The 115,343-nt window shown below is 38.1% G+C and carries 104 protein-coding genes, 5 pseudogenes and 2 riboswitches (1 of these 111 running past the window's edge); of the genes and pseudogenes, 31 read left to right on the top strand and 78 right to left on the bottom strand.

The genetic code is table 11. From position 1 onward, the window contains the following. Positions 1-18: the 3' end of a hypothetical protein gene (locus tag GMJ66_RS09710; protein ID WP_156290126.1), read on the top strand. Its footprint begins 1,275 nt before the window's first position; the window shows 18 of its 1,293 coding nt (coding positions 1,276-1,293); its start codon lies beyond the left edge, outside the window; its stop codon occupies positions 16-18. 389 nt (positions 19-407) lie between these two features. On the opposite strand, the gene GMJ66_RS09705 is transcribed toward GMJ66_RS09710, so the two are convergent. From GMJ66_RS09705 to GMJ66_RS09685, 5 genes are all read right to left on the bottom strand, one after another. Next, entirely contained in the window at positions 408-3,581 is a 3,174-nt protein-coding gene (locus tag GMJ66_RS09705; protein WP_156290125.1) for a DEAD/DEAH box helicase, read from the bottom strand. A 214-nt stretch (positions 3,582-3,795) separates the two neighbouring features. Beyond that, positions 3,796-4,515: a DUF3784 domain-containing protein gene (locus tag GMJ66_RS09700; protein WP_156290124.1), complete on the bottom strand. Its 720-nt coding sequence runs from the start codon at positions 4,513-4,515 to the stop codon at positions 3,796-3,798. Between the two features lie 835 nt (positions 4,516-5,350). Beyond that, positions 5,351-6,538 (bottom strand): MFS transporter, encoded by a 1,188-nt coding sequence (locus tag GMJ66_RS09695; protein WP_156290123.1) that lies wholly within the window; start codon positions 6,536-6,538, stop codon positions 5,351-5,353. 354 nt (positions 6,539-6,892) lie between these two features. Continuing rightward, positions 6,893-7,486 carry a superoxide dismutase family protein gene (locus GMJ66_RS09690; RefSeq protein WP_156290122.1) on the bottom strand — a complete coding sequence of 198 codons (594 nt, stop codon included), beginning with the start codon at positions 7,484-7,486 and terminating at the stop codon, positions 6,893-6,895. A 456-nt stretch (positions 7,487-7,942) separates the two neighbouring features. Continuing rightward, positions 7,943-8,458: a DoxX family protein gene (locus tag GMJ66_RS09685; RefSeq protein ID WP_156290121.1), complete on the bottom strand. Its 516-nt coding sequence runs from the start codon at positions 8,456-8,458 to the stop codon at positions 7,943-7,945. A 349-nt stretch (positions 8,459-8,807) separates the two neighbouring features. Between GMJ66_RS09685 and GMJ66_RS09680 the strand changes: the two genes are divergently transcribed. From GMJ66_RS09680 to GMJ66_RS09670, 3 genes are all read left to right on the top strand, one after another. Beyond that, entirely contained in the window at positions 8,808-9,719 is a 912-nt protein-coding gene (locus GMJ66_RS09680) for a DMT family transporter (RefSeq protein WP_156290120.1), read from the top strand. Positions 9,720-9,968: 249 nt separating this feature from the next. Next, complete coding sequence (locus GMJ66_RS09675; RefSeq protein WP_156290119.1) at positions 9,969-10,502, top strand: flavodoxin family protein; 534 nt, start codon at positions 9,969-9,971, stop codon at positions 10,500-10,502. Between the two features lie 186 nt (positions 10,503-10,688). After that, on the top strand, positions 10,689-11,792 hold the full coding sequence (locus GMJ66_RS09670) for an N-acetylmuramoyl-L-alanine amidase (protein WP_156290118.1): 1,104 nt from the start codon (positions 10,689-10,691) through the stop codon (positions 11,790-11,792). A gap of 394 nt (positions 11,793-12,186) precedes the next feature. Here GMJ66_RS09670 and GMJ66_RS09665 read toward each other — a convergent pair whose 3' ends face one another. The 17 genes and pseudogenes from GMJ66_RS09665 to GMJ66_RS20655 all read right to left on the bottom strand — a co-directional run. Then, on the bottom strand, positions 12,187-12,468 hold the full coding sequence (locus GMJ66_RS09665; RefSeq protein WP_156290117.1) for a PepSY domain-containing protein: 282 nt from the start codon (positions 12,466-12,468) through the stop codon (positions 12,187-12,189). A gap of 244 nt (positions 12,469-12,712) precedes the next feature. Continuing rightward, complete coding sequence (locus tag GMJ66_RS21050) at positions 12,713-13,294, bottom strand: DUF6366 family protein (protein WP_331279677.1); 582 nt, start codon at positions 13,292-13,294, stop codon at positions 12,713-12,715. Positions 13,295-13,484: 190 nt separating this feature from the next. Beyond that, positions 13,485-13,820, bottom strand: coding sequence for a type II toxin-antitoxin system PemK/MazF family toxin (locus GMJ66_RS09655; protein ID WP_156290116.1), 336 nt, complete (start codon positions 13,818-13,820; stop codon positions 13,485-13,487). Continuing rightward, positions 13,813-14,010 carry a DUF2281 domain-containing protein gene (locus GMJ66_RS09650; RefSeq protein ID WP_156290115.1) on the bottom strand — a complete coding sequence of 66 codons (198 nt, stop codon included), beginning with the start codon at positions 14,008-14,010 and terminating at the stop codon, positions 13,813-13,815. The genes GMJ66_RS09655 and GMJ66_RS09650 overlap by 8 nt, the downstream gene beginning before the upstream one ends. Positions 14,011-14,413: 403 nt before the next feature. Continuing rightward, positions 14,414-14,593 (bottom strand): hypothetical protein, encoded by a 180-nt coding sequence (locus tag GMJ66_RS09645; protein ID WP_156290114.1) that lies wholly within the window; start codon positions 14,591-14,593, stop codon positions 14,414-14,416. Positions 14,594-14,750: 157 nt separating this feature from the next. Then, positions 14,751-15,794: a ribonucleotide-diphosphate reductase subunit beta gene (locus GMJ66_RS09640; protein WP_156290113.1), complete on the bottom strand. Its 1,044-nt coding sequence runs from the start codon at positions 15,792-15,794 to the stop codon at positions 14,751-14,753. Next, positions 15,775-16,221, bottom strand: coding sequence for a flavodoxin (locus GMJ66_RS09635; protein WP_156290112.1), 447 nt, complete (start codon positions 16,219-16,221; stop codon positions 15,775-15,777). The genes GMJ66_RS09640 and GMJ66_RS09635 overlap by 20 nt, the downstream gene beginning before the upstream one ends. Beyond that, the gene (locus tag GMJ66_RS09630; RefSeq protein ID WP_156290111.1) at positions 16,206-18,440 is read right to left on the bottom strand and encodes a ribonucleoside-diphosphate reductase subunit alpha; all 2,235 of its coding nucleotides are present in this window, start codon (positions 18,438-18,440) and stop codon (positions 16,206-16,208) included. Before GMJ66_RS09630 ends, GMJ66_RS09635 begins: the two co-directional genes overlap by 16 nt. Positions 18,441-18,751: 311 nt before the next feature. Continuing rightward, positions 18,752-18,946, bottom strand: a riboswitch (cobalamin riboswitch). A 220-nt stretch (positions 18,947-19,166) separates the two neighbouring features. After that, positions 19,167-19,961 (bottom strand): ABC transporter ATP-binding protein, encoded by a 795-nt coding sequence (locus tag GMJ66_RS09625; RefSeq protein ID WP_156290110.1) that lies wholly within the window; start codon positions 19,959-19,961, stop codon positions 19,167-19,169. Further along, a complete protein-coding gene (locus tag GMJ66_RS09620; protein ID WP_156290109.1) occupies positions 19,954-20,940 on the bottom strand; it encodes an ABC transporter permease in 987 nt (328 codons plus the stop codon). Before GMJ66_RS09620 ends, GMJ66_RS09625 begins: the two co-directional genes overlap by 8 nt. A gap of 95 nt (positions 20,941-21,035) precedes the next feature. Next, positions 21,036-22,058: an ABC transporter substrate-binding protein gene (locus GMJ66_RS09615; RefSeq protein ID WP_156290204.1), complete on the bottom strand. Its 1,023-nt coding sequence runs from the start codon at positions 22,056-22,058 to the stop codon at positions 21,036-21,038. 208 nt (positions 22,059-22,266) lie between these two features. After that, the gene (locus GMJ66_RS09610) at positions 22,267-23,097 is read right to left on the bottom strand and encodes an MBL fold metallo-hydrolase (protein WP_156290108.1); all 831 of its coding nucleotides are present in this window, start codon (positions 23,095-23,097) and stop codon (positions 22,267-22,269) included. Positions 23,098-23,514: 417 nt separating this feature from the next. Further along, entirely contained in the window at positions 23,515-24,150 is a 636-nt protein-coding gene (locus GMJ66_RS09605) for a DUF421 domain-containing protein (protein WP_156290107.1), read from the bottom strand. An 81-nt stretch (positions 24,151-24,231) separates the two neighbouring features. Next, positions 24,232-24,448: pseudogene (locus tag GMJ66_RS09600) on the bottom strand (asparagine synthase-related protein); the annotation flags it as partial. Positions 24,449-25,032: 584 nt separating this feature from the next. Next, a complete protein-coding gene (locus GMJ66_RS09595) occupies positions 25,033-25,581 on the bottom strand; it encodes a hypothetical protein (RefSeq protein ID WP_156290106.1) in 549 nt (182 codons plus the stop codon). Between the two features lie 12 nt (positions 25,582-25,593). Continuing rightward, positions 25,594-26,760, bottom strand: coding sequence for a ParM/StbA family protein (locus GMJ66_RS09590; protein WP_156290105.1), 1,167 nt, complete (start codon positions 26,758-26,760; stop codon positions 25,594-25,596). 351 nt (positions 26,761-27,111) lie between these two features. Continuing rightward, positions 27,112-27,433: pseudogene (locus tag GMJ66_RS20655) on the bottom strand (catalase); the annotation flags it as partial. Between the two features lie 484 nt (positions 27,434-27,917). On the opposite strand from GMJ66_RS20655, the gene GMJ66_RS09580 reads away from it, so the two are divergent. Further along, entirely contained in the window at positions 27,918-29,177 is a 1,260-nt protein-coding gene (locus GMJ66_RS09580) for a GGDEF domain-containing protein (protein WP_156290104.1), read from the top strand. 108 nt (positions 29,178-29,285) lie between these two features. Here GMJ66_RS09580 and GMJ66_RS21180 read toward each other — a convergent pair. The 5 genes and pseudogenes from GMJ66_RS21180 to GMJ66_RS09555 all read right to left on the bottom strand — a co-directional run bounded on the left by GMJ66_RS21180 (position 29,286) and on the right by GMJ66_RS09555 (position 38,960). Further along, positions 29,286-29,893, bottom strand: a pseudogene (locus tag GMJ66_RS21180) (Uma2 family endonuclease). A 229-nt stretch (positions 29,894-30,122) separates the two neighbouring features. Continuing rightward, positions 30,123-31,190 carry a 23S rRNA (adenine(2503)-C(2))-methyltransferase RlmN gene (gene rlmN / locus GMJ66_RS09570; protein ID WP_156290103.1) on the bottom strand — a complete coding sequence of 356 codons (1,068 nt, stop codon included), beginning with the start codon at positions 31,188-31,190 and terminating at the stop codon, positions 30,123-30,125. 460 nt (positions 31,191-31,650) lie between these two features. Further along, positions 31,651-33,135: a glutamate synthase subunit beta gene (locus GMJ66_RS09565; RefSeq protein ID WP_156290102.1), complete on the bottom strand. Its 1,485-nt coding sequence runs from the start codon at positions 33,133-33,135 to the stop codon at positions 31,651-31,653. Positions 33,136-33,242: 107 nt separating this feature from the next. Next, entirely contained in the window at positions 33,243-37,853 is a 4,611-nt protein-coding gene (gene gltB / locus GMJ66_RS09560; RefSeq protein WP_156290101.1) for a glutamate synthase large subunit, read from the bottom strand. Positions 37,854-38,612: 759 nt separating this feature from the next. Continuing rightward, a complete protein-coding gene (locus GMJ66_RS09555; protein ID WP_156290100.1) occupies positions 38,613-38,960 on the bottom strand; it encodes a helix-turn-helix domain-containing protein in 348 nt (115 codons plus the stop codon). A gap of 464 nt (positions 38,961-39,424) precedes the next feature. On the opposite strand from GMJ66_RS09555, the gene GMJ66_RS09550 reads away from it, so the two are divergent. Further along, entirely contained in the window at positions 39,425-40,444 is a 1,020-nt protein-coding gene (locus GMJ66_RS09550; RefSeq protein WP_156290099.1) for an LLM class flavin-dependent oxidoreductase, read from the top strand. Between the two features lie 51 nt (positions 40,445-40,495). On the opposite strand, the gene GMJ66_RS09545 is transcribed toward GMJ66_RS09550, so the two are convergent. The 7 genes from GMJ66_RS09545 to GMJ66_RS09515 all read right to left on the bottom strand — a co-directional run bounded on the left by GMJ66_RS09545 (position 40,496) and on the right by GMJ66_RS09515 (position 47,174). Further along, positions 40,496-41,284: an ion transporter gene (locus GMJ66_RS09545; RefSeq protein WP_156290098.1), complete on the bottom strand. Its 789-nt coding sequence runs from the start codon at positions 41,282-41,284 to the stop codon at positions 40,496-40,498. A 119-nt stretch (positions 41,285-41,403) separates the two neighbouring features. Continuing rightward, positions 41,404-42,009 carry an NAD(P)H:quinone oxidoreductase gene (wrbA, locus tag GMJ66_RS09540; protein WP_156290097.1) on the bottom strand — a complete coding sequence of 202 codons (606 nt, stop codon included), beginning with the start codon at positions 42,007-42,009 and terminating at the stop codon, positions 41,404-41,406. Positions 42,010-42,335: 326 nt separating this feature from the next. Further along, complete coding sequence (locus GMJ66_RS09535) at positions 42,336-43,121, bottom strand: carbon-nitrogen family hydrolase (RefSeq protein ID WP_156290096.1); 786 nt, start codon at positions 43,119-43,121, stop codon at positions 42,336-42,338. Positions 43,122-43,172: 51 nt separating this feature from the next. Continuing rightward, a complete protein-coding gene (locus GMJ66_RS09530; protein WP_156290095.1) occupies positions 43,173-43,772 on the bottom strand; it encodes a response regulator transcription factor in 600 nt (199 codons plus the stop codon). After that, on the bottom strand, positions 43,769-44,905 hold the full coding sequence (locus tag GMJ66_RS09525) for a sensor histidine kinase (protein WP_156290094.1): 1,137 nt from the start codon (positions 44,903-44,905) through the stop codon (positions 43,769-43,771). The genes GMJ66_RS09530 and GMJ66_RS09525 overlap by 4 nt, the downstream gene beginning before the upstream one ends. Positions 44,906-45,209: 304 nt before the next feature. Further along, on the bottom strand, positions 45,210-46,262 hold the full coding sequence (locus tag GMJ66_RS09520; protein ID WP_156290093.1) for a fatty acid desaturase: 1,053 nt from the start codon (positions 46,260-46,262) through the stop codon (positions 45,210-45,212). Positions 46,263-46,469: 207 nt separating this feature from the next. After that, a complete protein-coding gene (locus GMJ66_RS09515) occupies positions 46,470-47,174 on the bottom strand; it encodes a phosphoribosylaminoimidazolesuccinocarboxamide synthase (protein WP_156290092.1) in 705 nt (234 codons plus the stop codon). 429 nt (positions 47,175-47,603) lie between these two features. On the opposite strand from GMJ66_RS09515, the gene GMJ66_RS09510 reads away from it, so the two are divergent. Further along, positions 47,604-48,218: an NUDIX hydrolase gene (locus GMJ66_RS09510; RefSeq protein ID WP_156290091.1), complete on the top strand. Its 615-nt coding sequence runs from the start codon at positions 47,604-47,606 to the stop codon at positions 48,216-48,218. Positions 48,219-48,311: 93 nt separating this feature from the next. Here the strand turns inward: GMJ66_RS09510 and GMJ66_RS09505 are convergent, their stop codons facing one another. Next, positions 48,312-50,234, bottom strand: coding sequence for an ATP-dependent DNA helicase (locus GMJ66_RS09505; RefSeq protein ID WP_156290090.1), 1,923 nt, complete (start codon positions 50,232-50,234; stop codon positions 48,312-48,314). A gap of 300 nt (positions 50,235-50,534) precedes the next feature. Between GMJ66_RS09505 and GMJ66_RS09500 the strand changes: the two genes are divergently transcribed. After that, on the top strand, positions 50,535-52,355 hold the full coding sequence (locus tag GMJ66_RS09500; RefSeq protein ID WP_156290089.1) for a LysM peptidoglycan-binding domain-containing protein: 1,821 nt from the start codon (positions 50,535-50,537) through the stop codon (positions 52,353-52,355). Positions 52,356-52,786: 431 nt separating this feature from the next. Next, on the top strand, positions 52,787-53,848 hold the full coding sequence (locus tag GMJ66_RS09495; protein ID WP_156290088.1) for an NAD(P)/FAD-dependent oxidoreductase: 1,062 nt from the start codon (positions 52,787-52,789) through the stop codon (positions 53,846-53,848). A 421-nt stretch (positions 53,849-54,269) separates the two neighbouring features. Here the strand turns inward: GMJ66_RS09495 and argH are convergent, their stop codons facing one another. From argH to GMJ66_RS09480, 3 genes are all read right to left on the bottom strand, one after another. Then, entirely contained in the window at positions 54,270-55,697 is a 1,428-nt protein-coding gene (gene argH / locus GMJ66_RS09490; protein ID WP_156290087.1) for an argininosuccinate lyase, read from the bottom strand. After that, entirely contained in the window at positions 55,694-56,947 is a 1,254-nt protein-coding gene (locus GMJ66_RS09485) for an argininosuccinate synthase (RefSeq protein ID WP_231514884.1), read from the bottom strand. The genes argH and GMJ66_RS09485 overlap by 4 nt, the downstream gene beginning before the upstream one ends. 637 nt (positions 56,948-57,584) lie before the next feature. Further along, complete coding sequence (locus tag GMJ66_RS09480) at positions 57,585-58,232, bottom strand: SDR family oxidoreductase (protein WP_156290085.1); 648 nt, start codon at positions 58,230-58,232, stop codon at positions 57,585-57,587. 394 nt (positions 58,233-58,626) lie between these two features. Here GMJ66_RS09480 and GMJ66_RS09475 point away from each other — a divergent pair, with 394 nt between their 5' ends. Beyond that, positions 58,627-59,157, top strand: a complete 531-nt coding sequence (locus GMJ66_RS09475) for a GtrA family protein (RefSeq protein ID WP_156290084.1) — start codon at positions 58,627-58,629, stop codon at positions 59,155-59,157. 377 nt (positions 59,158-59,534) lie between these two features. On the opposite strand, the gene pstB is transcribed toward GMJ66_RS09475, so the two are convergent. From pstB to GMJ66_RS09455, 4 genes are all read right to left on the bottom strand, one after another. Next, the gene (pstB, locus tag GMJ66_RS09470) at positions 59,535-60,374 is read right to left on the bottom strand and encodes a phosphate ABC transporter ATP-binding protein PstB (RefSeq protein WP_156290083.1); all 840 of its coding nucleotides are present in this window, start codon (positions 60,372-60,374) and stop codon (positions 59,535-59,537) included. A 106-nt stretch (positions 60,375-60,480) separates the two neighbouring features. After that, a complete protein-coding gene (gene pstA / locus GMJ66_RS09465; protein ID WP_156290082.1) occupies positions 60,481-61,368 on the bottom strand; it encodes a phosphate ABC transporter permease PstA in 888 nt (295 codons plus the stop codon). Further along, positions 61,368-62,321 (bottom strand): phosphate ABC transporter permease subunit PstC, encoded by a 954-nt coding sequence (gene pstC, locus GMJ66_RS09460; protein ID WP_156290081.1) that lies wholly within the window; start codon positions 62,319-62,321, stop codon positions 61,368-61,370. The genes pstA and pstC overlap by 1 nt, the downstream gene beginning before the upstream one ends. A 98-nt stretch (positions 62,322-62,419) precedes the next feature. Beyond that, the gene (locus GMJ66_RS09455; protein WP_156290080.1) at positions 62,420-63,442 is read right to left on the bottom strand and encodes a PstS family phosphate ABC transporter substrate-binding protein; all 1,023 of its coding nucleotides are present in this window, start codon (positions 63,440-63,442) and stop codon (positions 62,420-62,422) included. Between the two features lie 264 nt (positions 63,443-63,706). Between GMJ66_RS09455 and GMJ66_RS09450 the strand changes: the two genes are divergently transcribed. The 3 genes from GMJ66_RS09450 (at position 63,707) to GMJ66_RS09440 (ending at position 66,323) form a co-directional block, all read left to right on the top strand. Further along, positions 63,707-64,078 carry a CidA/LrgA family protein gene (locus tag GMJ66_RS09450; protein WP_156290079.1) on the top strand — a complete coding sequence of 124 codons (372 nt, stop codon included), beginning with the start codon at positions 63,707-63,709 and terminating at the stop codon, positions 64,076-64,078. Beyond that, positions 64,071-64,760, top strand: coding sequence for an LrgB family protein (locus GMJ66_RS09445; protein ID WP_156290078.1), 690 nt, complete (start codon positions 64,071-64,073; stop codon positions 64,758-64,760). The genes GMJ66_RS09450 and GMJ66_RS09445 overlap by 8 nt, the downstream gene beginning before the upstream one ends. A 90-nt stretch (positions 64,761-64,850) precedes the next feature. Beyond that, positions 64,851-66,323, top strand: a complete 1,473-nt coding sequence (locus tag GMJ66_RS09440) for a potassium/proton antiporter (protein ID WP_156290203.1) — start codon at positions 64,851-64,853, stop codon at positions 66,321-66,323. 81 nt (positions 66,324-66,404) lie between these two features. Here GMJ66_RS09440 and GMJ66_RS20405 read toward each other — a convergent pair whose 3' ends face one another. The 10 genes from GMJ66_RS20405 to GMJ66_RS09395 all read right to left on the bottom strand — a co-directional run bounded on the left by GMJ66_RS20405 (position 66,405) and on the right by GMJ66_RS09395 (position 76,891). Then, complete coding sequence (locus tag GMJ66_RS20405; RefSeq protein WP_197046654.1) at positions 66,405-66,548, bottom strand: hypothetical protein; 144 nt, start codon at positions 66,546-66,548, stop codon at positions 66,405-66,407. A 91-nt stretch (positions 66,549-66,639) separates the two neighbouring features. Further along, entirely contained in the window at positions 66,640-68,289 is a 1,650-nt protein-coding gene (locus GMJ66_RS09435) for an FAD-dependent oxidoreductase (protein ID WP_156290077.1), read from the bottom strand. Positions 68,290-68,333: 44 nt separating this feature from the next. Beyond that, the gene (locus GMJ66_RS09430; protein WP_156290076.1) at positions 68,334-68,615 is read right to left on the bottom strand and encodes a HesB/IscA family protein; all 282 of its coding nucleotides are present in this window, start codon (positions 68,613-68,615) and stop codon (positions 68,334-68,336) included. An 11-nt stretch (positions 68,616-68,626) separates the two neighbouring features. After that, positions 68,627-70,390 carry an arsenical pump-driving ATPase gene (arsA, locus tag GMJ66_RS09425; RefSeq protein ID WP_156290075.1) on the bottom strand — a complete coding sequence of 588 codons (1,764 nt, stop codon included), beginning with the start codon at positions 70,388-70,390 and terminating at the stop codon, positions 68,627-68,629. 15 nt (positions 70,391-70,405) lie between these two features. After that, a complete protein-coding gene (gene arsD, locus GMJ66_RS09420; RefSeq protein WP_156290074.1) occupies positions 70,406-70,762 on the bottom strand; it encodes an arsenite efflux transporter metallochaperone ArsD in 357 nt (118 codons plus the stop codon). Positions 70,763-70,857: 95 nt separating this feature from the next. After that, a complete protein-coding gene (arsC, locus tag GMJ66_RS09415) occupies positions 70,858-71,277 on the bottom strand; it encodes an arsenate reductase (thioredoxin) (protein WP_156290073.1) in 420 nt (139 codons plus the stop codon). Positions 71,278-71,438: 161 nt separating this feature from the next. Next, positions 71,439-72,737 carry an arsenic transporter gene (locus GMJ66_RS09410; protein WP_156290072.1) on the bottom strand — a complete coding sequence of 433 codons (1,299 nt, stop codon included), beginning with the start codon at positions 72,735-72,737 and terminating at the stop codon, positions 71,439-71,441. Positions 72,738-72,758: 21 nt separating this feature from the next. Then, a complete protein-coding gene (locus GMJ66_RS09405; RefSeq protein ID WP_156290071.1) occupies positions 72,759-73,103 on the bottom strand; it encodes an ArsR/SmtB family transcription factor in 345 nt (114 codons plus the stop codon). A gap of 442 nt (positions 73,104-73,545) precedes the next feature. Beyond that, complete coding sequence (locus GMJ66_RS09400) at positions 73,546-74,607, bottom strand: FUSC family protein (protein WP_156290070.1); 1,062 nt, start codon at positions 74,605-74,607, stop codon at positions 73,546-73,548. An 817-nt stretch (positions 74,608-75,424) separates the two neighbouring features. Then, positions 75,425-76,891 carry an MFS transporter gene (locus GMJ66_RS09395; protein WP_156290069.1) on the bottom strand — a complete coding sequence of 489 codons (1,467 nt, stop codon included), beginning with the start codon at positions 76,889-76,891 and terminating at the stop codon, positions 75,425-75,427. A gap of 250 nt (positions 76,892-77,141) precedes the next feature. Between GMJ66_RS09395 and GMJ66_RS09390 the strand changes: the two genes are divergently transcribed. Next, a complete protein-coding gene (locus tag GMJ66_RS09390) occupies positions 77,142-77,936 on the top strand; it encodes an N-acetylmuramoyl-L-alanine amidase (RefSeq protein ID WP_156290068.1) in 795 nt (264 codons plus the stop codon). Positions 77,937-78,248: 312 nt separating this feature from the next. Here the strand turns inward: GMJ66_RS09390 and GMJ66_RS09385 are convergent, their stop codons facing one another. The 3 genes from GMJ66_RS09385 to GMJ66_RS09375 form a co-directional block, all read right to left on the bottom strand. Further along, positions 78,249-79,010 carry a glycerophosphodiester phosphodiesterase gene (locus GMJ66_RS09385; protein ID WP_156290067.1) on the bottom strand — a complete coding sequence of 254 codons (762 nt, stop codon included), beginning with the start codon at positions 79,008-79,010 and terminating at the stop codon, positions 78,249-78,251. 122 nt (positions 79,011-79,132) lie between these two features. Continuing rightward, a complete protein-coding gene (locus tag GMJ66_RS09380; RefSeq protein WP_156290066.1) occupies positions 79,133-79,555 on the bottom strand; it encodes a pyridoxamine 5'-phosphate oxidase family protein in 423 nt (140 codons plus the stop codon). Between the two features lie 1,248 nt (positions 79,556-80,803). Then, on the bottom strand, positions 80,804-81,355 hold the full coding sequence (locus tag GMJ66_RS09375; RefSeq protein WP_156290065.1) for a DJ-1/PfpI family protein: 552 nt from the start codon (positions 81,353-81,355) through the stop codon (positions 80,804-80,806). Between the two features lie 160 nt (positions 81,356-81,515). Beyond that, a riboswitch (PreQ1 riboswitch) is annotated at positions 81,516-81,561 on the top strand. A 173-nt stretch (positions 81,562-81,734) separates the two neighbouring features. On the opposite strand from GMJ66_RS09375, the gene GMJ66_RS09370 reads away from it, so the two are divergent. Further along, a complete protein-coding gene (locus GMJ66_RS09370; protein ID WP_156290064.1) occupies positions 81,735-82,268 on the top strand; it encodes a VUT family protein in 534 nt (177 codons plus the stop codon). Positions 82,269-82,289: 21 nt separating this feature from the next. Continuing rightward, the gene (queC, locus tag GMJ66_RS09365) at positions 82,290-82,940 is read left to right on the top strand and encodes a 7-cyano-7-deazaguanine synthase QueC (protein ID WP_156290063.1); all 651 of its coding nucleotides are present in this window, start codon (positions 82,290-82,292) and stop codon (positions 82,938-82,940) included. A 45-nt stretch (positions 82,941-82,985) separates the two neighbouring features. On the opposite strand, the gene GMJ66_RS09360 is transcribed toward queC, so the two are convergent. Further along, positions 82,986-83,507 (bottom strand): D-glycero-alpha-D-manno-heptose-1,7-bisphosphate 7-phosphatase, encoded by a 522-nt coding sequence (locus GMJ66_RS09360; RefSeq protein WP_156290062.1) that lies wholly within the window; start codon positions 83,505-83,507, stop codon positions 82,986-82,988. An 82-nt stretch (positions 83,508-83,589) separates the two neighbouring features. After that, on the bottom strand, positions 83,590-83,802 hold the full coding sequence (locus GMJ66_RS09355) for a hypothetical protein (protein WP_156290061.1): 213 nt from the start codon (positions 83,800-83,802) through the stop codon (positions 83,590-83,592). 266 nt (positions 83,803-84,068) lie between these two features. Here GMJ66_RS09355 and GMJ66_RS09350 point away from each other — a divergent pair, with 266 nt between their 5' ends. Both GMJ66_RS09350 and GMJ66_RS09345 read left to right on the top strand, forming a co-directional pair. Next, a complete protein-coding gene (locus GMJ66_RS09350; RefSeq protein WP_156290060.1) occupies positions 84,069-84,551 on the top strand; it encodes a DinB family protein in 483 nt (160 codons plus the stop codon). A gap of 292 nt (positions 84,552-84,843) precedes the next feature. After that, entirely contained in the window at positions 84,844-85,368 is a 525-nt protein-coding gene (locus tag GMJ66_RS09345) for a VanZ family protein (RefSeq protein ID WP_156290059.1), read from the top strand. Between the two features lie 478 nt (positions 85,369-85,846). Here the strand turns inward: GMJ66_RS09345 and GMJ66_RS09340 are convergent. Further along, a pseudogene (locus tag GMJ66_RS09340) lies at positions 85,847-86,610 on the bottom strand (MBL fold metallo-hydrolase). Between the two features lie 130 nt (positions 86,611-86,740). Between GMJ66_RS09340 and GMJ66_RS09335 the strand changes: the two are divergent. After that, complete coding sequence (locus GMJ66_RS09335; protein ID WP_156290058.1) at positions 86,741-87,151, top strand: Lrp/AsnC family transcriptional regulator; 411 nt, start codon at positions 86,741-86,743, stop codon at positions 87,149-87,151. Between the two features lie 206 nt (positions 87,152-87,357). Here GMJ66_RS09335 and GMJ66_RS09330 read toward each other — a convergent pair whose 3' ends face one another. The 6 genes from GMJ66_RS09330 to atoD all read right to left on the bottom strand — a co-directional run bounded on the left by GMJ66_RS09330 (position 87,358) and on the right by atoD (position 94,025). After that, entirely contained in the window at positions 87,358-88,770 is a 1,413-nt protein-coding gene (locus GMJ66_RS09330; RefSeq protein ID WP_156290057.1) for a sigma-54 interaction domain-containing protein, read from the bottom strand. A gap of 299 nt (positions 88,771-89,069) precedes the next feature. Continuing rightward, complete coding sequence (locus tag GMJ66_RS09325) at positions 89,070-90,356, bottom strand: GntP family permease (protein ID WP_156290056.1); 1,287 nt, start codon at positions 90,354-90,356, stop codon at positions 89,070-89,072. A gap of 116 nt (positions 90,357-90,472) precedes the next feature. Continuing rightward, positions 90,473-91,249: a 3-hydroxybutyrate dehydrogenase gene (locus tag GMJ66_RS09320; RefSeq protein WP_156290055.1), complete on the bottom strand. Its 777-nt coding sequence runs from the start codon at positions 91,247-91,249 to the stop codon at positions 90,473-90,475. Between the two features lie 250 nt (positions 91,250-91,499). Next, on the bottom strand, positions 91,500-92,684 hold the full coding sequence (locus tag GMJ66_RS09315) for an acetyl-CoA C-acetyltransferase (RefSeq protein WP_156290054.1): 1,185 nt from the start codon (positions 92,682-92,684) through the stop codon (positions 91,500-91,502). Between the two features lie 16 nt (positions 92,685-92,700). Beyond that, positions 92,701-93,366 (bottom strand): 3-oxoacid CoA-transferase subunit B, encoded by a 666-nt coding sequence (locus GMJ66_RS09310; RefSeq protein WP_231514883.1) that lies wholly within the window; start codon positions 93,364-93,366, stop codon positions 92,701-92,703. A gap of 14 nt (positions 93,367-93,380) precedes the next feature. Next, the gene (atoD, locus tag GMJ66_RS09305) at positions 93,381-94,025 is read right to left on the bottom strand and encodes an acetate CoA-transferase subunit alpha (RefSeq protein ID WP_156290053.1); all 645 of its coding nucleotides are present in this window, start codon (positions 94,023-94,025) and stop codon (positions 93,381-93,383) included. 362 nt (positions 94,026-94,387) lie between these two features. Between atoD and GMJ66_RS09300 the strand changes: the two genes are divergently transcribed. The 3 genes from GMJ66_RS09300 (at position 94,388) to GMJ66_RS09290 (ending at position 95,388) form a co-directional block, all read left to right on the top strand. Next, positions 94,388-94,507, top strand: a complete 120-nt coding sequence (locus tag GMJ66_RS09300; RefSeq protein WP_156290052.1) for a DUF4023 domain-containing protein — start codon at positions 94,388-94,390, stop codon at positions 94,505-94,507. Between the two features lie 23 nt (positions 94,508-94,530). Then, positions 94,531-94,713, top strand: coding sequence for an H-type small acid-soluble spore protein (locus tag GMJ66_RS09295; protein ID WP_156290051.1), 183 nt, complete (start codon positions 94,531-94,533; stop codon positions 94,711-94,713). Positions 94,714-95,202: 489 nt separating this feature from the next. Continuing rightward, positions 95,203-95,388 carry an H-type small acid-soluble spore protein gene (locus tag GMJ66_RS09290; protein WP_156290050.1) on the top strand — a complete coding sequence of 62 codons (186 nt, stop codon included), beginning with the start codon at positions 95,203-95,205 and terminating at the stop codon, positions 95,386-95,388. Positions 95,389-95,622: 234 nt separating this feature from the next. On the opposite strand, the gene GMJ66_RS09285 is transcribed toward GMJ66_RS09290, so the two are convergent. From GMJ66_RS09285 to GMJ66_RS09270, 4 genes are all read right to left on the bottom strand, one after another. Then, positions 95,623-96,246 carry an NADPH-dependent FMN reductase gene (locus GMJ66_RS09285; protein ID WP_156290049.1) on the bottom strand — a complete coding sequence of 208 codons (624 nt, stop codon included), beginning with the start codon at positions 96,244-96,246 and terminating at the stop codon, positions 95,623-95,625. A gap of 23 nt (positions 96,247-96,269) precedes the next feature. Then, on the bottom strand, positions 96,270-96,830 hold the full coding sequence (locus tag GMJ66_RS09280) for an NADPH-dependent FMN reductase (protein WP_156290048.1): 561 nt from the start codon (positions 96,828-96,830) through the stop codon (positions 96,270-96,272). A gap of 407 nt (positions 96,831-97,237) precedes the next feature. Next, positions 97,238-97,798 (bottom strand): NADPH-dependent FMN reductase, encoded by a 561-nt coding sequence (locus GMJ66_RS09275; protein WP_156290047.1) that lies wholly within the window; start codon positions 97,796-97,798, stop codon positions 97,238-97,240. A gap of 102 nt (positions 97,799-97,900) precedes the next feature. Continuing rightward, positions 97,901-98,284: an OsmC family protein gene (locus GMJ66_RS09270; RefSeq protein WP_156290046.1), complete on the bottom strand. Its 384-nt coding sequence runs from the start codon at positions 98,282-98,284 to the stop codon at positions 97,901-97,903. 191 nt (positions 98,285-98,475) lie between these two features. Here GMJ66_RS09270 and GMJ66_RS09265 point away from each other — a divergent pair, with 191 nt between their 5' ends. Both GMJ66_RS09265 and GMJ66_RS09260 read left to right on the top strand, forming a co-directional pair. Further along, a complete protein-coding gene (locus GMJ66_RS09265; protein WP_156290045.1) occupies positions 98,476-98,778 on the top strand; it encodes a hypothetical protein in 303 nt (100 codons plus the stop codon). 230 nt (positions 98,779-99,008) lie between these two features. After that, positions 99,009-99,215, top strand: coding sequence for an H-type small acid-soluble spore protein (locus tag GMJ66_RS09260; RefSeq protein WP_156290044.1), 207 nt, complete (start codon positions 99,009-99,011; stop codon positions 99,213-99,215). A 32-nt stretch (positions 99,216-99,247) separates the two neighbouring features. Here GMJ66_RS09260 and alr read toward each other — a convergent pair whose 3' ends face one another. The 5 genes from alr to GMJ66_RS09235 all read right to left on the bottom strand — a co-directional run bounded on the left by alr (position 99,248) and on the right by GMJ66_RS09235 (position 103,326). Next, a complete protein-coding gene (gene alr, locus GMJ66_RS09255; protein ID WP_156290043.1) occupies positions 99,248-100,435 on the bottom strand; it encodes an alanine racemase in 1,188 nt (395 codons plus the stop codon). 460 nt (positions 100,436-100,895) lie between these two features. Then, on the bottom strand, positions 100,896-101,642 hold the full coding sequence (locus GMJ66_RS09250) for a coiled-coil domain-containing protein (protein ID WP_156290042.1): 747 nt from the start codon (positions 101,640-101,642) through the stop codon (positions 100,896-100,898). Positions 101,643-101,868: 226 nt separating this feature from the next. Continuing rightward, a complete protein-coding gene (locus tag GMJ66_RS09245) occupies positions 101,869-102,165 on the bottom strand; it encodes a hypothetical protein (protein WP_156290041.1) in 297 nt (98 codons plus the stop codon). Positions 102,166-102,229: 64 nt separating this feature from the next. Next, positions 102,230-102,640, bottom strand: coding sequence for a Spx/MgsR family RNA polymerase-binding regulatory protein (locus GMJ66_RS09240; protein WP_156290040.1), 411 nt, complete (start codon positions 102,638-102,640; stop codon positions 102,230-102,232). Between the two features lie 71 nt (positions 102,641-102,711). After that, positions 102,712-103,326, bottom strand: coding sequence for a TetR/AcrR family transcriptional regulator (locus GMJ66_RS09235; protein WP_156290039.1), 615 nt, complete (start codon positions 103,324-103,326; stop codon positions 102,712-102,714). 503 nt (positions 103,327-103,829) lie between these two features. On the opposite strand from GMJ66_RS09235, the gene GMJ66_RS09230 reads away from it, so the two are divergent. Beyond that, on the top strand, positions 103,830-104,486 hold the full coding sequence (locus GMJ66_RS09230) for an MOSC domain-containing protein (protein WP_156290038.1): 657 nt from the start codon (positions 103,830-103,832) through the stop codon (positions 104,484-104,486). A 50-nt stretch (positions 104,487-104,536) separates the two neighbouring features. Here GMJ66_RS09230 and htpG read toward each other — a convergent pair whose 3' ends face one another. Continuing rightward, positions 104,537-106,417, bottom strand: a complete 1,881-nt coding sequence (gene htpG / locus GMJ66_RS09225) for a molecular chaperone HtpG (protein WP_156290037.1) — start codon at positions 106,415-106,417, stop codon at positions 104,537-104,539. Between the two features lie 160 nt (positions 106,418-106,577). On the opposite strand from htpG, the gene GMJ66_RS09220 reads away from it, so the two are divergent. From GMJ66_RS09220 to GMJ66_RS09210, 3 genes are all read left to right on the top strand, one after another. After that, the gene (locus GMJ66_RS09220; RefSeq protein WP_156290036.1) at positions 106,578-107,294 is read left to right on the top strand and encodes an NAD-dependent protein deacylase; all 717 of its coding nucleotides are present in this window, start codon (positions 106,578-106,580) and stop codon (positions 107,292-107,294) included. A gap of 244 nt (positions 107,295-107,538) precedes the next feature. After that, a complete protein-coding gene (locus GMJ66_RS09215) occupies positions 107,539-108,168 on the top strand; it encodes a LysE family translocator (protein WP_156290035.1) in 630 nt (209 codons plus the stop codon). Positions 108,169-108,257: 89 nt separating this feature from the next. Beyond that, a complete protein-coding gene (locus GMJ66_RS09210; protein WP_156290034.1) occupies positions 108,258-108,623 on the top strand; it encodes a DUF4830 domain-containing protein in 366 nt (121 codons plus the stop codon). Between the two features lie 306 nt (positions 108,624-108,929). On the opposite strand, the gene GMJ66_RS09205 is transcribed toward GMJ66_RS09210, so the two are convergent. From GMJ66_RS09205 to GMJ66_RS09195, 3 genes and pseudogenes are all read right to left on the bottom strand, one after another. Next, positions 108,930-109,226: a rhodanese-like domain-containing protein gene (locus GMJ66_RS09205; protein ID WP_156290033.1), complete on the bottom strand. Its 297-nt coding sequence runs from the start codon at positions 109,224-109,226 to the stop codon at positions 108,930-108,932. 193 nt (positions 109,227-109,419) lie between these two features. Next, complete coding sequence (locus GMJ66_RS09200) at positions 109,420-110,031, bottom strand: YpjP family protein (RefSeq protein ID WP_156290032.1); 612 nt, start codon at positions 110,029-110,031, stop codon at positions 109,420-109,422. 135 nt (positions 110,032-110,166) lie between these two features. Continuing rightward, a pseudogene (locus GMJ66_RS09195) lies at positions 110,167-110,925 on the bottom strand (glycosyltransferase family 8 protein). A gap of 627 nt (positions 110,926-111,552) precedes the next feature. On the opposite strand from GMJ66_RS09195, the gene GMJ66_RS09190 reads away from it, so the two are divergent. The 3 genes from GMJ66_RS09190 to GMJ66_RS09180 all read left to right on the top strand — a co-directional run bounded on the left by GMJ66_RS09190 (position 111,553) and on the right by GMJ66_RS09180 (position 113,351). Continuing rightward, the gene (locus GMJ66_RS09190; RefSeq protein WP_156290031.1) at positions 111,553-111,909 is read left to right on the top strand and encodes a VOC family protein; all 357 of its coding nucleotides are present in this window, start codon (positions 111,553-111,555) and stop codon (positions 111,907-111,909) included. Between the two features lie 307 nt (positions 111,910-112,216). After that, positions 112,217-112,762, top strand: a complete 546-nt coding sequence (locus tag GMJ66_RS09185) for a nucleotidyltransferase family protein (RefSeq protein ID WP_156290030.1) — start codon at positions 112,217-112,219, stop codon at positions 112,760-112,762. 163 nt (positions 112,763-112,925) lie between these two features. Beyond that, positions 112,926-113,351 (top strand): MaoC family dehydratase, encoded by a 426-nt coding sequence (locus GMJ66_RS09180; protein ID WP_156290029.1) that lies wholly within the window; start codon positions 112,926-112,928, stop codon positions 113,349-113,351. Positions 113,352-113,732: 381 nt separating this feature from the next. Here GMJ66_RS09180 and fabF read toward each other — a convergent pair whose 3' ends face one another. After that, positions 113,733-114,974 carry a beta-ketoacyl-ACP synthase II gene (fabF, locus tag GMJ66_RS09175; RefSeq protein WP_156290028.1) on the bottom strand — a complete coding sequence of 414 codons (1,242 nt, stop codon included), beginning with the start codon at positions 114,972-114,974 and terminating at the stop codon, positions 113,733-113,735. Between the last annotated feature and the right edge of the window lie 369 nt (positions 114,975-115,343).

The raw sequence follows: 115,343 nt of genomic DNA, 5'->3' as shown, positions 1-115,343 counted from the left end.
TTTACGTTAAATCAGTGATTTTGTTTAAGGTAATTGGATATGGAGGATTGTAATCTGATAGCTTGAATTCAGGGGGAGGCCTGAATTCTGGCTTTTTGTTTTTTTGGTTTGGGTGGGTGAGACGCGGGACTTTTACTTGGTTAGTGGTCGTTTTTGGGAGCGGGTCGCGCGACTTTACTTGGTTGGCGTTCGATTTGAAGGAGTGCTCACGCGGGTTAACTTGGTTGGCGTTCGATTTCGGGGAGCGCTCGCGCGAGTTAACCTGGCTGGCGTTCGATTTCGGGGAGCACTCGCGCGAGTTAACTTGGCTGGCGTTCGATTTCAATGGGCGCTCGCGCGATTTGCTTCACTTTTCCAAACTAAGAAAAAAGCCAGACACTCGCTCCACGCAAGCATCTGACTTTTATTTATATACTCAATAATTCACGAACATCATCTTCACTGAGGCTGGACAGCATCGTCTCGCCTGGCTGGATGACTTGATCGATTAACTCACGCTTTTTCTGTTGTAAGTCATAGATTTTTTCCTCTATTGTCCCTTCTGTCACAAGACGAATGACCTGAACCACATTTTTTTGCCCGAACCGGTGAGCACGGCCTGTTGCTTGATCTTCTACAGCGGGATTCCACCATAAATCATATAAAATAACCGTATCTGCACCAGTTAGATTTAATCCAGTTCCACCGGCTTTTAAAGAGATAAGAAAAATACTCTTTTCGCCATTATTGAAGCGTTCACTCATTTCTACACGTTCTTGGGACTGTGTTTGCCCACTTAGGTAGAAATAATCAAGTCCCTCTTTTTCCAGACGCTCTATAATAATTTCATGCATACTAGTAAACTGTGAAAAGATTAGCATCCGTTTTCCGTTTTCAATCGTACTTCTTACCGTTTCCATCAGCTGCTCCAGTTTTCCGGATTGCCCTTCATAGTTTTCAATAAACATGGAAGGGTGGCAGCAAATTTGCCGTAATCTGGTTAAGCCAGCTAAAATTTTCATTCGGTTTTGATTAAATCCACTTTCTTTCATGGATTGAGCTGCTTCCTGTTGTACCTGTCTTAAATAGCCGACATATAAATCTTTCTGGTCCTTTGTTAACTCCGAAACATGGACGGATTCGATTTTTTCCGGCAATTCCTTTAATACATCTTTCTTTAAGCGGCGAAGTATAAATGGTTTCGTAATCATTGATATTTTTTCGTTCGATAATTGCTTAAAGGTTCGCTGGTTTGGCATTAGTCCTGGCAGAATAACCTGGAAAATCGCCCATAATTCATCAATGGAATTTTCAATTGGCGTGCCGCTTAGCGCAAACTTTCTTGTTGCTTTCACTTCCCGCATTGCCCGTGATGTTTTCGTTGCATAATTTTTAATATATTGCGCTTCATCTAAAATTAAGCTTTGGAATGTTCTTTCGCGATAGAGCTCTATGTCCTGCCGTAATGTGGCATAGGAAGTAATCCAAACATCCATATCTGTCATTTCTTCCATTTTATGATGGCGCTCTGATGGGGCTCCTGTCATAATGGCAACCTTTAAATCAGGAACAAATTTCTCAAACTCGTTCTTCCAATTGTAGACAACTGATGACGGGGCAACAATTAAGTGTGGCCCGTGAACTACTGGTTCAGAGGCAATATAGGCAATGCTTTGCAAAGTCTTTCCTAAACCCATGTCATCGGCCAATATCCCTCCGAGATGATAATGACTTAATGACTTAAACCATTGGTACCCAGTCATTTGATAACTCCTGAGTGTTGCTTGGAGGTTGTCTGGTAAATCATAAACCTGCTCTTCAGGGGACTTGAGATGATGCAGTAATTTTCGAAATGATGGATCATAGCTTTTATCCGTTTGAATCATTTCATCCAGCTGTGCTCCCCGATACACAGGCATCTGTACATTCCCCTGCTGAATATCCTGTTTTCCGATGTCCATGTCTTTAAATAATTGCTGCATAGACGTGAATTCTTCCCCTTCCAAGGAAAGAAGTGCCCCATCCGGCATTCGGTAATAGCGTTTCTTCTCGATGACCGCATCTAATATTTTATTTATCTCAGAATCATCCACACCATCTATATCAAAGCCAATTTCCAGTAAATTAGCAGATGTCTCCAAGCGAACATTCGTGCTCGGAATCGGATCTGTTTCCACAATGAAACTACGAATTTCTGATGTCAAAAATAATTCGACATGCTGATCGAGAATCGGTATGACGTGATAGAGGAAATCGTACATTTCCTCTTCATCCGCTTCAATATAAAGTTCCTTTCCATTGTAATGGAAGTTGGCATGTTCAATCAGCTGCATGATGTACTGTTCCTTCTCAATATCACGAATGATAATAACATCACCATGCTTACGGCCATTAAACGGATCAATCAAGTGTTCCCCATAATGATATTCCAGCTTCCCGACAATCCAATCTTCCTTAACGTCCAGAAATAGCTTAGCCCGTAAAGGAACCTGAATAATTTCCGATTTCACATGTTCCGACGCCTCTACATTTCCGATTTTCCGTAATGATGGTAGCACCTCGGAGACAAACGCATCAGCTTGCTGTTTCGTAATTGGCAGTTTGAAATCTTCCATCCCAAATCCGACCATCTCCTCGATAATAGGAATCTGGTCCTTTGTAGGATAATAGAACGTACCTTGCGCAAATAGAATCTCATATGGTTTAAAGTAAATGGCCCCTGTGACATCCTCCATCGTTAGCATCAAATCATCACGTTCATTTTTCGTTAGTGCGAATTCAAATGGCAATGTTTCTTTTTCAATGGTTATATCTTTGTATGTCCCTTCCTTTGAATCCACAACAAAATCCCGTTCTGTCAGCTTTTCTAAAAGCTCTTTGGCAAGAAAAGGCGGAATGACAACGGAACGTCTATCATTCACATCTCCCTGATAATGATAGAATCGGTACCCATTGTAGACTTCCTCATTCCTTCGTATGGAATAAAGCATCTCAAATATTTCCAAATCCTGTTTATGAAAATAATGACTGTCCGTGCTATAGGTGAATTTTTTCGTGAAATAGTAATCTCTGCCCAGAAGCACATCACGAATAAAGTCGAATGCATCTTTTACGACATAACGATGTGATTCTCCAGCTTTTAATTCTATAACTATATTTCTGTCATATGACCACTTACAGTAATATTCGACATGCATCGGTCTTTTATCAGGCAAAATTTCAGCACGCTGACTTGCCTGAGTAACAGATCCTAACCTATCGATGAATCGGCTTGTTAATTGATAGTTATAGTTTTCCGTCCCCTTCACATCATTTTGTTCTTTATTTGCAATAGTGATTAAGGCAGCAACTATATGTTTACATGAACCAAATGTGTCAAATGCAGGACAGTCACAATACGTATCAATCGAACCTTTGTCCATATCGCGCATATTAATCTCGACAAAATAATCCTCTGAACCATGAACCGTCGCAGACCACACTTGATAATTGATATCATATAATAGATCACTTACTCTATTCTGTTTATAGTACTCCAATCCACGCCGGTAAATAACAGACGGAAATAAACGTTGGAGATGAAAATCGCTAAGTCTTTTCACAACACCATTAACCTACCTTCTGCCAATCTCTCTATATTTTTAACAAATTATTATATTCTATTGTAAACGAGTCACTTCTGTTTTTAAACCCTTCCAACTTAAAAGGTTAGCTTTCGTTTTCTTTCACTTAATTACTAGGTTAGGAAATTCGACAGTAGTTTATACCCGTAAATCTTAGAAAAACTCGCATTCGCTCGTATTTTAGTGCATTGTATTAGTTTTCCTGTAACTGATTATGCCATTTCCTTGTTTGTTCTACATCTTTACTATTAATAATAATATAGGTTCCATCCAGCTCGATAAATAAATAAGGTTTACTTTCCCTATGGACGAACAATTTCCCACTTCCATATTCCTCTACACTAAAATTTCCCATTAATCGCTCGCCAAATGCATATCCATTTGTACGGACATTTATTTCCGGCAATTCATCCAGTAATTCCACTTCCCGAATTTCCTGTAAGGAGACTTCCACCCCATAAGGACCAGTAATTTCTATTTGCTCATCTGATATCACTAACTCATTTCCTAAAAATCCCCGGCTTAATATATAGCCAACAATACCAATCGTTATAAATCCAGTTATTACGCTGGAAAGATATGCCGTTTGGCGTCTTTCCTTTAGTTCGTACTTTTGAATATATATATAGCCAACAACAAACAAAAGAACAAATATACCGACCGCAATTTCAAAAGCATAGGAAATCCCAAGCATCGTTAATAGCAGGCCTATTGTTAATTCGATGGCAATAATTAAATATAATCTTCCTGTTGCTTTCATATATCCTGACTTTTGCAGCTTTTTTATTTCTTCATTTGTGCGGTTTCTCATTCCGGTTATAAAGGAATATTTCTGTTTTTTTAAAATAAAATATGCGGCTGCATATGCAAAGGTCATAGCTATCGTTAAAAGGAAAATTCCTATCGCATTCATTGGTTGTACTCTCCTTGTTATACTAAAACTAGGCTATTTTCTATAAGATTGGGACTGCGATTACTAGTCCCATCGAAAAGATTTGTTGCTTTGTAATAAGAAAAGCGCAAGCGCCCGTATAGCGACGTACGGACTGCGCCTGGCCATGCCAGGTGGTTCGGTGTTACCGCGGAAAGCGGCGGTTTTAACGAACAGTCCCCGCAGGAGATAAAGGAAACACGACGAACGGAGTGAGTCGATGTTGACTTTCACCGCAAGGGTATAAGTGCGACTAAGCCTCTGGTTTCACCAATCGGCAAGTCTTCTTTATCGTACGGAGGTGAGGGAATTCTCGCTAGTCGCTGGGCGCTGGAGCTAGACATCGAAGCAAAAAAATTTATACTTTCTTATCTTTAGAAAAAAATTATTTCACACTTGATATAAATTTAGAACTAAGTGAGTGCACTGCCCGATTCCGCTCCAATCAACCATCACAATAGTAGATAACTATTTCTAATTTAATATAACTATAAGTTACACAGTACTATACTTAACGAGGAAATACACGGAGACTCCTGCGGGAAAAGTGGCATCGGTAAGACCCCTAAAGTCGCGACAAAGGATCAAAGGCTAAGAACGCCACGTCCTGGGGCTACGATTACTCGCCCCACCGAAGACCTTTTGTGGCAACGCCTTCGTGACCAACGTCCTATTAGCCCGATCACCTGCCGCCCGCGGAAAGCGAAGTATATAGTATATTTCCGTAGCGGTAGTATTATCTCAAATTAAACTAATTCGCATTCTATATAAATGGTAAAGGACTAAAAATCAACAAAACTTATGAAACAACTACTTTCTAGTTTACCATTCTCTTTGCCCGTATATAAAGATAAATGTATAACACCATGGATAATAGCACAGAAACTGCTGCTGTAAGGTAAATCATTCCATATCCAAATACAGCAATTAACCCGAAGAGAATCGCTCCACATCCAATGCCCAGGTCAAAAAAGGAGAAAAACGTTGCATTGGCCATCCCTTTTCGTTTGGTGTTTGCATTTTCCACAGCCCATGCCTGCAGAGCGGGCTGAACCCCACCAAAGCCCAGCCCATAAAGGGAGGCAGCAATGAAAAGTACCATCGTGTTTGGAAGCCAGGCTAATAACAGCATGGCAAGGAAAATAAGAATGGTACCAGGCAAAAATACATAAAGATGACCTTTTCGATCATAAAGTTTTCCGGCGAAGGCTCTCGATATCATTAAGAAAATAGCAAAGAAAAGAAAATACAGCTGAATTCCCTCTATGCCTTTTTCCAATGTATGTAAGGGCAAAAACGTAGCAATCCCCCCAAATGTTACTGTAATAAAAAATAATAGAATGGAAGGCTCTAATGCCGTTTTTTCAAATATATCCAGCTTAAGCGCAGTCGTTTTTTGTTCTGACTGGTCCACTTTTTTATAGTGAATTTTCGAGGCAAGCAGAAGAGAAACAAATCCAAGTGCTGCACAAAGTAAAAACAGCTGAGTGAATGATATGATCCCTACAAGTGCTAAACCTAGAGATGGTCCAAATGCAAGGGCAATACTACCGGATAACCCAAAATAACCTAACCCTTCCCCGCGGCGTTTCGGTGGGATGATATCCGTTGCAATCGTACCACCCGCTGTTGTCGAAAACCCCCAGCCAATTCCCTGTACGATTCGAAGTAAAAATAATAGGACAATGCCTACAACAAAAGCGTAGGATCCTACCGATAAAACAAAAATAGACAATCCGATAAGATAAACAAATCCCCTGCCTTTGGATTCAAGGGCATGCCCGGCATACGGACGGAATAACAAGGCAGAAAACGTAAATATCCCGACAACAGCGCCAACCAGCTGGTCCCCACCACCCAGCTCCTTTACAAACAGCGGAATGGTTGGTAATGTCATTTGAAAACCTAAAAATACGAAAAAATTGGCCATACAAACTAAGAGGAAATCCTTTGTCCAGATTCTATCCTCTTTTGATTCAGGATGTACGCTTGATATAGTTTCCATCTTCGTCTCCCTTTCTTTCCTTCGAGTTTCGAAATATTCGACGTATGAACGGGCAGCCACCTTCCTAAAAGGAAAATTAACTGCCCTTTCAATTTGCATCATTTTTCACGGTACCAGGGAAATATAAATTTTAGCCAAACAGTAGATTAACCCAGCTAAAATTTTAACGTCCCAAGTATAAGAGGATGTTCAAGCATGACGAACGCCGAATTTATAAATGTTCAATATGGTTTGCTATTTATTATACATGATACCCCGCCATTTTGGTAGTCGAATTTACGATTATTCAGAATTATATAATCAATAAAAAGCAATGCTCATTAGAAGAGCATTGCTTTTTAATTTACGAATAAGCTATTCAATTACTCCACAGGCAATTCGTTCTCCAGCATTACCTGAAGGCTGTGATTTATAATCATCTGCCTCGGCATGAATAACTAGTGACGTGCCATCTTCATTAAGCAGAGAATTTTCTTTTCCTTTTTCCAGTGTTACCATATCCGCTCTTACTTCAGTATAGATTTTGCCGTTTTCTGCTACTTTTAAATTTTCCAAGTCTCCAGCATGTCTACCATCTGGGTCATCAAAACCGTGATTATCTCCTGTTGGATTAAAGTGTCCTCCAGCAGACTCAAAATCCGGTGCTTCACATGAACCATTTTCGTGAATATGGAAACCATGGGCACCAGGGGGTAAATTTTCTCCTTTTATAGCAATGTTAACTCCTGTGTCCTCCGTCTCCACTAGGGATGCAGTAGCAACAACTTGTCCGTCTGCGTTTTTCAAGTCAACTAGGACATCCGATTCTATCATAGCATTCACTTCCTGATGCTCTTCATCATGGGATTCTGCACTTTGCTCATCCTGTTTATTTTCTAGTGTGTCCTGATTACTACATGCCATCAAAATCACGGGGGCAATAAACATCATAACAAATAGTCTTTTCATACATATTCCCTCCATAATATTTGTTTTTAACATTTTTCACCATTTCTAACAGGTTTAAACATAATAAAGAAGGATAGAGCCTTTTTACGTGACCTTTTGATTGATTCCTAGGCTCATTCGAAAACCTAGATCCTTTCTACGTGACTTTTTGATTGATTCCTGAGCTCATTCGGGCATCTAAAACTTCTAATCTATCATCGCTGGCTTTAGGCTATGGGGGGTGTATTAAACTACAAGGAGGTCGTCGTGAAGCGAAAACGTATCCCTCTTATTTAGTGTTTTACTATTTAGTCAGTAAAAGGAAGGTAAACTTAAGGTAGTGCACCGCCATGAATGCAATTCAGACAATAGATAATAACAACGATTCACGAAAAATGGTTCCAATCATCTAAAGCGATGTTCGGAACCATTTTCATATTATAATAAGTCTGTTAAGTCGGCCTTCTTTGTATAAATTTATACTGCTACTGCTTCTTTTTCCCCTTTATCTTTGACAATTGGTGTATGGTTTATCAAGAATGGGATGACCCATCTGTCTAATCCGTAACGTCCTGCGTTATATCCTGCTACAAGGATGAATACGGTCATTAATACCATTTGGGCGTTTGTGCTTACTGTTCCACTGAATAGAAATGCGAAATTCATCGTGATTCCCATCAGTGCTGCAAAGTTAGTGAAGATACCTAAAATAAGTGCTAAACCTACTAATACTTCGCCCCACATAACCAGGAAGCTGAAAACCTGGGCATTTGGTAATGCGAAAGTCTCTAAAAAAGCTGCCCACCAGCCTTGTACGGTAGGATGATCCCCGCCTGCACCTGCAATAGCTCCTTGAATAAATCCACTTGCATCAAATGTTCCACCTGTTACTTTGCCCAGGCCACCCATTAACCAGGTATACCCTAAATACACTCTTATTACTGTTAATATTCCTGCCACTACTTTATTGTTCCGAATAAATTCCATCATCATAAAAACCAACTCCTTTTATTTGATAATATTTATTTCATGTTCACTATTTCACAATATTGTGTTTGGTGTTCCTTAGTACATTTTTATAATAACATGTTTTTTCCTTTTTAAAATACATTTGCTCATTAGTTCACAATTAGTTAACAAATATTTGAACAAAATGTGAACTTAAGCAAGATGAGTACTAAAAATTTTATATGAATTTATTTTTTACCGGGAAGTAATTATGTGCATAAATACACAATTAGTGCTGATTTTCTAAACTTATATTATTTTAAATGAACTCGATTGTATCCTCTGAACACATTCGATATAATTTTAAATTATATATGGACAGGGGGGAAGACAGTTGAACAGTGGGGGAACTTCTAAATCGATTAGCTTACCATTAATTATTTCGATCATCGCCATTTCTTTTTCAGCGATATTTGTGAAATGGTCGGAATCCCCAGCGACGATTTCCAGCATGTATCGTATGTGGATTGCAGCCTTATTGATGCTGCCAATTGTCTGGAGATATCGAGGGGATTTCAAAAAAATCACAAAAAGGGACTGGAACCTGTTACTTTTTTCAGGGGCCTTTTTAGGATTGCATTTTGCCCTATGGTTTGGTTCATTAAAACTAACTACTGTAGCCAGTTCCACCATTATTCTTGCATTACAGCCGGTGATAGCTGTAATTGGTGGATTCTTACTGTATAAAGAAAGAACGAACACTTCAGCCCTGTTAACGATGGGAATTGCAGTAGTTGGAGTAGTCTTGATTGGATGGGGCGATTTTGCATTAAGTACGATGGCCATTATTGGTGATATTCTTTCCTTCTTAAGCGTCATTGCCGTTGTTGGGTATTTATTAATTGGTCAAAGTGTCGTAAAGAAAGTATCACACTGGATTTACAGTTTTCTAGTATTTACGATTGCCGCTATTTTCCTGACAATATTTAATGTTGGAACTGGTGTTGCATTCGGTGGATATGATGCAAAGGAATGGGGGATTTTCCTGCTGCTCGCTGTCGTGCCAACCATTTCTCACGTCATCAACAATTGGCTATTAAACTACGTTAATGCAACGACGATTTCCATGAGCATCCTTGGAGAACCAGTTGGTGCAAGTGCATTAGCTTTCTTATTACTTGGGGAAAAATTAACAAGCATGCAAATCGTTGGTGGGTTAATCGTATTAATTAGCGTCTTTTTCTTTTTGTTTAACCAGCAAAAGCGAACGGAGCAAAATGAAGCAGCAGTGGATAGTGCATACTGAACCTCTCATGACTAAAGCCACGAGTGTTCTCAGCTATATCACTCGGCTATTTTCATAAAAACAACAGTCTTTTAGAAAACAGCCTTTAATAATTTACATGTTTTTGGTTCCTCTTCATATATATTTAATATCTGCCATCATTACACGATTGGATTTTCTTTAAATCAACTTAAATTCCTGCAGAGAATATGGTTTATTTTCAGGGTTCTCTGTTATTTTCTTTATCATTACATTCAGGGAGGATATTAAATGAAAGTAGCGGTTATTCATGGGTCAACAAGAGTGAACGGAAATACGGAATACTTAACCTACCAGGCTGTTCCTAAGGAGAAAGGAACACATATTTATTTAAGGGATTACTTCATCCAGCCGATTATTGATGAACGTCACACGGAAAATGGGTTTCGTGAAGTTCACGACGATCACAAGAAATTGATTAATAAAATGATGGAGCATGATACTATCGTATTCTCCACCCCCATTTATTGGTATAGCATGTCGGGACCGATGAAAATTTTTATTGATCGGTGGTCACAAATTTTACGCGACGAGGAATATCCACATTTCAGAGAAGAATTAAAGAAAAAGAAAGTATACGTCATTGCAGTTGGCGGAGATAATCCAACGATTAAAGGTCTACCACTCATTGAGCAGTTTAATTATATATGTCAGTTTTACGGAATGTCCTTTGAGGGTTATGTCATTGGAAAAGCAAGCAAACCGGGACAAATTATTAATGACCATAAAGCGCTAAAGGCAGCTTCCGTCTTATTGGAGCAATAATACAAGATTACTAGATTAATTAAAATAGATATCCTATTTAATAAGCCTCCGAAAACATGAGAAAACTAATACCTCGCACGTTCTTTGGCAAAGGTGTTAGTTTTCTATTAAATTTTTACTTGTCTATTAGCTCATTACATAATAAGATTAATAGTAAATATATTCCATACAACAAAGGAGGCTACCATGAAGTCTATACGTAGCTTAATCACACTAGGATTCTCACTCTTACTTTTACTCGTCCCTGTAACAGGACACGCAGAAAATGGACAAACCTATGAAGTTAGTACAACCGTTCTTAATGTTAGAAGTGGTCCTTCAGCAAATGCTGATATATTAGGAATATTAACGAAAGGAAATCAATTAAAGACATTCCAGGAAAAATATGGATGGGTTCAAACGTATTATGGCGGAAAAGAGGCCTGGGTTGCGAAACACTACCTCATTCCACTACATAAACAAACCAATACGACTGTATTATCCTCGGAAACGATTACCGTGACAGCAGAGGGAGTAAATATCCGCTCTGGCCCTGGGGAAAGCTACTCCATTATCGGATCAGTAACAACAGGGGAAACATATAATCTTGTTCAAACAGAGGAAGATTGGCATCAAATCTCTTTTTCAAATGGTAACACAGGATGGATTGCTTCCTGGTTAACAAGTAAAGATACAACGAACAATAATGCAGAGGATAGTACTAATAAAACCGGAGAAGAGACAGAAGGAAATACTCCAACGTCTACCAATAGTTCATTAGCGGGTTATCATATCGTGATTGACCCCGGACACGGCGGAAATGATCCAGGAGCAATCGGATTTAGTGGAGTCTATGAAAAAGACTTAATTACTTCCACTGCGGATAAAGTTGCACAGCAGCTAAGCAACGCAGGAGCAACCGTTACGATGACCAGAACAGGAGATTATTATGTGTCCCTGGAGGAACGTTCACGTATTAGTAATGGACAACAAACGGACGCATTTATAAGTTTACATTATAATTCATTTCCTATTCTATCCGCTCAAGGTATTAACACGTATTATTACGGTACTGCTGGGAGAGAATTAGCCCAAGATGTTCATAATACGCTCTTATCCACGGTAACCTTGCGAAATCGCGGCATCGAACAGGAAAACTTTCACGTGCTTCGAAATACAGCAGCTCCTGCTATTTTAATAGAACTTGGATTTATTACGAATCCATATGATACAAGTATTGTAAAGACCGCTGATTATCAAAATAAGGTAGCCCAGTCTATTACAAATGGTTTAGTTAATTATTTTCAATAGAAAAGCTGTCCCTTTGAGGATAAGTAGTTTCACTTACCATGGAGAAACATTTAAAGCACGTGGTTTTACAGTATCTTTAACAACCATTTTAAGACTTGTTTTAACACGTAAAGCGCTTGGAAATCCAAGCGTTTTTTGCTTTGAATGATATCGTTTGTTGAACTAAAGATCCCATCACTTAATAAAAATAATATGATGCTATTTTTCCTTTATCTTAGTATATAGCCAAGGGATTCCAGAAAAGATTATAATTCCTGATAGAAATGAAAGAAAGATGAATTGACTTATAACGTTCATCAACAAAAGTACTACTAACGCTACTATGAAAAATATCCTCCAATATAGAATAAAGTTATTCATAAAAGTTCCCTTATTATATTGAATTAAACCCTTTTTAAATTAAAAAATTGTCACTTCTCCTTTTGATTATCTTACCATTCTGGTCATCAATATGTTCCATCCCACTCTCACAGTTATCATAGTTTTCCCATTCAACGATATACTTACCCCATTTGTGATTCACTGAGATTATTTTAACTTCTCCTATATCTCCAGAGTGTTGTTCAATAACAATTGATTCTGCTTCTGCTTCGGTTATTTTTGGACTTACACTTTTACAGCCATTAGAGATAAACAAAATAAAAACAAATAAAACAGGAAAGCCAATTTTTCCCACTTTTCTCCCCCCTTTAATTTATTGACGTTATTTTAATATTTAAAGTTTCAAGTACTTCCTTGTTTGACAAACCTTTAGTTAAATATCCATTATCTAAATAAAAACACAATAAATTTATAACAAAACCTAAACAATAGGTATTAAAATTTTCATTTAACCCCACAAAAGATTTTTTGTTTTACAACCTTTACTTTAATAAGTTATTTAATAGCTGAGGGTCTTTTAAAACCTCCTATATATATCACTAATTGTTTAAATACACAGTATCATTAAATGTCATTCCAAAATGACTGTATTCTATATGAACATTATTTATTGCTTCATGATGAATGACACTAACCCCATAAATTTCATCATCTTCTGAAGCAGTTTCATCATCTGATCTAGTGCTTGTTTTTATAGCTATCTCAGCTATTTTAGTAAAACCATATTCTTTCGCTTCTTCACTGTTATAATCATCCGTTATGATAAAACCTTGTAACGCATTACTAACTTGTAATCTTGTTTCTAAAGGCTTTTCATTTATATTTTCCGAAACATCTAATAATTTTATTTCACGAAAGCCATTGTTACCAATACCAATAACCACTGATTTATTATTTTCACTTGAAGCAATAGTACCAATCTCCAATGGTGGATTAAATTTCAATAAAAAATAAATACCGCCAATAATTATTACGAGAATAAGTATTCCAGTGCCTTTCCAACCTAAACTGCCCACTAAATCCGCAAGATTGCTCCCATGAATACTACTAGAAGGTTTTTTTAATTCTTCTTGTCTGATTTTTTCTCTTCTTATTTCAGGAGTTTCTTTATCATTACCCATTTTAATCCCCCTTTTAGGCTATATTGTTCATTCATTAAATTGATACCTCCTATACAAACCTGCTATTTTGCACAAGAAGCGATTCCTCTTAATGAAGAATTGCCTCGTTACTTTAAGTAGAAACCTTAAACATGTATTCAAAAATTCCACATATATAAAAAAGGACTGTTATCCAGCCCTCTTACATAAGTTATTTTATTAGATTATTAACTTTTGTCCGAACACTGTCCAAGACTTCGATGTTAACTTGTCCAAATTTTTTCCTGATAATCTCTTTAGAAAGTGTGTATATTTTATCTGCTCTGATTTCTGATCTAACTTTAAGTTCACCCTCTGTTAAATCTTTGGAATCAATGATTACTGAATAATCCAGATTTCTTAATTTTGATGTGATGGCTGCAACAACGATATCTTCTGTCATTTTGTTGTAACAATCTCTTGAAATTACTAGGACAGGACGTTGTTTTGAATTTGTTAAATCACTAAATGGAATTGGTATTAATACAATGTCACCTTGCTTATACATTATTCCAAACCTCATCATCGATATCATTATCCCAAAAATCCAAACTGCTTTCACTTGCCTTTGTTAAATCATCAGATAATCTCTTTTCTTGTTTAGTCTTTAAGTACTCAGCAAAATCTAAAATTTTATCCACTTCTTGCTCAGGTATTTCATCGATAATTTTAAGTAAACGTTCCTTGGCTGTATTCATGTTATCGGTCACCTCTTCCATGAATAGTTTATTTTATTATATCATCCAACGTTACTTTAAACATATATCAAAAAGCGATTTAATATTTCAAATCTGCCAGTTAGTCTAAGTGCATAACTTCACAACCGTTTAACTATATTTAGGCTTATCCTAAAATCCCAAAAATCCCTAATTAGAGTTTTAATTAGCAATGTAAATTACATATCAACTATAGCCCCACTAACATCTGTTAATTGTTGTGGTAATTACAAACCTAAAATTGATGCTCTCTTACATCACCAGTACTATATCAACGATAAATAGCATACCAATCCCAGCGATATGGTATGCTACTTAACTTATTCATTCCGTTTTTTTTCACCTAAATATATGGACTACAATAAAGTGAGGACAGATTTCTTATTTAATGGAACCATTTCCCCAGTTCCATTTTTATCGAATTCTTACTTGTGCTATTTTCATTTAATTCCCTTACACCCTGTTGAAACTTTATGTAAATATATAACTCTCGCATCATTTCTTCCAATGATACGTCATCCGGTAAATCTTTGATTAATTTCAATACTTCTTCTTTCTCTGACATAACAACCTCCCCCTTTTCTTCAGTATAGCACTAAGAAATTATTATTGCTGCTACTATGCTATGAAAAAGAATGGCGGGGTATGAGCAAAACCGGTAGGATCCTTTTCTCGGGGAGGTTCTCTCTGCTCATTCCCGCAACATACTTGACATTCACTTCTTACAAATCATCAAACCCATTCAGATCACTTGTTTTCGTATATTGTCTTGATTTCTGTTCAAAAAAGTCGGTCTTCGTTCCGTCAAAATTATCTGCATAGGCACGAATCCATTTCATTGGGTTATCTGTATGCTCTGGGTACAATTCGCTTAGTCCCATCATTCGAAGCATCTTATTTGCCCGGTATTTAATATATCCGGCCATCTCGTCTAAATCAAGACCTTCCACATCTTTTAATACATAGTTAGACCATTCGATTTCCAGTTCAGCCGATTCCTGAAAATGAGTATAAACCCAATTGGTAAAATCTTCATTATTGTATTCCGGATTTTCTGCTAATGCTGCTCGAAATAATTCCGCAATAAATCGGCCATGCTCTAGCTCATCCCGATTAATATAGCTTATCATTGTCGACGTGCCGACCATTTTATTATCTCTTGCCAAATGATAAAAGAAAGCAAAACCGGAATAGAAAAACATTCCTTCAAGCAATGATGTATAAACGAGTGTTTTTAAAATGTTCTCGATGGTTGGCTCTTCCACAAAAGCATTATACTGTGCCATCAAACTCTCATTTCGCTTTAGCAGGACCGGATCCTTTCTTCCGAGCTCAAATGCCCGTTTTTGGTCTTCCAGGGATACGACAGATGATAATACATAGGAATAACTTTCATTATGAACGGCCTCCTGCTGGGCAATGACGGCCATAATCGATTGAACAGCAGGGTCTGTCGCATATAAGGAAAGGAGCAATGCTGTTCTTGTTTGTGGTGCATCTAATGTAGATAGTAAACCGATTATCTTTAAATAGGCTTCCTGCTCCTCTTCCGTTAGTTGCGGAAATCCTTTGACATCGTTCGACATATTCACTTCATCTGCCTGCCAATAATTGCCGACAAGACGCTTATACATTTTATACCAATGCGGATAAGCAATATCATTCCAATTTAATATTCCACTCGATTGACCACCGAATAATGCAGTAGACTTATTCGGGTTTAATGGTTCTAATGTTTTCGCTTTTTTAAGCATAACTTTTTGCATCCTGCAGCACTCCTTCCACCCATTTTCCAATCATTGCTTCCTGACTCCCTCGTGGGGATTGTTCCACTTTTAACCCCGGCCATTGGCTATTGTAAAAATGGACAAGTTTATCAACGGCTCTGCAAAACAACTCATCCCCGCCAAACTGTGTATCTCCTGTTCCAAACACAGCCATATTATCCGGTTTATAGCCAATTTCCAGAACGAAATCCTTCACCTCATCTGGTGTACTTCCCCTATCCCATGTGAACGTTCCTAGAAAAACATAGTCATATTCCTCGGGATGGATTGGCATATCAATACCAATGCGATGTATATCGACTTTTACACCTTCATATATTAATTTTTCTTCTATGAACTCTGCCACTTCTTTCGTATTGCCGCTATATGATAAATACGCAATAACTGATTTCAACTTTGACACCACTCACATTCTTCCACATCGTTAGAAGTAGAACGAACATAATAAGTTGTTTTCAAACCTTCACGCCATGCTTGCAGATGTAAATCTAACAATACAGACGCACGAATCGTATTTGGTACGTAAAAATTAAATGATATGCTTTGGTCAATATGTTTCTGCCTTGCAGCATTTTGCCTAACCGACCAGCGCTGATCAACAATATATGCGGAACGACGATAAATATCATACGTATGGTGGTCTATATTTGGTGCAGTTACTGGAATTTTAAAATCCTTTTTTTCCTCATAGTAAAACGGCTTGAAAATTGGATCAATACTCGCGGTCGATCCTGCAATCATAGCTGTAGTCGAATTCGGTGCCACCGCCATAAGGTAAGCATTGCGCATGCCTTTTTCCTTTACCTCTTCCTTTAAAGCAGTCCACTTTTCATCGGTATATTCCTTTTCTTCAAAATACATTCCCGTACTCCATTTACTACCGTTAAACATCGGATAATGCCCTTTTTCTTCACTTAATTCCATACTGCTTTTAATCGTTAAATAGGCGATTTTTTCATATAATTGATCTGCATATTGAACGGCTTCTTCTGTTTCCCATTTCATTCCTTTTACCGCCAGTAAATGATGCCAGCCAAACGTTCCAAGACCGATTGCACGATATTTTTTATTTGTCAGCTCCGCCTGTTTAATTGGCAGGGTATTAATGTCAATCACATTATCCAGCATGCGAACCTGTATAGGAATAAGACGTGAGAGCACACCATCCACAACAGCCTTTCCAAGATTAATGGAGCTCAGATTACAAACGACATAATCTCCTGCCTTGTATTTTTTCACAATCGTCTGCTCCGCTTCCACAAATTCTTCTATTAATTCGGTTGGCGACTGATTTTGTGTAATTTCCGTACATAAATTAGAGCAGTAAATAATACCTGCATGCTGATTCGTATTTGTTCGGTTTACCTCATCCCGGTAAAACATAAACGGAGTTCCGGATTCGAGCTGTGATTTCATAATCCGTTTCATGATTTCAATGGCCGGCACTCTCTTTGTTGATGTAAGATTCGCTTCTATACATTCCTGGTATTTTTCCCTGAAGCTGCCACTGCCCTTTTCTTCATCAAAATAATCCTCCAACGAATACCCCATCACCTGGCGAACTTCATGCGGGTCAAACAAATACCAGTCACCGCGTTTTTCTACCTGCTCCATAAAATAATCTGGAAGGCATACACCTGTGAAAATATCATGGGCACGCATTCGATCATCACCATTATTTAATTTCAAGTCCAGAAACGCCTCAATATCCCGGTGCCATACATCCAAATAAACAGCAATGGCACCTTTTCTCGTACCTAATTGATCAACACTGACTGCCGTATTATTTAACTGTTTAATCCACGGAACAACACCACTGGACATCCCTTTAAATCCTTTAATATCACTGCCTCTTGCACGCACTTTCCCCATGTAGACACCAATACCGCCACCGTTTTTTGATAGATTGGCAATATCTGTATTACTGTCATAAATCGACTGCAGGCTATCATCCACGGTATCAATAAAGCAGCTGGAGAGCTGGCCATGGGTTTTCCCGGCGTTTGCCAACGTCGGTGTGGCAACGGTCATGTACAGGTTGCTTAATGCCCAATATGCTTCTTCCACTAATTTCGTACGCTGTTTCTCATTTTCATTTTGCATCAAATACATGGCAATGACCATCCAGCGCTCCTGTGGCAGTTCATACGTGTTTTTCTCAAAATCGGTTGCCAAATATCGGGTCGCTAAAGTATGTATGCCTAAATACGTAAATTGCAAATCCCTTTCCGGCTGTATTATTGTTCCAAAATAGCTAATTTCCTCTTCTGTATATTTGTTTAAAAGATGGGACGAATAGATCCCTTTTTCTGTTAACTCTTGGATCAACCTATAAAATGAACCATAATGCTGCACTTCAAAGTCATATCCCCGATTCTCAGCAGCCTGACGATACAGTTTTTGTAAATACATTCTCGCAGCTGCATATGTCCAATCTGGGCCTGCTTCATCAATATGGTCCAATGCAACCTTAATTAAATAATCGAGCTTTTTATCGATATCCATATCGTCATTGATATAGGTTGATGCTTTGTCTATGTATGAATCGATGTTGATGGATAATCCTTTGGACACCTCTTCTATCATTTCCGTTAATTCCGTTTGGGTTATGGCAACACTGGTCATTACGTAATTCCTCCTTATTCTTTCTAACGCTTTTTCATTATTTAATCCGCAACCTGCATACCTTCTCTTTTCGTAGGTAAATCGTGGCAGGGTCTCATTCTGTCCACTGCCACCATGGGTGACTAAGTGTATACAGGCTGTTCGGTTTTAAAGATTATTTTCCTGTTTATCTAAAAGACACTTTCTTTTAGATACGTAACAGGCTTTTATAGGCATGAAAAAACACTCATCCCAATTTAACAGGGTGAGCGGTTCAAAACGACAGAAAGTATATGTCAATCTATCGTTTCACCTTCTCTCACCCCGGAGAAATGAAACTTAAACAAATGGCAGGTATCCTGACTTATGCTTCTAACCTACTAGAGACCTTCCCATATCAGCACCGTGAAGTTCCTGATACAGTGGATTCCTCGTTCGTACACATTTACAGTTGCGGGGGCAGCTCCAGATTTTCACTGGATTCCCTTTTTAAGACTTGTGCTGTCACCATTACTAAAACACTATATGTAGTATTTAATTTTAAATTGCATTCAATATATTGATAGATTTAAGATTATCATATCATATAATAGATTGCAATGACTATCATGGATAATTAATTTTTCTTATATTTGATGTTAAAATTTTGGCTGCGACAATCGACTTCCTAGCTACACTTTTATACTTTCCCAGTGTAAAAATACAGGAGTTTAATCATGGATTAAACTCCTGTACTCTGTTCTATTTTTAAGTTAATACAGCACGGTCATCTCCAAATTGTTCTCCACGGATACGTTGGAATTCATGCAATAAATCTTCTATGGAAAGTTTCTGCTTTTCCTCCCCACTGACATCAAAGATAATTTGCCCTTTATCCATCATAATCAACCGATTTCCCAGGTCCAGCGCCTGCTGCATATTATGGGTGACCATTAACGTCGTTAGTCCCGATTCTTTTACAACTTTATCGGTTAGACTTGTAATCAATTGTGCACGGGAAGGATCGAGCGCTGCCGTATGTTCATCTAATAATAGAATATCAGGTTCCGTAAAGGTAGACATCAACAGTGATAATGCCTGCCTTTCCCCACCGGACAGCAAACCTACTTTTGCTGTCAGCCGCTCTTCCAAACCAAGATTAAGAGTTTTTAAATATTCCTTAAACATTTCCTTACGATGTTTCGTAACGCCTAATTTAAGTTTTCGTTTCTTATTACGGGAGTAAGCCATCGCCAGATTTTCCTCAATGGTCATCGATGGCGCCGTACCTGCCATCGGGTCCTGAAACACACGCCCAATAAACTGTGAACGCTTGTATTCCGGTAAATGGACAACTTGTTTTTCATTAATAAATACATCCCCAGTATCCGGAATCAGTGCCCCGGAAATAATATTCATTAATGTGGACTTACCAGCACCATTACTACCAATAACCGTTACGAAGTCTCCTTGGTTTAGTTCCAGTTGAATATTCCTTAATGCTTTCTTCTCGTCGGGAGTACCTTCATTAAAGGTAACAGAAATATCATTTAGTTTAAGCATGGCCATCTCCTCCCACTTTCAACTGCTGACGTTTAATCAAACGGCGTTTCTGTTCTCTTCTTGACTGAATAATTTTAGGTGTAACAAGTGCAGCCACAACAATCACCGCGGTAATCAGCTTCATGTCTCCTGTTTCCAAGAAGTCAACACGAAGCGCCAATGTAACAATAATACGGTAAATAACAGCCCCAAGGATCACAGCAAGTGTTGCCCGAACAACAGTTTTCGTACCAAATAATGCTTCCCCGATTATAATGGAGGCCAAACCAATGACAATCATTCCTAATCCCATATTTACATCGGCAAATCCGCCCAATTGAGCAATTAACCCACCGGAAAGCGCAACTAACGCATTCGAAATACCAACTCCGACAATAATAAGTGAATCTGTATTGGCAGACAAGCTGCGAATCATCTTTTTATTATCACCAATTGCCCGTAATGCTAAGCCAACTTCTGTTTTCAAATAGTAATCCGTTAAATATTTAATACCAAATGTTACAATAATCATCACAATTACAATTGCCCATGTTTTAGGTAACCTTTCCATTCCGACGGCAGTAAGTATTCCATTAAACACGGAATCAAGCGCAATGATATTCCAAATTGTTTGCAATTGATTAAACAAGGTTATTTCATTTAATAAAGACAATGTCGGCTGTCCCATAATTCGTAGATTAATAGAATAAAGTGCGGTCATCATTAAAATCCCAGCCAGCAAAGAATTTATTTTACCTTTTGTATGCAATATCCCTGTTAAACAGCCGGCAAGAAAACCTGCAGCTGCTGCTAATAATGTTGCAACAATCGGCGGGATACCATTAACAATGGAAAATGCAGCAACTGCTGCCCCTGTCACAAAACTACCTTCTACCGTTAAATCAGGAAAATCCAGAACACGAAAGGTTAAATAAACGCCTAAAGCCATGATTGCATAGATAATTCCTGATTCGACAGCACCAAATAATGATATAAACATGATTTCCTTCCTCTCGTGTAATATTCATGAAGTAAATAGCGCAAGTATAAAGTACGATAGAGCCAGTTATCAAACTGGCTCTATCGGCATATCCATTACTCTTCTTTATCAACAAATTGAGCAGTATCGTCCCACTCTGTATTCCACTCAATTCCTTGTTCCTCTGCAGCCTCTTTATTAAGGAATAGTTGAATTTCCGGTGGATATTCCGGAGCGATTTCTCTTACTGCTTTTTCACCAGTTAAAATATCTGCTGCCATTTCACCTGCACGATATCCTAATGTGTAGTAGTCTATTCCAAATGTCGCGAATCCACCTTTAGCTAAGGAATCCGGTTCCCCAACGATAAGTGGAATGTCCTGGTCGTTTGCAACCCCAACTACACTATCTAATGCAGATACAACTGTATTATCCGTAATGATGTAAATCACGTCTGCTTCTCCCACTAATGTCATTGTTGATTGTTGTACCTCAGAAGCATTAGCTACAGTACGCTCAACAATCGTAAGTGACGTACCCTCTGCTGCTTCTTTTACTGCATCCACTTGGGATACAGAGTTCTGTTCCCCGGCATTATATACCATTCCAACCGCAGAATCCGGGAAATACTCTTCAATGAATGCTACCGTTTCCTGAATTGCATCCGGATGCAAATCCACATTACCTGTAATGTTTTCTCCAGCTTCATCCATGGATGGTACTAAGCCTGATCCAACTGCATCAGATACCGATGTAAAGATAATCGGAATGTCACTTGTAGCTTGTAATGCCCCAAGCGCACTAGGTGTAGAATTAGCAAAAATTAAATCTACCCCATCTGCAACAAAACCATCCGAAATTGGTTTTACATTGTTTTGATCATTTTGTGCACTTTGAAAATCGTATTCTACATCTAATCCTAAATCTTCCAACGCATCCTGGAATCCTTTATAAGCATTATCCAAAGATGGATGTTCTACAATTTGTGTGGCACCGACAGTATACGTTTGCCCATCATCAGATCCGCTTTCTCCCTCAGATTCACCGCTGTCAGTGCTATCATCGTTTGACCCAGATCCACAAGCCGCTAATAATACAACAAAACTAATGATTGCAAGTAACTGCAATAGCTTTTTCATCTTTTTCATCTCTCTACTTCCCCCATTTACAGTGTTAAAGTATGATAAATATTTAAACGTGATTATATCATACTATCTGCCTAATCGCGAGAACTTTTTAAACATTTCCAGTAAACTTGCTATTCTTTCATCAATAAACAGAAAATAGTACAATTTTAACACCAATTTAACACCACATTCGACAAATTTCGGGAAGTGACAGGCACCATTAGTCTACGTAGCGTCCGTGCTCTGGGATGGCTCTTTCTTGAAAGGTGGTTGCCAGTTCGGTCAAGCCATCTTTCAGCTCTTCGCCAAACATAGGAACCCCATGTCCAGTGATTGCCCGCTCCGGCTTCAAATCCGAAAGCTTCTTCACTGAAGCCTCTGCTAAATCCCAATCCGGTGTGTAATACACAGGTGGGCCATTAATTTCCTCTTCCTGTGTCAAGACATCGAATAATTCATCCTGTTTCACCGTAGTAAAGGCATCCCCAGCAATAAGAGTTCTGTCCTCTTCACGAAATAGCGATACATGGCCAGGGGTATGACCTGGCGTATGAATCCACTGCCAGCCAGGCATCTCCGGTACGGTTCCGTCATCAGGGAGTTGATGCACCGCCGTTTGCAGATTAATTGGCTCACTTGGAAAGAACCTGGACATTTTAGCAACTAAGCCACCCGCAACAGTTGGGTCTGGTTCCGGATAACTTTGTCCACCGGTTAAAAATGGTAATTCCAATTCATGTGCATAAACAGGGACATCCCATTTATCCACTAACTCTTCCACTGCACCTACATGATCAAAATGGCCGTGAGTTAGGATAATAGCTTTTGGCTTAGCACCTTCACCAAACAATTCTTCCGTTACATCTAAAATTTTCTCAGCAGATTTGGGCATGCCAGCATCAACTAGTACCCATCCATCTTCCTCGCCTACGAAACATAGATTGACAATTTGATTTGTGTAAACATGGACATGACTCGCAATCATGGACACATTGCCATCTCCAACCGATGTCATAGGCATTAATTTATCTGGTTTTGATTTATCATTCATTCTTCACCCCTCCAATTCATTTCTTATTTTCCCCAAACTAAATATGATTTATGTTTAGAAGGCTGTATTCTAAGGTGGTTGTTTTCACACATAAGATACTGCAACTCCAGCCGCTTTTCGAACTAACTATCATTTCAAATTGTGTCCCATAAAAAAAGCAAGCATTAAAAAATTTACAAAGATTTAATATTCAATAAATTATTTATTTTTAGGTTTTTGTATGTTATACTTTATTCGTAAAGATGCTTACCCCCAACCGCCATTACAAATGGGTTTTGGCGGTTTTCTTTATGCTTTGAAAAAGTTGACGTTCTCCTGTTCTTTTAATTTTGGTTTTTATTTTCCCTTCCCTGATTTCATTCAAGTCCAACGACTCGCTACCTACTATCTACTTCCAACAATAAAAATACCCACCAATTAATCCATGCGACTTGGCGGGTTACTTTTATGTGTATTCCTCCGAACTTCAGCAAACATCGTTTCCTGCTGTTCTGGAGGAACGAATGACTTATTAGCTTGATTATTATTTTGATTCGGGACATTAAGCTGTGTTAGAGTTTGTTCCAACATACTTTTTAATTGATTAAATTCTCTCTTTGTAACAGGCTGTAAATCTTCCTTTAAAACCATTGCAACCCGTCCATTTGGTTCAATTGTTGCCCATTGGACATCTTCTATTCGCTGGACATTCTGCTGGCGTAAATTCATCTCCAGCTGGTCCACGGTCAACCTAAACTGTTTCAAATTTTGTTCCTTCAGTTGGCCATTTTCTATTAATACTTTAGACTTTCCAGTGATGATATTTTCAAAAGTATCCCCTTTAACTTGTAAGAGCTCCATAACAATTAAAGTTAAAACGAGGATTAGCCCGACTAGGAGAGTACTCCAAATATTTTTACCAGCTATCGGCTGAATAAGTAATGATCCAATCCCAATCATGATAACCGTCTGAGCAAGTGTCATTTGAGAAATTGATTTTCTCCCTGCAAAGCGTAATAAAAGTGTCCCTCCAACAACAATAATTACTGCTTTCCATAATAGATCCCATTCCATGACCATCGCCCCCTTTCATTTTTTTATAGTTTTGCTAGTAGCTTGATTTTTATACAAACTATTACAATAAGGAAGGCGATACATTTCAACCTTTAGCCAATACTTGATTGATACTGGTAAACCAGGTTTTTCCGATGCAGGACATGGTCTGGTACAATTTCATATTCCGCTTTTCTTAAAATGGATTTCGTCGTTCCACCTGTAATTTTATGATCTACCGGAATGCTCCGTGCAATCTTAAACACCTCTTTATCTAAAATAGGACACGAAGTTCTAAAGAATGGGACATCGTCACCTTGGTGCTGGTTTCCTTTCTTTATCTTTTTAATGAGTTTTATAGTCTTTCTCTCCTGCAACGGCATCAACCCCCTTCTTCTGCAGCTCTCACTATATATGCCTTTTAGGAAAAAGTTTTAAAAAAGGATAATTATTTTAAAAAATTTTAGCAAAGAACAAAATCGCAAGCGCCCGTTTAGCGACGTACGAGACAGCGCCTGGCCATGCCAGGTGGTTCGGTGTTGCCGCGCAAAGCGGCGGTTTTAACCGAACAGTCCCCGCAGGAGATAAAGGAAACATACCCCTTCATAGGGGTATGCCGACGCCTGAGCGCTAGAGCCCGCTTTTAGTCGGCCTTCCTTAAAACCTGAGTCGATGTTGACTTTCACCGTAAGGGTATAAGTGCGACTAAGCCTCTGGTTTCACCAATCAGCAAGTCTTCTTTATCGTACGGAATCGAAGGAAGTCTCGGTAGTCGCTGGGCGCTGGAGCTGGATGTGACTACTTATAGTAATAATAATTATCCACAGGTTTTACATTTTATAATTTCCTGGTAAGCAATAAAAAAACTGCCAAATAAAGCATTAGCCTTACTTGACAGTTTTACTATTTATTCATACTAGAGAAAAAGTCATCTAATGGATTCGATTCTTCTTGTTCCTCTTCTTGCTCATCCCCATGATGCACATCCAGCATATCCATATCCACTTCATCCAACAGCCCATCGTCCAATATCGGTTCTGACTCCGATTGCGGTTGCGGCTCCGTCCCTTTTTCCTTTTCTCTTTCCTGAAAAGACAGTGCTTCGTCGATGTCCGTTGTATTGCTGTTCAATGAAGATAATAAGGTGGTAGCACGCATTGGATCATTCAGCAATTGATACAAAATCGTTCCAATCATTGCCTCGGAGTGTTCATGCTTTAACCAGCTTTTTTGTTCTTTTGTCAGTTTTTTGGGAAGGGGAACGGTGATTACTTCCCGTTCCTTTGCAAATGATTCATTGACTCCCTTTAACACATAGCTGGCAATCGTACTGGAAAAATTCCTTCGCTCTGTTTCTTTCAGTTTGGATAGTTGTTTTAAAAGATAATCTGGTGTATCAGACGGGACGCGAAACGTGATAGACTGTCCCCGTTCTATACCTTTCTTCACCATGTTATCCCCCTACTAAGCTTCCGCAGCTGGTTTTACTTCTTTTTTCTCTTTGCTTACTGAATGAATATATTGACTAATGAGTTTATAATAGGCATTTGCCATCATCCAAATGCTCTCCTGCTCATCCTCAAAAAATTCGATATTAAATCCATCTAATTTATTGTTCAACGCTTTAATATAATCTTTTAATACGGCTGATCCTCCACCGACAAAGTAACAGATTTCCGATTGTGAATTTTTCGCCCACACATTTCTTAAAAAGCGATATTCCTTTTTAGCCAATTCCAATAAGATGTGGTCGGTAATATCATGGACATTCGTTCTGCTCCCTTTGACCATGATGTGATGACGATCATTTTTACGTGTAATGATATCTACTACATCACGGCGGCTATCCAATTCCACCCCATGCCGGGAGAGAATTTCCTCGCGAATTTGTTCCAGGGATTCGGATACACCTAAATTATAGCCCTGTGCTTTGTCATCATCTACATTACGATTTCGAATGACCGCGATATCTGTTGATAATCCGCCAATATCCTGGATAAGAATTTGCTTGTCCAATAATTCTTTGTTAATGACTTTCAAATCATTATCCATTACCAGGTTCACATATGCTGCAAACCCCTCTGGATAAACTTTGACATCATCAAATTTAATGTTCACTTTTTTCCCTTGGTATTTCGGTGTGACAAGAAATTCCACCTGGTGTACAGATCCCAGTAACTGAGAACGATAACCTACGTCTTTCCCTTCTTTTACTTCACGTAAAGGGAGTCCTGTTCCTAGCGTGTAGTTCGCTTCCACTACATCGCTTTTCTCTTTAAAATCCGTTGCCTGCACTGCATCCAATGCCAAGGAAGCAAATAACATGACTAATGTCTGATCTTCTTCCGATTTGCTGCTTCCCGGATCAAGTTCTTGGGAGTTCGTTGTTTTCGTAGCCAAGTTCCCAACCCGGTAAATTACATTATTTTCTTCCAATGCTGGAGAATGAACACGAATATGTATATTGTCTAGCACATCCTTTTGATCCAGCTCTTCTATCCCTATTACAGGACGATCCTCCAAATCTGGTGCAATAATATTTGGTATATATAATTCATGATCCAGCTTTCCGAATATTCCTTTTAGTGCGTCATTACCGACATCCACTGCAGCAACTCTCGTCTTTGCCATCTTATCTAACTCCTTTTTCAATACTAGTTACTATACTAGAATAATAGTTTTCATAGAATAACACAATCAGACTTTTTGCGTATTCTTTTTTGTTTACAAGTTTTCTTTTTCATAAACGTTGTAACGACAATATGTAAACGTAATTGTTTGCATGTATACTTTATTGATTTCTTCACCGCTTTATTTGAATACTTGTACACATTATTGTAAACAAATAATTGTTACTCCCCTCCCCCACTGATTGTTAGTACCAAAAGGGTATGTCCTAAAGGCTTCTGTAAGAATCAAGAGTTTACTGACTGCCGGTCCCCCACTTATCACTCTTGAATCATAGGAAAGATTCGGACTATAAGAACTACGGAACCCAACCACAGTAGAAAAACGAGTAAAAACAGGTGTCTTCTTCCCTGCTTCTGATAAGAACTTCGCTTTCGTATACTGCTTCATGGATTTATACCCTTCAAATTCACCATGTGCAGCAAAGCCCCTCGCATGAACAACACGCTCCGGAATTCGCTCATGATCGAAGTGGGTTATTTTTCACGGAAATGAAAGTCTTCCATTAATGTCGGTCCACGCTCACCGGCAGTTAGGGATAGATCGTCCTCCAAAACTTTAAGTCCCTGATTCGTTGTCATATCCTTTTTGCATCATCCACTTTAAAGTTTTCCAATTGTGCCTGTTTACTTTTCGTTTACCTTATCTTCTTCATGCATAAACATTTCCCCTCCTTCCATGTATTACTAATTATTTTTTCCTAATATAAACCTTCTATTCCCCACTAAATCTGAAAAGTATTAAAAGCAATATAGAAAAGGAATTTATTTCCTGTATCCCAGTAATATTTAGTTTGATATAGTAATAGATTATATATATATCAAACTGATACCAATTAAAATAAAGACAATTTCAAGAAAATTATTTTTAATTACTTTCTTCTATTAATTTGTGTTATTATTAACAATAACTTGGGCATTTATGCCTATAAAGTGAGTTATCAATTAGGGGATATTTTTCATCAAGTTAGCACGTGATAAATATAGAATCCAATATACTTTTGGGAATTTTATACAGAAAGCGAACAGGATAGAGGTCCCAGGGTTTGACATTTGCTAAAAAGATATAAATCATAATGAAAGAAAGGAAACTTATGTATAATGGGGCGACTTCAAATTTTTGTTATTGGCCTATTCCTCATCTCACTTCTGGTTGCAATCATGTCAGGGCCAATTAAAGTAGATTTCAACATATACTTACAAATATTAGCCATATACCTCGTTTTCACATTTCTTTATTCCCACTTGAGTACTATTTTTAAAAAGGGAAATGTAACTTTGGAATATGGGAGCTCTTATGGGATTTCCATTGCATTGTTTACCGGCCCACTAGGTGTATTCACCTATGAAATGATTATCCGTTTTTATTCCTATTTTCAACGAAGGTATAGCAATACTGCAGATGATGATGAGTTTTTGCATATTTTTTATAATACGGGAGCTTTTGCACTAAATTATTCTATCGCATTCTATTTGTTTCACTATTGGAGCCCCTACTTTGAAAATAGTTTAATTGTTAATTGGGCCCTAATACTCATACTGGTCATCTTCACCAACTTTCTATCTGATATCTATATCAGTATCGTGCTAGGCTTAACCGGTGAAATAAGTACAGTGAATGACGTTTTTGATTTTATAAAGCAAAGAAATATTTATGACACGTTAAAAACAGCCGTTTCTAATGGCTTATTATACGTATCTCTAATTGAGCAGCGTTGGGATTTATTGGTGGCATTATTCGTATTAAATTACCTTGTCAGTCGTTCCTATATTGTGAAATCACAAATTATAAGGCATAAACTAGAACGTGACCGTTATGAGCAGATGGCATATACAGACTTCCTTTCCAAAGCACATAACCGTGCATATATGAACAAGGTAATGGAAGAACTGGAGGGGTCCGGAGAATACCTTAGCATTGTTGTTACGGACATCGATTCCTTTAAACAGATCAATGACACTTATAATCATACGGTTGGGGATCATGTTATACAAAGCTTTGCCGATATACTGCGAGGCTATATTCATAAGGAAGATTATTTATTCCGGAGTGGTGGAGAGGAATTCACCATGATACTGAGAAATAGAACGTACGAAGATTGTATGGATTTAGTAAATAAAATGAACCAAGGAATAGAAAAGGAAAATGTAAAAGCAGAATACCAATCAAAGGAAATTTCAATTCACTTTACCGCATCCTTTGGTTTATACTTTTTCAAAGCCAGTAATTCCATGGATATGAAAAAAGCTTATACCATAGCAGATGATTTACTTATCCAGGCAAAGGATTATGGAAAAAATAAGGTTTTTGTAAAAAATGGAATGGCAAACGTCCCCTTATCAGAAAGGTATGAAGAGTAGGCATCATATATTTTTAGGATAAATTGTTGTAATCAGCACATTACCTCAGATACTTACTTCCATTTTAATTCAGGGGAGAGTCTGAAATAATGTGCTCTTATCAAATTCTCATGGAGTTAGTATGTCTGATAAAGATATTTGTAAATCAAAATACAAGATTGATTTTAGAGTATCTTCAGGGCCAAATACTCTTCTTTGCTGATACTTTCCATTTTCAAAACCCAGTACTTCAATTGTTCGATTACTTGGATCTACTAACCAATACTCTTTTACACCGTATTCCTCATAAACATTGTATTTTTGATTGCGGTCTTTTAAACCAGTACTCGGAGACAACACTTCAATAATTAGGTCTGGTGTCCCCTTAACTCTATTTTTAGTAATTTTCTTCTCATCACAAACAACCAATAAAGTGAATCTTCAATCAGTGGGGGTCTTACAGCCAGTTAATCACGTGATAAATCCGGTTGAACCGTGATTTCTGAATTATCTTCTGTTTGTTCTGTGTCAAATTGAACATCAAATGGAGCCAATATTAGCTTACAACCTTTGTTTTAAAACAAAGGAGCTAAATATAGGTATAACTCTCCAACAATAGATTGATGTTTATAAGAAGGAGAGGCTGTTAAATAAGGAACTCCATAAATAGCTTCCCAACGTTCACCCTGATCTTTTACATCTTTATAGGAATACCCCTTTTTTGGTTCTTCTTTCATGTGTTCCCACACCCTTTTATTATCCTTTCCTTTTAATATACTCACTATTATGTTGTAAAAAAGCAAAAAAATTACGCTTCTTTGAATACACTTAAATGACAATTCCAACTATGCGTTTCCCCTATTTAAAAAAACGCTCAGGGCATTTTGGCCTTGAGCGCTACCTTCTTATTGTAATTTTGTCATTCTAAAATGAACCCATTTCGTATACCTTAGCACGGGCTTCTTACTAAACTGCCTTTGTCTTTTTCATTTGTTTACTTCTTAATTGTCCACATGCTGCATCAATATCTGCCCCATTTTCCCAGCGCACTCCACAGTTAATACCATGCTCTTTTAACGTTTCAAAGAACAATTGAATAGAGTTGGAATCACTTCTCTGATATTGAATATGTTCGTCGACTGTGTTGTATGGAATTAAGTTTACATAAGCCAAATGACGATGATCCTTCAGTAAGTTAGCTAGCTGAATTGCTTCCTCTTTATGATCATTGACATCCCTTAGCATAATGTACTCATACGTAATCCGGCGATTTTTCTTTTGTAGATAATATTTGATTGAAGGCATCAGCTTTTCTAAAGGAAAGGCCTTATTAATCTTCATAATACTCGTACGTAGCTCATTATTTGGAGCATGAAGGGAAACTGCAAGGTTCACTTGAATATCCGTATCCGCAAAGTCATAAATTTTATGAGCAAGACCGCTTGTTGATACCGTAATATGTCTAGCACCAATATTAAGGCCTCTGTCGTCATTCATAACATATAAGAAGTTCATTAAATTATTATAGTTATCCAATGGCTCCCCAATACCCATGACAACAATATGGCTGACACGTTCATCTTTCCCTTGCTTATCTAAATGCTTTTGCACATTCATAATTTGTTCCACAATTTCTGCACTGTTTAAATCGCGGCTTTTTCTCAAAAGTCCACTGGCACAAAAGGAACAGCCTATGTTACAGCCAACCTGTGTCGTCACACATACAGATAAACCATAACTAAAACGCATTAGTACCGTTTCAATCAGGTTACCATCAGATAGTTTAAATAAAAACTTAATCGTACCATCTTTGGATTCCTGTTTTATATCCTCTTCCAGCGTATGCAATACAAAGTTTTCTTCCAGCAATGCAATCGTTTCTTTGTTGACATTTTTCATTTCATCAAAGCTGTTCACACGCTTTTTATACAGCCAATCCCAAACTTGGTTTGCTCTAAAGCGCTTTTCTCCATGCTCCATAAGCCAATCCTGTAACTCATCAAAGGTTAGCCCATAAATGGAAGTTTTACTCATTATAAACCCTCATTTCGCTTCATTTCATTCTATTTTACATCATACTCTATGTGGAGGTTGGAATCAAATTGAAAATAGTGGATAATTTTCAGCAAGGCTGTATTCGTAAGCTTTGTTGCTATTCATCCTCGTAGTTGATGAAAAATGCGACATAGTGAAAAATTCCCTATCGTGTTGCTCTCGCTTGTTATAGTGATGATAGTGCTTTGCACTCCTCCGGCAGAATAGTGACCAGAGTTAGGCTCCTAAAGACGCGACAGCACGAGGAGGCTCACAGGTCGCCCCAAGGTGCGCGTAGTGTATTTCCGGAGCGGTAGTATTATCTCAAATTAAACTAATTCCTATATATAATATGAATCAAAACACCAAACTTTTAGCAAGCAGCTCGTAACTCTAGGATTTCTAGTTAAAAAAATACAGAGCTCCTCACTATAAGGACAGCTCTGTATTTAAAATTATTTTATGGTAACAACGTTTCACCCATTAAATATCGATCGCATTCACGGGCAACTGCTCTTCCTTCATTGATTGCCCATACTATTAGACTTTGACCTCGTCGCATATCTCCGGCAGCAAATACGCCTTCTACATTTGTTTGGAAGTCTCCGTATTCGGCTTTAACCGTTGAACGTTGTGTAGTTTCCACACCAAGTTTTTCGATTAAGCTTTGGTCTGGACCTTTGAAGCCGATTGCTATTAATACTAGATCGGCGGGCCACACTTTTTCAGTTCCAGGGATTTCTTCGCGAATCTTCTTCCCTTTTTCATAACGAGTTTTCACGTTAATGGTGTGGACTTCTTTAATATGGCCATTTTCATCACCAACGAACTTCGTAGTCGAAACAGCATAGGCACGAGGATCATCTCCTTGCACAGCTTGTGCTTCTGCATGTCCATATTCTACACGGTGAATAATTGGATATTGTGGCCATGGATTTGTTTCCTCATCGCGTAATAGGTTTCGTTTTTCATAGATATCAAATTGTGTAAGACTCTTACAACCATGTCGTATGGAGGTAGACAGACAATCCGTTCCCGTGTCACCACCACCAATGACGATAACATCCTTGCCCTCGGCAGAAATATAGTTTCCATCTTCCAGATTGGAATCTAGTAAACTTTCCACATTGGAATGTAAAAAGTCCATCGCATGGTGAACTCCTTTTAGGTTACTTCCCTCTACTTCAATATCACGATGAACATCTGCACCTCCGCACAGAATAACCGCATCAAACTCATTATTCAGTTCATCAACTGTTACATCTTTACCAACCTCGGTATTGGTAACGAACATAATGCCTTCCTGTTCCAATACATCGACACGTCGTTTTACTACATCGTAAGACAATTTCATTTCTGGAATTCCATAGGTTAGTAATCCACCAACACGAGCGTCCCGTTCAAAAACGGTCACTAAGTGTCCAGCTTTATTTAACTGAGCTGCAGCGGCAAGACCAGCTGGGCCAGAACCAACAACAGCTATTCGTTTACCTGTTCTTGTTTCTGGAGGGTTGGGAACCACCCAGCCTTCTTCAAAGCCTTTTTCAATAACGGCACGCTCCACTGTACGAATAGCAACAGGCTCTTCATTAATTCCCAATACACAGGCCCCTTCACATGGTGCTGGACAGGCAATGCCTGTAAATTCAGGGAAATTATTCATAACATGGGCACGATCTAATGCCTCTTTCCATTTCCCTTCATATACCAATTGATTCCATTCCGGGATTAAGTGGTAAACTGGACATCCACTAGTTTGTCCATTAATGACCGTACCAGAATGACAGGTCGGTACACCACAATCCATACATCGAGCTCCTTGGACTTGAATGGCATCCTCAGATAATGGAGCCGTATAATCCTTCCAATCTTTTACCCGTTCTTTGGGATCTCTTCCTGGACGTGCCACGCGTTCATATTTCATAAATCCAGTAATTTTACCCATCGAATGCCCCCTATCTTTTCTGTGTTATTTCATGCTGCAAACCGAGATAGTGAAATCGGCCAAACAGCCGATTTCGTCATGCTTATCTCTAATTTACTGCTCCATTTTTAGATTACTTCCACTTTTTCCGGTTCCTTCTCTTCTACTACAACCGGATTCTTGCTTTCTTCAAATGCTGTCATTTCCGCATCAAATTTGCTCATACCAGTCTTTCTTAATTCTGCAATACGTTCACGCATTTGCGTATATGCTTTCGGTATCACACGCACGAAATGGCTGGAGTACGTCTCCCAGTATGTTAAAATTCGCTCCGCATGAGAGCTTCCTGTATATGCGGCATGACTTTGAACCAGTTCATATACTTGATTCATCTCATCTGGATCTTCAATTGCCCCAACTTGAACCAAGTCTTTGTTAACTTTTTCGTCGAATTTGCCGTCTGTATCAAAAATGTAGGCTACCCCACCTGACATACCGGCCGCAAAGTTACGTCCAGTTGATCCTAAAACAACAACTGTTCCACCAGTCATGTATTCACAGCCGTGATCACCAATTCCTTCCACAACAATGGTAGCTCCGCTATTTCTTACGGCAAAGCGTTCCCCGGCAGTTCCACGAATATATGCTTCCCCATCAGATGCTCCGTAGAAACAAACATTTCCCGCGATAACATTTCTTTCAGGTCGGAAGGTGACGACTGGATCTGGCTTGACGATAATTTTACCGCCAGAAAGTCCTTTTCCTAAAAAGTCATTTGTGTCACCAGTAAGGTTTAATGTCACACCTTTTGGTACAAATGCCCCGAAACTTTGTCCAGCTGACCCATTAAAGTTTAGCTTAATCGTATCCTCTGGAAGTCCTTCCTCACCATAACGCTTGGAAATTTCACTTCCAAGAAGCGTACCTGTTGCCCGGTTAATATTCCGTATAGCTGTTGTAAACTCAACAGGCTGTTTGTTTTCCAGTGCTGGTTTTGCAACAGGAATCAACTCCTGATAATCCAATGTTTTTTCAATGCCGTGATCCTGTTGTTTTGTAGCATGTTGGTCCATCTTATATGGTAGGCCAGGCTGGTGAAGCAAATCAGATAAATCGACATCTTTTGCTTTCCAGTGATCGATCTCTTTTGTTTCCAGAACATCGGTGCGGCCAATCATTTCGTCAATGGTTCTAAAGCCCAGCTCCGCCATGATTTCACGTGCTTCCTGTGCAATAAACTTCATAAAGTTGACGACATGCTCAGGGTCACCTGTAAATTTCTTCCTCAACTCTGGATTCTGTGTTGCAATACCTACTGGACATGTATCCAAATGACAAACACGCATCATCACACAGCCTAAGGCAACTAATGGCGCAGTCGAGAATCCATATTCTTCAGCACCAAGCAGTGACGCAACAATGACATCTCTACCTGTCATCATCTTCCCGTCTGTTTCCACCACAATACGGTCGCGTAATCCATTTAACAGTAAAGTTTGATGGGTATCTGCCAAGCCAATTTCCCATGGCAATCCAGTATGTTTCAAGCTTGTTCTAGGTGCAGCACCTGTACCACCATCATAACCACTAATTGTTACAACGTCTGCACGTCCCTTTGCAACACCTGCAGCAATCGTACCTACACCAACAGCTGAAACGAGTTTGACACTGATTCTCGCGTTAGGATTCGCATTTTTTAAGTTATAGATTAATTCAGCTAAATCCTCAATCGAATAAATATCGTGATGTGGCGGCGGAGAAATTAATTCCACACCTGGTGTCGACCCACGAACTTCTGCAACCCATGGATAGACTTTCTTCCCAGGCAATTGTCCACCTTCTCCAGGTTTAGCCCCTTGTGCAACCTTGATTTGAATCTCATCGGCATTGACTAAGTAATGACTTTTCACACCAAATCGTCCAGATGCAACTTGTTTAATTGCACTGCGTCGTAAATCACCATTATTATCTGATGTAAAACGGTCAGGCGATTCCCCACCTTCTCCAGAGTTACTTCGACCACCAAGACGATTCATTGCAATGGCAAGTGCCTCATGTGATTCCTTACTGATGGAACCAAATGACATCGCACCCGTCTTAAACCTGCGAACGATGGAAGAAACCGGCTCTACCTCGTCAATCGAAATGGACTTGCGTTTTTTAAACCCTAACAGATTACGTAGGGAATAAAGGTGTTGTTTCTCATCATTCAGCATGGAAGAGTATTCTTTAAATAACTCATAGTCACCAGAACGTACTGCATGCTGCAAGGTTTGAATCGTTCCAGGATTATACTGATGATCTTCACCGTTGACACGATACTGATACTCATCACCTGGATCTAATGTACGTTTTGCGCCACGTTTCGGCAAGAAAGCATTACGATGACGCATAAGCGCTTCTTTCTCCATCATTTCCAAATCAATGCCGCCGAGTCTTGCAGATGTCCCTGTGAAGTATTTATCTATCACTTCTTGCTTAATTCCTATTGCTTCAAAAATTTGTGCGCCACGATAGCTTTGTATCGTAGAAATACCCATTTTCGAAAGGATTTTGATAATACCATCCGTTACAGACTTCACATACGTTTGGATTGCCTGTTGTTCCACTATCGCTTCGATTTCGCCATTTTCAACTAGATTTGTAATCGTATTTAAGGCGAGATACGGATTGATTCCTTCTGCGCCATAACCGATTAGCGTCGCAAAATGATGGACTTCTCTTGGTTCACCAGACTCTAGTAAAATACTAATCTTTGTACGAATTCCTTTGCGAATAAGGTGGTGGTGGAGTCCGGAAACCGCCAATAATGCAGGAATTGCCGTATTATCTTTACTTACACCCCGGTCGGAAAGAATTAATAAGGTCACACCCTCATCAATAGCCGCATCCGCTTCTTCAAACAGTTTGTTTAGGGCTGATTCCATATTTCCCTTTCCTTCTTCAGCATGAAACAAAGTAGATAGCGTTTTGGCACGGAATCCTTCCAGATTCTGCTCACGTAGTTTTTCCAGCTCCGCATTGGTTAAAATTGGTGTTTTTAACCGGATATGTCTGCAGCTCTCTGGTGTTGGCTGTACTAGATTTCCCTCTGCTCCTATCGTTGTTTCCACCATCGTAATTACCTTTTCACGAATTGCATCAATCGGTGGATTCGTAACTTGCGCAAACAATTGCTTGAAATAGTTATAGAGAAGCTGAGTTTTTTTGGATAATACCGCTAGCGGTGAATCATATCCCATGGAACCAACTGGATCTTTCCCATCAACGACAAGTGGTTTAATGATCTTATTAATCTCTTCCTGTGTATATCCAAATGCGAGTTGCTGATCAATAAGCTCGTCTCCACGATATACTGGTTTTTCATTCATCACTTCTGGTACATCTTCTAATTCAATTTTATTTTCCAGCCATTGTTTATACGGCTTTTCAGAAGAAATCTCCAGCTTGATCGTTTCATCCGGCACAATAATGCCCTTCTCTAAATCAACAAGCAGCATTTTACCTGGACTGATACGGTCTTTATATAAAATATCGTCGGCAAATATATCCAAAGCTCCTACTTCAGAACCTAAAACGATCATGCCATCTTTTGTGACATAGTATCGCGCAGGCCTTAGCCCGTTACGGTCCAAGCAGGCACCAATCTGTTTTCCATCTGTATAAACGATTGCTGCTGGTCCATCCCATGGCTCCATTAACGTGCTGTGATATTCATAAAAATCGCGTTTTTCCGCTTTAATTCGATCATCGTTTGCCCATGATTCCGGGATCATCATCATCGCCGTATGAGCTAATGATCTTCCAGACATATGAAGAAATTCAAAGGCGTTATCAAATATAGAGGAATCACTTCCATCTACATCCAACACAGGTAAAATCTTCTCTAATTCTTCTTCATCAAAATAGTCTGAAGCACATAATTGTTCCCTTGCCTGCATCCAATTGACATTACCTCTTAAGGTATTAAACTCACCATTATGGATGGTATAGCGATTTGGGTGTGCGCGTTTCCAGCTCGGAAATGTATTCGTACTAAAACGTGAATGCACTAGAGCTAGTGCTGATTTGAAATCAGGATGGTTTAAGTCAATATAAAAGGAGTCTATTTGCTCAGGAACTAACATTCCCTTATAAACAATCGTTCGACTCGATAAACTGCAAACATACAGATCATCATATTCTGGATAATCAGACATCATGTTTTCGATTCGCTTTCGTATGACGAAGAGTTTTCTTTCAAACGCATCTTGATCTTGCAATTCCTCCGACTTTTTGATGAAAACTTGTCTGATAGCCGGTTTACTTTTTGCAGCTACAACGCCAATGAAAGATTCATTTATTGGAACAGGACGCCAGCCTAAAAATTCCTGGCCTTCTTCCTCAATGATTGTTTCAATGACTCTTCTTGCTTCCATACGTAATTCTCTATCTTTAGGGAGAAAAATCATTCCTACACCATATTCGCCTTCGCGTGGTAATGTAATATTTTCCTTCCTTCCCTGCTTTTCGAAAAATCGATGAGGAATTTGTGTTAAAATCCCTGCTCCATCCCCTGTACTTGTATCTGCTGATTGCCCACCACGATGCTCCAGATTGCATAGGATGTTAATCGCATTTTGCACAATATTATGTGTTTTTTCGCCATTTATATTTGCGATCATCCCAATCCCGCAAGCTTCGTGTTCAAAGTCCGGGTTGTATAAGCCCTGGCTTTCAGGGTATCCTTTTCTTGTCATCACAACAGCTCCTCTCTCGTATTCATGTCTAAGGAGTATAAACCTACCGAAAGAAGGGATACTCTCTCATGTTTGGTTATTATACCATAAATTTAGCAAATGATAAAAATTCAATTAACTATCTATATACAATTTTGCGAAAAATCATAAAATGAAAACGTTGCCAAATGTTTGGTTTTTAATCGTGAAATACTGGGTCAATCCTTGATATATAAAGGGATAAAGGGATATTTATTTTTTTTATGAATTTTTTTTGACAAAAATTAGATTTTTTTTAAAAAGGGGCGTTTTTAATAGGTTGGGGACTGCGTTTACTCGTTCATCGGAGAAGATTTATTGTTTTTTTTACGCATACAACTCACACTTGTGTTTTTCTTTTTCTAAGGAAGGGCTTTTCTTTTCAGGAAGGCTGAAGCGTTGTCTTAAGGTGCGTGACTGCTCGGAGCGGAATCAGGCGTGCACTGGACTATGTCTTATTTTATATCAACTACTATTAAGAGGGAACCATACTGAGTAAAAGAGCCAAAAATAAGAATAACCAGCTACTTCACGTTTTTTATTATGTAAATTTTGTGTCATGGTATTTTAACTTTTGACAAACGAGTGGTCTCAACGCAGATAAAATTTAAACGTCCGGAGTATTAAAAGGGGTTACAAATATGCCCATTGTGTTGCAGAATAATTCGATGAATCAGCACTCTCCTCCATGCTACATAAAAGGAGAAAATAAACCATAGCCTAACGCTGTAGAAGCGATTTTCACTCTTTAGCTTTAATTGGTTTTTCATGTTTCCACTTAGCAAATTCGATTACCGCCTTAAATTGTGGCAGTTCATGCGGCTTAACTCCTGAACTCTTTAATTCATTTACAAATTGCAGCCACTTATTTTCCAGCGGTTGTTCATACATTGAATGCGCAGTAATTAATGTAGATACATCAACTCCCAGTACCAAAGCTAATTTTTCAAGTACTTGTATAGTTGGATTATCGTTTAAATTACGTTCGATATTACTTAAATACGATTTGGATATATTTGCCCGCTCCGCACATTCTGATAACGTTAATCCTTTGCTCTTACGTATTTTTTGGATTTTATTTCCTATCATGATCATACCTCATTTATTATTTTATAAGATAACAACTGTTCTATATAACGAATATAAGTGCAAAAAAATGATGATTTTAGAGAGTTGTATCAATATTTATTAAAGGGCTTTTCGTTGATTTTGTTGTTGTTGTTTAACCTCGAATTTAATATAAAGTGCGACGTAACATTAGATGATGTTGGAGCTACATTTCCCGAACCGGAAAACAACGGTTTAGTTTCTTATGTGGCAGTTTATGTTTTTAGTAACAAAAACAACAAATCTTTTAAAAAACGCCTTATGATCAATTTACGATAGATTATTTGTTCTCAAATAAGAACACAATTCAATAGTACTACACATTACAAAGCTTATCAACTGCATTATACAATTTTCTGAACCATTCGTTTAAAACTAAAAATTGGACTCTATCACACAAAATCTTTATCATTGCTTATTAAGAAAACACTTAAGGAGTGAGTGATTTGACCATACATGATAAAGCAAGAAAATTCAACGATATACCTTTGTCCATCCTTGATCTAGCTCCAATTGTAGAAGGGAGTACTGCGTGTGATTCCTTCAAAGAGAGTGTAGAATTAGCACAGCATGCCGAGAAATGGGGGTATAACCGCTACTGGCTTGCAGAACACCATAACATGCCTGGTATTGCCAGTTCTGCAACCTCTGTACTGATTGGACATATTGCTGAAAAAACAGAATTTATGCGTGTTGGATCAGGTGGGGTTATGCTTCCTAACCATGCAACCATTGTTATCGCTGAACAGTTTGGAACATTGGAATCCCTTTATCCAGGACGTATAGACCTTGGACTAGGCCGTGCACCCGGAACCGATCAGGGAACTGCCTATGCACTGCGTCGCACGTTGAATATGGGACCAGAGGAATTCCCTATGCAAGTGAACGAACTGCAGGATTACTTCTCGGATGAGCCAAAAACACGAGTTCGAGCAATTCCTGGTCAAGGATTGGATATTCCGATTTGGCTGCTCGGTTCCAGTGACTTCAGTGCCAGACTCGCAGCAGAAAAAGGATTATATTTTTCCTTTGCCAGTCACTTTGCTCCTGCTTATTTGCTTCAAGCCTTAAAATTATATCGAGACAATTTCAAGCCATCAGAAACACTTGACAAGCCTTATGCGATGATTGGTATTAATGTTATTGCTGCCGATACAGATGAAAAAGCCCAGTATTTAGCATCGTCCCATCAAATCCAGTTCTTAAATATTCGCAAAGGTATAAATAAAAAGCTGCAGCCACCAGTGGAAAACATGGATGAAATATGGTCGCCAATGGAAAAAGCAGCTGTGGAGGAATCACTCGACCCAAATACAACGATTGTAGGCGGTCCTGAAACGGTGAAAAGGAAATTGGAAAAAATTCAGGAAGTGACTCAGGCGGATGAATTGATTATCAGTTCACAGATTTATCATTTAGAAGACCGTTTGCGTTCTTATGAAATTGTGTCCGAGTTAATGAAATAGTAAAAACCATGGCCAAGTAGAACGGTCATGGTTTTTCTTTTTCTCTATATTTTACCTGGACTTTTTCTCCAAAAGCTCTTTAATTTCCTTCAATTCCTTTTGTACTTCTTCCAATTTGATATCGGTTGGTGTTGGCTGTTCTTCTCTTGCCGCTTCTTCCACGTTATTAACAATAACACCAACAAAGAGATTTATTATCACAAAGGCTCCAATAACGATGAACGTAACAAAATAGATCCATGATGATGGCGCCTGTCCAAGTATTGGACGCATAACTCCACTTGCCCATGATTCCAATGTGATTACTTGAAAAAGAGATAACAGGGAATCATGCAACGTACCAAAATATTCCGGAGCAATTGAGCTGTAAAGCATCGTACCAATTACAGCGTAAATATAGAAGAAAATACTCAAAAGCAACATAATCGTTCCCATCGATGGAATCGTAAGGATTAGGGCATTGACTATTTTCCGAAGTGATGGGATGACAGAAATCGCACGCAACACCCTCAATACCCGCAGCACGCGGAGTACTGTGACATAATGGGCACCGACCAGTAAATGGCCACTGGCAACAATGAGAAAATCAAATATATTCCATGGGTCACGGAAAAATGCTCTAATGGAGCTGCTACCAATAAAACGAATGATAATCTCAATGGTAAATACCCACAGCAGGATAGTATCAGCTATGTATATCCAATCGGAATAATTAACTGCGAAATATGGATAGGTTTCAAGTCCAACGAGGATTGCATTTACAACAATTAATCCAATAATTATTTTAGTAAATAAGTGATTATCAGCAATGTTTGTACATTTTTGTTTTAAACTGCTCAACAGTTAATCCCTCCCCAAAATATAGTTTACTTTACGACATAGATTCTGTCACTTTTCGGAGCAGGGATGTGTCTTTTCATAAGAAAACTGATCAGGATCTCTCCTAATCAGTATTCCATCTAACCGCCGATTATTTTTGAAGCAACTTCTATTGTGCGTTTTGTTTGATGTTTCACAGCATCTTCCACATTTTCTACCATCGATCCATCTTCCTGTGATTGGGTTACACTTGTTCCGTATGGGTTACCGCCAGCACCGAAAAGAACCTGATTCGTGTAACCTGGAGGCACAATAATCGCTCCCCAGTGCATCATTGACGTATATAAGGAAAGAATGGTAGCTTCCTGTCCACCATGGGGGTTAGATGCCGATGACATGGCACTTACCACTTTGTTTACGGTTTTTCCTGAACCCCACAATCCACCTTGCAAGTCCAAGAATTGTTTCATTTGTGAGGAGACATTACCAAAACGGGTTGGTGTACTAAATATAATCGCATCTGCCCACTCAATATCTTCCGATGATGCCTCTTGAATATCCTTCGCCTCATCATAGTGAGCTTGCCAGGCCGGGTTTGAAGCGATTGCTGCTTCAGGTGCTAGTTCTGGAACCTTTCGTAATTTAACTTCTGCACCTGCCTGTTCACCAGCCTCTTTTGCCCAGTTAGCCATTTTAAAATTTGTACCTGTTGAGCTGTAGTAAATAATTGCTAATTTTACTGCCATGTGTTTTCCTCCTTTTTAATGAATGATTGTATTCTAATTACAGGTTTAATGTTTGCATAATACATGAAATTATTTATTAAAATGGAAATAAAAAGGGAGGTTGGGGGAAAACTGTGTTCGTTAAGGAAAAATCCGAACGATGATTCGAAATTCTTCATTTAGAATTCGAATTTAGTTCGGATTTTTCTTTTAATAATGCTCTTTTCTAAAAGATTGGGACTGCCGTTACTCGTCCTTTCGAAAAGATTAGCTTCTTTAACTTATAATCACTCGTTTTAAGGGTTGGGTATTTTAATTGTGTCCCAGCCTCTATCTCTTGTTCTTGCTTAATACATCTCCGGTCTTCTGCTTTTGAATATTGGTACGTCCCTCCTGATTTTAGGAACAGATTCCAATGATAAAGATTCTATGATTGTCTCTTCCCTTGTTTCACTACCAATTTGTAAGACTTCTCCCCATGGATTAACTACCATCGATGTTCCGGCAAAATCTTCACCATTATAGCTGCCCACACGGTTAGAGGAAACAACATAAAACTGATTTTCAATCGCCCTTGCGATTTGGAGTGCTTTCCAATGTTCCTTTCGTGCTGTTGGCCATTCTGCGACAACATACAATATTTGAGCACCTTCAAGTGCAAGACTTCGTGCCAATTCCGGAAAACGTAAATCATAACAAATAATCAGACCCATCTTCACTCCGTCCAGCTCAAAAACTGCCGCCTTATTCGTGCCACCCGCTAAATATTTTGGTTCATTAAGCATTGGAACGAGATGGATTTTGTCATAGGTATAAACCATGTCACCTTTTCTATCTAGTACAATACTGGAATTATAAAACCTGCCATCTTTTTTATTAGCAATAGAGCCACCTATTATATTGATTTGATACGTTTTCGCCAGCTCTCGCAAAAATGATGTCGTTGGCTCCCCATCTATATCTGCCAACCCATCCAATTCTGGCAATGTATAAGCCGTTGTCCACATCTCCGGAAGTACAATAATATCCGGATTTTCCTTTTCTACCGTTTGCTTCACCCAAGCCTCTACTTTGTTCCTATTCTCCCCTGGTTTCCCCGCTACAATATCCATCTGAAAAATCGCATGCCTCATGGTAACAGGCACCTCCCGAAATTTGTTGAAATATGTCGAATGAAAGATTATTTATTTAAACCAGCCTTTTTCCTTAAAACGGGAAATGGCTTCAATTCGATTACTGACATTCAGTTTATCAAATATCACTGAAACATAATTACGCACGGTACCTGTTGTTAGATACAACTGATTGGCAATCTCTTTGGTGTTCTTCCCATCTGCAATCAGCTTAATCACCTGCTCCTCACGCTCTGTCAGTGGATTCTCCTCCTCATAGGCAATATCCACTAATTCAGGAGCATACACTTTCCGACCATCCATAATTACACGTATCGAATTAGCCAGCTCTTCACTAGGACTATCTTTTAACAGATAACCGCTTATTCCGGCTTTTCTTGCTCGCTCGAAATATCCTGCTCGAGCAAAGGTTGTTAAAATAATAACCTTACAAGGGTCGTCTTTCAATTCCTCCGCTGCATCAAGACCACTTTTTACAGGCATCTCTATATCCATGATGCATACGTCTGGCTTCTGCTGTTTAACAAGCGAAATGGCTTCTTCTCCATTTTTCGCCTTTCCTACAACCTCCATACCTTCTTCCAAATCCAAAAGTGCACCGAGGGCTCCAAGTAACATACCTTGATCCTCCGCTATAACAATCCGAATCATGATAATCCCTCCCGTTTGATTTGGTCAGCTAATTTTGGAACTTGGATAGTAATCAAAGTGCCTTCTAATGACTCCACTTTAAGATGTCCATTCACAAATTCCAGCCTTTCTCTCATTCCACGCAATCCATTTCCTTCAAGTAAATTGGGACCATCAGAGATGCCTTTCCCGTTATCACAGATTCGAATTAATACTTCACTAGGTGACTGTACAATGGACACTTTGCAGTTTGTTGCATTACTATGTTTCACTACGTTTGTAACTGCTTCTTTTAAACACATGCTTAATACATTTTCTACTAAAAGGGGAGTATCTGCCAGATCAGGATTTCCTTTCAGTTTAAATTCAATTTGAGCAGCCTTTAACACTTGGCTAATATGCTTCACTTCATCTTTAAGCTTAATGCTTTTCATCGTAGAAACAATTTCACGTACTTCGTTCAATGCGGTTCTTGCAGTTTGGTGAATATCATTTAATTCTTTTTTGGCTTTTTCTGGTTCGATTTCTACCAGTTTTCCTGCTAAATCACTTTTCAGACCAATTAAGGAAAGCTTTTGTCCTAATGTATCATGTAAATCACGTGCAATACGTTGCCTTTCCTCTGTAACCAGTAATTCTGAAATTCTTTCATTGGCAGTTTCTAATTCATTTTCCAATTTCTCACGTTTATTTCTGTTATACATGTTGAATGGTAATAGAATGACACCTATGATCGTTATAACAATAAAAGGCATCTGTGGAAAAAAGAGTGGAGTTTGCAGCACAAACCCAACACTAACTGCCGCAATGGTTGTTACAAGATGTACGACATACAAGGTGATAAACCCTGCCTTATGTTGAATATTACCAATGAAAAAGGCTAGAAAGAGGGCAAAATAGACATACCCAAAATACAAGGTCATTCCGATACTTATCACCATTTGAATGCCAACTGAAACATAAACTGTCCAGCCTTTTTTTATAAAAGCTAAGCGGTAAGTCGTAAAAAACAGGACAATCATTAATATGCCTACCGTAATTTCAAACAGGGACGATAACCGTAAAATAAAATAGAATGGAAGAAGACAAAATATAATCCAAGCATATAAGCTAAGCCCTGTGTTTTTCGAAAAAATATGATACCAATTTTGCATGAACGTTCCTCCATTCCAATTTTCATAACACTTTGAGATAAGTATAACAAATTTTTTAGTAATACTCGCATTTGCTTGTATTTTAGTGAATGTGTTTGTTTTCCTTATGCTTGGAACGCTAAAATTTTGGGTATGTAGAATTTATAAAATGTAACTTATGAAAAGGGTCTAAATAACGATCTACCATATACTTGGGACGTTAAAACTTCAGATAAGTCTAACTCACCCCTTATCTAACATTTTTACTTTCCTAACGCGAAACAGAAAAACCTCCCACTTTTTTAAGAGGAAGGTCTTTTGGTGATTATTCTTCTTGGAATTTAGCTCTGCTCATTTTTATTTTCAGGTTGGTGCTTTTATTCTTTTGCAACGCTTTATATTCTTTAAAACTTACAAAGGAACGACTTGCCTGATCATACAAACGGAATCGAATGGATTCCAAGCTGGATTTCAATGTAATCGTCGTTGCATTTTGAAGTGGTGGGGTTGATTCATGTGCCTTTTCCAATTGATAATTTGGCACTCTTGGACTCAAATGATGAACATGGTGAAATCCAATGTTACCGGTAATCCATTGTAAGATTTTTGGCAGTTTATAATAAGAACTTCCATCCACAGCCGCCTTTACATAATCCCACTCTTCTTCATTTTCAAAATAAGAATCCTCAAATTGGTGCTGGACATAAAATAACCAAATACCTAACGAACCTGCAACGAATAGAACTGGGAGTTGGACCATTAAGAATGCCTGCCATCCAATTGCCCAAATCAAAAGCGCATATATTACAACAATCGAAGTATTAATCAAATACGTGTTCCAGCGCTCCTTCGGTTTAGCTCCTTTTCGATTAAACCGGTTATCGATCAGGAATAAATAAAGTGGTCCTAATCCAAATAGAATAATTGGATTGCGGTAAAGCCGATAAGCTAGTTTACCCCAAATAGAAGCATTGGCATATTCCTCCACGGTCATAATCCAAATATCTCCGGTTCCACGTTTATCGAGATTACCGCTTGTAGCATGGTGAATGGAGTGCGATCTTTTCCACTTTTCAAAAGCGAAATGTGTAATAATCCCGGTTATTGTCCCTAATATTCGGTTGGCTTTACTATTTTTGAAAAATGACATATGTGTGCAGTCATGGAAAATAATAAAGATCCGAACGACAAAACCTGCTGCTGCGATAGAAAATCCGAGGCTTAACAATATGGAGACGGATAAACTTTGATATGCAAGATACCAAAGCAGAAAGAATGGAATAAATGAATTGGCGATTTGTATGATACTTGCCTTTATATCTGCAGTTGCAAAAGAGGCAACACTTTTTCGCAATTGTGCTTGTTTTTGTTTACTCATGATTTCCTCCTAAAATGCAATTTAACTTCTTACCTTTACTATGTAGTTTACGAGCAAATGGAAAACTTTATAAGTCATAAACGTAAGCAAAACGATATGACAACTGTCATATGGTGCCTGTCACTTCCCGGAATTTGTTGGATTTTGTCGAATCGGATTCCAGAAAAAGGAGCTGAAACCTTTATGGCATTCAGCTCCTTTCCCATATTATTTTGTTATGGTAACTGGTGACGGCCCCAATAATAATTTTTCCAATTCTAATGGATGGACATATTCTCCATCTTTATAAGCCCTCATATTGCCACCGGAAATTTCATCAATCAAAATAATCTGATCATTTTCATTTCTGCCAAACTCCAATTTAATATCATAAAGTTCTATTCCCTTTTTAGCTAATTCGTCTTTAATAACTTGGGAAATCACTTTCGTTAGATTTTTTAAAATTCCGTATTCCTCTTTTGTTAGAATTCCAAGCATATGCAATGCATCGCGACCAATTGGTGGATCACCACGTTCATCATCTTTTAAGGTTACTTCCACGAAGGAATCCAAATGCTGGCCTTCTTTTGCGTATCGACCATATCTCCTTAGAAAACTTCCGACCGCACGAAAACGGCAAATTACTTCTAAGCCTTGGCCAAACACTGTTGCAGGTACTACTTTCATCTCTTTTTCTTTAATATTCGCATCCACAAAATGCGTCGGTATATTTTGCTCTTTTAATTTTTCAAAGAAAAACTGGCTTAACTTCAACCCTGCTTTTCCTGCTCCTTCAATGGAAAGTCCCACTGAATTTGCACCTGGATCAAACACACCGTCTTCACCTGTAACATCATCTTTAAATTTCAGCAAATAGTTTCCATCTTCTAATTCATAAACATCTTTTGTTTTACCAGAGTATACATATTTCATTTAGGGCACCTCTTTGGAAGAAATTAGTTAGAAAACTCATAGAGCCATTTCTTAATAAAGAAAACGCTTGAGTTTTACTTGGGACTTTAAAATTTTTACTCTGTTGAATGACTTTTTCGTAAAAATTCAATTTACCCAATCTTTAAGTTATTATTACATATTCCATGCTCACTGTCACGGTTATTTTTGGACTATTTAATTTTTAGGTATGCATTTCCGGGGAAATCGTGCTGGAAAAGGGGTAATCCATTCATTAATCATACTATTCCATCTAAAGTCTGGACACAGTTGGTTCATAGAAATTATAGTTGGTTTATATTAATGTTAACTCCAAGTTTAGATTTGTCTTATCCCTTATCAGGAGGGATTAATTTTTACTGGATTTTCTGTATAATAGACAGTAACTATTTGCTCAATGGAGGTGGCAAAATGGATTCAATCGATATTATAACTAAATTAAAAGGCCGGAAACCTTCTATTTTAGGGGAGAAAAACTATTTTAAATCTGCCGTGCTGCTTCCACTTGTTGAAATCGAAAACGAGACACATGTTTTGTTTGAGGTTCGATCAATGAAGTTACGGACACAACCAGGTGACATTTGTTTTCCAGGCGGGAGAATTGATGAGGAAGACGAGACTCCAAAGCATTGTGCCATAAGAGAAACAACAGAGGAGTTAGGCTTGAAAGAAACCGATATTACAGATGTCATTCCTCTCGACTATGTTGTGGCAGACATGGGCAGGATCATTTATCCTTTCATTGGACACATTAAAAACCCCGATAAGATTATTCCAAACGAGGATGAAGTAGGAGAAATCTTTACCATTCCACTGAACTACTTACTTCAAAATGAGCCGGAAACGTATAAAATTTATTTAGAAATTAAACCAGAAGATGACTTTCCATTTGATTTAATTATCGGCGGAGAGAACTATCAATGGCAAATGCGTCACATCGATGAATTATTCTATAAATACTACGGAAAAGTAGTATGGGGCCTAACCGCCAAAATACTCCACCACTTCCTGCACCTACTCAAATAGGTGCCTGTCACTTCCCGGTTTTTGTCGTAATTTGTCGATAATACCTGAATCAAAAAACGAGCAGCTGGGATTAACGACTGCTCGTTTTGACTTTTACATTATGATTTCCACAGGCAATACATCGGCTATTTCTTGTAAATAGTTCTCTTTTTCTTTCACACTCATCCAAATATGCACCTTACCATAGTCCTCACTTGTCCGAATCAATCGGCCGACACCTTGGCGTAAACGAAGCAGCATGTATGGGAGATCTACTTCCTTTTCAGGCTGGGACGCGTGTTTTCGCTTTGCTTTAAACACGGGGTCATTTGGCGGAAATGGGAGGGATGAAATAATCACTTGTGTTAATGATTCCCCAGGAACATCCAACCCTTCCCAAAGGTGATATGCACACAATACGGTTTCATCATTGATTTGGAATTTCCGTACCGTTTCACTGATTTCCTGATCCCCTTCATAAAGAATGGGGAAAGGAAATTCTTCTTGCTCGGCCGAACTTCGATATTGATCCATTTCTTCTTTGGATGAAAATAATAATAACGAACGGCCCTGATTCTCACGAAGTGCTTCGGCGATTTGCCCCCACTTCCCATTATCATTTGTATGTCCAAATAACTTCATTTGCTTCTCATAATTAAATGGCGAATTTACCGAGAAAGAATCATACTTTTCGATTCCCAAGCTGTTGGCTATATACGTAAAGTCTCCAGCTTGGGAAAGGGTTGCAGATGAGAAAACAAATGGCATGTTCTGTGAAAATACCTCTTTTCTAAGAACATCTTCCACAAGACGCGGCATGATAACCAGACTCGTCGTATCCTGTTTTTCTTCGAGCCAATAGATTCCCTTATTATCTTTTAAAAGAATCTCCAATCCATTTGAGAAAAACTCCAAGAACTCTTCCATAATCTTCATGTAATAATCGTCCATGGTGAATAATTCAGAATCAAAAACAAGTTCCTCCAGCAATTTATTTACTTTGCCAAAAAGTCCTTCTACAGCTTGAATAATTTCATTTGTAAGAGCGACTTCTCTGCGATTGGAACCTGCAACTGCATGGGAAGCATCTGCTAACATATCAAATAAATCATCGTTCCCCATTAAAATGTCTTCCACTAAAATCAGTGATTCTTCACGCACATCCTGTCCCATGTAACCTGTAAGTACTTTCGTAATCGTATCTAAGTTATATCGATAGGTTAGGCCCTTCTGTGCAGCGAACTCCAGTAAATGCCCCTCATCGAAAATGACTGCGCTTGCTTCTGGTAAGAGTGGCATTTGCCCTTCTCGTTTGCGTGACTCCTTTGTCCAAATATGTTCCATATAAAAGTCATGTGAACATACGATAATATCGGTTGCATGTCGGTAATATTCCCGGTTCAGTGTTTGCCCACTACGATGCCGCCATTCACAGGTAGAACATTGCTGCAATGGATCCCAGGCGATGTTTTCCCATACTTCATTTGACACCCACGGATACTCTTTTCGGTCCCCATATCTTTCAAAGGATTTCATCGACTTCCCTGTATCGAAAACAAATTCCGGTATTTCGTCATATACTTTGGAAATCGCCTCATCACTCGTTTTATTTACTATCGCATCGAGTTTACGCACACAAACATATTGCTCACGTGCTTTCGCGAGACGAACATCAATATGAAGTCCTAACGCTTTTTCGAGCTTTTCAATATCTCCGTCTTTTTTTACAAGCTGTTCAATTAATGTTTCATCCGCACAGGAAATAATAGCAGGCTGCCCTTTATATCGAGCATAACAGATTGCATACAGCAAATAGACAAAGGTTTTCCCCGTACCAACTCCTGCCTCTGCAAAAATGGTTCGCTTCTGTTTAAATGCCTGTTCCAGCTGAAATGCCATATAAATTTGTTCATCACGCAGTTCATACCCTTGCTCAGGCAGAATATCGTAGAACACGTCCCCGACATAGTCCCCCAAACGCTCAAAAAAGTTTTCCGTTTTTGAAACGGTAAATGGTAGTGATTGTTTTCTGTTCATTATTTACTCCTTCATCAAAACATATTGTTCATTCCCAATTTACCTATTCTATCGTATCTTTACAAATGATGTTATTTATTTGGTTCACTTTATTTCATTTTACCACGTGACTAACCGGCTGTAAGACCTTCCCTTCAAGAATGATAAGTGGGAGACTTGTAGCCAGTGAACCCTTGACTCGTACATCTAACTCAGTGGGAAAAGGATTCAAGAATCACTTTATCATTTCTAACATGATACAAGAAATGAATGCATATACATATGGCAACCATTATGTTTTATACCGAAAGTAGGGATTTCATGCAATATTTTTATACGGTGCAGCCTACCGATACACTATCTAATATCGCAAGTCGTTGGGAAATACCGATTGCCTCTTTAATTTCTGCAAACAACCTCCGTTCACCAGATCTTATTTTTGTTGGTCAACAGCTTTCCATTCCACCAGGTGTCTTTCGCTATCGTGTTCGACCAGGTGACAGTGTTTATAGCATCTCCCAATTATTCCGCATTCCTCCATCCGTTCTTATTCAAAGTAATCAACTGAGACCCCCATACATTATTTATATTGACCAATTACTTTATGTACCTCCTGGTTTGCCTTATTACATTGTTCAACCTGGTGATACATTATATGAGTTGGCTGGGCGTTTTAACGTGAGTACAGATGGCAGAAGAAATACAGAACTGCTGCAGCAGGTAAATCAGCTACCATCCGATTATATCTTTCCAGGCATGTGGCTGCAGATTCCGTATGCTCCTCCTGGAGGGGAAGGAATGATTGCTTTTAATACGAATCGCGGTGGTGAATATGATATTTGGCTTTATTATTTAAAAGACGGCTCCATCACTCCGCTTACAAGTGGCTTAGCCGATTCCTTTTCCGTTCCTGAATGGTCTCCTAACGGCAGGAAAATTGCCTTTGCAGGGGAAAATAGAATCTTATATTTAGTGAATGTCGCCGAACAATCCTTTGCAAATCTGGATCAATTTGCCGAAAATGATAACTTAAGTCTGGATTGGTCACCAGATAGTACTAGGCTTGCTTATTCCACAAGAAATCAGATTATCCTTTATAATGTTACAGACCATACCTTTTCAACCATAGAACAAGTAGGTGCAACAGATGTTCGCTGGTTTCCGAGCGGGACGGAGATTCTCTTTCAAGCACCTGATGAGAATGGCATAAGCCAAATTTATCGGATGTTTACAAATGGTACAGGAAGAAGGAGAATAACGAATAACACAGACGGTCCACTTCATAATGTTCGATTATCTCCTAACGGCAGCTTTGTCTTATACACTACCCCAGGTGTGAGCATATCGCTTATTCATACCATTGAACTTTCCACTGGAAATATATATGGTTTGGAAGGTGGCCCACTAGCGAAAAACTATTTTCCAAGATGGAATCCAGACTCCAGAACGATTGCTTATAGTGCTACGGCGTATGAAGACAGGGAATATTATAATCAAATTCGAACAGTAGGAAGGCGTGGAGAAAACGAGACCATTCATGCGATTTCCAATTGTTTTGCAAGTCCTGTTACTTGGTCACCTGAAGGCAGGAGAATGGCTTATTTGTCTGGATGCACAGAGCAGGGCTATGCTCGTGAAATGTGGATGATCGACTTAGAGCATCCGGTTCCAATTAAATTGGTTGAAGGAGAATTTGTCATTGCTTCTCTGCAATGGGCTCCCCCTGTAAAAATGCCTCCTGTGATGGAACGTACTTATACAAACCAACAGTATCGGGTTACTTTCCAATATCCAGCCCATTGGCAGCAAGTAACGGAGGAGCGGTTTGAAGGTACGGATGGATTTTTCCAAATTTCAGCGATATCAGGAGAAAGTTTAGATGAAGTTTGCCATGGGGAAGCCTTTCAAACACTTATGCCATATGGTTCCATGCCGGAAATAGTTCAAACTACCATCCAAAGGGAACGAGCATGCTTTATTTTCCCTTCTGAGGATCAGCCCTTGGAAATGAATCAGCAGGCTGCACTCATTGTAACCTACCCCGAACCAGTTGAAATAAATGAAACAACCTATAACTTTTTTATTCTATGGGCGGATGAACCGCATATTCGGAAAATAGCATCTACTTTACGTTTTTTATAACTAAGGGGGGCTTTTGATAAGTTTAGTTGCTTTTTATGGTTGTCGTGTATAAATTCTTGACTAACTTTAGATGCTAAGTTGGTGTTGTACCTACCGCTCGCGGAAATACTACGCGTACCTTAGGGCAACCCGTGAGCCCACACGTGCTATCGCGTTTTTAGGGTGCTTACTGTGGTCACTATTCCCGTAGGTGTCTCCGTTTCCCTCCAGGGTGCCTGTCACTTTCCGAAATTTGTCGTATTTTGTCGTGGGTCTATCATAGGGTATTTAACATGTTTAATTTCCGGCAATTCTTCATAAAATAGTACAGCATGTTTAAAGGCATACGTAACAAACACTTTATTCTTGTCAAGGGCGTGACAGCCATCCCAAACTCTGATAATCTAAATGTGGATAATAACGAAAGGGTTTCAACTTTGGGGGGTAATTACATGAAAAGGCTTGTCATTTTAGGCGGGGGATATGGTGGTATCAAAGTATTAAATGGATTATTGGACTATCAATTACCTGAAGATATACAAATATTTGTTGTGGACCGAAATCCGTTCCGGTCGCTAAAAACTGAGTTTTATGCAATTGCAGCCGGAACCTCAGCAGAAACCGACGTGCGGGTGGAATTCCCTGAAGATCATCGAGTAACATATCTGTTTCGTGAAGTAACAAAAATTGACACCGACAAACAGCAAATTCTATTTGAAGATGGAGAAGATCCTCTTCCATTTGATTATTTAGTGATCGGTTTAGGTTGTGAAGATAATTATCATGGTGTTCCGGGAGCAAAGGAGTTTACCGAAAGTGTTCAAACCTTTGCAAAAGCACGACATGCTGGACTGTCCGTCTCTAACTTAAAGGCTTATGGAAAGGTATCGGTTATTGGTGCCGGGTTAAGTGGAATAGAAGTTGCTTCAGAAATTAGAGAAAGCAGACCAGATTTAAATATAAGACTGTTAGATCGTGGGCCAACTGTTTTAAAAGCCTTTGATTCAAAAATACAGGAATATGTTGAAAAATGGTTTATCGAAAATAATGTAGATGTCATCCACCATTCCAATGTGGAATACGTGGAAAAAGATGGGGTTTGCAATAACGGTGTCTGTTACCTGAACGATGTGACTATTTGGACAGCGGGGGTTCGCCCGAATTATTTAGTTCGAGAACTTCCAGTTGATAAAGATCAGCACGAAAAAATAATAACGAATGAATTTTACCAAGTACCAGCGCAGCCAAATATTTATGTGTTGGGTGATTGTGCTGCCTCCGAACACTCACCAAGTGCACAATTGGCCATGCAGCAGGGAGAGCAAGTCGCCGAGGTATTACTTGCAGTGTTTCATCATAAAGAACCAAAAAAACCGAAAGAGATCAAGCTGAAGGGGACGCTCGGTTCTCTAGGCAAGACAGACGGGTTCGGCAATATGATGAAATACCCAATGATTGGATTTCTGCCCAGACTGGCAAAATCCGGCGTTCTTTGGCTAAGCAAACGCCACTAGTTGACAGTTGGTATAAAAGGATTGTGCTGAAATAAGCACAATCCTTTTATAGTTAGGGTCTCCGTTCGTCTACTCACCATATCCAAATCCTCATCATTCTATACATTTTTTACAAAAAGTTCACATACAGCTTGCAGTGATTTAATAGTTCTTCTGTACCATGAAGTTAAAGGCTGTTAAAAATTGTTTTTTATGACATGTTTTATATAAAGAAACAAGGCAACAAAGCATGCGAAAAGAGCCAAGATAAAAAGGAGAGATGAAACATGCGATTCTTAGCTAAGTTTTGCATCAGTTTTGTTCTTGCAATACTTTGGTTTTTTTAATATCCAGATTTAAAATTCTTCACTTTCCTTATGTATGTGAAAACATAACCAAATCAAACAAAAAGGCACCCAGAACATTCTGAGCACCATTTACTTTATTTTTTCAACTGACCATTGATTAAGTTCCCTTGCGTTTCAATCCAGTCTTCTGTGACTTTTAAAAACACAGATGCCTTTTCCATCTGCTCTTCCACTCTATTTTTTGCTGTACCACCAGCAACATTTCGAGCATTCACCACTGTTTCAGGGGTAAGCGCGTCAAAAATATCATCCTCAATCAAACTGGAATATTTCTGGAACTCTTCTACAGTCAGATCCAACAAATATTTGTTATTTTGAATACAATACAACACCACTTGCCCAACCACTGCATGGGATTCTCTAAATGGCATACCCTTTCCAACAAGGTAATCCGCTAAATCCGTTGCATTAGAGAAGTCTTCTCTCACTGCATTGTACATGTTTTCCTTTTTCACTTGCATCGTTTCAACCATTGGAGCAAACAAAGCCAACGCACCTTTTAAGGTTTCCACCGTGTCAAACATGCCTTCTTTATCTTCCTGCATGTCTTTGTTATACGCTAATGGCAATCCTTTTAACGTCGTAAGCATTCCTATTAAGTGACCGTATACCCGACCTGTCTTGCCACGAACAAGCTCTGCTACATCTGGGTTTTTCTTCTGCGGCATCATGCTGCTTCCCGTTGAGAACGCATCATCCAATTCCACAAAATTAAATTCCGCACTCGACCATTGCACGATTTCTTCGCAAAGCCGGGATAAATGTGTCGATACAAGAGATGCATTGGATAAAAACTCCACGACAAAATCACGGTCACTTACCGCATCCAGACTGTTTTCACAAATCCCATCAAAACCTAATTGATCAGCAACAAATTCCCGATCAATTGGAAAAGTTGTTCCTGCTAGTGCACCAGCTCCAAGCGGTGATTTGTTCACCCGCTTCCAGCTGTCTTTTAGCCGTTCTACATCACGCTGAAACATAAATACATATGCCATCATATGATGTCCAAATAATACCGGCTGGGCCCGCTGCAGGTGGGTATACCCCGGCATAACCGTATCCAGATTTTGTTTCGCCTGATTCAAAAGGGATTGCTGTACTTTTACGAGAAGACTGGTCAAATCAACCAGTGCTTCCCGCAAATACAAGCGCATATCCAGTGCAACCTGATCGTTTCTGCTTCGTCCCGTATGCAGTTTCCCACCTACAGGACCAACTTCCTCGATTAAAAGCTTTTCGACATTCATATGAATATCTTCATTTTCTGCCGATAACTCCGCTTCTCCGCTTTCAATTTTACCGGCTACTTTCTTTAACCCTTCTGCTATTTTGTCGGCATCTTCACTCGAGATGATCTCACAAACCTTCAACATTTCTACATGGGCGAGACTTCCTTGGATATCGTATTTTGCTAATTTTTTATCAAAATAAATGGACGCTGTATACTCATCTACTAGTTCATTGGTTGGTTTTGTAAATCGTCCGCCCCATAGTTTCACGGTTTAACAGCTTCCTTTACTTCCAGTTTTACTTTCTCTGTTGATTTGTCTTTCGCATGTGTTTGGTTTACGGATGCATGAACTTTTGTTGGTAGTCCCCATAGTTTGATAAAGCCTAGTGCAGCTTCATGATCAAATGCATCGTCTTTATTATAGGTTGCAAGGTCAAAGTCATATAAAGAGCTAGCAGATTCACGTCCCACTACCTGTGCTTGACCTTTGTACAGTTTCACTTTAACCGTACCAGATACATGTTCCTGTGTTTCTTTAATGAAAGCTTGAAGTGCTGCTGTTAATGGTGAATACCATTGACCGTAATAAACGGTTTGAGCTAATTTCTGTTCTACAGTTGGTTTGAATTCAGCAACTTCTCTTGGCAATGTTAATGCCTCTAATTCCTGATGTGCTGCAATCAAGGTCATCGCAGCAGGTGCTTCATAAATTTCACGTGATTTAATTCCAACTAAACGATTCTCGACATGATCAATACGTCCCACACCATGTTTTCCAGCTATCTCATTTAATTCCAAAATGAGTTCATCTAGTGGAAGTGCTTTTCCATCAAGGGATACTGGCTTCCCTTTTTCAAATGTAATCTGAACTACTTGTGGCTCATCTGGTGCTTCTACAGGGTCAACAGTCAAATCATATGCTTCTTTCGGCGGCTCTGCCCAAGGGTCTTCCAGTACACCACATTCATTACTACGTCCCCATAGATTTTGGTCGATACTAAACGGATTATCTAAATCAATTGGAATTGGAATATTGTTTTCTTTTGCATATTCAATTTCTTCCTCACGGGACATTGCCCATTCACGGACCGGTGCAACGATCTTCAGCTCCGGATTTAATGCGGTAAAGGAAACATCAAAGCGTACTTGGTCATTTCCTTTTCCTGTACAGCCATGCGCAACCGCAACTGCACCTTCCTCTTCTGCAATATCCACTAAAATTTTAGCAATCAATGGACGTGATAATGCTGAAATTAATGGATATTTTCCTTCATATAATAAATTTGCCTGTAATGCAGGTAACACGAACTCATCTGCATATAATGATTTTGCATCTACAACATACGATTTTATGGCACCAACATCAATGGCTTTTTTCTTTACAAAATCCAAGTCTTTCCCTTCACCTACATCAAGCGCCACGGCAATGACATCGAAATTATATTTATCTTGTAACCACTTAATTGCTACGGATGTATCAAGTCCACCAGAATAAGCTAAAACTATTTTATCCTTCATTAATGATATCCCCTCTCGAATATGTGCTATTAATGAATTATTATGCATCATTTTGCATAATAATTCAAGTGTTTTTTTGAAAATTTTTATTTACATGTTAGAAAAGTGTAAAATTTTGGCCAAGAAGTGGGGAATCTAGCTAAAACTTTAAATTCCTAAGTATAAAGAAAAGTAAAGTGAATCTTCAATCAGTGGGGGGGTCCATCCCCTACTAATAGTTAGTACCACAAGGGTATGACCTAAAGGCCTCTGAACGAATCAGAAGTTTACTGGCTGGTTGGTCCCCCACTTATAATTCTTGATGAGGCATCTCGAATTTTTGAAGTGGGGGTCTTATATCCAGTTAATCACGTGATAAACACATTCACTAAAAGACGAGCGAATACGAGTTTTCCCCATATTTGATATGCTTATAGGATTTATTCATCGAGTAACTAAGCTGTAAGACCCCTAATTGAAGAATTCGAGAAAAAACAAGTGGAGAAGGGCAGGCAGTATTCTGCGGGGGCTGTCCTTGTAGTACTAACAATCAGTCAGAGGGGAGAGCAAAGGCCCCTCCGATTGAAGTTTTACTTTATAATGTGCATTCAGATGGAAAGAGAGGAGCTCCCCTAACGCACGAGAGCCCACCTTACTTTTACAAATTCTTCAATGCCTCTTCCACAGTACTATCACCGGACATTAAGTCAAAGGAGCGCTTATATGTGTTTTCTTCCGTTAAAGAGGCTACAACTGTTCTGGCCACATCCTCACGTGAAATGGTTCCCCTGTCCAAGTTCTCTGCTGCTGCCACTCTTCCTGTACCATTCTCATTGATTAATCCACCAGGACGAACAATCGTATAGTTTAAATCAGTTGTCATTAAAATCCGATCCGCATAGTGTTTGACAACCATGTATGGCTTAATTGGGCTGTCCTTCCAGCTATCCCGATTATGTGCCTGAAATGCACTCACCATTACATAGCGTTTAGCTCCAGCCATTTCTGCAGCTTCCATCGATTTAACCGCTCCATCTAAGTCAACAAGCAACGTTTTATCCGGCCCTGTTTTGCTGCCGGAACCAGCTGTGAAAATTACTGCATCAGATCCCTTGATTGCCTCTGCTATTTCTTCCACACTGCCTTCTAAGTTGGAAATCACTGCCTCCATCCCGGAATTTTTTAACGCTTCTGCCTGTTCCTCACTGCGTACCATCGCTCTTAATGTGTGATCATTGCTATCTTTTAATAGTCGCACAATGCGTTTTCCGACTTGTCCATTAGCCCCAATTAATAAAACCTTCATTGTCCAATACCCCTTTCTTCTCCTTTAAACACCTCTATTTTTTCAAAAATAGGGGTATTAATCAAAATAATTGCTCCGTCACAATATCTTTGGGGTTACTTATAACACTTTTTGGTGCCTGTCACTTCCCGGATTTTGTCGAATATTGTCTTGTATAGTATTCACATTTTTGCACAGATTATTTCCTAAATGTTAAAAGATTGTTTAGATTGCACCTATGGGGTAGAAACTCCCTTGGTCGTCGTTTACTTTTATGATAAAATGCCATTAAGAAATTTCAAAACTATCTTTTTACAATACAATTCTTCAACGGAGGAATACTATGTCACTGTAAGCATACGATTTACTTGTCAAATAGAACTTACTTAATCTCATGTAGAATCTAGGTGTGATCATGCCCATTATTCCTACCAAAAACCGTGAAATAGTGTTTCAGGCCATCCAATTCAGTCTTATAGGTATATTGAATGCATTAATTGATATCGGTTCATTAAATCTGCTTCTATTTCTTTGGCCTACAGAAAACAGTTTGTTTTTACTTTTGTTCAATACCATCTCCTATATGTTAGCGGTTGCGAACAGTTATTTATGGAACTCCAACTTAACATTTCGAAAAACAGCATCTAAAAACAGAAAAGAAGCGTTTTACTTTCTCATTCAAGCATTGATAAGTTTAATTATAAGCAATATCGTTTTTGTTGGCGGGTCGTTCTTTTTAGGAATATTGCCAATTCCAACCATTGCTGAACAAAACATCGCAAAAGGGGCAGCGATGATTATCTCTTCTGCTGCGAGCTTTATCTTTATGAGATACTTTGTATTCCAAAAAGGAAGAACAGTGTCCTATCATTTAAAAAGAAAAGTACCCCATAAGTCTTTTTCGGTAACTAAGTCAAAAACGGTACATTCGCATAAGAACAAGTAAAAAAAAGGAGCATCATTCATCAATATGAATGACGCTCCTTTTTTTAATTGCTTTTTATTATAATCGAATTAAACTACTTAGCATCCAACAAGCCATTGGACTAACGTATTCTCTTATTCAGCAGAAAAGAATATAAAGTGAATCTTCAATCAGCAGGGGGGTGGTTTCCATCCCCTACTGATTGTTAGTACCACAAAGTGAGACCCGCAGGCCTCTGAAAGAATCAGCAGTTTACTGGCTGCCCGTCCCCTACCACTTAGAATTCTTGAGGCATCTCGAATTCTTCTCGTTAAGGGTCTTACAGCTAGTTAATCACGTGATTAAAAAATAGCGCCCAATATTTGCAGCGCTAATCATATAAGTAAATTCAGTTGATTTTATCCAAATCTACCAGAAATATAATCTTCTGTACGACTATCTGATGGATTGGTGAAAATCGTATTTGTCTTATCGTATTCCACTACTTCACCGTTTAAGAAGAAAGCTGTTTTATCTGAAATACGAGCAGCTTGCTGCATGTTATGTGTCACGATAATGAGCGAATACTCTTTTTTCAAATCCTGAACCAACTCTTCAATTTTAAGTGTTGATTTCGGATCCAATGCAGATGTAGGCTCGTCCATTAGGATAACGTCTGGCTGAACCGCAAGAGCACGTGCAATACATAAACGTTGCTGCTGCCCACCAGAAAGTCCGTACGCATTTTCATTTAAACGATCTTTGACTTCATCCCAAATATAAGCACCGCGAAGACTGTTTTCAACAATTTCATCGAGTATCTTCTTATTACGGATTCCATGGATCTTTGGACCATAAGTGATGTTTTCATAAATGGATTTAGGAAATGGATTCGGTTTCTGGAATACCATCCCTACTTGGGTTCTTAAGTCTTCCACTTTAAAGGATCGGTCTAGAATATTTTTCCCTTTATAGGCGATAGTTCCTGTAGTTCGAACACCTGGAACGAGCTCCACCATACGGTTCAGCGTTTTAATATAAGTCGATTTCCCACATCCGGATGGTCCGATAATCGCTGTTACTTCTTTTTCATTAATTTCTAAATTGATATCTTTCAATGCATGTGTCTCAGAATACCATAAGTTTAAATCCTTTGTATCATAAACAATCTTACCCGATTCTACAGTTGCTGCTTCCGTTTCTTCATCTTGCTTTGATTTAACCTGTACTTTCATTTTATTATTTGCAAGAGTACTCATTTTCCCACTCCTTAAAGATTTGGCATATTTGCTTATTTACACTCATATTATAAACGTACGAGTCACCAAACATGCACTTAAGCTCTTGTTCATAACTCTAATCCAATTAATATCTGTGCTGAAATTTGTTTCGAATAAAGATTGCCACAGAGTTCAGTACAAATAATAGGACAAGCAGAACGATAATCGTTGCTGCAGCAAGGTTTGCATATTCAGCGACCAATGATGCATCCAATGTCCAATAATAGATTTGCATTGGCAGCGCAGTAAAGGTATCAAACAGACCCCCCGGAAACGGGATCAGCAATGCTGGTATTCCGAGTACCGTTAATGGCGCTGTTTCACCAATGGCACGTGACAATGATAAAATAGAACCTGTTAAAATGCTTGGTAATGCTGCAGGCAAAATAATTCTTCTAATCGTTTGCCATTTTGTCGCTCCCATACCATAGGATGCTTCAGACAATTGAGCTGGAACTGCCCTTAATGCTTCTTGGGCAGAAACAATTAAAATCGGCAATACCAGAAGTGATAACGTTAAACCACCAGCTAATACCACATTGCCGAAGTCCATTAATCGAACAAAGATAGTTAAACCAAGTAGACCGTAAACAATCGAAGGTACACCTGCCAAATTGGAAATATTCGTTTCAATAAATGATTGAATCTTCCCTCTTTTCGCATAAAGCTCTAAATAAATCGCTGTAGCTACACCTATGATAAGCGTCACCGGGATAACAACGAGCATAACCCATACTGTACCTAGTAGTGCTCCCATAATACCCGCACGATCAGCATTTGTAGATAATCTGCCTGTTAGAAAGTCTATATCAATCCAGCTAGCACCTTGCATAACTACTCTTATTATTAAAACGGCGAGGACAAGTAATCCGAATAAGGTGGAAAGGAGGAAAATAGATTTCCATATAGCATTTTTTCTAACTCGGGAGTTCATTTTGCTTTTTAATTGTGTCGCATCAACTTGTTTAATCATTAATATTCCTCCCTAAATTTACGAGAGATATACCGTGCAAGTAAATTCATAGTTAGTGTGAATACAAATAGCGTTAACGCAACAGCGTATAAGCTATAATATATGGTCGACCCAGCGGGAGCCTCCCCACCAGCGACTTCAACAATATATGCAGTCATTGTCTGCATAGATTGAGTAATGTCAAAAGTAAAGTTTTTGGAGCTACCACTAGCAATTGTTACAATCATCGTTTCACCGATAGCACGGGAAATACCAAGAACAAATGATGCAATGATTCCAGAAAATGCAGCAGGAATTACTACTTTTAAGGTTGTCTCCAATTTTGTAGCCCCCATAGCCAGCGAACCTTCACGCATTGCATTAGGGACAGATGTCATTGCATCTTCCGAGAGTGATGCAATCATCGGAATAATCATAACCCCCATTACTAGACCAGGACTTAAAATATTAGTTGCTTCTACCTCTGGCCAGATAGCTCGGATTATAGGTGTTACAAATGTAAACGCGAAAAACCCGTATACGATTGTTGGAATACCAGCTAAAATTTCCAGCAACGGCTTTAGTATACGTCGTACACGATCAGATGCATACTCACTTAAATAAATTGCAGACATTAGACCTATTGGGCCTGCAACAAACATTGCGATAATAGTGGAAATAATCGTACCATTAATTAGAGGCAGTAGTCCAAATTCCGGATTTTGACTCAGAGGTTTCAATACTGTACCAGTAAAAAATTCCCAAATTGGAACTCTCTTAAAAAACTCAATAGCCTGACTTAATAACGTATATAAAATTCCTAGCGTTGTTAAGATGGTTATCGATGCAAGAAGAAATAAGATGGTAGGAATCAGTTTTTCAAATAGATTAGATATATTTTTTTTCTTCTTATTTTGCGCAATCATTTCGCTGACATTAACAGCTTCTTTCTTTGCTTCGCTGTTTTTCGACATTTCTACTGTGACTCCTTCCTGCATATTAACTCACAATAAGATGAGAGCACACTAGGGCCCTCATCTTATAAAAGATTCATTGTGAGTTGTACTTTTTATTATTGAATAGCTGCTTCTAATTCATCTAGTTGAGTTTGTACTTCTTCCTCAGGAATTGGAGCAAATCCAGTTTCACCAGCAAATTCATTAATGCTTTCTAATACGTATCTTGCATAATCAGCAACTTGTGGTTTTTCTTTCGCATTATCTACATTTAAGTACGTAAATACTGGACGAGTGAAGTTTTCATAAGGACCTTCTTCATCAATTGTATCAAGTGAAGGAATAACTGGACCATCACCAAAGTCAATACCTACTGCTTGTACTTGATCCTGGTTGTTATCATAGTAACCAAAACCAAAGAATCCAATTGCATTCGTATCTTCAGCTACTAGTGTTACAAGAGTTGAATATTCCTGTTGAAGATCGATTGTGTCAACTAAATCTTGTTCATCAAGGATTTCTTCATAAAAGAATTCATAAGTACCGTGATTTTCATTTGGACCATAAGTTTGAATTTCTTCATCTGGCCAATCAGCATTAATTTCAGACCAATTTGTATACTCTCCTAAGAAAATATCAATAACTTGCTCTTCTGTCAATTCTGTTGCCCAATCATTTTCAGGGTTAATTACGATAGTTAAACCATCTAATGCTACTTTTAATTCCATTACTTCAATACCTAATTCATCTGCTTTTGCTTGCTCTTCATCCTTAATTTGACGAGATGCATCGTTAAAATCTGTTCCATCTTCTACTAAGAATTTTTCAAAACCAGCACTTGTACCTGCACGACTTACTTCTACGGATACATTTGGCTGTTCATTAATCATATATTCCTCAGCTAGTCTAGACATTAATGGATAAACCGTACCAGATCCATCAATAACAACATTTCCTTCTAATTCATCAGAAGCTTCTTCAGTTTCTTCTTCAGCTGCATCGTCTCCTGAAGTGCCTTCTTCTGTTTCTTCAGCTGGTTCTTCGGTGTTTTCTTCCTCTTCCCCTGCTCCTCCACAAGCTACTAGTACAACTGCTAGAGCTGCAATGATAAGGAACATAAGATACTTCTTGAAATTCATAATTAATTGTCCTCCCCTAATATGAACTTAAATTATTAAACGAGTATCCTCGTCTCACTTTCTTAGTATAGTATTTAATTGTAAAGAAGGTATGATGTGAATGTAAAGCTTTTGTAAATTTGTAGATTTTGTCGTAGGAATTTAGCCTATCTTGTCAGAATACTCCGAAGAGAGTAAATTGTTGTCGATTCTGAATCCTTCTTTTTGTATATAAGTCTTGCTATACTAATAATTATTATTAATAGTAATGGGAGTTGTAAAAACGTGCTTCATATCTTAAAAATCGCTTGGCACCTATTAATCTTGTATACTATTTTCTTAATAGGGAATTGGATTCAGCAAACATTTCACTTATTAATACCGGGGAGTGTCATCGGAATGATTATTCTCTTCTTATTGCTGGTGACCAACACGGTAAAATTATCCTGTATTGAGGACGGGACGAAATTTATGGTTCGTCATCTCACCCTATTTTTCATTCCGGTTACGGTCGGAATCATGAGCTATTTTGATTTGTTTCGGGGAAGAGGAGTCCTCCTGGTCATCATTGTCATCTTAAGCACGATTCTCGTCATGATTAGTTCCGGATGGATTAGTCAATGGCTTATCATGAGAAAGGAAGCAAAACATGATTGATATTTTAATAGCGTTTAGTATGGTTTTAGGCACCATACTTATTTATAAACTGTCATCAATTATCCACACCAAATTTCATTTTCCTTTTACATTACCTATCTTCATTTCAACATTGATAATTATCATTCTATTGGTAGCACTGGACATACCATATGAAACCTATATGGTTGGCGGTGACTGGATAAGTGAGTTGCTCGGTCCAGCGGTTGTAGCATTAGCATACCCACTATACAAAGAGCGGCAACTGTTAAAAAAACTGGTTATGCCCATCCTTATTGGAACAAGCTTCGGAGCTGTAGTTGGTATTACTACTGGTGTCATTCTTGCAAAATGGGCAGGGTTTGAACATGAAATTCTTTATACGATTAGCTCCAAATCTGTAACGACACCTGTATCCATGGCCATCACCGATTCTCTAGGAGGAATTACCCCTCTTGCAGCTGTTTTTGTCATGATAGCTGGAATTAGTGGTGCTGTATTAAGTTCCTATATTTTTAAATACACTAAAATCCATCATTATTTAGGAAGAGGAATCGGTCTTGGAAGTGCTTCCCATGCAATCGGTACAGCAACCGCATTGGAAAACAGTGAAGTCGAGGGATCGATAAGTTCTATTGCCATGATCATTAGTGCAATGGTTGTATCGATTATTACTCCTTGGGTCATAAGTATACTGCTCTAGTTATAATATAAAAAAGATGGTAAGTTTTATTTTTGGCATAATTCGCTTTATAATAAGATTATATAGATATGGAAGGATTGATTGGTTAACGTGAGTGTTGTAGGTGGTTTATTATTTTTAGTTTCAATTATGCTAATCATTGGTGTACTGGCAACAAAATTCTCTTCACGTTTGGGATTGCCCGCTCTAGTCCTTTTCCTAATTGCTGGGATGCTCCTTAACAATTTTCTATTCTTTAAAGATGTTGAAATGACTCAGTTTATTGGAACGTTAGCCCTCATTATTATTCTTTTTGATGGTGGTACGCAAACAAAATGGTCCAACATCCGGCCGGTTATAGGGCCCTCTGTTTCTCTTGCCACACTTGGTGTACTAGTCACGACTTTTATAACCGGATTAGCTGCCATGTATATATTAAATTTCAACCTATTGGAAGGAATGCTGCTAGGAGCGATTGTCGGATCCACCGATGCTGCCGCAGTTTTCTCTGTTTTAGGAAATAAAAATTTCAAGAAACGTCTAACGGCAACATTGGAGGTTGAGTCTGGTTCCAATGACCCAATGGCTGTATTCTTAACGATCGTATTAATTGATTTAATCCAGATTCCGGATATGTCTATTTGGTCTGCTATCGGAACTTTCTTTTTACAAATGGGACTTGGGTTGTTGATAGGTCTCTTACTCGGTAAGCTGACAGTATTAGTGATTAATCATATTAAATTGGATATTTCCGGTCTTTATCCCGTACTTGCATTAGGGTCAGCTGTTTTTACATATGCTGTTACAGATTCCCTTGGTGGCAGTGGATTGCTTGCGGTGTATGTCATGGCTGTATTCGTTGGAAATAGTGATTTAACGTATCGGTTTTCTATCCTTCGATTTAGTGAAGGGTTTGCATGGATGATGCAAATCGTCATGTTTACCTTATTAGGATTGCTCGTATTTCCTGGTGATTTGGTTGAGGTATTCTGGGAGGGTATTCTCATTGCCATTATCCTCATGTTTGTTGCACGCCCAATTGCAGTTTTCATTAGTTTGCTATGGATGAAGTATCGTGTGAACGAGAAAATATTTATTTCCTGGGCAGGCTTAAAAGGTGCAGTACCTATCGTATTAGCAACCTACCCGATATTAGCTGGCCTGGAAAACAGTAACTTAATTTTCAACACCGTCTTCTTCGTAGTCTTCATATCAGCACTTGTTCAGGGGGGGACATTATCCTGGCTTGCTGAAAAACTAAAACTAACCGGAGATGAAGATGACAGTCAGGCAACCATTGAACTGATTAACCTTGGTAATACCGATTCTGAAATTATGAAGGTAACCATTCACAAGCACTCACCAGCCATAGGCAAATCTCTTAATAATTTACCATTGCCTTCAAACACACTAATCATCGGTATAAATAGAAGCACGAAATTACTGACACCTACTGGGACATCCGTCATTCATAACGGCGATACTGTATTTGTTTTAAGTGATAAGGAAAAACGGAGAAAAGCAAAAATTGCATTAGTAGGAGAAGAGGAGAAAGGAAAAGAAAAAAAACCAAAAAAAGCATAGTGCATATTCGTATTTTATAGCTTACATTTTCCTATGTAACAAAAAATCAGTACCACTCAAAAAGCGGTACTGATTTTTTCATTAGTTCTCATCATTTACATATTCGTTCGGTGTCTCTCCACCATGCGGATTAGAGTTCTTATATTGACTCTTTCTGCCATTTCGTGTTTCACCATGATTTTTTCTCTCTTTAAATTGTCTATTTTTACCTGCTTTATTCGCCATATTATGCCCTCCTAACGTCTTCACGTTCACCTTAGTTTTTGAAAAGGGACATATTTTTATACGAATACCAGAGGAGATATAGGTGAAAATGTTACTTATCCTTCTGTTTCGTATAACTTTGATAATTCTTATTTCCACCTGACAAATTATATACTTCTTTAAAACCTAAATTTCTTAAAACATTTTGTGCGGCATTACCTGTTACCCCACTATTGCAGTACGTTACTGTCGGAATGTCCGGATCTAGTTCCTTTGCTTCCACGCGTAATTTAGCTAATGGTATATTTACTGCATTTTTCACGTTCGAGGCTTCATATTGCTTCGCTGCTCTTGTATCAATAATTTGGAGTTTTTCTCCTGTTTCGATCCGCTCTGTTAACTCTTCTGGTGTCATTAGGCGGTTTTGTTGCTTCAACGCATTGTCAAGAGCCATTCCGGTATACATGACAGGATCCTTTGTCGTACTAAACGGGGGTGCGTAAGCTAAGTCCAAATGGAATAAATCCTCGGCCTTCGCTTTAAAACTAATGGCAGTAGCCAATACATCAATACGTTTATCAACTCCATTCTCCCCAACAGCCTGTGCCCCAAGAATGCGCCCTGTTTCTCTGTCAGCAATTGCTTTGATTACTAATGGTTTTCCACCTAAATAATCCGCACTAGCCGGTTTAATATTATGAAGCACCTCGATATCAAATCCTTTGGAACGTGCTTCCTTTTCACTTAATCCAGTATGCGCCACAGCAAGATCAAATACTCTTAAAATACCTGTTCCAAGAATGCCCCGGTGCTCTAAATCTCCACCCGTTATGACATCCCCAGCAATTCGCCCCATCTTGTTCGCAGTAGAACCTAATGGGCGATAAATCGGTTCCCCCGTAATGACGGAATAGCTTTCTGCAACATCCCCAACCGCATAAACATCAGGTAAGTTCGTCTGCATTTTATGATTTACCTGAATCGCTCCGGTAGACCCGATTTGAACGCCAATTTCCTCAGCTAATTTCGTATTTGGTTTTACTCCTGTTGCGATAATGACCATATCTGAATCAATTCTCTTAGCGGATTTTGTTTCGACCGACTGTGCTGAAATGGAAGCCACTTCTTCATTTAGTAATAAGTTAACCCCATTATTGACTATATGCTCTTCCACTCTAAAGGCCATATCCTTATCCAAGTGTGGCATGACTTGATTACTGCGCTGCAAAATCGTGACATCCAACCCTTTATGTTTAAGCTGTTCTGCCATCTCCAATCCAATAAAACCAGCACCAACAATAGTTACTTTCTTTGGATTATGTTTACTCATGTAAGAATGAATGGAAGCTGTATGTTGAATGGTTCGTACTTGAAAGACATGGTCCAAATCGGTACCATCGATGTCCGGTGTGACGGCTGTTGCTCCTGTAGCAAAAACCAACGTATCATAGCTGTCTTCTATCATTTCATTCGTTTCCAGGTTTTTAACGGAGACTTTTTTCTGCTTCACATCGATAGAAGTCACTTCATGACGTGTTAAAATATCAACATTATAGCGCTTTTTAAACCATTCCGCACTTCTAGGTGTTAAGGTTTCTAATTCATCCACTTCTCCACCTAGAAAATATGGAATACCACATATAGAGTAGGAAATATCGTAGTCCGCATTATAGAGCGTAATTTCTGCATTTTCATCGTTTCTTCTTGCTTTCGCTGCAACGGATGTACCTGCTGCAACAGAGCCTATGATTACTATTTTCATATAACATGTTCCTCCGACATTCTAAGATTGTAACGAATATTCTTCTAGCAGCATTGATTCATGCCAATAAAGACAAACCTTGCACCCTCTGGTGTTTCTTCATTATCCAGCGTTAATTCAGCTACGGTGCCTTTTACTTCCTGTTCGATTGCTACCTTAATACCGTTAATCTCCTGAATGACATCTGCTTCATTTGGGCGATCCAAAGATAAACCGACTTGCGGTCCGCAGCAACCTCCCCCGACCGAATAGAAGCGGATACTATCTGTACTTTTTTCTTGAAAAATCACTTCTAGTTTTTGCTTTGCGCTATCTGTAATATTCATCTAATTTCCTCCTAAACATATTCTTTTATCGTGTCATAGCCAACTTTTTCTTCTTCCATCCAAGGAATAAGCGCAGTATTCGCTGATAGTTCTCTTTTCACCTTATTTATCCAAACCCGTTCACTAAAAGCACGTCCACTTAAAATCGGGTCGGTTGTACCTGTTGCAAACAGGCTTTGATTAATAACCCACCATGACGGCTCAATTTCTGCCCGTTTTAAATCTTTCTGTAGGCGTTCTGCTTCTAAAACCGGAGTTGCTTCAGCTAATGTAACGATAACAACCGAAGTTTCTTTCGGGTCTCGAAGCCTCGGCAATAATTTTCGAACGCTCTCCGGTATCTCCCCAGTCGAACGACTCATTTCCTTATGATAAGCCTCTGTAGAGTCAAGCAATAAAAGCGTGTGACCAGTTGGAGCAGTATCAATGACTACCATTTCATTGTCCGACTGATCCACCACTTCCGCAAATGCCTGAAAAATAGCAATTTCTTCCGTACAAGGGGATTCCAAATCCTCTTTTAAATATTCCAATCCATCCTCATCCAGATCTTTTCCGGCTTTTTCAATCACAGACTGCTTATATTTTTCTACTTCTTTTTCCGGATTAATGCTGCTGATGGTCAGGTTTTCTTTGGCCGTATCACCTTTGAACACATAATCCAAATGGGCGGCAGGATCTGTCGTTGTTAAATGTACCTTATGTCCCTTTTCACAAAGTCCAACAGCAATGGCAGAGGCAACGGATGTTTTTCCCACTCCACCTTTTCCCATTGCAAAAATGACCCTCGTATTCTTTTGAGAGAAATCATCTATAACTTGACTAAATGGATCTAATAAAATGGGTTCTACACGATGGCTTGCTTCATCTTCCAAATACAGTTCCCCATTCATAAACCACCGAAGATGATCCACACCTGTTAAGGAATAGGAGATATAAGGAAGATATGTCGTCTCCAGCTGTTTTAATTCTACCGGTGTTTCCTGTAATCCTTTTTGCTGACGTTGATAAAAGGCTTGTGCCACCTGATCATTTGTTTCTGTTTGAAAAACCCCATTCAGGATGAGCATTTGATTTTTAATACCAATTTCTTTTAGTTCCAGTGATGCCCGATTTGCTTCCAATAAAGAAGAAGTCTCGGGTCTTGCAACGAGCATTAATGTCGTTTTATGAGCATCAGATAAAGCTGCAACCGCTTTTCCGTACATTTCCTTCTTTTCTCCAAGCCCTGATAATGGTCCAAGACAGGATGCACCATGTGTCGATTCTTCCAAATATCCGGACCAGGCAGTCGGTAGCGATAATAGACGCAAGGTATGGCCAGTAGGTGCGGTATCAAACAGCACATAATCATATTGCTGTACAATATACTGGTCTGCAAGCAGTTGAGAAAATTCATCAAATGCAGCAATTTCCACAGTACACGCTCCCGACAGCTGTTCTTCCATTTGCGCTACTACCGAATCAGGCAATTTCCCCCGATATGGTCCAACCGTTTTTTTCCGATATGCTCTTGCCGCTTCTTCCGGGTCAATATTGCATGCAAATAGCCCGTTTACTCCTGGAACTTCTTTCGGTTCACTCGTTAAGTCTACTTCAAAGACATCTTGTAAATTAGAGGCCGGGTCCGTACTAACTAGCAATACTTTCTTACCTTGGTCAGCAAGTGCCACAGCTGTTGCGCTTGCTGCAGATGTCTTCCCTACTCCACCTTTTCCAGTAAAAAACAAGAACGGTGTTTTTACATCTGATGTTGGGTCAAATAACGAATACATGGGACGCCTCCTTTTTTAGTCGAGCTTAACTGATACACGAACACGTGGTTTTTGAGTTAATTCTTCCGCTCTCATATCCAGCCATTCCGCAAACTCGTCATTCGATGGATAACTCCCTACCTTTACTACCTCATCACCGAGGAGTGTAATCGGCAGAGCATCTGGGCCTTTTTCATGAAGAACCTTATTGACTTTCTCATTATCACTAAAGGCAGCAGGGTCATTTGCCAAATTATAGCGTGTAATATCAACATTCTTTTGTTCTAAGGAATACACAGTGGATGCAAGACGGGTTAAATCAGGGTCAACACTTGGACCACATACACCTGTCGCACAGCACATCGCCGGATCGAAAATTTCTACTTTCTTCATGCTAATCCATCTCCTTTTCATTATTATATAAGTATATGCTTATATGTAATGGGACAGAAAAGCCCGGAGATCTATTCTCAAGGCTTTTCTCTTCACTATTCGCCGGTCTCAGCAAACTTCTTGATTCGCATGCCAATTTCATCACGAACGCGCTGAAACACTGCCCAAACTTCTTCCTCAGTTCCTTCCGCCTTCGCTGGGTCATCAAATCCCCAATGCTCTCGTTTTACATGCGGTGGCGTCATCGGGCAGCGATCTTTCGCATCTCCGCATAAGGTAACTGCCAATGTTGCATTGTTTAAGAACTCCGTATCGATTTTTTCAGATTCCTGATTACTAATATCGATAGCTACTTCGTTCATTGCTTTTACGGCATTTGGGTTTAAGCCGTGCGCTTCTATTCCAGCACTGCGAACTTCCCACTCATCTCCAAGATATTTTTTCGCCCATCCTTCTGCCATTTGGCTGCGGCAGGAATTTCCGGTACATAAGAAGTAAATCGTTTTTTCAGACATTCGATAGATTCTCCTTTTTTATGTTTTTCGTATTGCTCTATTTGTGAGTTTTGTTATATGTTGGTTATGTCATTTGATATAAAATCCGGTGTAAGTGAGCGGACAGTTGATTTCCGCTGCACTACCACCATTATTTCAAGTTTGGTGTCAAAAACACTTTCTTAATAAAATAATAATGTAAAGTATAGGCCTAATAAAGTGATAAACAGGATTGGGACGGTTAAGACGATCCCTACTTTGAAATAGGTTCCCCATGAGATTTTCACACCTTTTTGTGATAAAACATGGAGCCATACTAGTGTTGCAAGGGAACCAATTGGGGTTATTTTTGGCCCTAAGTCTGATCCAATGACATTGGCATAAACCAATGCTTCTCTTATTACACCAGATGTACTTGTTTCTGCGATGGCTAGTGCATCAATCATAACTGTTGGCATATTATTCATAATAGAAGATAAAAATGCCGCAATGAACCCCATCGACATGGTTGCAACGAAAAGCCCCTGCCCTGCAGCTGCTTCGATTACTGTCGCAAGCATTGAAGTTAATCCTGCATTCCCAAGTCCGTAAACCACGACATACATTCCAATGGAGAAGAAAACGATATTCCATGGTGCCCCTTTGATTACTGTCCTTGTATTTACTGCGGGGCTTTGTCTTGCCATGATTAAAAAGAAGATAGCCACTACTCCCGCTACAAAGGACACTGGAAGGTTGATAAACTCACTTCCTAAGTAACCAACCAGCAAGACTGCCAAAACATACCAGGAAAGGCGGAACATTTTAAGATCTTTAATCGCACTTTCCGGTTCATTTAATTTAGACATATCATATGTTTTCGGTATACTTTTTCTAAAATAGATTAATAATACCGTAATTGTTGCTGCCAAAGAGAAGAAATTTGGAATTATCATTCTTGATGCATATTCCACAAACCCAATACCAAAGAAATCTGCTGACACAATGTTTACTAAGTTACTTACAATTAATGGCAGGGACGTCGTATCCGCGATAAATCCACTTGCCATAATAAATGGGAAAATCATCTTCTCTTTAAAATTCAAGTTACGTACCATCGCTAAAACGATTGGTGTTAAAATCAGCGCCGCACCATCATTGGCGAAAAAGGCTGCTACAATCGCACCTAAGACACTGATATAAACAAACATCTTGATGCCATTTCCTTTTGCCACTCTTGCCATATGTAATGCTGCCCATTCAAATAAACCAATCTCGTCCAAAATCAATGAAATAATAATAATGGCGACAAATGCGAGCGTTGCATTCCATACAATTTCGGTAACCTCTATCACATCACCAAAATCAACTACGCCCACTAATAAGGCTAAAATTGCCCCACCGACTGCTGACCAGCCAATGGATAGTCCTCTAGGCTGCCAAATAACGAGGACAAGTGTTGCAATAAAAATAACTAATGCTAAAACCGTTGTGACTGTCAAAATTGTTACCCCCAAGCTAAATTAACAACAAGTAATGCGTGTCCCTTGTTCTTCTAATTCTTTTAATTTATCATCTTGACTAGGTAATTGATTTAAGATTTGCTGAACAAATGGATAGTACTCATTTTCTTTATTTACACTATAGAAAATCCACTGTCCCTTTCGCTCTTCCTGAACCAATCCTATGTCTCTTAATTTACGCAGATGCTGACTAATCGATGGCTGACTTGCTTTGAAAATCTCTACAAATTCACATACACAGCATGATTGATCATCTAAAATTTTCATCATCGTTAGGCGTGTTTTATCTCCTAATAATTTTAAAATGACCGTTGCTTTTTCCATATCAATGACTGTTTTCAGCATAGCTTGACCCCTTCCATAATTACTCTTATATAATAATATAACTATTTACTTATATAATCAATGGATAGAATGTAAATTTTCTGTAAATAAGCTGCAAATATAGTGCTATTTGCTTCTAATAGGGTTGTTCTACTTATTCTTCACTGCATTTTATGCCTTTTAGCCCACAAAAAAAGTTCGGACATAGCTAAAAAAACAATCCTAAAACGAATGATTACCTGTTAAAAGAAATTTTTAAGGCCACTTTCCGCGAAGTTTGCTATGGAATATGTGTATATAAACTGCGAAATAATTTTTATATAAAGAGCAATAAATTTTTCGGTGGGACGAGTAACTCAGGCCCACCCCTTTGGAAAACATCCTTATTTAAAGAAAAATCCGAACTAAAATGATAGTTCGGATTTCCCTTTGACTAAAGCACTTTTGTCCCAGCCTCAGCTCATCAGTTTTTAACATCTCGTTTATATTCTTTTAGCTCTTTAAATCGCACCAATCTTTCTAATTTATCCAGTTCATAGAATAATTCAATCAGGCTGTTTGCAACAGGAAATACATAAGACCATTTTTCAAACTCTGCCCCTTGAAGTTCATCAATTAAATTATTAATGGTAAGACGCATAGCAGCTTTGGTTTCCTTCTGCAGATCCATATCAAGTTTAATTTTTTCCTCGTACATGAGAAGGACATTTTCACTGTAAGTATTCATTTCGCTAACTAGCTTCTTAATTAAAAACGTCTTGGCACTAGAAGAGTTCTCTATTTCTCTTAAGTTTTTCTCCAAATGATAAATTAATGTGTACTGTTTATCCAGCACTTTGATCATATGCTTATATATGACAATGCTTCTTAAAAAATCTGTTTTATTGCGAATGAACAAGCGATTTCGTTCATCGGATATAATTTCATAATAGTCCTTCGCTTTTGTTATCATTTTCTCAATTTCCCGATCCTCTTCCTTTTGCTTCGGAATACTCATCGTGTTATTTGGAATAACACGCATCAGGAAATTAATTTTTTCACTCGTGTCCTTGATCAAATGATATAGATTTTTCTTATGATTTGGTGGAAAAACGAGAACATTTACAACAAAAGCAGAGATAACACCAATGGCGATCAGGGATATACGTTCGATAATATATATATAATTGATTCCATTATCACTTGCCAGCATCATTGCCATAATTGTCAAAACGGTTAAACTAACGGTCTTATTCAGTCCAAGTCGGATATTTATTGAAATAGAAATAATAACAACGGCCCCAACAGATAGTGGGTGACTTCCAAGCAAAAACGTTCCAAGCAACGCAAATATTACAGCAACACCATTCGAAACCAATACTTCCTTAATGTATGCAAATGAGCGCATGATAGATGGCTGCATTGCTAATACAGCAGCAATTGCCGCAACAATTTCCAGCTCCAAATCCAGTATTCCTGTAACTAATAAAGTCAGTGCAACAGCAAGCCCCGTTTTAACCATCCTAGGACCTATATTAAATTCCATGTTTACAATTTACACCTCTAATTTTTTATTAGGCTATTTTCCTTTTGATTGATGCTATTGATTTGATATAAATGCGAAGTTAGTGCAACGTTGATTTCCGCTCCGGGCAGTCGCTTTCCACGGGCAACACTTCAGCCTCCTCGGAAGAAAACCACTTCCTGCGGGGTCTTAAAGCTGCCCGTTTTCCCTCCGGAGTCATACTGCCCTCCACTCCAATCAACCATCTTAATAGTGGTAAGCTATGTTAAAATTTATTTAACTAAATACAATGTTAGAAATATAAAATCACAAATTAGCGAAGGAAATAACGGAGACTCCTTGAAAAAGAAAAGCACTTTTTCTGCATGCGATGTTACGCTGCCGAAGCCTTCCTTGTCCCGTGGGAAAAGAGGCATTGGTGAGACCCCTAAAGACGCGACAGCACGAGGAGGCTCACCAGCCGCCCTAAAGTGCGCGTAGTGTAATTTCCGTAGCGGTAGAATAAGCTCCAACATCATATTAGTTCGCAGTTTATAGAAATTACGAATCAAAATCATTTACGAAATTCTTTTGGAAAACAGCCTTTATTATAATATATTTCAAGCACGAATCTTATTATATGCAATTAGAAGGTGTATGTCACTTTCTATTTTTGTCGAATGTTGTACAATCTGCTAAAACCCATAATCCGCCTTATGTTTAGGATGTTAAATTTTTGGTTATGTCGAACCCTCTTTCCAGCTATATTTTCCTGACCTAACAAAAAAATAGCTGGAAGATAAAATCCTCCAGCAACATTCAAGACATGGGTATTATACAATACCCTTTATACACAGCTTTAAACCTCTTTTTCCGTTTTTTGCAATTGTTTATTTTTGAAAACTAAATATAGAATCATAATAACCGTCAATACTGCCATAAACCAAAAAAAGCTTGTAAAACCTGTCATGACGTGATCAATTTCTCTTTCCTCGCCAGTCATCATCCACTCTGTCATGGAACCGTCCACAAATCCGTTCATAAATGTAACACCGACAGCGGTACCAATCGCCATTCCTAAATTTCGAAGCAAAGCAATGGTACTTGTAATAATACCTAAATACCGGATAGAAACATAGCCCATAATTAGATTATAATTCGGTGATGTTAGCACTCCCATGGAAATCCCTAAAAAGCAGAGATAAACAGCTACTGATGTGAGAGAGCTCCCTTCAGTCAATAGGCTCAAGCATATTAGTGACCCAACCATGAACAATAGCCCAACCAAGACAACGAGGTAACTGCCAAATTTATCGGATAGCGTTCCACTAATTGGCCCAAATACAGCAAGCAGTAGTGGATAGGTCATGAGTAAGAATCCCGATACAGAAGGCGACACACCCAATATCCCCTGCAAATAAAATGGCACGACAACCATGGTTGCAAATGTCGCCATGTAGCTTACTACAATAATGAAAGAACCCGCTTTTACCATTGGCGGGGAAAATATATTCATATTAATAAATGGATCCTCTTTTTTCTTTGTCCATCTTATAAATAGAATAAAACAAAGAACAGCTATTACTGCAATTATCATTAAATTAGAATTTAACTGCCCTTCCCCAATTTCATTTAACACAAAAATAACAGAAGGAACCGTTATCCCAAATAGCGCTGCCCCAACATAATCCATCGAACTGGCTGGGTTTTCCTTTTTATCACTGGGGATAAATTTCATGGCCATCACGACAGAAACAACGATCATGGGTACTTGAATCCAAAACAGCATATGCCATGAGAAATAGTTAATAATCAACCCTCCAGCAGATGGGCCAAGCATAGCACCTACACCTACTGCGGTACTAATAATGCCAAGTGCTTTTCCACGCTTTTCTTCCGGATAGTTTTCCGTAATGATTGCCATATTCGTCGCCTGAAGCATAGCCGCTCCAATACCTTGCAATAACCTTGAGGCAATTAAAATCCATAAGGAAAAGGACAAAGCAGAGAATATAATCCCAGCTCCGAATATAAGATAACCTAAGTTATGAATCCGTTTTTTCCCATACTTATCCGAAAGATTGCCCATAATTGGCAAAAAGAGCATGACCATTAATAAGTAGCCCGTAACAATCCATTGTACCGCACCAACAGAAGCCTCAAAATAAAGAGATAGATTAGGAAGCGCAATATTTACTAACCCTGCAGAAAAGTGTGAAAGAAATGTACCCGGTAATACAGATAGCAAAATGAGGACAGGTACCGCAGATGTTCCCTCTATTGATTGATTTGAATGAAATGTCCCTCCGTCTTCTGTCTTATTCATGCAACAGTCACCCTATTTCCATAATTTTTTCATTCATTTTTACAACCCTTAGACTACCCTGAAATGATAAATATCATTATGCTCTAGCTCAACATGTCTGCACTATCCCCCCTAACCCAAACTCATTTCGATATTACTAATGAATACAATTTTGGGAGGAGACAGATATGGATATTAGTAGCTTTTGGGTTGTTTGTCCTTTGCAGGGAAAACCAGCACGAATAAATTATTACTATGGAGGTGAGCACGAATGAAAATTTACCTGGACCCAGGGCATGGTGGGTCTGATCCTGGTGCAGAAGGAAATGGGTTAAGGGAAAAAGATGTTGTTTTAGATATTGCCCTTCGTATACGTTCCATCTTAATTAATGACTATGAAAATGTGGGAGTACGGATGAGTAGAACAGGAGATACAACAAGGAGCCTGGAACAGCGAACCAATGATGCCAATTCCTGGGGAGCAGATTACTTCGTATCGATTCATTGCAATGCCTTTAATGGTAGTGCAAGAGGATATGAGGACTACATCTATAGCGGGCTGAGCGACTCCTCTCAAACTGCTCACTATCGCGATACCATGCACGAAGAAATAACTAAAGTCAATGAATTGCCAAATCGCGGAAAGAAAAAAGCCAATTTCCATGTTTTACGTGAAACAGCCATGTCAGCCTTTTTATCAGAGAATGGTTTTATCGATAACAGTAACGATGCTTCCCTCATGCAGCAATCTTCCTGGAGACAAAAAGTGGCACAAGGTCATGCAAATGGAATAGCAAAAGCTTTGAACTTAACAAAAAAACCTGATACAGGTGATGGCAATTTATATAAAGTGATCGCAGGATCATTCCGAGTTAGAGAAAATGCAGATGAACGCGTTGCATTCCTGAAATCAAATGGAATTGATTCATTTGTGGATACAGTTACGATTTCCGGGGAAAGGTGGTACAGAGTGCAGGCAGGTGCCTTTTCCGACCGGGAGAATGCTGAAGCTCATTTAGCTACGGTTGAACGTACTGGTGTGGATGGGTTTATTGTAGTTGAATAATTAGAAAAGCGCAAGCGCCCGTTTAGCGACGTACGGACTGGGACTGCGATTACTCGTCCCACCGAAAACCTTTTGCGCCTGGCCATGCCAGGTGGTTCGGTGTTGCCGCGCAAAGCGGCGGTTTTAACCGAACAGTCCCCGTAGGAGATAAAGGAACACGACGAACGGAGTGAGTCGATGTTGACTTATCGTACGGAGGTGAGGGAAGTCCGCTAGTCGCTGGACGATGGAGCTAGAGATCAAAGCGCAAATTTATGCTTTCTTATCTTTTTAAAAAAGTAGAGTGCTTATTTTAGCGCTCTACTTTTTTAATCATGCAAAGGAAGTTCTTTCACTCCGGTAGAATAGGGCTCTGTCCGGAAAGTCCGTAATAATTGTATTCACTTTTAAATCCAGTAGCTGTTTTATTTCATCAGTATTATTTACCGTCCATATTCGCAAATCTTTGGATAAATCCTTTAGTTCATAGGCATAGGATAGCATCATACGCTTGGATATATGAAGTGCTTCCAGTGCGAAAGTTTCCAGATAATCACGAGGATGGGAAAGACCATGGTCAAGCAGCCAAGCAATCTTAACTGTTGGATCTAATCTTTTTATTCGTAATAAACTAGGCAGATGAAAAGAAGAAAAAATGATTCTGTGGCCATTTCCATACTGATTCACTATATCTAATACTTTTTCCTCAATACCTTTATAGTTAATCAAGTATGTTTTTAACTCAATGTTCAGCTCTACATCATGGGATTCCAATAATTTCAGCACTTCTATTAATGTTGGTACCCGTTCTGCATTCCATGATTCCTCATTATAATTTGGGAAATGCGAATAATTTGCACCTGCACTGTACTGTTTAATCTCTTCTAATGTAAGATCCTTGATATATCCAGTCCCATTTGTCGTTCTATCCAAAATTTCATCATGAATGACAACTACTTCGCCATCCTTCGTCATATGTACATCGAATTCCAGGCCGTCTACCCCTTGCTCCACAGCATGCTTAAATCCCAGCAATGTGTTTTCCGGAAAAGTCCCCATACACCCTCTATGACCGTAAATTTTAGTTTCCACCATGACTACCCCTCCAATCATTTATATCACTCATTAAAGCATAATATAGAGCGAAATTGTTTAAATTTACAGATACCTTATGAAAAATTTACTTTTGAAAAGACTGACAGAACTCCTGCCAGTCTCTATATTTCTAACTCCTTTGGTTCTCCGTCTTTTTTATTCATTAATCGGATACCAATTGGTTCAATTTCTAAAATCAAATAATTTGGATCATCTGGTCCATCAAAATATAATTTCATGTCCTCATTCCAGAATTCCTTTTTCAATTTCTCTGATTGATTGAAAGACACTTTTCCCTGATATTCCACAAACTCATCTCCAAATCCTTCTCCCTCGTAACCAATAATGATGTGGGTATATGGGTTTTCATCAATCTCTTCCGTTTTATCTGTATGTTTATCTGTAGGAGTAAACAACTTTAAATCCCTATGGAAGAAGGTCATATAACGGGAATGTGGCTTATTACCCTTAACTGTTGCCATTGTACCTGTATGGCTTTCATTAAGTATTTTTTCGATATTTGCTCTAATTTCATTTTGATTCATGAAAATACACTCCTTTTTACCTCATGGTTGTACATAGTATTTTCTATTAAATCAAATTTAGTCTTTCCTTATCACAAAAAAATGACCGCTCCAAATATAACAGCGATCATTTTTCCTTAGTTGCTTTTTTTAGCGTTTTTTTCAGTGGTATTGTAAAAAGGTAGTTTGTCCTTTTAAGTTTATGAACAGCGATCCTCCCCGTTCCTCCGTTGTCCATTGATTAAATATTGATTTGGGCATGTAGATTTTCTCTACGTTTCTTTTTGATTGAATTCCAAGCTCATTCGGGCACCTAGAACCCTTCTACATGACCTTTTGGTTGAATCCTGAGTTCATTCGGGCTCCTAGAACCTTTCTACGTGACCTTTTGGTTGAATTCCAAGTTCTTTCGGGCACCTAGAACCTTTCTACGTAACCTTTTGGTTGAATTCCGAGCTCATTCAGGCACCTAGAATCCTTCTACATGACCTTTTGGTTGAATCCTGAGTTCTTTCGGGTACATAGAATCCTTCTACGTGACCTTTTGTTTGAATCCTGAGTTCTTTCGGGTACCTAGAATCCTTCTACGTGACCTTTTGATTAAATCCTGAGTTCTTTCGGGTACATAGAACCTTTCTACGTGACCTTTTGATTAAATCCTGAGTTCTTTCGGGTACATAGAACCTTTCTACGTGACCTTTTGATTAAATCCTGAGTTCTTTCGGGTACATAGAACCTTTCTACGTGACCTTTTGATTAAATCCTGAGTTCTTTCGGGCTCCTAGAACCTTTCTACGTAACCTTTTGTTTGAATCCTGACTTTATTCGGGCACCTAGAACCCTTCTACAAGACCTTTTGATTAAATCCTGAGCTCATTCAGGCACCTAGAACCTTTCTACGTGACCTTTTGATTGAATCCTGTGTTCTTTCGGGCACCTAGAACCTTTCTACATGACCTTTTGATTGAATCCTGAGTTCATTCAGGCACCTAGAATCCTTCTAAGTGACCTTTTGTTTGAATCCTGTGTTCATTCGGGGACCTAGAACATGTACGAGGGAATGGTAAACGGGCAATTTAACTTGGGCAGGACAAGGTAAGCTACGGAGGCGTATACCGATTGCGGTAAAATTGTTTTTCTGTTTCCGCGAAGACTAAAGTGTTGCGCTAAGGTGTACGACTGCCCGGTGCGGAATCGGGCAGTGCACTTACTTAGTCAGGAATTTATATCTATTTCATAACGAAAAGATTCTTTAAAAAAAGCTTTCATTTAAGCATTTACTTGTTTTATGAATTCCTTCATTAATCCCGGTAAATCAGGCCAGGCATGACCGGAAATCAGGTTTCTGTCTGTGTGCAGTGGCTCATTGATATATGTTGAACCAACTGCTTCCACTTCTGGCTTACAAGCAATATAGGCGGTTAATTCTCGGCCTTCCATATACTCTTTCACCGTTGTAAGAACAAGGCTTGCATGACAAACTGCTGCAATTGGTTTGTTGGCTTCAAAAAAGTGACTTACAATCTTTGGAACCTCTTCATGTAGACGAATGTGTTCCGGTGCACGGCCACCAGGAATGATTAAACCGTCATATTCTTCGGGATGAACATCCTCAAAAGATATCGTTGCCTCAATTAAATACCCCTCCTTTTCGGTATATGTTTCCCAGCCAACAAAATCATGGACTACTGTATGCAGTTTTTTTGGTGATGCAGCTGCAATCGTTGTATCATACCCTTCCTCCAGACAGCGAAAATACGGATAGTAAATCTCCAATGCCTCTACAGCATCCCCAGCAAGAATTAAAATTTTCTTGGACATAAAATAAAATGCCTCCCTTATCATTTTTAACTGTTATATATATACTCTTGTTTAAGGGATGGTAGTCCTTTTATTTTCAAAAAAATTTAAGTATATGTATGGGCACATTCTTATATAATGTGTTAAAATGATTTTTAGTTTCATAAAAAATCTACTAATCGTAGGAGAGGTTCTAGCGCAAACCCTCTATAAAAAACTAGGGATGCTATATCTTTAGGGGTATAGTTTTTTATTTTTCTAGTAACCTCCTGATTAGAAACATTTGGGGAGGAGATGATTGACATGAATCTTCTAATTACCTATAAAGACACGACATAAATATGCTGAATACAGAAGAAAGAATGAACAAAGGTAATTATTTTTAAAGGAGATATGTCAAATGAGAGTATTACTTTATATTAGTGTGATTATTTTAGCAAACGTTATTACTGCTAAATTTGCACCATTGGAATTAGGAATGTTTATTATTCCTTATGGGTCATTTTTAATTGGAGCTACGTTCATATTACGAGATTTCGTACAAAATAAATATGGAAAGAAAAATACGTATATGCTTATCGGAATTGCTTTAATGCTTTCTGCGGTATCGAGCTACCTTCTCGGTGATACGTTATGGATTGTTTTTGCAAGTGCTGTTAGTTTTCTAGTATCGGAAGCATTTGACACGGAAATTTATTCAAGAATGAAGAAATCCTTTTATACTAGAGTACTTTATAGTGGTACGGTTGGAGGAATCTTAGACTCTGCCATTTTCGTTATTGTTGGACTATCGCCGCTTGGCGCTGGAATGGTACCTTGGGCAGGTGTCTGGTCTGCTATTTTAGGGCAAATCCTTATTAAAGTAGTGATGCAATTCGTCGGTGTATTCATCCTTCAATTTACGAATATTTCTAAGAGAGAATTTGCTAACTAGACTACTAGAGGGGGACTCATCTTGAAAAATGACAAAGCAATGGTCGTCTTTAGCGGTGGACAGGACAGCACAACTTGTCTGTTCTGGGCTTTGGAAAACTTTGACGAAGTAGAGGCCGTTACGTTCGACTATAATCAGCGACACGCAGAAGAAATAGAGTGTGCCAAGGATATTGCCGATGAATTAGGCATTAAACACCATATTTTAAACATGGATTTATTAAATCAATTAACCCCCAATGCACTCACTAGAGCGGATATTGAGGTGGAAGACGGAAAAGATGGCGAATTACCTAACACATTTGTTCCTGGCAGAAATTTAGTTTTCCTATCCTTCGCCGGCATTCTTGCTAATCAGGTTGGTGCGAAACATATCATTACTGGTGTTTGCGAAACAGATTTCAGCGGATATCCGGACTGCAGGGATGATTTCGTAAAATCCTTAAACGTTTCGCTTAATTTAGCAATGGATGAAAGACTTGTTATCCATACTCCGTTAATGTGGCTTAACAAGGCAGAAACATGGAAACTCGCAGACGATTTGGGAAAACTGAATTATATCCGTACCAAAACGCTAACCTGCTATAATGGCATAAAAGGTGATGGCTGTGGAACATGTCCATCCTGCCAGCTACGGCTGAAAGGATATGAAGAATACATGCAAATGAAATAATGTAAAACATTTCCAGTAGGTGGGCAATTTCATGTCCACCTTTTTTCATACGATCCATTCTGCAAATGATAATAAATCTTGGAAATACATATCTGCTTCCACCTGATTTTCTTCCCGATTTCCGACAAGGACGGTTTTCGTTCCGGCCTCCTTTCCCGCTTCGATATCAGGTGTCCGGTCGCCTACCATATAACTTTTCTGAATATCCACCTGATGTTTTTCAGCTAGATCCAAAATCATTTGCGGCTTTGGTTTCCGACAGGCACAATTAGCATGGGGCTTATGGGGGCAATAGGCGATATCATCGATTTTCGCACTAAACTCCGCCAAGTCATCTTCCATTTTTTGATGCACCTTATGCAGCAGCGATTCTTTCATGTACCCAAGCCCAATACCTCCTTGGTTTGTTACCACAAAAACATGATACCCAGCATCATTAAACATACGAATGGCTTGCCCCACTCCGTCTAATAAGTAAAAATCCTTAGGTTTATTCACAAACTTCACACGGGAACTTAACAATTCATTTATTACCCCATCCCGATCCAGGAATATTCCAGCATTCATAAAAATCACAACCCCTATAATAAAATGAAAAAAAGCAACCACTTCAAGCGGTCACTTCTAAGTATGAATCAGATTCGTTCGTTTATTCAATATCCTCTACGACTCTTACTACATCCCTACCACACTTACTACACTTCCCCTTCAATAGAACACCAAATTTATCGTCATATATGGAATAATCCGTTATTCTCGTTTCACCGCATTTCGCACAAAATACGTTATTGAGTAATTTTTCCTGGAATTGCTTTGGTATTTTTGACCATTTCTTCGCAGCCTTAAAATCAATTATTGACATGGTATCCTTCCTTTTTCCCGTTCATATTTGTTATACATTTTGATAATATGACTATAACATACCCCAGTCCAATACCTTAAGCAGAAACATGAAAATAAACCCCCTTCCAAATATACAATCTCAGAGGAAAAAAATCCCTATTAAAAGAGGATATTGGATTATCGACTAGAATATATATATTATTAGAAAACTTCACACTCCTTATGATGATTACATTTTCTTATCTTAAGTTTTTACATAAATGTAGGATAATGGAGGTTTTAAAAATGGAAAAAACGATTTTTAATTATGTAGAAAAAGTAAGGGAAATAACTGAAAATTCCTTGAAACGAATACCAGAAGAATATGCAGATATCGTTCCAAAAGGGTTTAACAACAATATTCGCTGGAATTTCGGTCACATTGCATTTGTTCAGGACAAACTTACCTACAGTGTTCTGGGAGAAGACATCCAAGTGCCAAAGGAATTTGAAACATACTTCCGCCCAAAAACGAAACCCGCTGATTGGGAAGGGACTCCCCCAACATTCTCTGAAATTTCCGCTGTTCTAGCAGAGCAAAAAGGGCGGATAAGAGAGACGATTAAAGGACGATTAGAAGAAAAATTGCCAACCCCTTTTACAAATAGCGCTGGCGTCACCTTTTACACTGTCGGAGAAACCCTTTTATTCAGCTGTTTCCATGAAGGTCTTCATCTTGAGTCTATTAAGAAAATATATCATTTTGCTAAAAACAGTGATATTATTTAATGTTAATTTCCTAAAGCGGAGCGAAAGTGAACCATCCCGTACGGACAAAATTAAATTAAGATAATAATTCATAGGGTAGTTAGTTCATAACGGTGACTAATTATCCTTTTAAATTTACATATTTGATTAGGTAAATAATGGTTGAAAATATACTATTCTGATACCTATGCAACTTTTAAAGAGATTGAGAGAAAAACAGACATACATATTACACCAACCTGAAAAGCCAATCTATGCACATTTTGAAGCTGACTATGGTGCAACATTCGTCGAGATAGGGATGTGGTAAATTTTGAGGATATACTTTCTTTTACCTGCAATAGTAATAATCTTCTTATGGTTGATTTTTAAAAGTGTGAACAGCTATTTTAGAAAGAGGAAATTTGATTTAAAACAAGAGGTTATCAATCTATTTTTTCTGGTGAGTATTCTTTGGATAATTGGAATGACCATTTTCCCTATTGAAATTGGTATTCCGAATGGATATGAACCATCAAATAATTTTGTACCATTTTCAAGCATAAGTAATTTAATGGACCATTTTTATTTTATGGTTCCCTTAAAAAATATAGCAGGGAATATAATATTGTTTGTGCCGTTAGGGTTTATGCTCACATTAAAGTTTGATAGATTAAATGGTTTGTTTGAAATTGTAATAGTAGGATTACTTAGTTCTACATTTATTGAGATAACTCAATTATCGTTGCCAATTAGGGCTTTTGATATTGATGATATAATATTAAACACTTTGGGGACTGTGATAGGGTTCTTTGTATTAAAAGCAACTAAACTTATAATGGTAATTCAACATTATTAAAAGTAAAGTTTCCGTCAGCTATTAGGGCTTTTTCTTAAAACTGGTAATAACGCTACTTTTTTAACGGGTGCTTATATGGATAAGTGCCTTTTTTATTGTACTAATACAGCAGGTTTGTAGAGGAACGAATTGAATATGGATATACCAATAGTAGATTATGATACTACTTTATCGATAAATATTGGATTAAAACCCATAGAACTAAAAAGACCCTGAAAAGGGCCCTTAATTAGTTATGACTTTAGGATCTTTTCTCGGTAATTTTGCCGTCTTCAATCCGTTTTTCTTCTCTGATTCAATTAGACCATCTACACCATAAAAAGGGTATATCCACTTGAGGGTAGAATTCAAAGTTTTCGTGGCAAAAGTCTTTAAGTGCATCATAGTTTTCCTGTTCAATCGTTTCATAAAAACGACGAACTAATTCTTTATTTCACTCAACGGACATAGTTTTCTCTTATGGTTTGTCTACTTTTGCCTAAAATTCGTAAGATTCTCCGTCATCTGGTATTAAAACATTAGAGGCGATTCCTTTTTTGTTAGCAAAGCTTTTTAATTCTTCTCTTGATAATGTCCAATGATTTACCGCTTCCATGTGGACAGCAATAATTTTTGCTTTAGGAGCAGCCTTATAAACTTCAAAAACATCATCTTTACCCATTACTAAAGAGCCGCCTTCAAAGAATTGATTATCTCCAGCATTTACCACAATAATTTCTGGTTTATGTGTTTCAATTACTTCTTGAACGGCATCATACCATACCGTATCCCCAGCTACATATAACGTATTCTCGGTTGGGTGTTTGAAGATAACGCCACAAACCAGACCAGCAAGTTTTAAGATTTCGCCTCTTCCGTGTTCGCCTTTGGTTTTGATTAATTGGATACCCTCAAAAAGACAGTATCCTCTTGTAATACCTCTACATTTTGGAAACCAGCGTTTTGAATTTCCGTCGCATCTTCTTCATTTTGGGTAAACAGCTTGATATCCTTTGGTAATACTTCTTTTGCAACTTCATCCCAATGATCATAGTGCAGATGAGTGACGATGACGGCATCAATGTCTTGAATAATATTATCAATGAATGTTGGCAAGCTTACCAAAGGATTATTTTGATCTTGTCTTGGTGTATTTGGAAAAGGCGGATAAGCTCCTTTTTCTGCTAACATTGGATCGATTAAAAACTTTTTCTCTGCGTATTCTACAACTATTGTTGCATTTCGAATTTGTTGTATATTCATATGATATAACTCCTTTTCTTTGAAATTTTCTTTGAACAATGTATATTTTAAACTATAACCTATTGACCGATACATAGATTAATTAAAGTATTTTGTCCGTTTTACTTTATTTATGAAAGGAATTTGATAAATGTTAGACAATACGGATTTGCAGATCCTAGATGAACTCTCCAAGAACAGTCGGATTTCAATGAAAGAATTGGGCGAAAAAGTCCATTTAACTGGACCAGCTACTTCTGCTAGAGTAGAAAAATTAGAGGATAGTGGAATTATTGTGGGTTATACCATTAAAATTAACCAAGTTAATTTGGGGTTCTCTATCCATGCTTTTATTACCATCATTACACAAAACACCAATCATCAGCCATATCTGTCATTCATTAAAACACAAGAAAAATACCTAATAAATAATTATAAAATTAGTGGAGATGGTTGTTACCTTCTCGAATGTAAATTTCCATCCAATGAAAGAATGAATGAATTTTTGGAAGGGTTAAACGAGCACGCAAACTATAAATTATCGATTATTATTGATAAATAGTGAATCAATACAATGGAAAATTTGTAATAAGTACTTAAACAAACAGGGTGCGTTAGTTCAACAAGAAATTAAATAAAAGGGCCACACATTTTAGATATGTCTAATAAGTATGGCCCTTTTATTAGCACTGTTTTACCTGTCTAACCTGAATAAAACTTCAATTATGAAGGGTAGTGGGTCTTCTTCCTCTGTTAAAACACTCAAATTTATTTAATATCATACACCTTACACTTATCATACAAACTAGTTTTTCCAATTCCCAATAGTTTGGCAGCTTTTAATTTATTTCCATGGGTGAATTCCAATGTTTTTTCGATTACTTGTTTTTCAACAAGTGCCATCGTATCTTTTAATGGTTGTATTGGCAAAGAGGCTAAATTACTTTCGCTGTTTGATGACGGTAGTTTACTATCCTCGGTGCTGGTTTCGTCTGACTTTTGATCCCTAATATATAAAGGTACATCACCCAATTCAATAGTATCATTGTCCAGTACGTTGATAGCACGTTCCAGTACATTTTCCAGTTCACGTACATTCCCAGGCCATGAATGCTGCTGAAACCGCTCCATGACCTCTGTGGAAAGATGGACTCCTTTCCTATAAAATTTCTTTTCCAATTTCTTTAATAACATGTTCGAAAGTAAGGGGATATCATCTTTCCTTTTACGTAATGGAGGAATTTCCAAATGGATGACGTTAATCCGATAGTACAAGTCCTGACGAAATGTTCCTTCTTCTACCATTTTTTCTAAATCCCTATGAGTTGCAGCGATGATTCGCACATCGATTGGAATGATTTTTTGCCCACCAACTGGCTGAATCTCTCTTTCCTGTAAAGCCCGTAATAATTTACTTTGCATCGATAAGGGCATATCACCTATTTCATCCAAAAAGACGGTTCCTTTTTCTGCAATTTCAAACAGTCCCTTTTTCCCACCCCTCTTCGCACCAGTAAAAGCCCCATCCTCATACCCAAATAACTCCGATTCCAATAGTTCTTCTGGGATGGCTGCACAATTAATGGGAACAAATGGGTGGTCGTCCCGTAAGCTGCTGTTATGAATAGCATTGGCAAACAACTCTTTTCCAGTACCAGATTCACCAGTAAGTAAGACAGAGGAATCACTACCGGAAACAACTTTCGCAAACTCCTTTAATTTCCTAAACTCAGGGCTTTCTCCCACCAAATCATCAAATGTGTACTTGCTCTTTAAATCCTTTTCCACTTCTGAGCGGTAATATCGTAAATCATTTATTAATTGCTTAATATTATTTTTAAAGCTTCTTAATTTCTCCGGATCGGGAAACATGACGGTTCCAACTGCTCCCTCTAACTTTCCATCAATCATGATAGGGAAGCGACTTGCCACCATCACACTGTCATTAATCGGTTGAAAATCCTGAATTTCTTCCTTACCTGTTTTAGCGACAATGTGCATTCTCGTATTTTCAATGACATCCTGAACTGGTTTGCCAACCACTTCATCCTGAGTAGTATGAATAAAATCACAATAAGCTTTATCCATGTACTGGATTATGCCTTCTCGGTTAACAACCACAATCCGTTCATTCAATAAATGGATAATTTCCTCCAGCCACTCTCTTGAAAGCATTTCCATAACTCCCCCCCCCCTATAACAGCTGTTCTCATTAACTCTTATTGTACCAGAATATAAGGAAGCATGGGGAAGGTTTTAAAGCGGTTAGTATTTGGTGACACCATAATAATGACGGCTTATCAAGTGATTAACTGGCTGTAAGACCCCCACTTCAATAATTATAAGTGGGGGATGAAAAAAAATAATTGATTGAATACTCCTTTATTTTCGGGTGATAAAGCTGCTGTTACTGAATATAAAGGGCGATTCTTTTCCCTAACAACTGAAACAAGGAAACAAAAGAACCTTCCCCATGCTTCTTAGTAAATTCCCATTGCAGCCATGATAATCGCAACGATAGTAGCAATAATAGGAATGATAATACCAACTACAGCAATATCTTTATAACTGTCCTTATGCGTCATGCCTGTAATGGTAAGTACAGTTAATACCGCACCATTATGAGGAAGAACATCTAATCCCCCGGATGCCAGAGAGGCAATCCGGTGAAATGCTTCTGGGTCAATTCCTGAGGTTTGTGAAAGTTCATAATACTTTCCACCAAGTGCTTCCAAGGCAATTCCCATACCACCAGATGCTGAACCAGTAGCACCTGCTAATAAGTTAACAGCAACCGCCTCTGAAACAAGTGGGTTACCAGGAATACGCATTAACAATTCTGTCAGTCTTTCAAATCCAGGAACATTTTGTACAACCGTACCAAAACCTACCGCCGCACTCGTATTGATAATGGCTGTAATCGAACTTACTGCCCCTTCATTAATGGATTTAACAAAGCCTCTAAATTTAGTTAGATTAAGCAGTAGTATTAAAATATTACCGGCAAGCAGGGCAACAACAATATCCCATTTCAATAAATTCAGTGTCAAAATTACAGCAGCTAACGGTAATAAGGATAACCAAATATTTGGCTTATGATCGTCATCTACTTTGACAACACTGTTATCTTTTGGCTCTACGAAAACTTCCCCTTTTGTCGTTAACTGTTTTTGTCTCCAGATTAAATAAAAGTATCCACCAACACCCATAATCAATGCTGCAACGATACCCATAATAGGAGCTGCCATTGCATCCGTCTGAAAATATGGGATTGGAATTAAGTTTTGAATCTGTGGCGTACCGGGTAGCGCTGTCATTGTAAAGGTAAATGCACCTAATGCAACGGTTGCCGGCAACAGTTTTCTGCTAATATTGGCCTCACGAAATAAAGATAAGGCAAGTGGATAAATGGCAAATACGACAACGAATAAACTAATACCACCATATGTTAATACTGCAGCCGCAAGTAAGACACCTAAAATAGCACGTTTTGTTCCCATTAATTTGGCTAATCCCTCGGCAATCGAAGTAGCCATTTTTGTATCTGCCATTAATTTTCCAAAAATGGCACTTAACATAAACACCGGAAACCATTGTTTAGCAAATCCTACAAAACCACTCATATACGTATCTGTATATGCTTCTAACAGATCAAGACCACCTGTTAAGGCGACGACACCTGCTGCAATTGGTGCTACCCAAATGATGGACCAGCCCATAAAAGCTAGGACCATTAATACGATAAGACCTAATATAATTCCAAACATATAAACACCCCTTGTTCTATTATTTTCTCAGCATTTACACCATCAAAATAATAGATTTAGTGGAAATGCTGAGGGAGATGAATGAAAACATCCAGATAATAACTTAAGCAGAAAGATTATTGTGCCGTATAACCACCATCAAGAACAACTGCCTGACCAGTAACACCTTTCGCTTTATCACTAGCTAAGAATAGGGCATAATCCGCGATTTCCTTCACATCTAATAAACGTTTTTGTGGAACTAGCGGATAAAGTACTTCCTCTTTTACTTTCTCTAACGGTACATTACGTGTTTTTGCTAAATCTTCAAACTGACCGCGTACTAGTGGTGTGTCTACATATCCGGGGCAAATAGCATTTACGGTAATGCCATGATCAGCCGTTTCCAAAGCTGCTACTTTCGTTAAACCGATGATGCCATGCTTTGCACTGTTGTATGCTGCTTTTCCGGCAAATCCGATTAAACCATTAATCGAAGCCATGTTTAGAATTCGGCCACTGCCTTGTTTTTTCATAATTGGAAGCACGTGCTTCATCGTAATAAATGGTGCGATCTGCATTACTTTAATCATGAATTCAAACTTATCTGTTGGGAAGTCTTCAATTGGTGCGACATGCTGCAATCCTGCATTGTTGAACAAAACATCCAGTCTGCCATATGTTTCAACCGTTTTATCAATTGCATGTTTAATGTCTTCCTCTTTGGTTACATCTACTTTAATTCCTAAGCAGGTATAACCTTTATTTTGCAGTTCTTCTGTTACTTCTTTTAATTTGGTTTCGTTAATGTCTGTAAAAACGACTTTTGCTCCTTTTTCCAGAAATTCTACACCAATTTGATGTCCAATTCCGCTTGCTGCACCTGTAATAAAAACCACTTTATTTTCAACCATTTTCCATTCCTCCAGTGAAGTTTATTTTTAGTTGTGACTCTTTTCGAAGTATTCTTATTTTTAATCCTCACAATTAATATAAAGTTCGACATATTTTAGTGCCACGTTGAACCAAAGTAAGACCCCTATAGACGCGTCAGCACGAGGAGGCTCACGGGTCACCCTAAGGTCCGCGCAGTGTATTTCCGGAGCGGTGTTAAACGCACAAGACTAGCTTTTCAATATGTCATTAAAGTATATTGATATTAAACTATTTTTCCATTTCTACTATACTAGCAACACCCATACCGCCGCCGATACAGAGCGCTGCTAAGCCATATCGGGAATGTTGTTTTTTCATTTCGTGAAGCAATGTTACCAGAATTCTTGCACCACTAGCCCCAATTGGATGCCCTAATGCTACTGCACCACCATTGACATTTAGTTTATCATTTGGAATTTGAAGATCTCTTCCAACCGCTAATGACTGAGCTGCAAAAGCTTCATTTGCTTCAACTAAATCCATATCCTTTATCGAAAGACCCGATTTTTGCAATGCCTTATTTGTTGCTGGAACTGGTCCAATGCCCATGATTTTCGGATCAACACCTGCAGATCCGTTAGCGCGTAATACTGCCATCGGTTTTATCCCTAATTCTTCTGCCTTTTCCCTGCTCATTAAAACGAGTGCTGCTGCTCCATCATTAATACCTGAAGCATTTCCCGCTGTTACTGTACCATCTTTTTTAAATGCAGGTTTTAGTCTAGCCAATTTTTCAGCCGTAACGCCAGCACGCGGGAATTCATCGGTATCAAAGATAATCGGATCGCCCTTGCGCTGTGGAATAACAACGGGAACGATTTCTTCATTAAATCTCCCTTCTTTCATTGCCATTTCCGCTTTTTGCTGACTCCAAGCCGCAAATTCATCTTGTTCTTCCCGTGTTAAGCCATATTGTTCTGCAATATTTTCTGCCGTGACTCCCATATGATAGTCATTGACTGCACATTGCAATCCATCTTGAATCATGCTGTCAATAACCCTTCCATCTCCCATTCTGTATCCAGTTCTTCCTTTTGGTAAAAGATAGGGTGCAAGGCTCATGTTTTCCATACCACCGGCAACAACGATTTCCGCATCACCTAATTGTATTGCTTGCGATGCAAGATGTACTGCTTTTAAACCTGAACCACACAGCTTATTTAGAGTTGTTGCTGGGACCTCTTCCGGCACACCTGCTTTTAGTGCTGCTTGTCGTGCTGGCCCTTGACCTAACCCAGCCTGAAGTACATTCCCCATCATCACTTCATCTACTTGCTTGCCTTGTATTCCAGCACGATGCAGTGCTTCTTTAATGACTGTAGCACCTAATTCAGTTGCTGGTGTATCACTTAATGTTCCCATAAAATTACCAATCGCCGTTCGGACAGCGCTTACAATAACAACCTCTCGCATTTGATTAGTCCTCCTATTAGTTAAGTTGTTCTGTTTTTAAGTTAGAGTCAATCGTAAATGATGCCTCTGTTTTTTCCATTACTGTTTCAAGCTCCACTCCTTCTTGAAGTTCCTCAAGTACTAAACCATCTATCGTTACACGAAAAATTGCCAATTCCGTTACAATCAAATCAACGACACCTTTTCCTGTAAGTGGTAGTTTACATTCTTTCAGTATTTTAGGTGCTCCTTTCTTAGAACAATGCTCCATAGCAACAATCACTTTCTTTGCTCCTGTTACTAGATCCATCGCACCTCCCATACCTGGAACCATTTTACCAGGAATAATCCAATTGGCAAGATTTCCGTTTTGGTCAACCTCCAACCCTCCTAAAACCGTTACATCTACATGTCCCCCACGAATTAAAGAGAAAGATAGAAGACTGTCAAAAAATGCACCACTTGGCCGAATGCCTGTTGGCTGTCCACCTGCATTAACTAAATCTTTACTAACCTCATCTTTGACTGGTCCAAGTCCAACAAAGCCATTTTCAGATTGTAGAATAACATCCACACCATCTGGTAAATAATTTGGCACCAAGGTCGGTAAGCCAATTCCGAGGTTCACTAAGTCCCCGTTTCTCATTTCTTTTGCAACACGCTCTGCTATGGTTTCTTTAGCTGATTTCATTATTTCTGACATGAATTTACCTCCTCTTAAACTAAGATGTTATCTACTAGAACACCTGGAGTTACAACGGTATCCGGATCAAGTTCGCCTACTTCCACAAGCTCCTCCACTTCCACGACTACTAAGTCTGCGGCCAATGCCATAATCGGGTTGAAGTTTCTAGCAGATTGACGGAATACTAGATTACCAGCTTTATCCGCTTTATAGGCTTTAAGAATAGCAATATCTGCATGTAGTGGTTTTTCTAATAAGTATTCCTTTCCATCGATTTCCAATGTTGCTTTTCCTTCTTCCACCATAGTACCTACACCTGTTGGAGTTAAGACACCACCAAGACCTGATCCACCTGCACGTATTCTCTCGGCTAATGTGCCTTGTGGGACTAATTCCACATCTATTTCACCGGCTATCATCTTTTTGCCGGTTATTGGATTTGTACCAATATGGGAAGCGATTACTTTTTTCACCTGATTATTTGAAATTAAAGGACCTACACCAGTTTCCTCTAAACTTGTATCACTTGATATTAACGTAATATCCTTTGCTTCGGAAGCCAGTACAGCAGATACCAATTTCTCTGAAGTACCTACACCCATAAATCCACCAGACATAATGGTCATGCCATCTCTAAAAAGTTCTCTGGCTTCTTCTATTGTTATTAACTTATTCATTATTTAAGCACCTCCTGGTTGTTCACTCACCTTTATCCATGCAAAAAGTGTGCCAATTAATTATTTTAATAATAAAATTTGATATCTTCATATTTTCCACTTAAAAAATGGCGAGGATTCCTCTTTTGACACGCAATCAAAATGTAAACGATTTCAAAAGTTTTTAAAGTCTTTTTTCCCATTACTAGAAAAACAGTTATGATAGCGCTTCCGGAATAGCGGAAAATTCCAGAATTACGGAAGTGAAATGCGCGTTTTTCCGTTTTTACGGAAATTAAAATACGCCATTTTTAGAAAATGTTTACATGTTTTTAGAATCAATGGTAATGCTAATAATATAAGTACGGTAAAGGAGGATCAACTTGGAAGATACGAATGAGTTTGTAGAAAAGATAAAACAGAAGCAGGAAAAGGATTTAAAAAATAAAAAACGGCAAGGTAATGGGCACCCCGAACATAAACTGCCTAATAAACGGCACTAACTTTAATTTTGGAGGTTATGGTAATGAATAAGCAAAGAGCACAGGAAATTACTCAGTCTGCTGATTTAATACAGGTATTGTACGATGGGAAACCTATTTATATTCAGCATGTTAATGAAAATAACGACACTGCCCGGGTATATCCCCTTGATGACCCAGAGCATGAATTCGAAGTAAATTTGGAAAACCTAGTGGAAAAACACTAATAGAGGATGTTCAAAAAGTCCGGTGAAAAGGACACATCTATATAGGGGACCTTCTACTAAAATCGCCCACATCCTTGAAAAAGAAAAGCACTTTTTCTTCGTGCGATGTATCACTGACGAAGTGTTCCTTGTCTTGTGGGCAACGTAGAAGTCACCACAACACGCGCAAGCTCGTTGGTTCGCTTTTCCGTTGCCCACGTATTAATTGCATACGCTCCGCTACCCAAAGTTCGCCGCCTCGAACTTCTCGGTCCTTTTCATCCTCCTTTTTGAACACGCACTAATAAGAAGTGCGATGCAGGATATGCATTGCATTTTTTATTAGTAGCTTAAATACCTTATGTATACAAGAATCACAGTATGTTTCCCCCATGTTTTGGACAAACTATTTACAGATAAATGCTAACGTCTGCTAATTTCACTGGATTAAATTACTAATATATTTGGTGCAATTGTTCTTCATTGATTTAAATAATAGGAGGATGTTACATGGACATGCAACGGGCAAAGGAGATTGTTCAATCACAACAACTAACCCCTGTTAATTACAATGGAAGATTTGTCTACATCCAGCAAGTTGATGAACAAAAAGAAGTGGCGAAAGTATTTCCTTTAGATAACTTAAATAGCGAATTAAGTGTGGAACTTCATAGTTTGGATGAAAATATTTATTAGAAAAACTCGCATTCGCTCGTCCTTTAGCGAATCGGTAGTTTTTTTATACTTAGGACGTTAAAATTTTAGCTACGTCGAAAAGCTTCTTTGCTAAAATTTTATACTTTCCTAACGTGTTAGAAAACTTTGTGTTCGCCAAGCTTTTAGGCGAATGCCTTAGTTGCACTTTTTTGCTCTCCTAACGTGAAAAAGACTGCCAAATCATTTTGGCAGCCTTGTTAATTATATAATCTCTTAATCTCTTAATGCTTTAAATGCTTTACCCCAAGAGATAACTTGGTCGAGCATGCCATTAGCATTTGCTTCATGATAATCTGCTGGTTTGAATTCACTCATGTTTTCAAAGTCAGTGATTAGAGAGAAAGTTACAGCTGTACGTACGTCAGCTACTTGAAGTTCTCCTAAGATTAGACGTAAGTTTTCGTGAGCTCGAACCCCACCTAAACTTCCGTATCCTACAAATCCAGCCACTTTGTTGTTTACTTCTGGGTTTAAGAAATCTAATGCGTTTTTCAATGCTCCACCAACTGCATGGTTGTATTCTGGAGCTACAAAGATAAATGCATCATAAGAAGCGATTTTTTCAGACCATGCTTTAATTGCCTGTTCTGCTTCAGCTTGCTGTCCTTCAGCAAGAGGCGCACCAAGCATTGGCAATTTATAATCCGCTAAATCTACTATCTCATACTCCACATTTTCGTCATTGCGTTTGTTTGCAAATTCTAAAGTCCAATTTGCCACAGCTTCCGCATTACGTCCTTCACGAACACTACCATTAATAATTCCAATTCTTAATGTATCTGCCACTGTTTCTTCCTCCTTCGTTGACTTACCAAATAATTTACTAAAAAATCCCATGTTTGCACCACTTTCCTTATGAATTAGCGTACCGTTTTTAGAACGCTGCTCCAAGCGATTACTTGGTCCAACATTTCATTTGCATTTGCTTCATGATAATCCGCTGGTTTAAATTCACTCATGTTTTCAAAGTCAGTCATTAGAGAGAAAGTTACAGCTGTACGAACGTCAGCTACTTGAAGTTCTCCTAAGATTAGACGTAAGTTTTCATGAGCACGTACTCCACCTAAACTACCGTATCCTACAAATCCAGCAGCTTTATTATTAACTTCTGGGTTTAAGTAATCTAATGCATTTTTCAATGCTCCACCAACTGCATGGTTGTATTCTGGAGCTACAAAGATATATCCATCAAATGATGCCATTTTTTCAGACCATGCTTTGATTGCCTTTTCTCCTTCTGCTTGTTGTGTTTCCGGAAGGGCTTGACCTAAGAAAGGAAGGTTATAATCCGCAAGATCTACAATTTCATATTCTACGTCAGCATCATTGCGTTTCTTGGCAAAATCAAGTGTCCAATTTGCAACTGCCTCTCCATTACGGCCTTGACGTACACTACCTAAAACAATCCCAATTTTTAACATATTGAATGTTTCCTCCTAAAGTTGATTTATTATATACTGAACCTGAATTTTTAATTCAGTATACTTTAATTAAGTATAAATATACCATCTTCTCTAACTTATTGCAACTTATTTAATTCCTTTTCATTATATGGTTACTTTTAGTAATCATCAATTAATATGCTTAGCATTTAATGTAAAATTTTATAAACATAGAAATACTATTTATTTTAAATCAAATGATGAATGAGGTGGGATTATTTAGAAAAACTCGCATTCGCTCGTCCTTAAGCGAATGTGTTAGTTTTTCTTATACTTGGTACATTAAAATTTTAACTACGTCGAATCCTCTTCATGTTAAAATTTTATACTTTCCTAACGTGAAAGTAAAAAAATGAGAGAAAAAAATATTTCGCCTCATTTCTTTGTTAATATGAAGTTTCACTTGTTTTAAAGACTTCATTAACCGCATTTATCGCAAGTATCGTATTTTCAGTGAGCTGGTTTAGCCTTTTTAAAATTTCGGGATCTGTTATTTGTTTTTCGTGATAATGATGATCCTCAATAAATACATATTTCGGAAATACAAATGCTTTCATATACGTAAGAATTGGCTTTAGTTGCTGTTCGGCAACTAAATAATGTTTGGAAGAGCCAGCTGTTATAACTATTCCAACCACCTTTTCTTGAAATGCATCAAAAGGAAGCAAATCAAACAAGTTCTTTAGTGCCCCTGGAATGGAGGATTGAAAAACTGGAGAACCGATAATAAAGCCATCTGCAGCCATTATTTTGTCGATAATTTTTTTCGTATCGCCTGTATAGTCCCGATAATCCCTTCCATCACAAAATACAAGATCATAATCACCTAAATTAATTAATTCCACATCTATATCCGGGTATTTTTCATTTGCTCTATTCAATGCGTACTCTATTGCTATCCTTGTTTTGGAGCCCACAATAGAGCCCGATATCCCAATTAATTTCATTATTATCCCTCTTCTCTAATAGAGGTTCATTATCCGATTATTGTTATATTATATGCTCAAGTTATGACATAAAATTAGATACCTAAGTACTACCACAAAGAACTAAGCCTTTATTTCAAATGATTCTGTAATTTGAATGCTGTCTTTTACTGACTGCACCATGGAACAATTTTTTCGTGCTAGTTCCATTGCCTTTTCCACTTTTTCTCTTAGAAGACCTTTCCCATAGATCGTAAAATGCAGAGCTATTTCCTCAACCCGATTGGCAACTTCAGGGTTTCGCTTTACATCCGCATCTATCTTTATATCATCAAAGTCTATACGCATCTTTTCCAGAACTTTCCTCAACACCCCACCACTGCAAACTGCCACAGAAGAAACAAGCAATGTATAAGGACGAAATCCAAACTCATCTTGACTGGAAACCTGTAATGTTCCAAACTCAAATTCCGATTCAAATCCTTTTTCGTTCATCTTAAATTCCATTTATCTCATTCCTTTTATCATTTTACTAATCAGTATACTTGATACATATGAAAAATTGATAAAATATGCTTCATTCCTTTCCATTTAGTAAAGATGGATAATCGTCTAATTTATAGTAATTTGTATTTTCGCCTATTCAGTGTTTCATTTTGAACATATTTTATTGTAGAAATCCAAAGGGAGGAATCTATATGGATAGAAGAAGGAGAAAACGTACTGATGATGTAGCCGAAGTTATGGATCGTACTGACGAGGTAACGATTCAGGCTGACAAAATTGTGATTAAAGCAGATAAAGTCGTTTTAGAAGAAAAAGGTAAAAAACCTCATAGACATTCCGATGCAGTTGCTAGGGTTACGGATGGCGACAGAAAACATGAAGATGAAGTAGCTGGAGTAGTGGATGATGATACGAAACGTCGTGATGACGACGTTGCTGATGTTGTCGACGAACGCCGTGAACGTAGAAGAATAGATCCTTGGTTCTGGGTGTAAATTAAAATTTATTAATTAAACCTGTCTGGATAGCTTGTAGGGAAGGATTTAAAAACCCTGGAAGCTATTTTTTTATCCATTGGTTAAACTTCCCCTTTTTTGTCAGGAACTTGAAAATGGTAAAAAGAAAGAACACTTTCGAAAACATTTAGAAGAAAATGGATTTGTCCCTTTAGAATATTTCTGTACGGGCTACAAAAAATAAGACCGCCATTGTAAAGGAGGACACTATGGACAGTCAACGAGCTCAGGAAATTATGGAATCCATTGCAATGATTAATGTAAAATACCACGGAATTCCCGTGTATATTCAGGAAGTAAATGAACATGAGGGAACTGCAACGGTTTTCCCTCTAGATGAAATGAATCATGAGCAAACTGTCGATTTAAACGGTTTACGTGAGGCAGACTTTACAAATATGAATAAGACTCAGTAAACCTCTTACGGTTTCTGAGTCTTAATTCTGCCTTATTGACAAAAAGTTCCGTTCAACTGCCCTTTTGCCTTTACTACTTTACCATCTTTTATATAAACTCTTGGTACACGTTTTCCAATCAAACAGACAATTTCATAATGGATGGTATGTAACTGTTCTGCCACCTCTGCTAAAGAAATAAATCCATCACCAGGATCACCAAAAATCGTAAATACATTCTCTTCATTTACGTCCTTTATATCTGAGACATCAATCATCGACTGATCCATACAAATCCGCCCGACAATCGGTGCTCGCTTTCCATTAACCGTAACATTTCCCTTATTCGATAATGCTCTTGTGAAACCATCTGCATATCCAACTGGTATAGTTGCAACTTTCACTTTACTCTCCGGGATATACGTACAACCATAACTAATCGGCTCTCCAGCATCGACTGTTTTAATCAAAACAGGTTTGGTCCTAAAACTCATGACTTGTTTGAGCGTGATGTTTTCCCGTAAATGTTCACTGGGGTATAGGCCATATAAACTGATTCCCACACGTACCATATCAAGGTGCATCTGTGGGTAGGCAATCGTTCCGGCACTATTACAGCAATGTTTAATTGGGATGTCTATCCCATGATCCTCGAGAAAGCGAGTAACCTTTAAAAATTGCTCAAATTGCTTTTCGGTGTAGGCAGAATCCGTATTATCTGCATCAGCAAAATGAGTAAATATCCCTTCTATATGTACATATTCAGATTGTAATATTTGAGCTAATTCCAATACCTTCTCTTTTTCTTTTATACCAATCCGATTCATGCCACTGTCTACTTTGATATGCACCCGTGCAGCTTTCTTTCGTTTATCGGCTGTTTCAACGATTTTCCTGGCAACATCTTCTGTAAACACCGTTAAAGTAATATCTCTATCGATTGCATCTTCCAGAGCCTCTACAGAACTAATTCCCGTATATCCTAAAACGAGCAAGGGGGCATCTATCTGAGCGTGTCGGAGGCGTATCGCTTCATCCAAGAGGGCAACCGCCAAATAGTCAGCACCCGCATCCAGTGCTTCCCGTGCAATTTCTATCGCACCATGCCCATATCCATCTGCTTTAATAACTGCCATAAATTTAGTATTTGATTGTATATGATTTTTAAAGGCTTTGACATTATCCTTTATTGCATCCAATGAAATCTCGGCCCATGTATCCCGATAACTACCATTTTGCATGATTTAGTTCCTCCAATTTGTCTTCCTTGTTATTATTAATTATTTCATGTTACAGGGAAAAAACAAAGTAGTAAGCCTCTTGCTTTATGAAGGAAATTATGAAAAATATGCAAGAACAAAATGAATCAATAAAGAAAGAAGGTCTACTTGACTGAATGAAATCGGAATCCATTTAAAAAGGGCACGTAGAGGGCGGTTACATGACCGAATGAGCTCTAGATTCCGTACAAAGGTAACATAGAGAGGGTTACTTGACCAAATAATCTTGAAATTCGGCTATGGGAAGACAAATATAATGGGGCTAATTACCAATTCGGGGTTCGATTGATAGCGTTTTAAAAAAAAAAGAAAACCCGAACGATGATTCCAAATTGTTTCATTTAGAATTCGAATAAGTTCGGATTTTTTAACATGTAATCATTCATCTTAAGAGTTGGGAGTAGTTTTGTCCCAGCCTGTTTTATTTATGCACATTTTCCTTTTCGTTCTGTTTATGGTGACTCATTAGAATAGTTGACTGCATCGGGTCACTTGAAAATAGGTTCATCACATAGGAAGACATATCATCTATTTTCTCTGATAAGTAATTCGTTCTCTCATACAAAATTGAACGGAAATGCTCCAGCTGTCTCGATATTTTTTCTGTCAATGCCTCCTGATTATCGAGACGACCTTGCATTTCTTCCTGACTTTTTTCCTGGAAAATCATCTTTTCTGTGAGTTGTCGCTGTACCTTCATTTGCTGTTCCATTTTTTCTTTGATCTGCTCGCTTGTTTCTCCGAATGCCCTCATCCTACTTTCTATCTCTTGCTGAGCCGTAACTAAGACATTCCATTCTTTCATCATTTGCTGCTCAGATAATTGATTGTCTTCCACAATAGATGTTAAGCGCTCATTATCCTGTTCTAACTTTTTAAGTTGTTCCATTACTTCCTGTTCCAATGTTTCATGCTGTTTATTCATTGTACGCAATTCGTTTAATTGTTTACTCAACGCTTCCCATTTTCCCGTCTGACGGTCTTCCTGTTTTTCATATAATTTTTTTAACCCAAGAACGGATTTGCTCAACGAATCATTCACCTTTTTTTGTTCCTCTATCATCTCAGCCATATGATTCTTTACGAAAAAACCCTGATTAGGCTCTTTAAGACCGGCATCATTTTTATAAATCTCATTATGATGATTAGGATTTATATACAACCCCATTTTTTCACCCCTTATCACGATTCCTATGTATATCCTATGCGTTCCTCTCCATAAGCGGTACATTCGACTAAAGCCAGGAAGAAAGCATATGAAAAAAAAATAAGGTGATTTTCAATGGGAGGGAGTTACTTGATCCTCGAACCCCTCTTATAATTCTTGGCTACGTTTTTTTTCCTTGAAAAAAGGGTGGAAGTATTTCAACATACTTCCACCCTTTTTCGATGTGCTAAAAATGAGGATTTTTTTTTATATGCTCTTTACATTTTAGAACAAACTCTTCAGGTGATGATTTAACGATGTAGGAATATACCCCATGAGAGGTATGTAGATAAAGGAGGCCTCCTTCACCACCAATTAGACGATAGGAAATATCCATGACATCTTTCATGGGAAATTCCCGGCGCTCGGTTACTACCTTATCACTGTATAAATAGATGGTGCGCTTATGTTCAATGTCAACCTGCTCAATGCTTCTTACTCGCCTCTCAACCTTTACATACGGTTGTTCAGCTATTAAATACATCTATTTCCCTCCATAATACTCTTTAATGGAAATACAGCACACTTTTACGCACCTATAGATCCTATTAACCTTCAGCAAATTGAAGATTGTTCATGCGCCATTTCAACCATTGATATTCGCGGGTTTTTCTTGGTAAAAACTGACGTATATCATCTTCATGATAACCTACTTGAAGTCTCTTATCATCAATAATGATCGGACTGCGAAGTAACCTTGGATGGTTATGAATTAACTCAAGCAACTCTTGTAATGGTAATGCATCCATATCCAAGTTCAAATCCTTATATATCTTTGATCTTGTTGAAATAATTTCATCTGTCCCATCGACCGTCATACGTAATATACCTTGCAGTTCATTAACGTTCAATGGCTCCCTTAATATATTTCTCTCGACAAATGGAATTTCCTGATTTTTAAACCACTGTCTTGCTTTTCGAGTAGATGAACATGCTGCTCCATAAATTGTAACTGTCATTTATCATACCCCATTCTTCTTTGAATTAGTATTTTATGAATAATACGTATGCAAATACAAAAAAGATTTACTTACGTTTTATAAAGTCCGTTTTTTAATAAATTCATTTCAATTGTAAAGTTTTCAATTGCTTCCTTATCTGATAATTCTCTGGAGAACTTCTCCACAAAATTTCGAAAAGCGACAGCTATAATAATTTGTGTAATATGAAAAATTTCCTTATCACTTTGAATATTCAAACGTCCTTTATCAATTAATTTGACAATTTCATTCGTATATTCACTGGTCTGATTCTCGTCAAACATCGACATAAACGCATTTTCAATCTTATGAGTGACATTCAGAAGGGCGTTTTTGATAAAGTCCAGCTCTTGTTCATCTGGAAGTTCCACCAAAAATTCATAATAAAAATCGGTAACCGCATCTATAATATCACCGTTATGTTCTTTTAATTTATGAATAAATTTAAGTTTTCTATCCTTTGTTTCTTCCTGTAGTAAGTAGAAATAAACATCTTCCTTATCTTCAAAGTACTGATAAAAGCTGCCCCGGGGAATTCCAGCAGTTTTCACTATATTTGCAATGGATGCTTCATGTAAAGGAACTCTTGCAAACTCCTCTTCTGCTGCTTTCATTAGATTTTGCCTTTTTTGCTCAGGTAAGTTTAAAAATGTTTGTTTCGGCAATGTTCTTCCTCCAAACTCCTTGTGTGACACGATGTCATTTATCTATATCATTATCATATATGACATCGTGTCACATGTCAATGAATTTGAATGACATCGTGTCACTTTTATCACGTGATTAACTACCTGTAAGACCCCACTTCAAGAATTCTAAGTGGGGGCTAAGATAATTCCCACTGATTGAAGATTCACTTTATTACCTAGCAATTATAACGTATCAGGTAAATGTGGCAGATTCATGGGAAGAATTGGGTTGTTTTGGGGATTTTTATTTTTATTAGTCATTTACAGCTTAAGGGGTGCTCTACTTGCCTGGATATTAAATCATCGTTCCTTATTCTATGCCATTTATCAAATATGAGGATTCATAACAACCAGACATATGAATGGAGCCGTAAATAAAGAATGGACAATCAATAAACGGGTTATGCTTTTATGATAAAATTGTTAAAGGTCAATCATTTAAATTAAATCCTAATCATATCGAAGGGGAAATCACTGCCATGAAACCAGAAATAATCTATTTTGCTACAGGACTTCCTAAAAAAATGAAATATGGGAACGGAAAAGAAATGAATAGCGGAATACAGAAGAGTGAAATTCAAGAGGCTTTTTTAACTAAGGACGGATTTCTCGGTGATGGAGTAGCTGATTTAAAGAACCATGGCGGATTGGACCGAGCAGTATGCGTCTATCCATTTGAACATTACAAAAACTGGGAAAAGGAATTTGCCACTTCGTTAGCACCTGCCGCTTTTGGCGAAAATATAACGGTAACCAATATGCTGGAGCATGATGTTCATGTTGGCGATACGTTTCAACTGGGCAATGCCGTGATCCAAATTACTCAAGGCAGAATTCCGTGTAGCACCATTAACAAACGTACAAATATACCATCACTGTTAAAGAGACTTGTTGAAACAGGATATTCCGGGTACTTATGCCGTGTTCTGCAGGAAGGAAATGTACGAAATGACTCCAGTCTCCAATTGATAGAATCCCCGAAAACAAAAGTTCCTGTACATGAAGCAACTATGACGGTACTGCACGGACACAAGGATGTAAGAGGAATGGAAAAACTGCTGGAAGTACCGGAATTAGCCGAGGAATGGAAAGAGCAACTTAAAAAACGTATGACAAAGTTACAAATACATGGATAAAAAAAGGACCTCTACCAACTTATGAGGTCCTTCCCTTTTTATTATATCTATTATGGAACCATTACCTTACAAATATCATTAGTAAATTCTACTGGATCACTAACAGGTAATCCTTCAATAAGTAATGCCTGGTTGTATAGCAAATTCGTATAAAGATTTAATTTCTCTTTATCATTTTCATAGGCATTTTTTAAGGATTGGAACACATCATGGTTTACATTGATTTCCAATACTTTATCTGCCTGAATTTGCTGGTTATCCGGCATGGCATTGATGACTTTTTCCATTTCAATCGAGATTTCACCTTCAGCCGTTAAGCAGACAGGGTGGGACTTTAATCGCTTGGATGCTTTTACATCTTGCACCTTATCGGATAAAGCCTCTTTCATTGCTGCAAATAAATCCTTGTTTTCTTCCTCTTGTTCTTTTGCTTCTTTATTCTCTTCTTCCTCAATTCCCAAGTCACCGCTTGAAACGGATTTGAATTCTTTATCGTTATATTTCATGAGCATCTTAATTGCGAATTCATCAATTTCATCCGTGAAATATAGGATTTCATAGCCCTTTTCTGCAACTATTTCCGTTTGTGGAAGCTTTTCAATTCGCTCGTTCGAATCTCCCGTTGCATAGTAAATATATTTTTGATCTTCAGGCATTCTGGATACATATTCTTCTAGAGTTACTAGCTTTTTCTCTTTGGAAGAATGGAACAGTAATAGATCCTGTAATACTTCTTTATTTGTCCCATAGTCACTGTACACACCGAATTTCAGCTGTTGACCAAAGGATTCATAGAATTTCTCATATTTCTCACGGTCATCACGCAGAATACTTAACAATTGATTTTTAATTTTCTTATTGATGTTTTTCGCAATAACCTTTAACTGTCTGTCATGCTGAAGCATTTCTCTGGAAATATTTAGTGAAAGGTCTTCGGAATCTACCATCCCTTTCACAAAGCTGAAATGGTCCGGAAGCAGGTCCGCACTTCTATCCATAATTAATACGCCATTAGAGTAAAGCTCTAAACCTTTTTCATATTCTTTTGTATAGTAGTTAAATGGTGCACTTTCCGGAATATAAAGAATCGCATTATAGCGAACCGTACCATCGACATTAATATGAATGTGTTTTAATGGCTTGTCATACCCATAATGTTTTTCCGTATAAAAATTCTCATAATCTTCATCCGTCAATTCACTCTTGTTCTTTTTCCAGATTGGAACCATGGAGTTAACAGTTTGTTCTTCGATGACATCCTCGTACTCATCTTCAGATCCTTCTTTAATCTTGCTTTCTGTCACATCCATCTTGATTGGATAGCGAATAAAATCAGAGTATTTCTTAACGATTTGTTTCAATCGGTATTCTTCCAGGTACTCATCATAATTCTCATCTTCTGTATTCTCTTTGATTTTTAGAATAATCTCTGTTCCTACTTCATCTTTATCGGCAGGTTCGATAGTATAACCATCCGACCCCTCTGACTCCCATTTATAAGCTTCCTCACCGTCCAGCGCCTTACTAATGACAGTGACATGGTCGGCCACCATAAACGCTGCATAAAATCCAACACCAAATTGGCCGATAATATCATATCCGTCTTTTATTTCATTTTCATTTTTAAATTGGAATGATCCGCTTTTGGCAATCGTACCTAAATTGGACTCGAGTTCTTCCTTCGTCATCCCAATCCCCGTATCTATCACTTTAAGTGTACGATTGTCTTTATTCGGATCAATCTTTATGTAGTAATCGCTTTGGTTAAATGTTAGTTGGTCATCCGTTAATGCACGGTAATAAATTTTATCGATAGCATCACTTGCATTGGAGATCAGTTCTCTTAGGAACACCTCTCGCTTGGAGTAAATCGAGTTGATTACCATATCCAATAGCTTTTTTGATTCTGCTTTAAACGCACGTTTTGTCATGATTACCTCTCCTTCTTGTCATTATTAGCACTCTGCTTACTTGAGTGATAATTCCCTATAATTTGTAATAACACATCCTATTTTACATGTCAATTATATTAGCTGTTTACGGATAAGAGCGATATAATAAGAAATAATGAAAAGTATTGGAGGGAGTCTGATGCTTAAAGAATGGATCGAAAATGCTAATTATATTGTCATTTTTACTGGTGCTGGTATGTCAACGGAGAGTGGACTTCCCGATTTCCGGTCATCCAATCAAGGACTTTGGCAGAAAAAGGACCCCAGTAAAATCGCGAGTACCGAAGCACTTAATAATAACGTAGAAGCGTTTATTTCCTTTTACCGAGAACGTGTTCTTGGGGTAAAGGAATTCAAACCACACAAGGGGCATCATATTCTTGCCGATTGGGAGAAAAAGGGGAGTGTAAAGGCGATCATTACCCAAAATGTAGACGGTTTTCATCAACAGGCGGGGAGTGAGAAAGTAGCTGAGCTGCACGGCACCTTACAAAAATTGCATTGTCAAACCTGTGGGAAGGAATATGACAGTGAAGAGTATATAAACAAAGCATACCATTGCAGCTGTGGTGGTGTTTTACGTCCAAATGTCGTACTTTTCGGCGAATCCTTGCCACAGGATGTTTTTCAATTTGCTTTAAAGGAAACGGAGAAAGCTGATTTATTTATTGTACTGGGATCCTCTCTGAGTGTGACACCAGCAAACCAGTTTCCACTGATTGCTAAAGAAAATGGTGCGAAACTAGTTATTGTTAATCAGGAACAAACACAAATGGACTTTTATGCGGATAAAGTGATTCATCATAAGAAAATAGGGGAGTTGCTGCAAGAACTGGATGAGGGGATGCATCAATGATATAAAGGAAAACAGGCTCAAAATAGTAGAAATTAGCAATCTTAATAGCAACGGGACAATGGATATTGTCCCGTTGCTATTTTAGTTGTTATGGACAACTATATTGAGAAAAATCAAAGAATGGACTCATTATGTATAATATAGTCAAATATTTTGAATATTAAGTTCGTTAACTTACTAACAGGAATGTTTAATAAGTATGATAAAATTTGATTAAATAAAAATCAGACTGGAGTGTATGCTTTTGGTTGGAATAACAAGTTACGGGCTTTTTTTATTAACATCATTACTAATGAATATTACCCCAGGGACAGATACAATGTATATTGTTAATAGAAGTGTATCTCAAGGCAAGAAGGCGGGAATTTATTCCGTCCTTGGCATTTCCACAGGGGCATTAGTCCATACCTTTATGGCCGCTGTTGGTTTATCTGTCATTCTTACAACATCAGCTTTATTATTTACTTTAATTAAGTTAATAGGTGCAGGATATTTGATTTATCTTGGTATACGAATGTTCATACAGAAATCATCCAATGTACAACTTTCGAATACAAACAATCTGCCTCTTAAAAAGATATATATACAAGGTTTTCTCACCAATGTTACGAATCCAAAGGTTGCACTGTTTTTTATATCCTTTCTACCTCAGTTCATTTCAGGGGATAATACTTATGGTCCTTTACCATTTATTATATTAGGGCTTTCTTTTGTTTTAACCAGTACGGCATGGTGTTTGTTGGTTTCTATATTTGCTTCATTGACAACTAATAAATTGAGAAATAATCCAAAAGCAGAACTAATATTGAATAAAATAACAGGTATCATTTTTATAGGGTTAGAAATAAAGTTATTTCAGACAAAAGCATCATAGACTTATTCAACTAACGCGAGTACATTACTTTAAGAAGGAAATATATTGGTTTTTTTGGTGAAATACTGTTTAGGGAAGGGGAATGTGATATGAAAAAAATTTTAATGGCTCCATTTTTATTTTCTATCCTTTTAGGTTGTCAGGATAAACATTTAGAACAATCAGAAATTCCTATTCCCAAGGAGCATTCAGAATTTTTATCTTCGTATGGTTGGGAAATCAAGGAGAACCATTCATACAATTATTATGATTACATTCCTCATGAAAAAGTAAATGAAATGTCTTTGTATAAAGAATATTTAAACGATATTAAACAAAAAGGTGGAATTGATCTAACCCCTTTTTTAAATGAACCTATTTTGGAAATGGGGTATGTTTTACAAAATACACCTGAAAATTACACATGGATTCAAGCATATGTTTACGAATCAGACGGAAAGGTTGGTGCCTTATAAGCAAGGAGAGAAACCCAAAACGATACCTATGACAGATAAAGAATCATTTTGAAATAATTTTATATATTACAGTAAAAGTATTTGTGAAAGACTACACTTAAATTAACGGGTAGCTTTAATTAAACAAGCAACATACACATTAAAATCAAAAAACTTGAGGTATAAAATTACCTCAAGCTTTTTTGATGTGCTGTTTATATTATTAATTGCATTGCTAATTGTATATTATCTAAACTGTTTTTTGGATTTTCTCCACGTTATCGGAACACTTACCTGAAAAAGGAACATCCTAATTTTTTACTTATTCTATTCTACGTCGCCTTCCCATGCTAGCATGCCGCCTGCCATGTTGGTTGCATCATATCCTTGTTCTTTAAGGAATTCAGTCGCCCTGCCGCTTCGAGCACCAGAGCGACATACCATGTAATAATGCTTATCCTTTTCCAATTCGTTAATGCGCTCCGGTACTTCACTTAATCGAATATGCTTTGCACCTGGAATGATTCCCTGTGCCACCTCATCATCTTCACGAACATCTACAATATTTAATTCTTCGCCTTTTTCCAATTTCGTCTGTAATTCTTTAGCCGATATCTCTTTCACTTTCATCTACCTCCATGATCATTTGATTTATATTCTAACCTATTTGCATTTCACTAGTAAATTAACTGCTTCCTCAAATAACTCTTCCAACCTTCTTCCCTTTTCGTCCGCTTTCCATATACATTATTCCAGATTCACATCATACAGAAAAGAATCCCTGTTTACCAAGGATCCTTATATATTGATTACCTATTTATGCCATCCATTTTGGCGGAGTATTTTTATCCCAATAAATTTCGCCAATTTCATGATGCTCCTTGAATCCATCTTTACTTAAATGATAATGGAAATTAAAATAATACCCTTCCAGCGGACGATTATCACGTCTGACATGAAATCTGGCAACATCCTGTCCATTATTATTATCGTAGACATGGAATATTCTTTCTCCATATCCTTTTGTAGGTTTTTCCGTTATTCCATAACTAGTATATTCATCTCCAGCATTTTCTATAATGGATTCAATGACTGTTTCCATTGCTGGTAGGATCGTTTCTGTAAATTCATCTTCTACCTGTCCAACTATTCTTGGACCAAACTTCATCATCGTTTGTTCTTTTGCTTTTTCCGTTATCTCTTTAATGACATATTCTTTATAATCAACCGTATCATCCAGAGGCAAGTCCATGTTTACTTCTTGATGTATGCTCATCTCTGGATTGGAAGTATTTTCATTTAAATCGGATTTGGAAAGACTATCTTCGGCCTCATCAGCATTAACCTCTAGTAATGCTGTAGGTGTATACATCCCCATAGTAGCAATAGTAATAAGTACTACCGCTATTTTTCTCATCCATAGCTTCATTGTTTCTCACCTTCTTAGATACTACTATACTTTAATTTTATCATGGAGAAGGTGAGTTTGTATCATTTTTTTAATTTTTAACTTACAAATAATATTTCCCGCACTTTTCCCACATTTGGAGGTCATTTCCCATAATTATAGTTTATTTGCCAATTTCTCATAATGCTTATAAAGGGAATGGAATTTGCCAGTATAATTTTCTAACCATGGTTTCTTCTTACCACAGAAATGAATGATGGCTGTATGGTTAATAACAAAATCCATGTCTACCTTCATTTTGTTCGTTAATTTATAATAGTAATAAAATCTAGCATCAAAATTATAGATTAATTCATCAATGTCTTTAATCGCTTTAGAGTATAGTCCATTAATAATATCCTGATCAGGAAGAATAAGCCGCTTCTTATTTTTCTTCACAAAATCATAGATATCCTGTTCCTTTATCTTTTCACGCTATCTTTGTAAATTCATTAATAAGACACCGGAATTGTAGTATGCTTCAATGTCATAAGATTTTAACCGCAGTTTGTTTATCTCCTTAACAGATGCCCTACCATGGTAAGCTGCTGCATATAAGTAACCCGTTAAATCCATCTCATACAACGCATTTATCTCGTTAATGACGAGTATGTCAGGATCGAGGTACAATATACGATCCAACTCTTCCGGCAAAAATTTAAATGCCAACAAACGATAATACATCTCTTTGGAATAATGTTTAATAACGGGAGCATCGGAGAAATAGTCATCGCTAATCGTTATAACCGAAAGCTGATGCCCATTTTGATGAACATACTCCTCTAACTTAGTACGTTCATTCTTATTAAGGGAGGAATGCATGACATAAATGCAAAAATCTTCCTTTGGATTATTCTCAAACAGTGATTTCAGCATTACTTTGAGAGGGTTTATATAGTTTAAATTCAGTGTAACCAGGATATTCATATATCACTTCTCCATATCTTTCATATTAATTAAATAGAGGGGTTACCTTCAGTTAATTACGTGATAAAATTATCATAACATAATGCGATTTTTCCTATCAGTTTATGTACACCTAGAACATAATAGAAGCAGAATATCTATTTTAATCATATTCTATGAAAATAAATTTTTCAGTAAATTTATCCAATAAATTAAAAGGGTTTTTACAATAAAAAGCGAATATATTACTAATTTATCAAGAGAGTATTATCATATTATCGTTAATACAGGTTATGAGAAAACTTGGTGCTTGCCAGGTTTTTAGGCTATTGCCTTAGTCGCACCTTTACAAATAAGAAGGTTTTGGACTTACTTATCTGAAAAACGCTATATCCCTGTTAGCAATGTTTAAACAGATTAGTATGATAACAACACTGGATACATAGCTTGAGCATAAGCGGATTCGGAAATAAACATACTTCTTTTCGCTAATTAAAGCTTCTATCTTACGCTGACCAAAATTGTGAACATTGTAGACTTTAATGCCCTCAATTTTTTTAAAATTACAACACTACAAAAGGATTGGAGAATCGGATAATGAGTCTGATTGACCGAATTGATACGATTTGTCTTAAAGTGAGTAATATTGAACAATCAAGTAAGTGGTATCAGGAAGTATTAGGTTTTAAGGAGATTTTCAAAGGGGACAATTATCTTATCTTAGGTGTGGGAAGCAGTGAAATTCCATTAACCCTAGAAAAAGAGACAGTAAACCATGCTTCGAAGCGGAATCAAGTATACCCGATATTTTACACAAGAAATATTGAAGAGGCGTATAAAAAACTCCAAAAGTACAAAGTAAAAACAAGCGATATTCAAAATGACGGAATCAATCAGTTTCTTGATTTATACGATTTAGATGAAAACCGGTTACAGGTTTGTTATTGGGAATAGTGGGGTAGGGAACACACCAGATGACAACCGATAATTGGTGGTGTATGAAGTAAGAAATTAAAAGATAATAATCCAGTATTTGGATTAAGTGTCAGGTTTGCTGAAGGCATAAATTACTCGGATATGGAAGGAAAAGTGATTCAAATAGGACTAAATACTGAGGATACTAGTGTCTTTATGATTGTCACAGCTTGAAACTCATAAACAAGGAATCAAAGAACTGATAGTATATTAGCTTTACGTAGTGAAAACAGTATGGAGATAATAAGGAAAAGTAACAATAACCGTGAATGTCAGGAGAATTAATATGCTAAATACATTATCATTTATCGGTGACAGATTAAGTAACAAGCATATAACTTGGGGAGTTGGTGGTTCACTTCTACTTAGTTTTTATAAAATAATTGATAAACCTAATGATATAGATATTTTGGTAGATGAAACAAATGCGACTAATTTGAATGAAATAATGTTATCCATTGGGAAACCGAAAGAAGCATTAAGCTCTGACCCTTTTCGTACAATGAATTTCTCCAAATATAGAATTAATGGTACTGATATTGATGTCATGGGTGGATTTGCAATACAACATGAAGAAGGGATTTATAAAATATCACTTCAACAGGAATCCATTGCAGCCTATAAAAAAATAAATGGAGTGGGTATCCCTTTATGTTCGCTCGAAGATTGGTATATCCTATATTGGTTAATTCCAAACAAACAAGAAAAAGCGTTGCTTATTGAAAGCTATTTAAGAACTAATGGAGTAGCATATCCACAATTGTTAGAAAAAGCACTGAAACAGTCTTTACCGCTTGAAGTGAAGGAAAGAGTAGAAGGATTATTAAGCTAATGATTTCGTTTGTGTAACAATTCAACAATGAGATCTTCATGTGATGGTCTTATGACTATAGAAGTAGCTTATTATAAGAATACTTAACCCCTACCTTAAACTTGTTGAATAATGAACGATATACTAATATGAACTGAAACAACAGTTGAAATAGAGGTGTTTTATGAAATTCAATGAATTTTTAATAGGAAAGGTATTCACAACTAAGTCCATTACAGTAACAAAAGAGGATATAATGAGGTTCGCTGGAGAATTTGACCCTCAATATATGCATTTAGATGAGGAAAAGGCAAATCAAGGAATGTTTAATGGAATCATTGCATCTGGTATTCACACGCTGGCAATATCATTTAAGCTCTGGGTTGAACTAGGTATCTATGGTGATGAGATCATAGCTGGATCACGAATGAATCATATTAAATTTATGAAACCCGTATATCCAGGTGATCAATTACATACTGTTGTTAAGGTAACGGATAAGAAAGCGATTAAAAATGGTAAAGGTATCGTTACCGTATCGCTATCCACTTTCAATGATAAGGAAGAAAAGGTTTTTCAAGGGGAGTTATCTGCGTTAGTGAAGCAATGAAGGGTTCCATGTTGAAATTAGTAGAGAAATATTTAATAAAAATTAAGTATATGCAAAAGTCAACTAAACCAGCTAATAGAAGCTCCACTCTTATTGCACTATAGGGGTTTTAGTAGAAGAAGTTATTAAAGAACACGCTTCAGATTTTCAGTCAAATCTGAAGCGTGTTTTTACTTGGTAACTAACTAATTATCCTGCTAATTTGCTGCTTAAATTTCCAAAAGGTGATTTATCACGTGATTAACTGGCTGTAAGAACCCTCACTTCAAGAATTCGAGATGCCTTGAGAATTATAAGTGGGGGACGGGCAGCCAGTAAACTCCTGATTTGTTCATCTAACAATCAGTGGGGGAAGAACCCCCCACTGATTGAAGATTCACTTTACTTATCAAACTTTTTAATGACTATCGTTGCATTGTGTCCACCAAACCCGAGTGAGTTGGATAAAACGACATTCAGTTCCTTTTCTTTTGCAATGTTTGGCACATAATCCAAGTCAAGACCTTCATCCGGAGTTTCATAGTTAATCGTAGGTGGCATGATGGAATCACTAATGGCCAATACGGAAACAACCGCCTCAACCGCTCCAGCTCCACCTAACATATGCCCTGTCATGGACTTGGTTGAACTGACTGATAACTGGTAGGCATGTGTTCCAAACACCTTTTTTATTGCATTCGTTTCATACAGGTCATTATATGCGGTTGACGTCCCATGGGCATTGATATAATCAACCTGTTCAGGAGATACCCTAGCGTCTTCAAGAGCTTCCCGCATTGAACGCTGCGCACCCTCACCATCTGGTGCAGGAGAGGTAATATGGTACGCATCACCAGTTGCTCCGTAACCGGCTAGCTCCCCATATATTTTGGCACCACGGGCTAAGGCATGTTCCAACCCTTCTAAAATAAGAATTCCACAGCCTTCTGCGATTACAAATCCATCTCTATGTTTATCAAATGGGCGACTTGCATGTTCAGGGTTTGGGTTTTTACTAAGTGCAGTCATATTAGAAAAGCCAGAAACAGTCATTTCTGTTATGGATGCCTCCGTACCTCCAGCAATCATTACATCAGCTTGTCCATTTTGTATCACCCGTAAAGCATCCCCAATCGAGTTAGTCCCTGAAGCACACGCTGTAACCGAGCAGTTATTCATCGCCTTTGCCCCTAATTCAATGGAGACACGACCAGCCGCCATATCCGGAATAAACATTGGAATCGTAAAAGGGCTAACTCTGCGCTGTCCTTTATTTAAAAACTTTTGAAACTGTTCCTCAAACTCTCCCAGTCCACCTATTCCGGATCCAATCCAAACCCCAACTCGTTCCGGATCAGCATCTTGCCCTACTTGTATCCCAGCATCTTCTATTGCCATTTTGCTAGCCGCTACCGCAAATTGACTAAAACGCCCCATTCTCCTTGCTTCTTTTTTATCCATATAGTCAGCAACAACAAAATTTTTCACTTCTCCCGCAATGGTCACATCCACTTTTTCTTTATTCATGAAGGCAGACTCTGTAATTCCGGACTTGCCTGCCTTGATATTTTCCCAAGTTGTAAATGCATCATTTCCCAATGGTGTAACTGCCCCCAGCCCGGTAATTACTACTCTATTTTTCACAAAAATTCTCTCCTAATATTTAATATGATTCTATTATAACTATTGTTAAAGAAAATTGAAATTTTTGTTACTTATTAGTAAATCGTATTTGTTCATCTTTTGTATTTCAGGATCCTTTCTTTTATCATTTTCAGGCGAGAATACGCCTTCCTCAAGGAATGCGAAGGACTTTAGTCCAATGAGTAGGGAGGGGATGAATCGCCTTCGGACAAGGGATAGTTTTAGTTATATCAATTGTCCGACTGAACGCCATTTTTCATCTTCCAATATTATCTCTAGTATAGTATAATGAGAACAAATGTTCCTTTATGGGAGGTGAAAATAATGATCGTAAACAAAGCATATAAGTTCCGTATCTATCCAAAAAAA

The organism is Oceanobacillus salinisoli (genome assembly GCF_009733865.1).
Lineage (GTDB): Bacteria > Bacillota > Bacilli > Bacillales > Amphibacillaceae > Oceanobacillus > Oceanobacillus salinisoli.
Note: the sequence above shows the minus strand (reverse complement) of the source record. Positions and strands in the feature narration are given on the sequence as shown.

Coding starts and splice junctions, on each gene's coding strand:
- GMJ66_RS09695 (WP_156290123.1), bottom strand. CDS start 6,538: ATGGAAACTATATCAAGCGTACATCCTGAATCAAAAGAGGATAGAATC.
- wrbA (WP_156290097.1), bottom strand. CDS start 42,009: ATGGCAGTAAAATTAGCAATTATTTACTACAGCTCAACAGGTACAAAT.
- GMJ66_RS09275 (WP_156290047.1), bottom strand. CDS start 97,798: ATGAAATTAATTGGGATATCGGGCTCTATTGTGGGCTCCAAAACAAGG.
- GMJ66_RS09530 (WP_156290095.1), bottom strand. CDS start 43,772: ATGATTCGGATTGTTATAGCGGAGGATCAAGGTATGTTACTTGGAGCC.
- GMJ66_RS09370 (WP_156290064.1), top strand. CDS start 81,735: ATGAGAGTATTACTTTATATTAGTGTGATTATTTTAGCAAACGTTATT.
- GMJ66_RS09620 (WP_156290109.1), bottom strand. CDS start 20,940: ATGTTTATATCATTATTTGGTGCTGTCGAATCAGGAATTATCTATGCA.
- GMJ66_RS09430 (WP_156290076.1), bottom strand. CDS start 68,615: ATGAATATTACAGATAGCGCAAAGCAAAAACTAGAAGTGATTTTTCAA.
- GMJ66_RS09535 (WP_156290096.1), bottom strand. CDS start 43,121: ATGAGGCATGCGATTTTTCAGATGGATATTGTAGCGGGGAAACCAGGG.
- GMJ66_RS09180 (WP_156290029.1), top strand. CDS start 112,926: ATGAAATTCAATGAATTTTTAATAGGAAAGGTATTCACAACTAAGTCC.
- arsD (WP_156290074.1), bottom strand. CDS start 70,762: ATGAAGAAAGTAGAAATTTTCGATCCGGCGATGTGCTGTGCGACAGGT.
- GMJ66_RS09260 (WP_156290044.1), top strand. CDS start 99,009: ATGGACAGTCAACGAGCTCAGGAAATTATGGAATCCATTGCAATGATT.
- GMJ66_RS09520 (WP_156290093.1), bottom strand. CDS start 46,262: ATGAGTAAACAAAAACAAGCACAATTGCGAAAAAGTGTTGCCTCTTTT.
- GMJ66_RS09220 (WP_156290036.1), top strand. CDS start 106,578: ATGCTTAAAGAATGGATCGAAAATGCTAATTATATTGTCATTTTTACT.
- GMJ66_RS09615 (WP_156290204.1), bottom strand. CDS start 22,058: ATGAAAAAGCTATTGCAGTTACTTGCAATCATTAGTTTTGTTGTATTA.
- GMJ66_RS09675 (WP_156290119.1), top strand. CDS start 9,969: ATGAAAGTAGCGGTTATTCATGGGTCAACAAGAGTGAACGGAAATACG.
- GMJ66_RS20405 (WP_197046654.1), bottom strand. CDS start 66,548: ATGGCGAATAAAGCAGGTAAAAATAGACAATTTAAAGAGAGAAAAAAT.
- GMJ66_RS09645 (WP_156290114.1), bottom strand. CDS start 14,593: ATGTCAGAGAAAGAAGAAGTATTGAAATTAATCAAAGATTTACCGGAT.
- GMJ66_RS09455 (WP_156290080.1), bottom strand. CDS start 63,442: ATGAATTTCAAGAAGTATCTTATGTTCCTTATCATTGCAGCTCTAGCA.
- alr (WP_156290043.1), bottom strand. CDS start 100,435: ATGCAAAATGGTAGTTATCGGGATACATGGGCCGAGATTTCATTGGAT.
- GMJ66_RS09685 (WP_156290121.1), bottom strand. CDS start 8,458: ATGATGATGGAATTTATTCGGAACAATAAAGTAGTGGCAGGAATATTA.
- GMJ66_RS09230 (WP_156290038.1), top strand. CDS start 103,830: ATGAAACCAGAAATAATCTATTTTGCTACAGGACTTCCTAAAAAAATG.
- GMJ66_RS09670 (WP_156290118.1), top strand. CDS start 10,689: ATGAAGTCTATACGTAGCTTAATCACACTAGGATTCTCACTCTTACTT.
- pstC (WP_156290081.1), bottom strand. CDS start 62,321: ATGTCGAAAAACAGCGAAGCAAAGAAAGAAGCTGTTAATGTCAGCGAA.
- GMJ66_RS09555 (WP_156290100.1), bottom strand. CDS start 38,960: ATGATAGGAAATAAAATCCAAAAAATACGTAAGAGCAAAGGATTAACG.
- GMJ66_RS09480 (WP_156290085.1), bottom strand. CDS start 58,232: ATGAAGGTTTTATTAATTGGGGCTAATGGACAAGTCGGAAAACGCATT.
- GMJ66_RS09580 (WP_156290104.1), top strand. CDS start 27,918: ATGGGGCGACTTCAAATTTTTGTTATTGGCCTATTCCTCATCTCACTT.
- GMJ66_RS09405 (WP_156290071.1), bottom strand. CDS start 73,103: ATGCTGAAAACAGTCATTGATATGGAAAAAGCAACGGTCATTTTAAAA.
- GMJ66_RS09315 (WP_156290054.1), bottom strand. CDS start 92,684: ATGCGAGAGGTTGTTATTGTAAGCGCTGTCCGAACGGCGATTGGTAAT.
- GMJ66_RS09200 (WP_156290032.1), bottom strand. CDS start 110,031: ATGAAGCTATGGATGAGAAAAATAGCGGTAGTACTTATTACTATTGCT.
- GMJ66_RS09245 (WP_156290041.1), bottom strand. CDS start 102,165: ATGTATTTAATAGCTGAACAACCGTATGTAAAGGTTGAGAGGCGAGTA.
- GMJ66_RS09295 (WP_156290051.1), top strand. CDS start 94,531: ATGAATAAGCAAAGAGCACAGGAAATTACTCAGTCTGCTGATTTAATA.
- GMJ66_RS09210 (WP_156290034.1), top strand. CDS start 108,258: ATGAAAAAAATTTTAATGGCTCCATTTTTATTTTCTATCCTTTTAGGT.
- GMJ66_RS09360 (WP_156290062.1), bottom strand. CDS start 83,507: ATGAATGCTGGAATATTCCTGGATCGGGATGGGGTAATAAATGAATTG.
- GMJ66_RS09395 (WP_156290069.1), bottom strand. CDS start 76,891: ATGAATAAGACAGAAGACGGAGGGACATTTCATTCAAATCAATCAATA.
- GMJ66_RS09310 (WP_231514883.1), bottom strand. CDS start 93,366: ATGTCAGAAATAATGAAATCAGCTAAAGAAACCATAGCAGAGCGTGTT.
- GMJ66_RS09605 (WP_156290107.1), bottom strand. CDS start 24,150: ATGGAATGGGATCTATTATGGAAAGCAGTAATTATTGTTGTTGGAGGG.
- GMJ66_RS09380 (WP_156290066.1), bottom strand. CDS start 79,555: ATGAATCAAAATGAAATTAGAGCAAATATCGAAAAAATACTTAATGAA.
- GMJ66_RS09700 (WP_156290124.1), bottom strand. CDS start 4,515: ATGAATGCGATAGGAATTTTCCTTTTAACGATAGCTATGACCTTTGCA.
- GMJ66_RS09290 (WP_156290050.1), top strand. CDS start 95,203: ATGGACATGCAACGGGCAAAGGAGATTGTTCAATCACAACAACTAACC.
- GMJ66_RS09625 (WP_156290110.1), bottom strand. CDS start 19,961: ATGCTTAAACTAAATGATATTTCTGTTACCTTTAATGAAGGTACTCCC.
- gltB (WP_156290101.1), bottom strand. CDS start 37,853: ATGACAAGAAAAGGATACCCTGAAAGCCAGGGCTTATACAACCCGGAC.
- GMJ66_RS09565 (WP_156290102.1), bottom strand. CDS start 33,135: ATGGGTAAAATTACTGGATTTATGAAATATGAACGCGTGGCACGTCCA.
- GMJ66_RS09505 (WP_156290090.1), bottom strand. CDS start 50,234: ATGAACAGAAAACAATCACTACCATTTACCGTTTCAAAAACGGAAAAC.
- rlmN (WP_156290103.1), bottom strand. CDS start 31,190: ATGAGTAAAACTTCCATTTATGGGCTAACCTTTGATGAGTTACAGGAT.
- GMJ66_RS09390 (WP_156290068.1), top strand. CDS start 77,142: ATGAAAATTTACCTGGACCCAGGGCATGGTGGGTCTGATCCTGGTGCA.
- GMJ66_RS09595 (WP_156290106.1), bottom strand. CDS start 25,581: ATGGTGAAGAAAGGTATAGAACGGGGACAGTCTATCACGTTTCGCGTC.
- GMJ66_RS09445 (WP_156290078.1), top strand. CDS start 64,071: ATGATTGATATTTTAATAGCGTTTAGTATGGTTTTAGGCACCATACTT.
- arsA (WP_156290075.1), bottom strand. CDS start 70,390: ATGTATTCGTTATTTGACCCAACATCAGATGTAAAAACACCGTTCTTG.
- GMJ66_RS09690 (WP_156290122.1), bottom strand. CDS start 7,486: ATGAAAAGACTATTTGTTATGATGTTTATTGCCCCCGTGATTTTGATG.
- GMJ66_RS09485 (WP_231514884.1), bottom strand. CDS start 56,947: ATGAAGGATAAAATAGTTTTAGCTTATTCTGGTGGACTTGATACATCC.
- htpG (WP_156290037.1), bottom strand. CDS start 106,417: ATGACAAAACGTGCGTTTAAAGCAGAATCAAAAAAGCTATTGGATATG.
- arsC (WP_156290073.1), bottom strand. CDS start 71,277: ATGTCTGAAAAAACGATTTACTTCTTATGTACCGGAAATTCCTGCCGC.
- GMJ66_RS09610 (WP_156290108.1), bottom strand. CDS start 23,097: ATGAATGATAAATCAAAACCAGATAAATTAATGCCTATGACATCGGTT.
- GMJ66_RS09325 (WP_156290056.1), bottom strand. CDS start 90,356: ATGTTTGGAATTATATTAGGTCTTATCGTATTAATGGTCCTAGCTTTT.
- GMJ66_RS09525 (WP_156290094.1), bottom strand. CDS start 44,905: ATGCAAAATTGGTATCATATTTTTTCGAAAAACACAGGGCTTAGCTTA.
- GMJ66_RS09435 (WP_156290077.1), bottom strand. CDS start 68,289: ATGAAAATAGTAATCATAGGCTCTGTTGCAGCAGGTACATCCGTTGCA.
- GMJ66_RS09500 (WP_156290089.1), top strand. CDS start 50,535: ATGCAATATTTTTATACGGTGCAGCCTACCGATACACTATCTAATATC.
- GMJ66_RS09335 (WP_156290058.1), top strand. CDS start 86,741: ATGTTAGACAATACGGATTTGCAGATCCTAGATGAACTCTCCAAGAAC.
- GMJ66_RS09590 (WP_156290105.1), bottom strand. CDS start 26,760: ATGGCAAAGACGAGAGTTGCTGCAGTGGATGTCGGTAATGACGCACTA.
- GMJ66_RS09190 (WP_156290031.1), top strand. CDS start 111,553: ATGAGTCTGATTGACCGAATTGATACGATTTGTCTTAAAGTGAGTAAT.
- GMJ66_RS09475 (WP_156290084.1), top strand. CDS start 58,627: ATGCCCATTATTCCTACCAAAAACCGTGAAATAGTGTTTCAGGCCATC.
- GMJ66_RS09185 (WP_156290030.1), top strand. CDS start 112,217: ATGCTAAATACATTATCATTTATCGGTGACAGATTAAGTAACAAGCAT.
- GMJ66_RS09630 (WP_156290111.1), bottom strand. CDS start 18,440: ATGACCAGTGTTGCCATAACCCAAACGGAATTAACGGAAATGATAGAA.
- GMJ66_RS09320 (WP_156290055.1), bottom strand. CDS start 91,249: ATGGTTGAAAATAAAGTGGTTTTTATTACAGGTGCAGCAAGCGGAATT.
- GMJ66_RS21050 (WP_331279677.1), bottom strand. CDS start 13,294: ATGGGTAATGATAAAGAAACTCCTGAAATAAGAAGAGAAAAAATCAGA.
- GMJ66_RS09495 (WP_156290088.1), top strand. CDS start 52,787: ATGAAAAGGCTTGTCATTTTAGGCGGGGGATATGGTGGTATCAAAGTA.
- GMJ66_RS09385 (WP_156290067.1), bottom strand. CDS start 79,010: ATGGTGGAAACTAAAATTTACGGTCATAGAGGGTGTATGGGGACTTTT.
- GMJ66_RS09640 (WP_156290113.1), bottom strand. CDS start 15,794: ATGCAAAAAGTTATGCTTAAAAAAGCGAAAACATTAGAACCATTAAAC.
- GMJ66_RS09650 (WP_156290115.1), bottom strand. CDS start 14,010: ATGAATACAGCCAAGGAACGTTTACTTAAAATTATCGATGAAATACCT.
- GMJ66_RS09270 (WP_156290046.1), bottom strand. CDS start 98,284: ATGGAATTTAAGATGAACGAAAAAGGATTTGAATCGGAATTTGAGTTT.
- GMJ66_RS09250 (WP_156290042.1), bottom strand. CDS start 101,642: ATGGGGTTGTATATAAATCCTAATCATCATAATGAGATTTATAAAAAT.
- GMJ66_RS09510 (WP_156290091.1), top strand. CDS start 47,604: ATGGATTCAATCGATATTATAACTAAATTAAAAGGCCGGAAACCTTCT.
- GMJ66_RS09655 (WP_156290116.1), bottom strand. CDS start 13,820: ATGTATAAGCAAGGTGACATTGTATTAATACCAATTCCATTTAGTGAT.
- GMJ66_RS09355 (WP_156290061.1), bottom strand. CDS start 83,802: ATGTCAATAATTGATTTTAAGGCTGCGAAGAAATGGTCAAAAATACCA.
- GMJ66_RS09375 (WP_156290065.1), bottom strand. CDS start 81,355: ATGTCCAAGAAAATTTTAATTCTTGCTGGGGATGCTGTAGAGGCATTG.
- pstB (WP_156290083.1), bottom strand. CDS start 60,374: ATGAGTACTCTTGCAAATAATAAAATGAAAGTACAGGTTAAATCAAAG.
- GMJ66_RS09285 (WP_156290049.1), bottom strand. CDS start 96,246: ATGGGATTTTTTAGTAAATTATTTGGTAAGTCAACGAAGGAGGAAGAA.
- GMJ66_RS09240 (WP_156290040.1), bottom strand. CDS start 102,640: ATGACAGTTACAATTTATGGAGCAGCATGTTCATCTACTCGAAAAGCA.
- GMJ66_RS09515 (WP_156290092.1), bottom strand. CDS start 47,174: ATGAAATATGTATACTCTGGTAAAACAAAAGATGTTTATGAATTAGAA.
- GMJ66_RS09280 (WP_156290048.1), bottom strand. CDS start 96,830: ATGTTAAAAATTGGGATTGTTTTAGGTAGTGTACGTCAAGGCCGTAAT.
- GMJ66_RS09330 (WP_156290057.1), bottom strand. CDS start 88,770: ATGGAAATGCTTTCAAGAGAGTGGCTGGAGGAAATTATCCATTTATTG.
- GMJ66_RS09400 (WP_156290070.1), bottom strand. CDS start 74,607: ATGGAATTTAATATAGGTCCTAGGATGGTTAAAACGGGGCTTGCTGTT.
- GMJ66_RS09350 (WP_156290060.1), top strand. CDS start 84,069: ATGGAAAAAACGATTTTTAATTATGTAGAAAAAGTAAGGGAAATAACT.
- GMJ66_RS09265 (WP_156290045.1), top strand. CDS start 98,476: ATGGATAGAAGAAGGAGAAAACGTACTGATGATGTAGCCGAAGTTATG.
- atoD (WP_156290053.1), bottom strand. CDS start 94,025: ATGAATAAGTTAATAACAATAGAAGAAGCCAGAGAACTTTTTAGAGAT.
- pstA (WP_156290082.1), bottom strand. CDS start 61,368: ATGATTAAACAAGTTGATGCGACACAATTAAAAAGCAAAATGAACTCC.